The sequence below is a fragment of the Dyadobacter sp. HNCC25DJ186 genome, assembly GCF_056895235.1.
The window spans coordinates 173,015-281,540 of the sequence record NZ_JBXHAS010000008.1 but is presented as its reverse complement, the minus strand read 5'-3'; the positions used below and the strand labels follow the sequence as shown (position 1 = coordinate 281,540).

The following is a 108,526-nucleotide window of genomic DNA, read 5'->3' as shown; positions in this document are numbered from 1 at the left end:
GTCTTTTTTATATGTTAAAAGATTAAGCTTCTACAAGAAACTCATCGTGCTGACTGATATCCAATCCAGCTTTTTCATCTGTTTCAGATACACGAAGCGGCATGATAAGGTCTGTGATTTTCAACAGAAGGAAAGAACCTCCGAAAGCAAAAGCAGAAACACCTACCAAAGCGATAACGTGGTTGATGAAAAGAGTAGTTTCACCAAATGCAAGTCCCTGATCAGTAACCAATGGGTTCACTGCACTTGTTGCAAAAATACCGGTCATCAACATACCAACCATACCACCAACACCGTGGCAAGGGAATACGTCAAGTGTATCATCCAAAGTTGAACGTGTACGTAAGTGAGCAACGTAGTTACTGATACAAGCTGCAACAGCACCGATGAAGATCGACGACGGAACAGTTACAAAACCAGCAGCTGGCGTGATAGCAACAAGACCAACGACCGCACCGATACAGAAACCAAGTGCAGATACTTTTTTGCCTCTTGCAACATCAAACAATACCCAAGCCAAACCAGCAGCACCAGCAGCGGTGTTAGTAGCAGCGAAAGCAGAAACAGCCAAAGGAGAAGCAGTCAAAGCAGAACCTGCGTTGAAACCAAACCAACCGAACCAAAGTAATCCTGTACCCAAAAGAACGTAAGGAATGTTTGCAGGAGGCAATACGTGAGCATCCAGAACAGATTTGCGTCTTTTCAAATAAATTGCACCAGCTAGTGCCGCCCATCCGGCAGACATGTGAACAACAGTACCACCAGCAAAATCAAGCACACCCATTTTGAAAAGGATTCCTTCTGCATGCCATGTCATGTGACAAAGCGGAGCATAAACAAGCACACAAAACAAGATCATGAACAATACATAAGAACGGAAGTTCACGCGTTCAGCCATTGAACCTGTGATAAGTGCAGGCGTAATAACAGCGAACTTCATTTGGAACATCGCGAACAAAGCGAAAGGAATTGTTCCGAAAGCAGGACCATCCAAAACACCTTTGAACATAAAGTGAGTCATTGGATTTCCAATAAAACCACCGATGTCCTCACCAAATGCAAGACTGAAACCAATGACCACCCAAAGAACGCTGATCACCCCCATCGCAATAAAGCTCTGAAGCATTGTTGAAATAACGTTTTTGTTGTTCACCATTCCTCCGTAGAAATAAGCAAGACCCGGAGTCATCAGTAGTACCAGCGCGGATGATACTAACATCCAGGCAATATCACCTGAATTCAAGCCTTCCGTTACTATTTTGGTCGGCACGCTGGGAACAAAAGCTCCAAGAAGAGCAATCACCAGCAAAATAATTAGTGGTAGATAATTACGTTTTTCCATTGTTTTTTTGTAGAGATTGTTATTATTGATTTAAGAAGGTATTAGATAAATTAGAATTTATAGATGAAAGCCATCCCGAATGTTGTCTGGCTGTTTTTTGAATACACCCCTTTCGAGTCTTCAAATTGTTCCAGCTTTCCACTTGCAGCTTTTGGATAGGCATCCAAACGGAATTCAGGTTTCAATAAAATGTGGCCATCTGCCAATGTTATGTTACCTGTTAAAGTTACAGAATTTACGTTAGTTCCAGTTCCGGCTATCGGATTTACCTCCGTACCCTTTCCATCAGGAAATGCCAATAAACCTCTCACACCGTTGTCGTTATTGAAATATTCGTAACGAGCACCGATTGCAAAATTGTCAGAAACAGCTACGTTTGAATAAATGGCAGCTCCACCCCACGACTGAGTATCTAACGGTCCACCAGCTCCCTGATAATCACCTTTTTGAGATCCATAAGCAGCATTTAAACCAACGAGGAATTTTTCAGAAACCTGGTAACTGGTTGTGATGTCGAACATACGGTAATGAGCGCTTGGAGAATCCCCCTCCTCGTCTGGATTAGCTTCGTTACTATTAATAAAGTTCAAATACACGTTCCAGTTTGCAGCAGGGGAAACGAATAATTGAGAAATAATACCCTTTTTACGGTTGTTGTCGCCTAGCCCGTCTACGTTGTTAACAACGCCGACCATCAAAGAAACTTTATCAGTAAAAGCGTAAGTCGCTTTCAGACCTGTGTGATAAAATGGTCCGTTGTTAAATAAGTTTGAGAGTGAGTAGTTAAAGTTTGCAGGCGCATCAATTACTTCATAGCCGATATGTGTTCCGAACTGACCGGCAGTCATAGAAAACTTGTCAGTAAACTTGTAGGTAAAGTAAGCTTGTTTTATTGCCAGCGCTGTACTGAATGCTGAATTACCATAGTTACCAAGATTTGCATTCGGACCAAATGTCAAATCCACAACTGCCTCTGATTTTGAATTTGTGTATGCCACTTTCGCCTGAACCAATCCCAGCTGAAACTGTCCTGATTTCTGATCAAAAACACGGGCCGTACCAGCCTGACCTAAATTTGAACGAGACGCCGGCTTGTTAAAATTGGCCATGTAATAAGAGTCCAGGTATCCAGAAAATGCAAAAGATCCTTTTCCTTCTTCATCTTCCTTGACCTCTTCAATTTTACTAGTTTCTGTTGTTTTGGTTTTTTTCTCCTCATCCAACTCCGACTTACTAAAACCCAAAAAGGGGATCATTAAAGATAATACTGTACAATAGACCTTTTTCATAATTTTCTTCTGTTTACGTTATTGATACTTATCCGGACATTTAATGGATCAAATATTGTATTAAATTTATATTTATCAAATATAATAGTCACTTTTTATCATAAAAAACCTAAAAATCCTTTTTTTTTAATCTTTTCTATTAAGATATGAACATATTTAGTGTGATTTTGAATTTTTAATAAATTTTAATTTATTCTGTTTTTACTGATATATGCAAAATATTCTTAATATGTGTAGTGAATATCTTTGGAGATTATTTATTATTATTTTACCATTCAAAAAGTAAGGCACAAAAAAAGACCTGCCGATTGGCAGGTCTATCTTAAATTCAATGCGTTTGTATTAACTATTCACCATGCATCCATGCTTTCTTAGCCAATAAAGTGTCTTCTTCTTCTTCGTTGTCCGGATCGGGTACACAGCAATCTACCGGACAAACAGCAGCACATTGAGGTTCTTCATGGAAACCTACGCACTCTGTACATTTATCTGTCACTATATAATAGAATTCGTCAGAAACCGGTGACTGCTTCTCTTTACCGCTGATAACGGTGCCATCACCAAAATCTACTTCGTCCAAACTCGTTCCATCACCCCAAGTCCATTCTACACCTCCTTCATAAATAGCCGTGTTGGGACACTCTGGCTCGCACGCCCCACAATTTATGCATTCATCGGTTATCATTATAGCCATAGTCGCCGGATTGTTTATATTTGTTCCTATTTTTCTTCTTAATAGACTAACAAATATAACTATTTATAGTTTCCCGACAATCAGAAAAATAAAAACACGTTCTTAAATTTAATTATTTTGAGTTACCCTGGAATGATATCAAGAAATCAACGAATAAATGCCTTTATTAATCTGGGAAAATTTCTCATAGAGCCTCTCAACGCGGATTATCTGGAAGAATTGGCAACATTGGCCAACCGGAAAAATAATTGGTTTACACCCGAAAATACCATCGAATCCTTAAAAGCAATCGGTGAAAAATTCCTTGCAGAAGAGAATCTGATCAAATGGCTGAACCAATATCCGGAACCGAAATCAGCTCAGAAAATCGGGGTTATCATGGCTGGAAATATTCCTGCTGTTGGCTTTCACGATGTATTATGTGTTTTAATTACCGGACATACGTTATTGGCAAAGATAAGTTCCGATGATCCGGTGCTTATTCCTGCCTTATTAAAAAAACTGGTTGAAATAGAGCCCGCTTACACCGATTACATACATTTCGTTGACAGACTTAACGATTCTGATGCATACGTGGCTACAGGCAGTGATAACACAGCACGCTATTTTCATTACTATTTTTCTAAGAAACCGAACATCATTCGTAAGAACAGGACGTCATTGGCGGTCATCACAGGAAACGAATCTGAGGATGAATTGACTGCTTTAGGAAAGGATATGTTACAATATTACGGATTAGGATGCCGCAATGTTTCCAAGCTGTTTGTACCTGTGGGATATGACTTTACCAAGTTTTTCGAGGCAATACAATCGGCTGATCATCTGTATCTAAATCACCATAAATATTTTAACAATTATGAATACAACAAGTCAATTCTGTTAATAAATGGTGTTCCGCATTATGATAACGGTTTTTTGATGTTGATGGAAAGTCCAGCACCAGTTTCCCCTATCAGCGTCGTGCATTATGAGACGTACGAGGATATTGAGACCGTAAAACATTATTTAAACGAAAACGCGGAAAAAATCCAGTGTATCGTAAGCACCTCGGAAGCCATTCCGAACGCAGTACCTTTTGGAAAAACACAGCAGCCCGAAATTTCTGACTACGCAGATTCTGTGGATACAATGGCCTTCCTGACAAATTTATAGACTTCCAAAGAGTGAAAGATTTTAGAAGCTTTCACTCTTTTTTTTAGTTTTTCTTTCCAAAGGCCCATTTCAAAAATTCCGGCATAGCCAAGGCCCAGGTTTCCGGATTATGTTCTCCTCCGACCGTTTCGCAATAAACAATATCTGCTCCCCATTTATATCCTTTATATTCAAGTGCTGCGATGCATTCCAGGGTATCCTGAATAGAATCGATAATTCCATCGCCATCCCGATCATCCGTTTCATCATTAGTACCGGTCTGAAACCAAAATTTCAAATCTGGTTTGACAGGAAAATTTCGGATCTGCTCGTGCATAATCCGGTCAGCATCACGGTAACCTGCGTCAAGCGCTTTCTGTCTCCACCACAACGCCCCTGAAAAAACACCCGTTTTCGAAAAAACAGTGCCGTGATTCCAGGCCATATCCAGAGCCATAAGTCCGCCAAGCGAAAAACCGGCATATGAAATATCAGAAGGATTGAAAGCGTAATGCTGTTCCAGAAAAGGAAGTAATTCTTTGAGTACAAAATCTGTGGTATCACCCGCTTTACTTCCGCGAAGCGCATAGTCGGTCTTACAAGCCGTTCCATATTCATGCAAACGATCCGTGCCTGCATGAATCCCTACAACCAGGATCGGCTCAATTACCTCTTCCTTTTGCAAATCGGTTAGTATTGTATTCATATTCAGGCGTTCAAAATCCTGTCCGTCATTGATCAGCAATAATGGATAAACCTGGGAATCATTGTAATGAAACGGCAGCCGGACAGAAATTAAAACTTCCCGGTGCAGAAACAAAGAAGAAATACTTTGTTCGATGGACAAAAGTTGGGGATCTGATGAAAGCAAAACGACAATATCAAGATAAAAGCGCAAGATAATGTAAATGTGCTGCTTATAAAAGAAAACGCATTTTCGGCGCTTTAAATGGCCCCTGTTGGGATAGAAACTTTTTCGTAAGATTCAAATTATTTATTGATTTGCTTGTTATAATATGTTTCGTATATTTCAGAAACAACTTAAAACAGATCACCTTGGAGGAAAAGCATATTAAGTACTATTCGCACCACCTCGGTCGTGATATCGACATGTTGGTATTCGGAAACTGGGGCTACCCCATCTTACTGTTCCCTACTACGCTTGGTCGTTATTACCAGGCAAAGGACATGGGCTTGATCGAATCCGTTCGTGGCCTGGTTGAATCGGGCAAATATAAAATCTATTGCATCGACTCTGTGGACGCAGATTCCTGGTACGCCAAACATTTAAATCCCGAGGCACGGGTTTTGAATCATATACAATACGACAAATTCTTGGCCAATGAGCTTGTTCCTTATATAAAACACGAATGTAATGTGGACAGGATTGGCGTCGGTGGTTGCAGTTTTGGAGGATTTCATGCTGCAAATTTCGCATTTAGGCACCCATCTGCGGTAGCTTATCTTGTAAGTATGAGCGGCGCTTTTGACGTAAGAAGTTTTATGGACGGTTATTACGACGACAATGTATATTTCAGCAATCCGGTTGACTTTATGCCCAATGAACAAAGCTGGCGGTTTAACCATATGAAAATAATTCTTGGGACGTCGGAATGGGATATTTGCCTGAACAGTAATATTAAAATGTCAGATATCCTGAATTCAAAAGGGATCGATCACTGGCTTGACATAAGAGGTTGGGAAAAACATGACTGGCCGCTCTGGAATAATATGTTTCCCGAGTATCTGAGTAAAATGATGTAAGCAACAAAAAAGTATTAAATTCATTAACAATAACTAATCATGAAAAAAATAGGCATTCTTTTTGGAATGGAAAATACCTTTCCACAAGCATTTATAGATCGCGTAAATAGTAAAGGAGAAAAAGGAATTATCGCAGAAGCGGTTACCATAGAAAAAGTTGTTCAGGCAGATCCAACGGAATATGCGGTCATTATCGACCGGATTTCGCAAGATGTTCCATTTTATCGGGCATACCTTAAAAATGCAGCATTAAGCGGAACTGCTGTGATAAATAATCCATTCTGGTGGAGTGCTGATGAAAAATTCTTCAACAACGCCCTGGCAGAGAAAATTGGAGTACCTGTTCCAAAAACAGTTTTGATTCCGTCAAAAGAAAGGCCAACAGATACTTCCGAGACTTCGTTCAGAAACCTTGCTTTCCCGTTGGCATGGGAAGAAATGTTTAAATACATTGGATTTCCAGCTTATATGAAACCACATGATGGTGGCGGCTGGAAAAGTGTATATCAGGTAAACGATCCGCATGACATGTGGAGAAAACACGAAGAAACCGGCCAGCTGATCATGATGTTGCAAGAGGAGATACAGTTTACCGATTATTTCCGTTGTTATTGCATTGGCCAAAAGGATGTTTTGATCATGCCTTATGAACCAAGAAATCCGCATCATTTGCGCTACGCTTCCGAAATAAAAGCACAGGGAGAAGAAGCTGAAAAACTTCTGGCCACTGTGAAGGAATACACCTTAAAGTTAAACCTGGCCTTGGGATATGATTTCAATACCGTCGAATTTGCGGTTCGTGACGGAATTCCGATCGCTATTGATTTTTGCAATCCGGCTCCGGATGCAGACATCAACTCTGTGGGCGCCGACAATTTTGAATGGGTTGTTGAAGCTGCGGCTAACATGGCAATTGACCGTGCGAAGAAGCATAAAGATGGTCAGACAAACCTGACCTGGGGTACCTTCGTTAAAGATTCGATTTCTTCGGTATTAAGTCCACCAAAGCCTTCCACAGAAATTGAAGTTTCTGAACCTGTTGAACTTAAAAAAGTCGCCCCTAAAAAAACGACTTCAGCTAAGTCATCAGCACCTGCCACCCCGGTGGAGAAGACTTCAAAAAAAGAAGCTGCTTCGGCGCCGGTTCCATTCGAAGACATTCCTAAGAAAGAAAAAGTCGAAAATAAGGAAGAATCCGAGTCAATTTCGCCAGCACCTGTTAAATCCAAAGGAAAAACACCTGCCAGGAAACCCGCTGAGGCGAAGGCTATTGCACCGGCACCGGTTAAAAAAGTGGATAAAGCAAAAGCTCCTGCACCTGAGTCAGCAAAAAAGGCAGGAACAACGGCGACCAAGAAAAAATAAGGCTAACTATTTTAACCTAAGCTTCATCGTATGCGTACTTTCACACTGGGAATTGAAGAGGAATTTCAAACAATCGATCCCGATACAAGAAATCTGCGTTCCCACATGTCCAAACTGGTCGAGGATGGCAAAATAACGCTGAAAGAACGGGTAAAGGCAGAAATGCACCAGGCGGTCGTGGAAGTTGGTACAAACATTTGTCACAATATTCAGGAAGCCAGAGAGGAAGTAACCTATCTCAGAAAAATGATTCTGGATCTGGCTGCCAAGCAAAATCTGCACGTTGCCGCAGCAGGAACACATCCTTTTGCTGATTGGGTAGAGCAGCTGATTACTCCGGATCCTCGTTACGACGAGATTATCGATGAAATGCGTGATGTAGCCAGAGGTAACTTAATTTTTGGTCTGCATGTACATGTGGGTATCGAAAATCGCAACGAAGGAATCGAGATCATGAATGCGGTAAGATATTTTCTTCCGCATATTTATGCACTTTCTACCAACTCTCCTTTTTGGTGTGGCCGGAATACAGGTTTTAAATCCTATCGTTCAAAAGTTTTTGACAAATTTCCCCGGACTGGTATACCTGACTATTTTTCCAGTGCTGCTGAATACGACGAGTATGTAAATTTGCTTATCAAGACCAAGTGTATTGACAATGGCAAGAAGATATGGTGGGACATCAGGCTTCATCCTTTTTTCAACACCATCGAATTCAGAATGTGCGATGTTCCGATGCGAACGGATGAAACCATCTGCCTGGCTGCGATCATGCAGGCTTTGGTTGCAAAAATCCATAAACTTCACCGCATGAACCTGGGCTTCCGCCCCTATCACCGGATGCTGATTAATGAAAATAAATGGCGGGCGGCACGGTACGGGATTCAAGGAAAACTCATCGATTTCGGAAAACAGGAAGAAGTTGATTATAAACTGCTGGTCGTTGAGCTACTCGAATTTATTGACGATGTCGTGGATGAACTGGGAAGCCGGCACGAAATTGAATACATCCACCAGATCCTTGAAATGGGAAGCGGCGCTGACAGGCAACTGGCCGTTTTTGAAAAAACAAATGACCTGAAAGCGGTTGTGGATTATATCGTTTCCGAGACAAAAATCGGAATTGCTTAAAATATTATTTCCCGTTTTTTGATAACGAAGAAGAATTCTTTTCTGGCTTGCAAGAATAGAATTCTTCTTTTTATTGAATCAAATCCGGAAATTTGCGTTTTAAAATGTAACAACAAAAGTGAATATCAAGGTTAATACATTCAACCTTTTGGCCCGAGAGCAAGATGGACAACGATAAGAAACATTTCAGAATTGCAATTCTGGATATGTACAACGGTTTTGAAAATGAGGGGATGCGTTGTATAAAAAAAATTATCACTGAATTTGGTGAGAAGGAATCACTGAATATCAGCTACGAAATTTTTGACGTCCGGCAGAAACTGGCGATTCCTGCAATGGACTTTGATGCATACATTTCAACAGGCGGGCCGGGAAATCCTTCTCCCTCGGGTGAAGCATGGGAAAGGAAATTTTTCCGCTTTCTTGATAAATTGACAGAGTATAATGCAAACAGACATAATCGGACAAAGAAACATTTGTTTTTGATTTGCCATTCTTTTCAGATGGCCTGTATCCATTGGCAAATTGGAGCGGTTGGAAGAAGAAGAAAAACTTCGTTTGGAACATTTCCCGTTCACAAAACATCAGGAGGTAGAAAAGATCCGGTTTTAAATCTGTTGAACGATCCCTTTTGGATTGTTGATTCGAGAGATTTTCAGGTAATTCAGCCGGACCAGCATGTTATTGATAACATGGGAGCAAAAATTCTTTGCCTTGAAAAAATCCGTCCGCATGTAAATCTTGAAAGAGCCATTATGGCCATTCGTTTCTCGAAAGAAATCGTAGGAACACAGTTTCATCCGGAAGCAGACGCGGAAGGTATGCTTCGCTATTTTTTACGGGAAGATAAAAAGACTACCATTATTGCCAATCATGGTGAAGCAAAATACAATGATATGATTGAGCATCTGAACGATCCGGATAAGATCCAGATGACAGAGGCCACAATTATCCCGACATTCCTGAAAATTGCTTTGGACAAAATGCCGGTATCGCCGACTATTCCTGTTTAATATGTAGTTCATTGCTTCAACTTCACAACAACTAAATTCAGTAAAATGCATAAAGAAGCACGCCAGGCTTACAATCAGTCTTTTAGCGAAGAAAAATATAAAAATCTTTTAGCATCAATCGATTCGGATTTTCCTGGTGCGCTGGACTTTCGGGTAGCGGAAACTCCTGTTTTTGTTCCAAAAGCCTTGAAAGATAAATTGATTGAGGCTTGTGAAGAAATTATAGATACCATTGTATCCGATGATTTCAAGACAATAACGGACCGGGCTATTCCAGCAGACCAGCTTGTTCCGGGAGAGAATGATCATTCTTCATTTCTGGCTATTGATTTTGCGGTTTGCAAAGACGAAAATGGAGAATTAATTCCTCAATTGATTGAACTGCAAGGATTTGCCTCTATCTATGCTTATCAGGGATACTTATCAGAAAAATTCAAGGAGCACTTCCCGGTTCCTGACGATTTTCGGTACGTATTCGGAGCCAATGACCTGGATACTTATGTTGGAAAACTGAAAGAGTTAATTCTTGCCGACGAAGACGCGGAGCAGGTGATCCTGCTTGAAATATTTCCTGAAAAGCAGAAAACAAGAATTGATTTTGCCTTGACCGAAAAGCTATTGGGTGTGCAGGCTGTGTGTTATACCAAAATAATCAAAGAAGGCCGAAATTTATTCTACGAAAAAGCGGGTCGGAAAATCCAGATAAAGCGGATTTATAATCGGCTTATTTTTGACGATCTGCTAAATTATCCGGATCTCGAAACAGACTTTCACTTCACGGATGACGTGGACGTTACCTGGGTTGGCCATCCAAATTGGTTTTTCAGGATCAGTAAATTTACGTTGCCGTTACTCGAAAGCAAGTATATTCCTGAAACAAATTTTGTATCTGATTATCAGGGAAACTTTCCTGATAATCTGGAAAACTATGTATTAAAACCACTTTTTTCCTTCGCCGGAACAGGTGTGCAGCTGCACGTTACGCGCGAAATTCTTGATAGAATTCCTGATCCTGACAATTACATTTTACAAAAAAAGGTTGCTTACGAACCTGTTATTCAGGCACCGGACGGACAGGTAAAATGTGAGATCAGAATGATGTACAGCTGGCCTGACAATGCTCCCAGACCAGAATTAATCACCAGTTTAAGCAGGTTAAGTCGTGGAGAGATGATTGGCGTCCGGTTCAATAAAGACTTTACCTGGGTGGGCGGAACGGCCTGCTTTTTTGAAGATTAAGGCTTACTTTCTAAACATATTGAAAGTAATAAAATTATAGATATTATTAAAAGTATATTGTATAGTAAATGCATATTTCACACCGACAACATTTTTTTGATCATTTAGCACAAACATCAGATTATCCGCTTGCGCTGGAAATTGAGCGAGCAGAAGGGGTTTACATGTATGGTACGGACGGCAAACAATATCTGGATTTAATTTCTGGAATTGGTGTAAGCAATGTTGGACACCGGCATCCGCAAGTTTTGGCTGCACTTCACAAGCAGCTCGACAAGCATATGCACCTGCTGGTTTATGGAGAATTTGTTCAAAGCACTCAGGTTCAGCTGGCGAAAGCATTGGTGGACACGTTGGATATGCTATCCGGAACGCCATCTCCGTTTGGCCAAATCGACAATGTCTATTTTACAAATTCCGGCACCGAAGCTGTGGAAGGAGCTATGAAGCTTGCAAAACGATTTACGGGTCGCGCTGAATTTATTTCGTGTTTTAATGCTTACCATGGAGCAACACAAGGCGCATTAAGTCTTTCCGGCGCGGAACATTTTAAACGGAATTTCCGACCGCTTTTACCAGAAATTAAAAATATCAAACATGGAAACCCCGATGATTTAGAACACATTACTACAAAAACAGCAGCTGTTGTTATTGAAATCATTGGTGGTGAATCAGGCGTTAGGGTCCCGTCAATGGAATATGTAAGGGCATTAAGGGAAAGATGTACGCAGGTTGGAGCATTGTTAGTCATTGACGAAATTCAAACTGGTTTTGGCCGTACCGGATCTTTTTGGGCTTTTGAACAATACGATATTTATCCGGATATTCTTTTAAGTGCAAAAGGTATGGGAGGCGGTATGCCGATTGGCGCATTTATGGCTTCACAGCAAATCATGAGCGTTTTTAAAAACAATCCTATTCTTGGCCATATCACGACATTTGGAGGACATCCGGTAAGTTCTGCGGCATCGCTTGCTGCTTTGCAGGTAACCCTGAATGAGAACCTATCAAAAAATGCGATCGCCAAGGGAGCACTTTTCAAATCGCTTCTTGTACATCCAAAAATAAAAGAAGTGCGTGGAAGAGGGCTTATGCTTGCGGCCGAAATGGAATCTTTTGAAGCTCTGAAGCAGACCATTGACAGATGTATTGAAAAAGGTGTGATCACCGATTGGTTCCTGTTTTGTGATAATTCGATGCGTCTCGCTCCTCCATTAATAATTACGGACGAACAGATTCGAGAAGGCTGCGCTGTAATTCTAGAAGTATTGGGTTAAGTTTGCAGATATACCAACATTATGAAACGATAAAACTATGGCTACGATAGAAAACGATATACTAATAATAGGTGTCAATGAACTAGGCGCCGAGCTTTGTCAGATCCAGTCCAAATCTTCGGGTAAAGAATATATGTGGGATGCAAATCCGGATATTTGGGGGAGTTATGCGCCTGTACTTTTCCCGGTTATTGGTGCTGTCAAAAATGGTTTTGTTTTGATAAAAGGGAAAGAATATAAAGTACCAAGACATGGTTTTATTAGAAATAATCCGAACCTGAAACTGATTGAAGAGACTGCTAAAAGTTTGACCTACGGTTTGAAATTCAGCGAAAAAACGCTGCTGATCTACCCATACGAATTTGAATTTCTGATCACCTTTTCATTGGAACATAATAAGATTGTCGTTTCTCATGAAGTCATTAATCATGGGAACGAGACGATGTTTTTTTCGTTGGGCGGTCATCCTGCGTTTAAGTGTCCGGTAAATGATGGCGAGATTTATGAAGATTATTATCTGGAATTTGAGAAAACCGAAACTGCATCTACCTGGCTCCTGGCAGAAGGTGGTTTGGTTGGAAACAAAACGAAACCGATGATTGTAAACAGTAATATTCTTCCGCTGGATTCAGAAATGTTCGACAATGATGCCTTGATTTTCAAAAATTTAAATTCCAGTAGCGTAAGTTTAAAAAGCAATAAGTCGTCTCAGGTAGTGCATGTTGACTACACCGGATTTCCGTATTTAGGAATTTGGGCTAAACCTAACGCACACTTTGTCTGCATTGAACCCTGGCTGGGTATCGCGGATACTGCCGACAGCGATCAGAATTTTGAGACAAAAGAAGGAATTTTGAGTATTGAGGCAGGAAAAACCTTTGCGGCTTCTTATTCAATTGAAATTATAGAATAATTATGCGGTTATGCCTTTGGGTTGTATTAACCTGCCTCGTCAAAATTTCTGCTTTGGCCCAGTCGAAGCAGAACATAGATGACCTCCGGCATAAAATTTCCGCTGAACTTCAAAAACATACCGGGACGTATGCAGTTGCTTTCAAAGATCTCACGACCGGGGAATCGCTTTTGATCAACGAATCTGAATCCTTTCATGCGGCAAGTACGATGAAAACGCCAGTCATGGTTGAAGTTTTTAAACAGGCCGCCGAAGGGAAATTCGCTTTGACGGATTCAATCATCATAAAAAATGAGTTTAAAAGTATCGTCGACGGGAGTTTGTATAGCCTCGATTCCATTCAGGATAGTGATCATATTCTTTACCGCCAGATCGGGCAGAAACGGGCGATCAAAGATCTGGTCTATGAGATGATTATCGTGAGCAGCAATTTTGCGACAAACATCATCATCGATCTGGTTGGTGCTGAAAATGTCTCGAAAACGATGAAGGAGCTGGGAGCAAAAGACATTCAGATTCTGCGTGGTGTGGAAGATGCAAAAGCATATCAAAAGGGTTTAAACAATATGACCACAGCCGATGATCTAAAAATATTGTTTGAAAGAATTGCCGGCGGAAAAATTGTTGATCAGAAGTCCTGCGATGCGATGATCAAAATTTTACTGGATCAAAAATTCAATGATGTTATTCCCGGTAAGCTGCCCAAAGTGGTCAAAGTTGCACACAAAACCGGATCGATTTCCAAAGTTTATCATGATAGCGGTATTGTTTTCCTGCCTGACGGAAGAAAATATGTATTGGTTTTGTTATCAAAAGGCTGGGATGAGGAAAAATCAACTAAAAACATGCTGGCTGAAATTTCTGAGATGATTTATTTGAATTTGAAATAAGCTCTTCCCTGTTAGAAAATTACGGAATAGTAACGTTGTATAGATTTCCTCTTTTTTCCCTTAACCATAATTCATAATTTTTTTGAAGATTAATCCAGAACTGTGGAGTATTTCCAAATACCTCCGAAAGTTTGGCTGCCAGCTCAAAAGTTATTCCTTCGCGCTCCTCACAAACATCCGACAATTTCGTGATCGTTATTCCCAGCTTTTGGGCAAGCTCACCAATCGTCAGATTGCGTTCCTTCATGTAATCCTCTCTTAAAATTTCCCCGGGATGTACCGGAGGTAAATTGCGTTTCATCATATCCATATTTCAGTGATAATCAATGTAATCAATATCATAGACATTGCCGTTTTCGAATCTAAAGATGAGACGGTAATTTGGTGTCACAGTAAGAGACCAGAAATCAGCCACTCTACCTGATAATTTGTGAATTCCAGAGCCCATTTGCTGAATATCTTCGATCGAACTAACAGCGTCTAGTTGGTCAAATAAACGATTAATCTTTCTTAAATATTGAGACGGCAATTTTGATGCATTACCATCTTGGTAATATTGTTGCAATCCTTTGTGTAAAAAGTTTTTTATCAAGATCTGAGCGTGTGTTTACGTAATATTATAACTTACTGCTCAGATTTCATTAAAAAAAATTATTCAAATTACGCTTATATACTTCATAAAAAAGGCTCCTGATGGAGCCTTTTTTATATAAATTCTGAAACTGTTAAAATTAAACAGTCGCTGATATTTGAGCGTTCAATTTATCTTCCAAAGTAGTTTTTGGTACAACACCCACCACTTTATCTACCAATTGACCATTTTTGAAGATCATCAAAGTAGGGATACTGCGGATACCAAATTTAGCTGGGATTGCCGAATTCATATCTACGTCCATTTTACCAATAACAGCTTTTCCTTCATATTCACCAGCCAATTGCTCAACAACCGGCCCGATCATTTTACAAGGACCGCACCACTCTGCCCAGAAATCAACAAGTACAGGCTGATCGCCCTGAATAAGTTCTTCAAAAGTGCTATCGGTAATTTCAAGTGCTTTTCCCATGTCAATAAGTGTCTATTTTTTGATATTAATTAGTTGAGATAATAAGGAAATAAGCAATATAAAAGTTCCTAAATTCTTGAATTTCCGTTCTAATTAAGAGAAAAGTCTACCCCTGGAAATCCTTTCAAAGTTTTAAATAATTCGTTCGTTGGAGAAACACGGTAGTTCCGCAAAGCCATTTCAACCTCCAAATGAGTTTCCGGATCTTTAACCGTCATGTTTACAGGACATTGACCCGGATTACTACTAAATGTATTGCTTAACAATTCAATAAATTCGGCATCGATCTGATCCAGCGTAAGGTTGATTTTAATTTTTTTGCACATCTTATCCCGGATTTCAGTGAGTAATTGAATAGAAGAAATTTTAAATTCAAACTGGTCCTCCTGTTTCCAGCGATTTTGAATTTTTCCTTTAATATATAAAAACCGGCCAACTTCAAGGTAGTTTTTAAATTTCACGCAATCCTCTCCTCCCAAAAGCATTTCGATCGAACCCTTGTAATCTTCGATTTTAAAAATAATAAAAGGGTTACCATTTTTTGACATTCTTTCCATGACGCTGGTCACAATCCCGCCCACGCTGATATCCTTTCCGAAATATTTTGGAGCCCGCTCACCTTCAGGAATAATCATAAGCTCGTTCAGCGTACCGTTACAAAAATTATCCAGCTCAATTCTAAAAGTATCCAATGGATGACCGGAAATATAAAAACCTACAACTTCCTGCTCATATCGCAGCTTTGAAAGGTCATCCCATGGTTGAACATCAGCAGGTTTTGGTTTTACCATTAATGCTTCATTTCCACCAAACGCTCCGAAAAGCGAAGCTTGCGCTGATGCCTTTTCGGCATGATAATTATTGGCATAACGGATAAGTCGCTCGATGAACGTCCCGACATCACCACCTGGCTCCGATGTAAAATATTGCGCACGGTGATATTCTTCGAAGCAATCAAATCCTCCGGCGTATGCCAAACTTTCAAGTGTCTTTTTATTGACTGTTCTTAAATTAACGCGCGTTATAAAATCGAAAATATCTTTAAATGGACCATTAAGATCTCTTTCCTCAATAATAGATTCAACAGCGGCGTCGCCACTTCCTTTCACACCGGCAAGGCCAAACCTGATTTCCCCTTTACCCGTTGCATTAAACTGGCGATCTGATTCATTGATATCCGGACCTAAAACAGTAATCCCCTGACTCTTACATTCCTCCATGAAAAATGTAATTTTTTCAATATTTCCCAGTGAGCTCGTCAATACAGCCGACATATATTCAGCCGTATAATGTGCTTTCAGGTAAGCGGTCTGATAAGCAACAAATGCATAACAGGTTGAGTGAGATTTGTTAAAAGCATAAGACGCGAACGCTTCCCAGTCCGTCCAGATTTTTTCCAGTTTTTTAAGGTCAAGGCCTTTGTCGCCCCCACCTTTCATGAAATAACCCTTCATTTTGTTCAGGGTCTCGATCTGTTTCTTACCCATTGCCTTCCGCAATGTATCTGCCTGACCTTTTGTAAATCCACCCAGTTTTTGGGAAAGAAGCATTACCTGTTCCTGATATACGGTAATTCCATATGTATCGGCAAGATACTCTTCAAGCTCAGGTAAATCATAAGTAATTTCTTCATGTCCGTTTTTTCGACGGATAAAGTTAGGAATATATGCGATCGGCCCTGGACGGTACAATGCGTTCATCGCAATAAGGTGCTCAAAGCGGTCAGGAATAAGATCCCTCATGTGTTTTTTCATACCATCGGATTCAAACTGGAAAATCGCGTTGGTATCGCCCCTCTGGAAAAGTTCAAACACCTTCGGATCATCAAGCGGGATATCATCAATGATGATTTCAACCCCATGATTTCGTTTGATCAGTCGCAGCGCTTCCTTGATAATGGTAAGATTTCGCAGACCCAGAAAGTCCATCTTAATTACCCCGGCATCTTCAATTATTTTCCCCTGGTATTGAGTAATCAAAAAGTTCGAATCTTTTGAGGTACTTACCGGAATAATTTCCGTCAAATCACTAGGTGCGATAATGATCCCGGCAGCATGTATACCTGTATTTCTAACCGTACCTTCCAGACGTCGCGCCTCCTGTAACACACTCGCCTGCAAGTCATTACCTCCAATGATTGCACGAAGTTTTTTAACATTGTCCAATTCTTCGGGTGCTATGCCTTCCTTCTTAGTCAAACTTCCCTCTCCTTCCAGCGGCGCAGAGAAAATCCTGGCCAAAGTCATGTTATAGGACGGTTTATCAGGAACCAGTTTTACAAGCATGTTGGCGTCAGATAGATGTAGATCCATCACACGCGCAACATCCTTTATCGCTGACTTTGCGGCCATCGTACCATAGGTCACGATCTGCGCAACCTGATTATATCCATATTTTTTAACAACATAATCGATCACTTTTTGCCGGCCTTCATCATCGAAATCCGTATCAATATCAGGAAGGGATATACGGTCCGGATTCAGGAAACGCTCAAAAAGCAGATCATATTTAATCGGGTCAATATTGGTAATTCCGGTACAATAAGCAACCACAGAGCCCGCAGCAGAACCACGGCCGGGGCCGATAAAAACGCCCATTTTGCGGCCCGCATCGATAAAATCGGCCACAATCAGGAAGTAACCCGGGAAACCCATGTTACGGATAGTGTTCAGCTCGAAATTCAGACGATCCTCAATTTCGGGCGTAATCGTGCCATATTTGAATTTCGCACCTTCAAATGTCAGGTGACGAAGGTATTCCCACTGATTCAATACGTCAGCCGTCAACTCCTTATTCCCAACCATTTCAGACAACGTATGTGTCTTGAATTCTTCCGGTATCGGGAAGTTGGGCAACAAGATATCCTTGTTCAGGTTCAGCGTTTTAATCTTGTCAACGATCTCATTTGTATTGTCTATCGACTCTGGTAAGTCGTTAAACAATTTCATCATTTCACTGGTATTTTTGAAATAAAACTGATCATTGAAAAATGCAAATCGGGAGCCTTTTGGAATTCCCTTATCGTCATCAAAATCTTTTGCAGAAGGCGTGCTTTGTTTGTCTCCGGTATTAATACAAAGCAAAATATCATGTGCATTCCAGTCTTCCTGATCCACATAATGCGAGTCATTGGAAGCAATAATTTTAACGTTATATTTTCTGGCAAAACGTATCAGTACTTCATTGACAATATACTGATCACGGATTTCATGTCGTTGCAGTTCCACATAAAAATCTTCTCCGAAAAGATCCAGCCACCATTTAAATTCTTTCTCCGCTTCGGCTTCTCCTTTTCTTATAATCGTTTTGGGGATAATCGCACCGATACAACAAGTTGTAGCAATGAGCCCCTTATGATACTTGACAATCAGCTCCTTATCAATCCTTGGATACTTTCCATACATTCCCTCGATAAAACCGAGCGAACACATCTTGACCAGGTTTTTATACCCGATTTCGTCCTTCGCCAAAAGCAGCTGATGGTGACGAACATCCTTTTTCTCCTTCGTAAATTGTCGGATATGCCTGTCTTCGACCACATAAAATTCGCAGCCAACAATTGGTTTTATTCCTTGTTTGTTACCCTCCGCCACAAACTCAAATACCCCAAACATGTTTCCATGATCGGTAATGGCAACGGCTGGCATGTTATCTTCCTTTGCTTTTTTGAAAAGCTTTTTGATATCAGCAGCACCGTCCAGCAGTGAAAATTGGGTGTGGCAGTGTAAGTGGGAAAATTGCATATTTCTAATTTGGAGATTCGCTCATTCAATCATTCTTTCATTCTTCATTCAATCATTACAATTGAATATCTTCCGCTTCCGGATTGGCATCGTAAAGTATATAATTCATAAAATCGGTATAAGGTTTCAGCAATTTCATGCCTTTCAAGATTGATTCTGCGAAACCCTTCGAAGTCACATCTTTATCTGAAAAACGATGAATGAAGAAAAGCTGTTTTCTCCTCAGCAGCTCAATTTCGGGATGATCCTTTGGATAACCTTTTGGCGCTGTCTTCAAAGACTCACCTGATATTTCAGGGAAGTATTGACGAAATTCTTCATCATAGATTATCTTTTTTAATTCATCGGCATTATAGTCCACCTCCTGGCGGTACTTTGCCAATTGATCAGCCGTTGCATCCCACATCCCTCCTCCCAGAAATGATTCCCCATTGGGCTGAATGTGCAGATAATAATCAACTCTTCCTGAACTTCTCCCGCCCGGACCGATTCCGGCACTCAGATTACTTTTATAAGGCGCCTTATTTTTTGAAAAACGAACGTCGCGATTGATCCTGAAAATGCAATCTTTCACCTGCAAATTTCCCAAATCATGAAATTTACTGACTTCTGATATCAAAGTTGCGACCAATTTTTCAAGATCTGCTTTTGAATCATCATATCGTTTTCTGTTTTCAAGAAACCATTCTCTATTGTTATTTTGGACTAAATCAGTTAGAAATTTCAGTGTTGATGGTTGAAGCATAAAATATATTCTGGTATAAAAATCTGTTTTTCAAGTTTTGTAAACCGTAGACAATTTACAAATATCAAATTTACCACGTTTTTCTGATTCAATTTAACGAATTTTACAAATTGAAAGAACGAAGTTTCTATAAAACTCATAATCAAACGAAAGTTATGAACGTTCAATTTTTGTCAAATGAAAAGGGCGAGAAAACGGCTGCGGTGATACCAATAGAGTATTGGAACAAGATCAAACAGCAACTTGAAGTAGAATCACCTGATTTCTGGGGGGATTTACCCGAACATGTTAAGGATGGTATACATAAAGCTCAAAAGCAGTTTTTGGCCGGAGAAACTAAATCCAATGACGAAGTTATGGAAAATTACAAAAAGTATCTATGACTTTTTCTATCCGCTGGACCACAGAAGCACAAGAAAGCTTTGGTCAAATCACACACTACATAGAGGAACACAGATCGGAAAAACAAGCGCAAAAATTTGTAAGAACCGTCAATAAATAGATACTTGAAATTGCGAATTTTCCCTATATTTTTGAGGCATCTGCTTCAAATTCTTCTATTCGAAAAGGTTTTGTAAACAAACGTTGCACACTGTTTTATCAAATTGAAAATGATGTAGTTGTACTGCTTTATTTTTGGGATAATCGACGAAAACCACGTTTGTAAAAGATAATATCCACAACAAAATTTAATATAAGTAAATCTGTTAATTAATTAAATGGCCAGAATTCTTACCGGGATACAAAGTAGCGGACTTCCTCATTTGGGAAATCTTTTGGGGGCAATCCAGCCTGCTATCGAATTATCCAAAAATCCAGACAACGAATCATTTCTTTTCATCGCGGATCTTCATTCGCTTACTACACTCAAAAGCGCAACAGAACGGGAGTTGTACGTCCGCTCCATTGCGTCAACCTGGCTTGCCTTTGGTTTTGACACCGATAAAAATGTTTTTTGGAGACAATCCCGCGTTCAGGAACACGCAGAACTTTCTTGGTATTTAAGCTGCTTTACACCTTTTCCGATGCTTGCGAATGCAACTTCTTTCAAAGATAAATCGGAGAAACTTGCAGATGTAAATGCCGGATTATTTACTTATCCTGTACTTATGGCTGCTGACATATTGCTTTACAATGCCAACATCATTCCTGTTGGCAAAGATCAAAAGCAGCATCTGGAAATGGCAAAAGATATCGCATCACGTTTTAATCTACTTGCGGGAGAAGATATTCTGGTTTTACCTGAGCCACAGATCGATGAAAAAATGATGATCATTCCCGGCATTGACGGCCAGAAAATGAGTAAATCTTACAACAACTACATCAACATTTTTCTACCGGAAAATGAATTAAAAAAGGTAATCAAAAAGATCGTTTCAGATTCCACACCGCTCGAAGAACCGAAGGATCCGGAAACTGATATCACTTTCAAGCTATATTCTTTGCTTGCCTCTGAGTCTGAAATTGAAACAATGCGTCGGAACTACCTGAATGGCGGGTATGGATACGGACATGCAAAACAGGCACTTTTCGAGATCATCCTTGAAAAATATGCAGAACCGCGTCGACTGTATCATTACTACATGGAAAACAATGATGAGTTGGAATCAATTCTGGTAGCTGGTGAAGAAAAGGCACGCGTAATTGCCCGCCAGACCATTTCAAAAGTTCGCCGTGTACTCGGATTTGGCGCATGACTTCCGCAATAGACATCATTGTTCACGGAGACCAGGAATTGTTTCTTTGGCTTAATGGAAAAAATACGCCGCTGCTGGATTCGATCATGTATTGGATCACTTTTAAATATACCTGGATTCCTATGTACGCGATCCTGCTTTTTCTGACGGTTAAAGCAGAAAAAACGAGGTCAATTGCAATAATCGTTGCCGTTTTGGCAGCTGTGATACTTGCAGATAAATTAACATCGGGTGTGATGAAACCTTACTTTGCTCGTTTCAGGCCTTGTCATGAACCTGCTTTGAAAGATCTGGTTCATAATGTCGGAGGCTGCGGAGGACTTTATGGATTTGCTTCGGCACATGCTTCCACCAGTTTTTCGCTGGCGATAGTCTGGTTTCAACTGACTAAGGATAAGATAAATAATATGGGCTGGCTCTTCGTATGGGCCGCAATATATGCGTACAGCAGGATATATGTTGGCGTACATTATCCCACTGATATTTTCGTCGGCGCACTGGTTGGGCTGATTGTTGGATGGATATGTGTTCAACTTTATTTAATATTTTTGAAGAAATACTACCCTAATTGATTGATTTTTATTAATTTTGCGCAAATTTTAGTTTGGCCATGGGCTCTTTTAATACAGTAAAAATATTTTCGGGAAGTCAGTCAGAGTACCTGGCAAAAGACATTGCACGGTATTATGGCAAGGAGTTAGGAGGATATACACTTCGCAAATTCAGCGATGGTGAATTATCCCCAAGCTTTGAAGAGTCGGTACGTGGTTGTGACGTATTTTTGATTCAGTCAACTTTCCCACCGGCCGATAATCTGCTTGAACTACTATTAATGGTAGATGCAGCCCGCCGGGCTTCTGCACACTATGTTACCGTTGTTATACCTTATTTTGGATATGCACGTCAGGACAGAAAGGACAAACCCCGTGTTGCGATAGCAGCGAAAGTGGTTGCCAATTTGTTGACATCCGTGGGCGTTGACCGTCTAATGACTGTCGATTTGCATGCAGGCCAGATTCAGGGCTTTTTCGATTTGCCGGTTGATCACCTGGAAGGAACTTCGATTTTTGTTCCCTACATTAAATCACTCGGACTTAAAAATCTTCTGATCGCTTCACCGGATATGGGTGGTGCGGCAAGAGCCCGTAATTTCGCGAAGTTCCTGAATGTAGATATGATCCTTTGTGACAAACACAGGAAAAGAGCAAATGAAATTGCCAGTATGCAGGTGATTGGTGAGGTTGAGGGAATGGACGTGGTTTTGGTTGATGACCTTATTGATACAGGCGGAACCTTATGTAAGGCAGCTGAAATTATCATGGGTAAAGGTGCCAATTCAGTAAGAGCAATCAGTACGCATCCGATCATGTCGGGTAAGGCGCACGAAAACATTGCAAATTCTGTTCTGGAGGAATTAATTGTTACAGATACAATTCCTCTGAAGCAACAGAATGATAAAATACGCGTATTGTCAGTTGCGGAGTTATTTGCAAAAGCGATCGGGCGTATCAGAGATCATGAATCTATTAGTTCTTTGTTTATAAATTATCAGTAAATTTTTATTTTTTTTAACTTTAATTATTATTCTTATGAAAACGCATGAGATTGTAGGGTTTAGAAGAGCGAATCTCGGCAAGGTGGAAGCTCAGGAGTTACGTGCTCAGGGTTATGTTCCATCTGTGCTGTATGGTGGTACCGAACAAGTGCATTTTTACGCACCTGCTATGTTGTATCGCACATTGCTTTTCACTCCGGATGTTTTTAACGTTACCTTGAATATCGAGGGGACTATATATAATGCTATTTTACAGGAGAAACAATTCCACCCTGTAAATGATATGTTGTTGCACGCAGATTTCCTTCAGATCATTGATGGTAAGGAAATTAAAGTGGACGTACCAGTTAAATTGACTGGTGCATCTTCAGGTGTAATGAAAGGTGGTAAAATGAATCAAAAATTGCGTAAATTGCGTGTACAAGGTTTGGCAGAAAACATTCCTGATTATGTTGAAGTTGATGTAACTGAACTTGATCTTGGAAAATCTGTTAAGGTTGGTGCTATCAAGCCAGAAGGTTTTACAATTCTGAGCTCGATCAGCAATCCGATCGCATCAGTAGAAATCCCACGTGCACTTCGCGGTACTTTGGGTAAATAATAAGTATTTTATTTTTCATGGCTAATAGATGCAAACGTGCCGACCTTTGGTCGGCATATTTGTTATACGGGTAATTTGTTTTTATAACTTACAAAGAAATAACCTAAACTATTGTTCTCCCGATGGACAAGCTTTTCAGTGTAGACTGGCAATCGATGTTTATTCCCAGCCTGTCGCTGCTCGAAATATTTATAAGAGGAACGCTAACCTACTGGATCATTTATCTTTGTATGCGTCTGTTTCGCCGCGGGACAGGCCAACTAAGTATTGCCGACCTGCTGCTAATTACAATGATCTCTGATGCAGCTCAGAATGCAATGGCGGGAACATACAATTCTATCAGCGAAGGAGCCGTGCTAATTCTCACGCTCGTTTTCTGGGATTATGCGATTGACTGGATGGGATACAAAAAAGTGATCTTCGGGAAATTTGCTAAGCCAGAGCCCGTGCTGCTTGTGCGCAACGGCAGATTACTCCATAAGAATATGGAAAAAGAACTGATAGACGAGGATGAATTAATAGGACTGCTTCGGGAGAAAGATGTGGATGATTATACAAAAATTAAAACCTGCTACCTCGAGGCAACAGGCAATATCAGTGTCATCCTGAAAGAATAATTTACGCAATGGCCATCCAATCTTTGATCTGTCGAAGCAACACTTCGTTGATACGGACATAACTTTCATGTGTCCAGCCGCCGATATGGGGCGTTAAAACTACCCGATTGGAATTGGTAAGATAATCGAAAACCGCCTGTTGATCTTCGCTAAGTGTTTTTAATTTCTCATTTTCCAGCACGTCAAGGCATGCGCCGATTATTTTACCGGATTCCAATCCTTCCACTACCGCGGTGAGATCAGCAACTTTACCTCTTGACAAATTCATCAGATAAAAAGGTTTTGAAAAATCCTCAATAAACTTTTTATCGACGAGGTATTTTGTTTCTTCCGTCAACGGAACATGAAGACTTATGACATCAGCCTCCTGCATAAGTTTTTCAAGAGATGCTTCTTCGGCAAACTGATCGCCATAATTTTCCCGGTATTTGTCGTATGCCAAAACTTTACAGCCAAAACCACTCAGTCTTTTCGCCGTAGCGCCGCCATTATTTCCATATCCGATCAAACCGACCGTTTTTTTCATAAGCTCAACTCCCCTGTTCCCTTCGCGGTCCCAGATACCATTTCGTACTTCCTTGTCAGCTTTCACGATGTTGGCAAGCAATCCAAGTAACATACCAAGCATGTGTTCAGCTACTGCATCTCTATTGCCCTCTCCGGCATGAAAAACTTCAATACCCAGTTCTTTGGCAACATCCAGATCGATCAAATCAAGGCCAGCTCCTGCACGGGCAATGAAACGCAACTTTTTCGAATTTCCAATCACTTCCCGATCCACAAAAGTCTTGCTTCTGATAAATAGTCCTTCAAATTCCGGAAGTACGGTTATGATATCGTCCCGTTTGTATTCCGGGTGGTAGGCAAATTCCCAGCCTTCCGACTCTAACATGGTAAAAAGTGAAGGATGCATCGAGTCTGCGATCAGGATTTTCATAGGAGCAACGGAATTTTTGTAACTTGCCGATTGATTAGTTTAAACAAAAGTAATCAGAAATACAGACAAGGGGTGCTAAAAACCAATATTTGACCGCAATTTGATCGTTTAAGTTACGTCAAACCAAGACAAAATTATTAATATCAGTACCTTGCAAAGTAATTTTCAGAAAATGAGAAATAACATTCAATACAATTTCAATTAAATGAGTGAACTAGCAATAGATAAACCGCTAATAGGTATTTCTTTGGGAGATTACAATGGCATTGGCCCGGAAGTAATTTTAAAAGCGCTTGAAGGAAATCAGTTAGCAAAATTATGCACACCAATCGTATACGGTTCCCTTCGCGTTTTGAATCAGTACCGGAATCTCTTGGATATGAAAGACTGGACTTTGCACGGCATTCAACGCCCCGAACAGGCCAATCACAAACTGACCAATGTTATCACCTGCTGGCACGATCATCAGACCGAAATTCAGCCGGGGAAAATTACGCCGGAGGCCGGGCAAGCATCTTTATCGTCATTAAAAAGAGCGGTTGAGGATCTAAAAGCAGGAAAAATCCATGCACTGGTGACTGGCCCAATTAATAAAGACAATATTCAAAGCGAAGATTTCAAATTTCCCGGCCATACTGAATATCTGGCAGAAGCATTTGGTGCTCAGGAAGGTTTAATGTTCATGGTTTCAGAGGATCTGCGCGTTGGCGTCCTTTCCGGGCATATTCCTGTAAATCAAATTGCGGCACATGTAACGCCTGAAAAGCTGACAGCCAAAATTGAACAGATGCTTCAATCGCTGAAAGGCGATTTTGGTATAAAAAAACCGAGACTCGCGGTGTTAGGATTAAATCCTCATGCTGGGGAAAATGGTTTATTAGGAAGTGAAGAAATCGACGTGATCAATCCGGTTTTGAAGACTTTTAAAGAAAAAGGCAATCTCGTATTCGGACCATTTCCGGCGGACGGTTTTTTTGCGGCGGGAACATACAAGCAATATGACGCCGTGTTGGCCATGTACCATGATCAGGGGCTGATCCCCTTTAAAGCACTTGCCTTTAACGAAGGAGTGAATTTCACAGCAGGGTTATCTGCCGTAAGAACTTCTCCCGATCACGGTACCGCTTATAACATAGCGGGAAAAAATCAGGCTGAACCAGGCTCACTGCTGCAGGCCGTTTATCTAGCCTGTGACGTTTTTAAGTTTAGAACCGTCAACCAGGAAATAGATAAAAATGCTTTGATCGCAAAACCTCAGCAATCCGAAAGTCAGCACCCGGCCAAATCCGGAAAACCGAGGCACAATAATTGATTTCAAAATAATTAAGTAGAAGTAACGCCTGATGATACTTCTGAATTTATACTTTAATAAAGCCCTACATGCTTAGATCTATGACCGGCTACGGTGTAGCAAACATCGAATCCGAATCGATCAACGTCACTGTTGAGATAAAAACACTGAATTCCAAGTTTTTAGACATATACTGTCGTGTTCCGAGAAACTATTCAGAACGCGAAATTGAAATTCGTAACCTCGTAACACAATCCCTTGAACGTGGAAAGGTTGAAGTTTCCTTAACTGTGCAGCCTGTTGGAAAAGCAATTGCGACAACAGCCGTGAACCGTCCTTTGGTGAAAGCCTATTTTTCAGATTTGTCAGAAACGGCTAATGATCTGGGTTTTGCAGGTGACTCGACAGATTTGTTAAGAATGGCCCTTCAAATGCCAAATGCTTACAATACGGAATCTGTCAGTGAAACTAACCGCGACAACGATTGGGCGCAGATAAAAGAAGCAGTTTTTGAGGCTTTGAGGAAATGTAATATTTTCCGCGAGCAGGAAGGAAAAATGACCGCAGATAAGTTCGCTGACTACATCGGAACTATTTCATCCCTCCTAGAAGATGTAAAAGAACAGGATAAACTTAGAATACCGGCCGTTCGCGAGCGTCTGGAAAAACAGGTCCGTGATCTTTTGTCTGACGACAACTTTGATCCTAACCGTTTTGAGCAGGAATTGATCTATTATATAGAAAAATTTGATATTTCAGAGGAAAAAATTCGTCTTGAAAATCATTTGGTTTACTTTAAAGAAACATTGCAGTCGCCAGAAAGTAATGGTAAAAAGCTAAACTTCATTGCGCAGGAAATCGGGCGGGAAATCAACACGATCGGTTCAAAAGCGAACGATTCGGGTATACAGCGTTTTGTGGTTCAGATGAAAGATGAACTTGAAAAGATCAAGGAGCAAACGATGAATATTATTTAAATGTCAGAAGCGGAAAACAAACTTCCACTTTCCTTTTACGAAGCTTACGATACTTGCACGCTTGCTCAGAAATTGCTTGGTTGTGAGCTTGTTCACGATAGTCCCGATGGTCTGACCAGCGGGATTATTGTTGAAACGGAGGCTTATTTACAGGATGATCCAGCCTGCCATGCATACCGAAGAAGAACAGTGCGCACAGAACCGATGTATTCTGCGGCAGGAACAATTTACGTTTATCTGATCTATGGGATGTATCAATGTGTTAACGTCGTTACCAGAGAGGACGGCTGCGCAGAAGCAGTTTTAATCCGGGCTTTGCAACCTACGGACGGTATTGAATTAATGGAATTACGCCGTCAAAACAGTAGAAAAAATTTAGCAGGTATACCTCCAAAACCCGTTCCGCTTCGCGAATTATGTAAAGGACCTGCGAAACTCGTACAGGCCATGGGAATTGATAGGTCTGTCCACAATTCAGAATCTCTGGCGACGAGCAGTTTATATATTCGTCCTCAGATCGTTACCGATTTTGAAATAACCACTTCGACCCGGATCGGAATCACACAAGGTGCAGATTTACTTTATCGGTATTCTATTAAAAATAACAGATTTGTTAGCAAATAAATCAACAGGCCGAGTTTTGCCCAAAATTTATTCTACAAAAAGAGCAAAAGTTATAGCTACATTTTAACTTTTTGCGCTACGATTTTCTATCTTTGAGATCTAGTAAAAATACTCAGCGTTTTTTTTGATTCCAGCAATTTCACAATAATGGTTTCGCCTTGTGTCCTGCCATACATGCTGAATATTTCTATGGCTAAATTTTACAGGTTTCTGTTTCTTTTCATTTTCTATTTTTTCCTTACCGGGAGTCATTCAGGTTTCGCACAAACTGCTGTTGCGGAATCGAACAAAGTTGTTTCAAAGGACAACAAAATTTTCTCCTTCGATACCATTCTGGTTCATAAATATTATAAGCTGGCATGGTCAAATTTGTATTATGATTCAGAAAAATCGCTGATTTACGCTCAGCAAATTCTAAGGCTTTCTCAAAAACATCAATGGAGCAAAGGAACCATGATGGCCTACGATTTGATGAGCAGTTATTACCTCATCGATGGCAGCTACGATATATTAAGGGAAGTATCGAACGAAATACTGGCACTTTCGAAAAAAACGGACATGCCGCTTTACACAGCAAATGCGAAAAGATTTCTGGCCGAAGCGAGTGCTGAATATAAACAGTTTGATGCGGCCCAAGTCAATCTTCAAAGTGCTATTGAAATTTATACCACGTTGCGCCAGGATAGTTTAAGGGCAGTTTGTCTGGAAACTCTGGGCAATTTCCACCGTGAAAAATTTGAATATCCAAAAGCACTGCGATACTATGCACAGGCATTTGAGGCGTATAAAAAGATTGGGTCTCAATGGGGCATGGCAACTACCCTACAAAATAAGGGTTACATGTATGCGCTAAAAGACGAGCTGGACGATGCTGAAAAATATGTAAATGAGGCACTCGTTTTATTTAGAAAAATGAATAATCGTTTTGGCATTCTCAACGGCCTTAATGAGATAGGTAATATTTATTATCTAAAAAAAGATTACGAAAACGCCATAAACACAGAAAAAGAGGCTCTTGAACTTTCACATCTTTATAAATCCACCCGGCAGACCAATTGGGCGCTGATTTGCCTGTACCGATCTTTTAAAGCACAGAATGACATTGAAACTGCGCTGTACTATCTGGAAAAAGTTGACTACAACAGACGAAACCGACATATTGAAAGTATAGCCAGGGAATACAATATGTATAAGCTGATTTATGAAAATCAACAAATGGAATCTGAGATCCAGAAGAAAATTATTGGTGAACAAACCATAATACAAAGATTTCTGGTCGGCTTTTTATGCCTTATTGTCGCCTTTGCGGCCTTTCTCTGGCTCAATAACAAAAAACTCCGGCAAAAAAATGCAGCCATCAAAGAAGCATTGGTCCAGGGACAGACGATCGAGAGGAAACGTGTAGCAGCAGAATTACACGATCATCTTGGCGGTACCCTTGCCTCCTTGAACTGGTATCTTTACGGAATGGACAAAAATCTATTATCCGAAAAAGAGCAAAAAACATACAACAGCGTCCATCAAATGGTCGGTGCTGCCTATCGGGAAGTTCGAAGCCTGTCTCACAATCTGATGCCTCTGGAGCTCGAAGAAAATGGTCTTGTTACGGCTTTGCATCGCCTGGTGGGCAAATTAAACGAAAACAATGCTATCAAATTCACCTTTAACATCAGCGGTCTGGAAAACAGGTTAAGCAAAAAAGTTGAATTTGAATTATACAGTATCGTATTGGAACTGACAAATAACATTCTAAAACATTCCCAGGCGAATTCCGCGAGTATTAATCTTGCAGAAAACCTAAAAACGATCAACCTATCCATTATTGATAACGGCTCCGGAATGAAAAGCAAAGCGAATCATGGCGTTGGACTAGTGAATGTTAAAAGCCGGGTCCAGAGCCTGATGGGTAAAATTAAGATATGGACTGAGGAAAACCCAGGTACGAAAATTGAAATTGAAATCCCGAAATTTGAGGTACACTAATCGTTTTCATGCAGCATTTTTCAATTTTGAAACGTAATCTAAAACAATAAATCCCCAGTTGTAAACTGTATTCCCTTTCGAGGCGTTAACTTTGAAGGGTGAATTATAAACAGATCTAATGAATATTTCAGAAAAGGTGCAGGAATTTGTATCGATGCTTGCACAAACCATTTCCGATCAAACTTTCATCAGTATATCGCTTGGTAATTATAAAGGCTCGGAAGAAAATCTTAAAAATCTCTACGCCAAAAGAATATTGATTAAAAAAGAAGAAAAACTAAGCTTTACCTTCCGTTATAAAACCCGTGACATTGTAAAAAATTATTCAATCGAAGAAGGTATCCTTCTCGTGAAGAATTATTTAAATGAGGGGTTCAGAATTTCTACATTGCTTTCAACTGAATTTGATGTTTTGTTTGAAATTCAGAACAATAATAAGATCATTCTGAAAAAGAAAGATCCGACGACCAAAGAAACGCCTTCGCTCGATCATGACAAAAACAAAAAACGCCTGATTAGTGCCAATCATAAAAGTTATCTGACCGACTTGAAGATCACAGATTCAGAAGGCAATGTTTTTAAAAACGGGCAGGACAAATTCAGACAAATCAATCATTACGTAGAAATACTGAGTTCCCTGATCAAGGAAATTCCTGATACCGGTTCAATAAAAGTAGTTGATATGGGTTCCGGTAAGGGTTATCTGACTTTCGCGCTGTACGATTATCTTCAAAACGTTTTAAACCGGGAAGCAACAGTAACAGGTGTCGAATTCAGGGAAGATCTGGTAACGCTTTGCAATACCATCGCTAAAAAAGCATCTTTCCGTAATCTGAATTTTGTTGAAGGCACAATTAAATCTTACGACAGTGCCGGTACGGATATTCTGATTGCACTCCATGCCTGCGATACGGCCACAGACGACGCCATTTTCAAAGGGATCAAGGCGGAAGCTGAGCTAATCGTTGTTGCACCTTGTTGCCATAAGCAGATCCGCCGGGAAATCGAAAAACACAAAACACACAATGATGTCGATTTTCTTACTAAATACGGCATATTTTTGGAGCGTCAGGCAGAAATGGTAACCGATGGAATCCGGGCAATGATTCTGGAATATGCAGGATACAAAACCAAGGTTTTCGAATTTATTTCTGATGCACATACGCCTAAAAATGTGATGATCGTCGGGGTAAAAAATCATAGATCAGCACCTGATAAGGATCAGCTATTGAAAAAAATAAAAGATGCAAAGGCTTATTTCGGCATCGAATATCATCATCTGGAAAGAATGCTGGAAATTTGAGCTGGTGGCACGGGAATTTACATGAGTGATTGTCTCAAAGGGAGTTAGCATAATTTCCCTGTTGCAAGGCTTTTTTCAAAACAGCATAATTAACGATTACAAGGTCAAAACAGCCCATTTCCTAAACATGCTGCTTATATTTGCAGCTTTTTGCAGAAACCTACTGATTTAAATATGTGGAATAAATTAGCAACTTACATAATCCGCTTCCGGCTTTGGTGGGTTGCATTCGTATTAGTCTCTACGTTATTCATGGCCTATCAGGCAAGCAAGATTGAGCTTTCCTACCAGTTTGCCCGCATTCTTCCGTCCGATGACCCTGTCGAAAAAGAGTATCAGGATTTCCGTAAACTCTTTGGCGAGGACGGAAGCGTCATGGTAATTGGCTGGCAGGATCCAGGTCTTTTTCAGGTAGATAAGTTCCAGGACTGGTGCAAGCTGTCGCAGGAAATCAAAAATACGGAAGGTATCAAAAATGTACTGTCTCTTGCGAATCTTCAAAAAGTTGTCAGAAATGACAGTCTTCAACGTTTCGATTTCGCTCCGATCATTCGGGATATTCCAACGACACAGACAGAAGTTGACAGCTTAAAAAAGGAAATCTTGAACCTGCCATTTTACGAAGGGCTGGTACTGAATTCAAAAACGAATGCAACACTTATTGTCATTACTTTTAACGACAAATCACTAAATTCCAAACGCCGCCTCTCGATTGTAACAGATATAGAAGCTATGGCTGAAAAGTTTGCTATAAAATATAAAACAGATCTTCACTATTCCGGGATGCCGTATATCAGAACGGTAAACATGAAAAAGATCTCCGGTGAAATGGAGCTTTTTATGGGACTGGCGGTTTTGGTAACGTTGTTTATACTTTGGGCCTTTTTCAGATCTTTCCGGCTTACTTTACTTTCGATTGTAGTAGTTTTGATCGGTGTAATTTTCTCAGTAGGGTTATTGCAGTTGTTTGGATATAAAATCACCGCCCTGACAGGCCTTATCCCGCCGCTCCTCATCGTCATCGGCGTTCCGAACTGTGTATTTTTTATCAATAAATATCAGGGAGAATTAAAAGCAAACCGGGATAAAAACGACTCGATTTTGGAAATGGTGCGGCAGATCGGTTTATCCACCTTTCTTGCGAACATCACCACGGCCATTGGTTTTGGGGTATTTTATTTTACCAACAGCTCCCTTTTGGTTGAATTCGGAATCGTTGCAGCGATCAGCGTGATGATCACGTATGTGCTTTGTCTGCTTTTACTGCCGATTACCTTATATTACATGGACACGCCAAAACCGCGACATCTGAAACATCTGGATGGAAAATGGGCATTTGGATTCCTGTCAAAAATCAATTATCTGGTACATAACCGTCGCAGGGAAATTTACATTGCCATGGTCGTTATGATTATTGTTTCTGCATACGGCATGACGAAAATCAAGGCGATCGGCTACGTGGTAGATGATTTGCCAAAAAATGATCCGGTTTACACAGACCTTCGATTTTTAGAAAAAAACTTCCACGGTGTATTGCCTTTTGAGGTGATGATCAATACCAGGGAGAAAAATGGCGTTTTCGGAGATCAGGCGATTGCCTTGTATAAAATCAAAACGCTTCAAAACGAACTGGGGAAATTTAAGGAGTTTTCAAAACCGGTTTCGGTTGTTGAGGCTTCCAAGTTTTTATATCAGGCCTATCGTGGCGGCGACGCAAAATATTATGCTTTGCCAGGTGTGCTTGAATTATCAAAACTGACAAATTTCGTTCAGGGCCAGGAAACGGGTGCTTCCAAACAAATCAATTCTTTTCTGAACGAAGACAAGAGTGTCACGCGGGTTAGTTTCCAGATGGCCGATGTTGGGTCTGAACGTATCAAAGTTTTAATGAATCAGATTCGTCCAAAAGTGGATTCCATTTTTAGTCCTGAAAAGTACAAAGTGAGTTTGACAGGACACAGCCTTGTTTTCTTAAAAAGCAATGATTATCTGTTAGGTAATTTATACGAAAGTTTGTTGATCGCCATCGCGCTGATTGCCATCGTAGGGATGGTACTGTTCAGATCGATCCCGATTATTCTTTTATCCAAATTACCTTGTCTTATTCCGCTTGCTTTAACGGCAGGAATCATGGGATATTTCGGAATTTATTTCAAGCCAACAACGATTCTGATATTCAGTATCACGTTTGGTATCGCTTCGGACGGCACTGTTTATTTCCTGACAAGGTATCGTCAGGAGCTTTATGATAAGGGTCTGAATGCTTCTCAGGCGGTGACGAACTCTATTTTTGGTACAGGGCTTAGCATGATCTACACGGCCGTGATTCTTTTTTGTGGATTCTCGATTTTCTCTGCTTCCAGTTTTGGTGGTACGGCAGCCATGGGCGTAATGGTTTCGATTACTTTGCTGGTTGCAATGTGTACAAACTTAATTTTGTTGCCTGCTTTGCTTCTGACTATTTCAAAATGGCAGAAAAAAGGTGAGAAACCATCCTGATTTTTGATAGCTTTACCGTAAACAAAAACACTCCTGTAACTAAAAGATGAAAAAAACTTTATTTTCCTTTGCCTTGCTGGCGTTGGGTTCGACGGGTATGACCTATGCCCAGACGGATTACCAGGCCGATTCAGTTTTCATCCGCCAGATTTTTAATTCTGCTTTAAGCGACGGTCGTTCCTACGAGTGGCTTAGGGATCTTACTCAGAAAGTTGGGCCAAGATTAAGTGGTTCTGAGGGTGCTGCGAAAGCCGTGGAGTATACTAAGAATGCAATGGTAAACGCCAAGTTTGATAATGTATTTCTCCAAAATGTGATGGTCCCTCACTGGGTACGCGGAGCAAAAGAAAAGGCCTATATTCTTTCAGGAAAACAAAAGATCAACGTCCCGGTCGCAGCACTTGGAGGCTCGGTGGCAACGCCAAAAGGCGGAACAAAAGCGAAAGTGATCGAAGTAAAAAACTTCCAGGAGCTGCGCGCGCTGGGAACAGACAAAGTAAAGGGAAAGATTGTGTTTTTCAATCGTCCTATGGATCCGACTAAAATCAATACTTTCGAAGCATATAGTGGCGCCGTAGACCAGCGCGGTGCAGGTGCCAGCGAAGCCGCAAAACTGGGTGCAATTGGCGCGATCGTTCGCTCCATGACTACCCGACTTGATGATACGCCTCACACAGGCAGCATGCGGTATGCGAGTGGTGCTCCGATTATTCCGGCAGCTGCCATCAGCACCAACGGCGCTGAACTTTTAAGCAAGCTTGTTAAGGAAAACCCGGATACAGAAATATTTTTCGAACAATTCTCAGAAACACTTCCTGACGCACCTTCCCACAATGTGATCGGTGAACTGAAAGGATCTCAAAATCCCACGCAATACATTGTGGTGGGCGGGCATCTTGATTCCTGGGATTTTGCACAAGGCGCACATGACGATGGTTCTGGCTGCGTTCAATCGATGGAGGCCGTTCGTTTGCTGAAAGACCTGGGATATAAGCCTAAAAATACGTTGCGGGCTGTGATGTATATGAATGAAGAAAATGGTTTGAGAGGCGGCGTGGCATACGCTGATTCTGCAAAATCAAAAAAGGAAAAACATATTGCAGCAATTGAATCTGACCGTGGCGGATTTACTCCCCTTGGATTCGGTGTTGTTGGAACGCCTGCTCAAAAAGCCAAAATCGCGGCCTGGAGTAAATTGTTCGCGGCCTACGGAATTCATGAAATCGGGCCAGGCGGCGGTGGCGCGGATATCGGACCGCTTGCCCAGCAAGGTACAGTTTTACTTGGTCTGATCCCGGATTCACAGCGTTATTTCGACTATCATCATGCATCAAATGATACGTTCGACACGATCAGCAAACGCGAGCTCGAACTTGGCGGAGCAGCGATGGCGGCGATGATGTATCTGATAGATAAGTATGGTGTGGAATAGAAATAATTAACACCTGTAAACATCAAAGAGGCCGGAAAAATTTTTTCCGGCCTCTTTGATGTTATAAACTCAATTTTTTAAGACTATTTCTCCTTGATTTTATCAAACGAAACGTCCATCCAGTCTTCAGGGATTTCATCCAGGTCTTCTTTCAGCTTTTGCGCCCAGAGTTCCGAAACTTTTTCCATGTCTTTTTTCTCGTAACGATGTTCAACAATCGCAAAACTGTCCTTTTTGTAAAGCACAACATCGATCGGAAACTCAACGTCATTATTACTTACCCGGGTAGAATCAAAAGATAAAAATCCAGCCTTCAAAGCCTGTTTCATCGTCGAATCATCTTCCAGAACACGGTTTAAAATAGCCTTCCCCTGCCCCGAATTTCCGATGATCACATAAGGAGAACCCTCATCCAGTTCAACCCAGTTGCCTTCTGAGTATAGCAAAAACAATTTATGCTCGGCATCATCTTTCAATTGTCCGCCAACAATCGTATTCAGGTTAAATTTAAGTCCGGCTCTTTCCAGGGCCTCTTTATCTTCAACAGCAACCCGTTTTACCTGCTCTCCAAAGGCATTCACTGCCTTATAAAGCTTATTATAAACAACACCTTCGTCTATCAGTTCCTCAAAATAATGTACAGCCTTATCCCTTACAGAACGCAGCCCGCTTGTCATGATAAAAAGTGAATAATTATCTTTCTGAGCAATATACATTTTCTTTTTTGTGGTCGTATTGGTACCCGCCGTAATACGTGTGTCCGCGATGGCAACCAATCCTTCTTTTACTTTAATACCTAAGCAATAAGTCATAATACTGTGTCAACTTTAAGTAATGGAAGGATTTGTAATCAAATGAATCCCTCCCATTCCGCAATAAATCAATTCTCGACAAAAATAACAAATCCAAAAGTCTGCTTTCAGTTTTATCTTGTAATTTATATAATCGTCCAAATTTGGGTTTGCATCTGCGTTTTGTACATTTATGCAAGCATCGGCTGCAATCGGCATTTGGCTTACCAAAAACACGCGTTAAAAAACATCATCTCAAATGTCCAACAAAGAATTGATTACGCATTTTTACACCTGTTTTCAACAAAAAGACTACCAGGGTATGCAAGACTGTTATTCAGACCAGGCTGTCTTTAACGACGAGGCATTCAAAAATTTGGATAGTGAGGAGGTAAAAGCGATGTGGGAAATGCTTTGTAAGACGGGTAAAGAGTTAAAATTAACATTCGGTAATGTATCCGAAACAGCCCGTGGCGGAACCGCTGAATGGACAGCCTCCTACTTGTTCTCACGAACTGGAAATACTGTTGTCAATAATGTCCATGCCAGTTTTCTGATTGAAAATGGCAAAATTATCAAACACACAGATACTTTTGATTTTTATCTCTGGGCAAAACAAGCCTTCGGACTAACCGGGCTTTTGATTGGGTGGACACCTTTTTTCAAAAACAAAGTACAGACTACTGCCCGTGAAAGTCTGGCTAAATTTATGACCAAAGAATAATTTCAATTTTTAATAATAATATCTGAACTATTCCCAATCTATACGACAAGAAAAATGAAAAAAGCCATTTTACTATCTTCTCTGTTATTCATAGGAGCTATTTCTGCGCATGCACAAACTTTTAGAGGGCTAGATAAAAGCCCTGCCGACATTGCTTATTATCCAGATAATTTTGCTCACGATCGCAAGGGAGATGAAAAAGCATTGGTCAAAGTGACATACAGCCGCCCCGCCAAAAACAACCGTGAAGTGATCGGTAAGCTCGTGCCATTTGGGAAAGTCTGGCGTATGGGTGCCGACGAAGCTCCGGAGATCAAATTTTATCAGGACGCAACTTTTGGAGGAACAAAAGTGAAGGCGGGAGTTTACTCCCTGTTCGCTATTCCGGGAGAAACAGAATGGACGATCATTTTGAATAAGGACCTGGACTTTTGGGGTGCTTATAAATACAAAGAAGAAAATGACGTGCTGCGGGTAAAAGCGCCAGCAAAAAAATCAGATGTGACACTTGAAAACTTTTCGCTGCAATTTGCAAAAGAGGGAGCAGGTGCCCTGATGAATTTTGGATGGGAAAACACCGTTGTAAGTGTCCCCATCACTTTTTGATAAAAACAGAAATGGGTGAGTCGCAGTTGATCCGCTACTCACCCATTTTCAATAAAACTAAAATTTACTGCATCGAAGGTTTCATTTCCCACACATTCAAATCCTTGAACGTCGTGGCCACTTCTGTTGAAAATAATTCATAAGTTACTTTTTCAGAAACCGGGAAAACCAGATCCGTTAAAACCTGCCTGCCGCTGTTCGCGAAAACCTCAACACTGTTGTTATCAACCAGGATTCTGATGGCAATATCGCCGCCGTCATCTGGCAAAGGGACGGATTCGATACTTGGAAACTTCGCACTAAAACTTACATTTCCACTTTTTGTTCTGTCAATTTTCAGCGTATTATCGATTTTATTGTAATAGACCAGCGTCTCATAATCACCATGTTTCAGCAGTTTTATACCCGTCTGTTCTGCCGAGCTTCTTTTGATAATAAATTCAATATCGAGCGCATTTCCGGACACTGAGTTCAATAATTTACTGCCCGTTACTGCAACCGAACTTTGTTTCGCCAGGAGGTTGCCCCGATAATTGTTCACTTCTCTGATCGGGAATGATTTAATCCGGTACTCCCCTTTTTCGTTTTTATATAGTGTTAACTCGCGAGGAGCCGCCATCTGTCCGCGAAAACCTTTTGAAGGAGTTGTTGCCGCATACTCCCAGCTATTTTCCCAGCCAATCATAATTTTCCGCGTATCGTTTTCAGGAAGATTATTGAAAATGATCCCTGCATAAAAATCTTTCCCGTTGTCAAGATAAAGCGGATATGGCAAAGGATCCGCGGTGAAAGTTTTTCCATCAAAACTTCCGATAAAATATTGCATACCCAGATTCCCATTTTGCTGAGGATGGCCGCCTGATAACGTAATGACCCACTTGTTCACCCCGGCTTCATTTTCAACAGGAAGCTCAAAAATATCCGGGCACTCCCAAATTTTACTTTTATCGCCGAGCTTATCTCCAAATTCGCTCAACAAAGTCCATTTTTTCAGGTCAGGCGAACTGTAAAATTGCACACGAAAGTCCAGCGGCAAAGCCACAATCATGATCCATTGCTTAGACGCTTCACGCCAAAAAACCTTCGGATCGCGAAAATCCGTTGTGTTCAAATTGATCAGAGGATTATGGTCGTAACGGGTAAATTGCTTTCCATCAAGACTATACGCCATACTCTGGCTTTGGGAAATGCCTATGCCGGCACTATCAATATGCGCCGTGTATATGGCAACAAGAGGAATTTCGCCATCTGTTTTACCTAATCCGGATGTATTATTTTTGTCAACCACTGCTGTTCCGCTAAAAAACATAGTACTCGTCCCGTCGCCATTCTGATAATCCTGCAAAGCGATCGGTTCGTGCTCCCACTTCATCATATCCGTGCTTGTCGCGTGGCCCCATGACATATGACCCCAGGTATCTCCTTCGGGGTTGTATTGATAAAAAATATGGTACTTGTCGCCATAATATACCAGTCCGTTGGGATCATTCGTCCAGTTTTGCGGAGGCGTGAAATGATAAATCGGCGTGTAAGTCAGATCGCTTGTAGAATCGACAGCTTGTGCCTGCGTTTCGGTTAGGTTCACAAGTTGACAAAAAGCAGACGCCAGCGTGATCGTCAATATCGATTTTAATATGGTCATAATTACCGTTCTGTTAGCAGGGTTTTAATTTGTCTGTTAGTTAATCATTTTTCGATTAATTCTAAAAGTATTAAATAACAGTGCCCGGCAATTTATTTCATTGTCACTGGAAATTGTTGTTTCAGTATTAATTTGAAAATATTTATTCTGGGAAAAAACATTGGAAAATTATATCTGATCAATGTAATTATCGACTTCATAGCCAGATTATTGATTCAAAGTACGGCAATCTAAAAACGCGTTATCGATCTAAATAATGAAAATTCAGGTATATAGTTAAAAGAACCAGGTTGCGAATGCGACGATACGAAACATATAAATTATGAAACTTCATCTTGTTTTCCTCATTTTAATAAGCTCGTGTCTTGCGTGCCTGAAGGATGATGAAAAATCTATAAACACCAATCCGGAGACGAAAAACGGTCTAACTTATCTTGCCCTCGGCGACTCATACACGATCGGTCAAAGCGTAACCGAAGCGGAAAGATGGCCGGTACTTTTTGCCAAAAGTATGAGTGCTAATGGCTTAAAAGTTTCGGAACCTGATATTATCGCGAAAACAGGCTGGACTACTGCTAATCTTCTGAGTAATGTCAGTTCCTTAAATGCCGAAAAGCCGTATGACCTGGTATCATTGTTGATTGGCGTCAACAACCAGTATCAGGGCCTTGGCCTGGAGCAATATCGTTCCGAATTCGCAAAATTATTACAGAGAAGTATCAGCCTTGCCGGAGGAAGGTCCAATCGCGTTTTCGTGATGTCCGTCCCGGATTGGGGCAGCACGCCGGCAGGTTCAGGTGCCAGAGAAATAATTGCCAAAGAAATTGATCAGTATAACGAAGTGGCGAAAGAAGAATGTGCGAAAGAGAAAATTCTTTTTATCGATATTACCCCCAGCTCAAAAATAGCATTAACAGATCAATCACTCGTGGCGACCGATGGTCTTCACTATTCAGGAAAAATGCATCAGATCTGGGCGGACCAGGCAGTTCCGCAAGTCAAAATGTTGTTTTGATATGCTTTCAATAAGAATTTCCGGCACACCGGTATTTTGCTAAAATTACATTTTTGTAAAGTATTCAAAAAAATGGCGCGTAAATCCGGGAAGACTTTAACTTTGGGCTGTATAATAAATCCAGAGAAATAAAAAGATAATATGGAAGGTGCATTCTTATTGGAAGTAAGCCGGAGGATCAAGGAGAAAAGAATTGAAAAGAAACTCACATTGCAGGAACTGGCCGATAAATCCAGTGTCAGCAAGGGACTTATTTCGCAGATAGAAAATGGCAGAAGCATACCTTCGTTACCTGTAATGTTTAGCATTATCCAGTCTCTGGAAATGGATGTTGGTGATTTTTTTAAAGATCTGAACCTGATGGAACCAACAATTATCCTTCAAAAAAAGGAAAACTATGAAAGCTTTGAAAAAGAAAATACAAAAGGCTTCAACTATCAGCGGATATTTACCAAAAGTCTTCAGGCTACAACCATAGATTTCGTATTGTTAGAATTGCTGCCAAATTCTCACCGTGAAGAGGTTTGTACCGAAGCTTTTGAATTTAAATATATTCTAAGCGGCAAGGTGGACTATCTGATCAATGGGGATATTTACAGCCTCAGCGAAGGTGATTCTTTGTTCTTCGACGGGCGCCTTCCGCACGTCCCCAAAAATAGACATCAGGAAAGTTGCAACATGCTAATTGTCTACTTTTTTCTCCAAAAGTAAGTCCGTTTTAATCAATTCTCCCGCTCATCTGCGTTACGTAACGGTTCCGTCTGAATGCTGTTTCTTTATTCCGGAACCATAAATTGGAGTATACCAGGGAGAATTTCGACGGATACTTCTGTTGCTCTATCAATTTTAAATAACTCATCATCTGCATGAACATCCTTTCCTTCCCAGGATATCTCGATTTTCTTTGCTTTTATCTTTGAAAATGAGTAATTATCTTCCTTACCATTAATACGGTTTAGAAGGAATTTCTCAAACTTTCGCTGATCGTTTTCCGATATCAAAACTACTTCAAAGACTCCGTCGCCAGGATCTCCGGAACCGGACAGCCCCAGATTAGGTCCAATCGAAGTAGTGTTCATCACTTCAACAAGGATATACCTCCCTGAATAATCGACATCATCAGCAACTACTTTGCAATGCCGCGGCTCGTAAGCCAATACCACATCGTGTAATACCTCACGTGCCGTTTTAATTTTTTCATCCCTGTCGTCACTCAGCTCATCTTCCAGTTTCTTCATCACTTTCATCAATTTTGGGAAAATACCAAAACCAAAACCTTCCAGAAAAAACACTTCCTCTTTGAGCCCCCGAACTTTTCCAATATCAAATTTTTTCAACTTGAATTTATGCCAGGATCTGACAATATCAATCACTTCACCCGAAATATCTAAGGTAGTTGCAACATTATTTGCAGTTCCATGAGGCAGCAAAGCAATGGGAAATTGTTTGTCAATTACCCTCCTTTTCACCAACGCCTTAGCAGTACGACGCACCGTACCATCCCCGCCAGCAACAATTATAAAATCGATATCATCCCGAAAATCATCCCAGCCAGCCTTTTTAACAGAAGAATATTTGATCCCGATCCCTTCCGCCTCAATGATCTTTGTAAGCTCTTCTTTTGAGAAGTCTTTTTCTCCGGCACCTGGGTTATGTAACAACTGAGCACGTTTCATAGCGTAGTTTTTAGTTAAAACAATGATAATAAAAATATACCAGGCACCATTTTTTTAAGAATACTAAGAAAAAATCTTACGCTTATGAGAATTCTGGTAACAAATGACGACGGAATATATAGCCCGGGAATTGCAGCCCTGGCCAAAATTGCTTCACGGTTTGGTGAGGTCAGAGTTGTAGCCCCCGACATTGAACAATCCTCTATGGGTCATGCCATTACGGCATCTCGACCGCTTTCCTATAAAAAATCACCGATTGTTTTTGAAGGAATTGACGCCTATCGGGTAAATGGAACGCCAGCTGATTGTGTGGCATTGGGACAGCACCTTTGGGAAAAAACGGATGTTGTATTGTCCGGTATCAACATGGGGCCAAACCTGGGGAATGCGATGTGGCATTCAGGGACATTAGCGGCAGCAAAGCAGGCCGTTTTGTTTGGCATGAAAGGTATCGCGCTAAGTACTCCGGTTGGCGATACCGAACCAGACTTTGATCTGCTTGATCCGTTTGTGGAAAAGGCACTTGATATTTTGCTTAAGAATCCTGATCTGAACCTGATCAATGTGAACTTTCCTAAAAATCCGAAAGGTGTGCGCTGGACGAGACAGTCAGTGAGGCTTTATGATAATAAAATTGTCCCGGCGCTCGATCCCATGGGAAGAAAAAGTTATTGGTTTACTGTGGTTCCGCTTGAAGCGGCTGAAGAAGGTTCGGACCGATGGGCGATTGAAAATGATTTTGTTTCAATCACTCCTTTGAGACTCGATCTTACGAATGAAGCTGAATTGGTAAAAGCGCAATTAAAATATCCAATTTCATAGGATTGAAGTGATACCTGATCAGCTCAGCAACTCACGCGAAATACGACTTTTCTGAAAATGTTTGAAAAACGTGCCTTAGGGATTAATATCCCTGAGGCACGTTTTTCAGTTTTTTGGAAAAATAAATGTGGCTTATGAAAACGTTTGCAGAATTTATAAGGGGTAGAATTAAGAATTGACCGTCTTACTCTCAATGAAAGATATTATTCAAAACCCCTTAATTCCAGTAAATACAGCTATTTCGCGCCATGGACAACACTAAAACCGGTAACTACCGTTGGGTTATTTGCGCCCTGCTTTTCTTCGCAACCACCATTAATTATGTTGACCGTCAGATACTTGGTTATTTAAAACCCACACTGGAAGTAGAATTTAACTGGACGGAGTCTGACTATGCTAATATTGTTACGATTTTCGCTGCCTGTTATGCTTTTGGTTATATTATTTTCGGGAATTTTATCGATAAAATCGGTTCTAAACTTGGGTATTCTGTTTCCATTATTATTTGGAGTGTCGCCGCGATCGCACACGCTTTTGTAAAAAGCACTTTCGGATTTGGTGCTGCCCGAGCGGTTCTGGGACTTGGAGAAGCGGGAAACTTCCCTGCCGCGGTGAAGGCCGTTGCGGAATGGTTCCCTAAAAAAGAACGCGCACTGGCCACAGGAATCTTCAACTCCGGAACCAGTATCGGAGCCGTGGCTGCGCCTATTCTTGTACCCTGGCTTTTAGGTGCTTATGGATGGCAGGAAGCGTTCATCATTACAGGTGCACTAGGCTTTATATGGCTGATATTCTGGTGGTTCCTGTACGAAATACCTTCAAGGCAAAAAAGACTGTCAGCAGCTGAATTCGAATATATTCATAGTGACAACGAAGCTGATACCTCTGCAACGGACAAACCGATCAAGTGGGCATCTTTATTGAAACTTAAACAAACCTGGGTATTTATTATTGGAAAATTCCTCACCGATCCGATCTGGTGGTTTTTCCTTTTCTGGCTTCCATCATACTTCGCAACCACTTTCTCACTCGATCTAAAAAAACCAAGTATCCATTTGGTGGTGGTTTATACTGCAACAACCTTTGGCAGTATTGGTGGTGGATATTTATCATCCTATCTGATCAAAAAAGGATGGGCTCCTTTGCGTGCAAGAAAAATTGCGCTGTTGATCGTTGCTTTCGCAGTGTTACCAATTATGCTTGCTCAATTCGCTACAAATGTCTGGGTGGCCGTCGGAATTATCAGCGTTGCAGCTGCGGCGCATCAGGCGTGGAGCTCAAATATTTTCACAATCGTGTCCGATTTGTTTCCAAAACGCGCAGTAAGTTCGGTGGTGGGTATGGGAGGTTTCGTTGGTTCAATGGGTTCAACCTTGTTTCCACTGCTGGTGGGTGCTTTGCTGGATTATTACAAGACTGCCGGAAATATTGGCGCGGGTTACAATATCCTTTTTATCATTTGCGGATGTACCTATTTCGTTGCCTGGACCTGTATTCATTTCCTGACTAAGAATATGACACCAGTCGAAGAAGCTTTGAAAGAATTGTAGTTAAATTATTCCACAAATAATTTGTATTATTGTTCTCTGGCAAGTTTCGCAAAAATCTAAGAAGCACATTAACTGTATAACCTTAAAAATGAAAAAGTTACGTTACCCTTTTTTGTTGATTTCACTTGCAGGAACTTTACTCTACTGTAAGTCTAACAAGCAAAGTGGAACAACCCTATCGGCAGCTTCCGCGACGGAAGTTTCGGCCACGGAACCTGAGCAAACTGATTTCAGCAAATCTCCATTTTTGACAGCTGAACAATCCATGAAAAAAATCAGGATTGAAGAGGGATTTGAAGTCAAGCTGGTGGCGTCCGAGCCATTGATCAGTACGCCTGTTGCCTTCTCTTTTGATAACAAAGGCCGCATGTGGGTGATCGAAATGACTGGCTACATGCCGGATACGGTAGGCACAGGCGAGGACATTCCAAATGGAAAGATCGTTATTTTAGAAGACAAGAATAAGGACGGTGTCATGGACGACCGGAAAGTTTTTCTTGACTCACTGGTTTTGCCCAGAGCACTATGCCTGATAGAGAACGGTGTTTTAATCGGCGAACCAACCAACCTGTGGTTTTATGAAATAAAAAATGACAAACCGGTTAATAAGACTTTGGTTGACGATAAGTATACCGAAGGAGGCAATGTGGAGCATCAGCCTAACGGTTTGCTTCGGGCGATGGATAACTGGATTTACAATGCAAAATCAAGCAAACGTTACCGCCGGAAAGGTGATAAGTGGTTAATTGAACAAACTCATTTTCGCGGACAATGGGGAATTTCCCAGGATAATTATGGCCGGCTGTATTACAACAACAATTCTCAAAACCTGCTGAGTGATTTCTTCATGCCAGGCCTTGGTGCCAATAACAAAAATCAGCGTATGGTTGCAGGTTTTAATGAAAAGTCGGTTGCAAATAATAAGGTTTACCCAATTCGTCCGACGCCGGGTGTTAACAGAGCCTACATGAAAGGCGTGATCGATGATAGCCTTCGCCTTATAGATTTTACCGCTGCATGTAGTCCACTGGTTTATCGCGGAGATGTTTTTGGAAAAGCCTATGAATCAAACGTTTTTGTTGCTGAGCCTTCTGCCAATCTTATCAAGCGTAATATTCTGAATGATGAGGGCTATGTAGTCAAAGGAGCACAGGCATACAAAGGCAAAGAGTTTCTGGCAAGTACCGACGAGCGTTTTCGTCCGGTTAGCTTGTATAATGCGCCTGATGGAGCGATGTATATCGTTGATATGTACCGCGGAATCATCCAGCACAAGACTTATCTAACTCCTTATCTGAAAGGACAAATTGGAAAAAGAGATTTGACACAACCACTTTCGGCTGGCAGGATTTATAAGGTTGTCCCAAAAAATTCCAATCCGAAGTCTCCTGCCCTGGCAACGGATGCTGATGGTCTGGTAAAATTATTAAGCAGTAAAAATGGCTGGGTTCGTGATTATGCACAAAACGCGTTGATTGACGGAAGATTCAAGCAAGCAATACCAGCCCTGGAATCCGCAGCGAAACAAACAGAAAACGAATTGCTCGCCATTCATGCATTATGGACACTGGAAGGTTTGAATGCTTTAAAAACAGATGAAGTGCTGGCATTACTTAAACAAACTTCCTGGCCTTTACGGATGGAAGCACTTGCCGTTTTGCCCTCTGTCATTAATGAGCAAACCTCTAAGCAGTTTGCCTCAGCGTTGAACCAAATGATCGCTCAAAATGATACGTTGGCAGCGCCCTATGTGGCATTTTTAGCAAATTATATAAAACCTTTTGACAAATCTGCTGCGAATAATCTTTTGGTTACTGTTGCTAAAAAATATCCTGCTAACAAATATGTAACAGATGCGGTGATCAGTAATTTGCAGGATACAGAGGACATCTTTAAAAATGAATTGACAGCATCGTTGCCAGACTCCAATGTGTTCATTAAAAAACAATTGGAAAAGATTATTGCACAGGCTGCTAACGCAAGAGCCAACAGGGATCCAAAAGTTTTGTTGAAAGAATATCCAAAAGGAGCAGCATTGTTTAATACGGTATGTCAAACCTGTCATGGCGCGGATGGAAACGGCGTAAAGTCTCTTGGGCCTCCTTTGAACCAATCTGAGTGGGTTACGGGTGATAAGAATAAACTCATTTCAATTGTGTTATTCGGATTGACGGGTCCCGTAAAGGTCAATGGCCATATTTACAAAACACCGGAAGTTAGTGGTGATATGCCCGGGATTGGATATGACAAGGAAATGCCAAGTGAAGACGTTGCGCAGCTACTGAGTTTTATCCGCAAGTCATGGAGAAATAATGGCGATAAAATCAGTACGGAGGAAGTTGCCTCGGCAAGACAAAAATTAACGAATCGCCAGAAGGCATTTACCGTTGAAGAGTTGAACGGAATGTGATAGCAATAATTCCAGCAAAAAGCCAGATTCGGAATAAATTCCCAATCAGGCTTTTTGTTTTATAAGGCGTTATATTTTTACGGCAATCACGATTCCGGTCGCCCAAACCTGTTTTGTTAAGACCAGATCTTTCCGCGCTTCCAAATCTTTGATAAGATTTTTTGCTTTTTGGTCATGTCCTTCCGGCCAGTTTGGCTGCGGCATCATGTCATCTATGATATAAATTCCACCTTTGTTCAACATTTCCAAAACCTCGTCGAGAAGTAAATACTTTCCGTGCCAGGTATCGGCAAATATATAGTCAAATCTCATTTCCTGATTATTTTCTACCCATTCTTCCCCATCTGCAAGTACCAAAGCCAGGCGAGAATCTTGTGACAAATACCGATCGGCGATGTCTAAAAACTTCTCGTCATTATCGATTGACAATAACGTAGAATTTCTATCCATACCCGCAAGGATCCACGATGTCGACAATCCTGTACCTGTTCCGAGTTCGAGAAATCTACCAGATGGTTTTGAAGCGGCCAGTGTTTTCAGCAGTGAACAAGTCTGAATATCAGACGCCATGTTGAAGCCAGAGGCTTTGGTAGCCAGATCAATGGCCTCGTATGCACTTGGTAAAGGATTGTTAATTTCCTGTGTCATCAGAAGAATGTTTCGTTCAGATGGAAAAATAGATAAAATTTCATCGAAATCATACGCAACTTCTTCAAATTTTGAAATATTATTGACTTTCAGACGAGAGCCCGCCAATTTTCTATCCAAACATTTACCCTAAATGCATCGATACTCCGTCACGAACCGTTACCTTTGCGGCCTTACTTTTGCATTGATTAGAATTTTATGTCATTATATACCACCGAATCCTCGATTATCATTACCTGCAACAAGCGTCTTGCGCCATATCTGGAACAGGAAGTGAAGGATCTCGGATTTATAATCGAAGAAGCTTTTGTTACTGGTGTTCGCGTAAAAGGAACCATGAACGACTGCATTGTTCTTAACCTGAATTTGTACTGCGCCAGCCAGGTGTTATATAGTTTGGAAAAATTTCAGGCAAATAATCCGGATGAAGTTTATACCCATTTATTAAAAATGGAATGGGAAGACATTCTTCCTGATCCTGGCTATTTTTCAGTCACAAGTAATGTGCAACATCCGACAATAAACAACGGAATGTTTGCCAATTTACGTGTTAAAGATGCTGTTGTGGACCGGCTGAGAGAAAAGCGCGGAACACGCCCGTCAACAGGTTCTGAACTGACAGGTGCGGTTGTACACCTTTTCTGGAAACATGAGAATGCTGAAATCTTTATGGACACTTCCGGGGATTCGCTTGCGCGCCATGGCTATCGAAAAATACCTGGACGGGCGCCGATGTTGGAAGCATTGGCTTCTGCTACAATTCTTGCGAGCCAATGGGACAAAAAGTCTCCTTTTGTTAATCCGATGTGCGGATCGGGCACGCTGGCTATCGAAGCTGCTTTAATTGCGAGTAATACGAGACCGGGATTGTTCCGTGACAATTTCGCTTTTATGCATATTCAGGGTTACGATAAGGAAGTTTATTACAACGAAATGTACAAACTCGAAGATCAGATCGTGGAAGTTCCGGGACTACGGATTCTCGCGACAGATCTGAGTGAGCTTGCAGTCAACAATGCTAAGAAAAACGCGATTGCTGCCGGCGTAGCCGATATGATTGAATTCGGCGTTTGCGATTTTGCTGACACCGAAGTTCCTGAAGGCGCGAAAGGTGTCTTTTTTGTAAATCCGGAATATGGCGACAGACTTGGTGAAATTGATGAACTGGAAGAAACCTATGCGCGGATTGGTGATTTTATGAAGCAGAAATGCAAAGGTTATTTTGGGTACGTTTTCACAGGAAACCTCGATCTCGCCAAAAAAATTGGCCTGAAAGCAAAACGCAGAATTGAGTTTTACACCAGTACGATCGACTGCCGCTTATTGGAATATGAACTGTATGAAGGAACCCGTGCGGTAAAAAACGTGGTTCCGGACTCGATATGACGCAGACCATATCACCAATGGATTTGTATGACAAATTTGCTTTCCGCTGTTGGCAATTGTACAAAATATCATCAATCTGATATCCGATTGCTGAAATCCGATGCAGCGCAAAAGAAATCTTGAAAAGGTCTATACATAACACATTATTTTCCCCGGCACTTCGTTACTATGGAGTTTTCAAAAAAGCGGAAACTTCATACTTTTGTTTTGTGCGTTGTAAAATGGATCCAATGAAAATCAGTTTTGTAATTATCTTCACTTTATTTTGCTTGTCTTCCTGTCAATGGATTGGAAATACGCCAAGCTTTGGAGACGATTATATCACTTATAAAATCAGTAAAGGTAACCACGAAATTGACAATAATTCGAACGGGCTTTTTACAGGAAACGAACTGAAATTTCAGGCAATTTTTGACAGCACATGCATCTATCAGACGGCCAATCCTGGAAACCAGCATGATATTAATAAGCTGCTCGGATTTTCAGATTGCAACACGCAACACCATGAGAACAGTGCACGTTTTGGCTGGAATTGGCGTGAAAATGCCTTGCGGATTTACGCCTACGTATATCTTTCCGGCCAGCGGCAGGAAAAAGAACTTGGAACTGTCGAATTAGGGAAATCGTCGAGTTACAAACTAAGTACATCCAAAAATACTTATGTTTTTGTTTTGAATGGCAACACGACTATTATGCCCCGTCACTGCTCCGGCGGATTGGGAATATCCTACAAACTTCTCCCCTATTTTGGCGGTGATGAGGTCGCTCCTCAGGATATAAATATCAAAATCCGAAATATTGAGTAATTGGTAAAACGGATCATCATAAATATAGCGCCAATCGCTCCTTCTAACGATTAATTGCCCATTTGAAGTTATTTGTAAACAAAAAGAGCAGCCATCTTCATGACCGCTCTTTTCAATTGCTGGGTTACTCAGACTATTCGTCTGAGATACTGACACCTGTATTTATTCTGCTTGCCTTTCTAGCCCGCACAGTGAGCCTTGCTTTAAAATAAGGCTCCTCTTTATTTATTTTTTTTTCCCGACTGCCTGTTCCCGTATTTTCCATTTTTCTTTCCTGGGTATTTGGGTACATTGCTTTGGCAGTCTCATCTCGTTTCCCAGCTTTCATATCCTCAAAAGCACGGGTTGAAATTTTTCGCCTCGTTGTCATATCAAGGCCGCTAAGATGATTTTCTCTGGCCATAATTTTAATAAGTTAACATTTTATATAACTAAAACAATATTCTTGCTTTGTGCCTGTTCACTTACAAACTCCGTTCCACAAAGAAATAAAACTGGATCAGTTTTTTTCCGATTATAAAACTTTGTAACAGAGCTCGTTGCCAAGTCATGACAACGTTTTTATCCTAAATGAGAACGGGAATAAATTCCCCAGTTGTAACCTAAACTGTTAAAAATATGCCGCATCAAATCAAGTTGGACCTGCCATTGCTATCTAAAATACAGGATTTCCTTTTAAAAACTGAGGAAAATAATGAGGACACAGAATATTCCTCAGACCAGGAATATATAGTAAATGCCATCATAGAGCTTGTGAGAGTAAAAGGACGAATGACGATCATGGAAGAATTTGAGAAAAGCTACATTCATCCGCTGATCACAATCCAAAAATGGATTGATGAACTCAAACTCATTACAAATGAAGCGATAAACGATTTTACCTTCGGCAGCAAACATTCGCTTTTCAAGAAAAGGATCACGGAAATGAACGGTTATGATGTGATCCAGTTGATCAAATATCTAAAAGACGACGGATTGATAGCTTAGCAGTCTCAGCGAATTCATGGCTCGTCAAGTTGTTTCAGCGCATTTATTGGCCAGATTTTTCAATAAATCGAAGTTATTGGTATGATATTTACGTATACACCTTTACATTTGAATAATTTAGTTATGAAAAGAATTGATCTTATGAATAAGTTAGATAAAAGTATGGATCCATACTGCCTCTGGTCACTTGAAAAATTCGTCGTCTATCTATGATTCTTATTGTCGACGATAGATCAGAAAATATTCTCCCTTTAAAGAAAATCCTTGAACTGCATAATTTCGAAACTGACAGTGCGGAATCCGGGGAAGAGGCCTTAAAAAAAATCCTTAGCCACAGCTACTCGCTCATCATCCTGGATGTGCAAATGCCTGGTATGGATGGATTTGAGGTGGCAGAAGCCATTTCCGGTTTCAATAAGGCAAAGGATACGCCAATTCTTTTTCTCTCAGCGGTTAATAAGGAGAAGAAATTTATAACGAAAGGATATACATCCGGGGGTATCGACTATTTGACGAAGCCAGTTGATCCGGATATTCTGCTCCTGAAAGTCAAAACTTTCCATAAATTGTACGAACAGCAGCAGCAACTTAAAGCAATCCAGTTATCACTTCAGAGTGAGATTGAAAGCCGCAAGAGGGCACAGGAAGACCTTGCAGCACACATGCAGGAATTGCAGTTCGTACTGGAATCGCTTCCCCAGATCGCTTTTACGATGTCTACTGACGGAAAAATTGAATATGTCAATAAGCACTGGTTTCAATATTCGGAAGACATACAAAATTTATTACAGACACACCCGGAGGATCATCTTTGCGAGACATGGAAAGACTCTTTACGAAACGGTTCAGAGTTTTCGTGCGATCTCAGATTACGTCATATTTCAACCGGAGAATACCGCTATTTTCTTCTGAAAATCATTCCTGTTCTTCAGCAGGGGAATGTGATTCGATGGGTTGGAAGTTATACAGATATTCATCAGCAAAAAATGGCTAATGAGATGCTGGAACAGAAAGTTGAGCAACGAACCAAAGAGCTTGTTTTAAAAAATTCAGAGCTGGAAACGACCAATCATGAACTTCAGCAATTTGCCTGGGTCGTGTCGCACGATCTTAAAGAACCGTTGCGAAAAATTCAGACCTTCAATCACCTTATCAAAGACAAATTTCTGGTTGGTAACAGTGAAGCGGAATCCTATCTGGACAGGTCGATCAGTTCTTCGAAACGGATGTCCAGCCTGATCAGTGATCTTTTGGATTATTCGCGTTTATCCATTTCGGCGAATTTTATCCTGACAAATTTAAATGAACTGATTGACGAGATCCTGGAAGATTTTGAAGAAAATATCCAGGAAAAACGGGCCATAGTCAACGTTGGCCATTTGCCATTGCTGGAAACCATTCCAAGTCAGATCCGCCAGGTTTTCCAAAACCTGATCAGTAATGCGTTGAAATTTTCCAAACCTGATACTTCACCGATGATTTCTATCTCAGGGGAAATTATTGAATACAAAAGCGAAGATTCCCCGGTATCGCCAACCGGAGAGTTCTGCCGAATTACGATCAATGATAATGGAATAGGTTTTGACGAAAAGTTCCTGGACCGGATTTTCGTTATTTTTCAACGACTTAACAATCAAAGTAGTTACGAAGGGACCGGGATCGGTCTGGCCATTGCGAAAAAAATCATGGACAAACACAACGGCATCATTTCAGCAAAGAGCCGTGAACACGAAGGTGCCAGTTTTATATTAATTTTACCTTTAACCCAAAAGGAACAACCATCTAAGTCCTTAAACACGGACGAGCTTTACCAATAATAATATGCCAAACACCTCTTCTGCCAACTCCATCATTAAGCAGTTACAAATTGTCTTTTCGTTTTCAGTGTTGTTATTGGTTCTAAGTCTTAGCGCTTCATTTTACAGCACCCAAAAACTGATCCAAAACTCGAAGCTTGTCAATCATACCAACGAGGTGTTGATAGAAGCCGAGAATATTATGTCCAATATGAAAGATGCAGAAACCGGACAACGTGGCTTTCTTGTGACTTTGGACGAATCTTTTCTGGAACCTTATAATGGGGCCTATGAAAAAACCAACGCTAGTTATAAGGCGCTTGTTGAGCTAACGAGTGATAATCCTGCACAACAGAGAAATTTAGCTGAGGCTAAAAGACTTTATGAAGCGAAGTTTATTCAAATGCAAAAAACCATTGACAGGACAAAACAGAATGACGCATTTGCTTTCAATGTTTCGGAGCGACAGAAGGAAATGATCAAAGGGAAAAAGGTCATGGATCAGCTGCGTAGCGTTGTTCAGCATATCAACGTGGAGGAAAACAGGATTTTAAAAGAGCGCACCGAAGCACAGCAGGTCTACATTACCTACACTCCAATATTGGTTTTATTCGCAGCTTTGATTTCTATCCTGATCACAGGTTTTGCTTATCTCAGGATTAAAAAAGATCTTGACAATCGTATCAGAAAACAAAAAGAGGCGGAGGCGTTATATCAAGAAACCAATCAACGGATAACAGTAATTGAGGGAATTACAAAGATGGTTTCAGAGGGTGATTATACCGTAAGAAGCACAGATAATACCGACGATGAGTTAGGAAGGATTTCGACAGCATTGAATTTTATGACCAATTCCCTTGAACAGACGTTTAAGGATTTGTCCAATAAAAACTGGCTTCAGGCCGGCACCGTCAAACTGAGCGATGCAATTCGCGGCGAACGAATTCTACATAAGCTCGCTGAAAATCTTATTGAAATCATAACGGGTTATATAAACGCTCCGCTCGGAACAGTTTATATTCTGGATAGAGACTGGAATTATAAGTTGGCTGGTTGTTTTGCTGCAACCAATGCGCCGCAATCAATTAAAGGAGGTGAAGGACTTTCCGGACAGGTAATCAAAAGCAAAATGTCGGTTATTATCCGTAATCTGCCTGAAAACTATGTTCAGGTTAATTCGTCAATTGGCCAGACTCCTCCCGTTTGTCTTGTAATTTTGCCTTTAGTTTACGCAAATGAATGTATTGGCGTCATCGAGCTGGGATTGCTTCGCGAGCCAAACGATCTGGAAATGCAATTCCTGACCGGCAATCTTGAAATGCTTTCGATCGGCGTAAATGCTGCTCTGGATTATGTGAAACTTCAGGACTTCCTGGAAGAAACCCAGGCTCAGTCGGAAGAATTACAGACACAGCATAATGAACTTGAAAACCTGAACGCCGAGCTGGAAGCGCAGGCGCAAAAACTTCAGGCATCGGAAGAAGAACTGAGAGTCCAGCAAGAAGAATTACAGCAAACGAATGAAGAACTGGAAGAGCGCAGCGGATTGCTGGAAGAAAAAAATATCGAAATTCAGAAGAAAGCTGAGGAGTTGGAATTGACTACAAGGTACAAGTCCGAGTTCCTGGCCAATATGTCACATGAATTAAGAACACCTCTGAACTCGATCCTGCTTCTTAGCCGTTTACTTGCAGAGAATGACGAGAAAAATCTGAACAGCGATCAGGTGGAATATGCAACGGTCATCCAGTCGTCAGGAAACGGCCTTTTGGGATTGATTGATGAAATCCTGGATCTTTCTAAAATCGAGGCTGGCAAGATGGATCTTGACTATGCCAATGTTTCCATCAAGGATATCGCGGCAGAATTAAACGGACTTTTCAATCCGGTTGCCCGTCAAAAGAATATAGAATTCCGAATTATTATCGAGGATAATATTCCGGCGGTCATCGAGACTGATAAGATGCGTCTTGAACAAATTTTAAAAAACCTGATTTCCAACGCGCTCAAATTTACCTCCAAGGGGTCAGTGGAAATGACGGTAAGGCCGAATCCGGTAAATAAAAATTCGATTTGTTTCGCAATAAAAGATACTGGTATTGGTATTCCTCCCGAAAAGCAGCAATTAATTTTCGAAGCATTTCAACAGGCGGATGGCTCCACCAAAAGAAAGTACGGTGGAACTGGATTAGGACTTTCTATAAGTCGAGAACTTATTAAATTGTTGGGAGGAGAAATATCGCTGACAAGTGTGGTAGATGCCGGGAGTGAGTTTACGTTGTACATTCCGATTTCCCAGTCGGCAGTTTCATCTGAATCTAAAAAAATGAATTTTTTCCAGCCAGCTGAGGAAGAAATTGTCATTAAAAAAGTCGAAAAGCCGGATTACAGATACCTCAGCACCCTTATTCCGGAAGGTATTCCGGACGATCGCAACTCAATTACAGAGAAGGACAAATCCATTCTGATTATTGAAGATGACACAAACTTCGCTAAATCGCTCCTTGACTATACCCGGAAAAAGGGTTATAAAGGTATTGTTGCGGTAAGAGGTGACGAAGGCCTGGAACTTGCCGAGACTTTCAAACCTCTGGGAATTTTGCTTGACATTCAACTGCCGGTCATGAGCGGCTGGGAAGTGATGGACAGACTGAAATCGAATACAAAAACGAGACATATTCCGGTTCATATCATGTCCTCGCATAAACTGAAAAACGAAAGCCTGATAAAAGGCGCCGTCGACTTCATCGATAAACCGATGGCACTGGACAAAATGCAGGAAATATTTAAAAAGATTGAATATGTATTAAGCAGGAAATCGAAAAAAGTGCTTATCGTGGAAGACAACCCGCAACACGCCAAAGCACTCGCCTACTTTCTGGAGACTTTTAATATTAATTCCGAACTTAGGAGCGATGTCTCTGAAGGCATAAAAGCTCTAAAAACCGAGGAGGTCGATTGCGTAATCCTCGACATGGGTATTCCTGATAAGCGTGCCTATGAAATTTTGGAAGAGGCAAAAAAGAATCCAGGATTTGAAAATCTGCCGATCATTATTTTTACCGGAAAAAGTCTGTCGCTCTCCGAAGAACTCCGGATTAAGCAATATGCAGATTCCATTATTGTTAAAACAGCACATTCGTATCAGCGCATGCTGGATGAGGTTTCATTGTTCCTACATGTGGTTGAGGAAAATAAAAAACCTGCTGTTCGTGACGGAGATTTTAAAAAATTAGGAGCACTGGAACAAATTTTGAAAAATAAAACAGTCCTGATTGCAGACGATGATGTGAGAAATATATTTTCTCTCTCCAAGTCGCTGGAAAACTATAAAATGAACGTCATTACGGCACTGGATGGGAAGGAAGCACTACAAAAACTGCACGACAATCCTTCAATTGATGTCGTGTTACTGGATATGATGATGCCACAGATGGACGGTTATGAAACTGCCCGCAGGATACGTGAAAATTATCAATGGAAAAATCTGCCAGTGATCGCGGTGACTGCCAAGGCCATGACCGGAGACAGGGAAAAATGTATTAACGCTGGCGCCTCCGATTATATCACAAAACCGGTGGATATAGACCAGCTTATGTCACTGTTACGCGTTTGGCTCTATGCAAAATCGTAGAAAATACTTAATATGAAAATCTATAAATCCCACCATAATAAAGAAATATGCATAAGAAAAGGGTATTGATCGTTGATGATGATGCCAGAAACATTTTTGCACTTTCAGCTACACTGCGTGCGAAATCATTTGACTGCATTTCATGTTCCGGCGCCCTGGAAGCGTTGGAAATATTAAAAAAAGACGAAGTAATCGATGCCGTACTTATTGATATGATGATGCCGGATATGGATGGATACGAAGCCATACCACTGATCAAGAGTATTGATTCAAGAAGGCAGACGCCTGTAATTGCAGTTACAGCCCAGGCAATGGTTGGTGACCGGGAAAAATGTTTGCAGGCCGGTGCAGATGGTTATATTTCAAAACCAATTAATGTAGACAAGTTGTTGCAATTGCTAAGAGATGTTTGATATGACGATTGAGGATGAGGAAATAGACTTACTTCTAAATGACGTTTTCGAGATTTACGGATACGACTTCAACAGTTATTCCCGGGCTTCGCTAAAAAGGAGGATAATCAGACTATGCGCCTTAGACAAATTCCCAAGTTTTGCAGAATTGCGATACAGAATTCGCACCGAGGAAGATTATTTAAAACGGTTTGTTGAAGAAATTACAGTGAACGTAACAGAAATGTTCCGTGACCCTACGTTTTTTAGAGTTTTAAGAACCGACGTTTTGCCCATTCTTGGCACCAAACCATTCATAAGAATCTGGCATGCGGGTTGTTCCACAGGCGAGGAAGTTTTTTCAATGGCGATTATGTTAAAGGAAGCTGATCTGCTGAAAAAATCATTGCTGTATGCCACTGACCTGAATCCAAGCGTTTTGGAGAAAGTTAGGAAAGGAATTTTTCCAATGACACAAATGAAACAATATTCTGAAAATTATATTGCTTCGGGTGGTAAGAAAGACTTTTCAACTTATTATACTGCAAATTACGGCCAGGCAAAACTTAATCAGGAGTTGTCTGAAAAGATTATCATCTCGACACACAATCTGGTTTCTGACGGGTCTTTTAACGAGTTTGATTTGATTCTATGCCGAAACGTGCTCATCTATTTTGATAAAGATCTTCAGGAGCGCGCTCTCAAATTATTTGATGATAGCCTGGGAACACTGGGTTTTCTCGCATTAGGATCAAAAGAAACACTTAAATTTTCAACCATTCAATCAAGGTTCAGACAGCTGGATAAAGAAAAAATATGGAAGAAAATGATTTAAAAAAAACGTTTAAAGCGATCGTAATCGGCGGTTCAGCCGGAAGCCTTTCTGTGATATTCGAAATGCTTCCTGCCCTGCAGACCAACTTATCAGCAGCTATTATTTTTGTTTTGCATCGCAAAAATTCGGCAGATTCCTCTCTGTCTTCCCTGTTATCAACAAAGACGCAGATTCCAACAAAAGAAGTTGAAGATAAGGATCCATTGATACCAGGGACCATTTACCTTGCGCCTGCTGACTATCATTTATTAATTGAAAAAAACCTCTCTTTTTCCCTCGATTCCTCTGAAAAAATAAATTTCAGCCGACCCAGTATTGACGTAACTTTTGAATCCGCTGCGGATGTTTTTGGCCCGGATCTTATTGCGATCCTGCTCTCTGGTGCGAATGATGATGGGACAGCCGGGCTTTTGGCCGTAAAGAAATCCCATGGCCTGGCAATCGCCCAAAAACCTGAATCTGCTCAAATGCCTTTTATGCCTCAACACGCCATATCCAACATGGACATAGATCTGATTTTAGATGTCAAGGGGATTTCCAACTTCATCAACTCGCTGGCGAAATAGCCCCCAATAACATTCTCAATAAATACATAGAATTCATTGGAATAGTTAATATTTAAAAATAGTTTTGAGCAGGTTTTAATCAACATGGTAAAGAAGAACAGGCTCTTTGCAGAAAATTATATATTTTTTAATAATTGTCAAAAAGACATGTAATTTTACCGGTAATTAAAAGTAACAACCATTTAAAGTCAGACAATGGATTTCAAAACTATTTTAGAGAACCTCTTTGTGGAAGCGAAAGATGTTCCGGCAGAATTCTCCCTGCCCTCAGAAGTTCATCAGCGCGAGTACCTGAGCAACGGCGAGATGAAGCAGTGGAACGGACCTGTCCATGAAGTATTTTCACCGATCTGTATCAAAACTGAAAACGGATTAGAAAGAAAACTGATCGGGAGTTATCCGGTCTGTACCGAAGCAGAGGCGCAGGAATCTTTGAAGGCGGCAGTGGCGGCATACGATAACGGACGAGGCGACTGGCCTACGATGACAGTATCAGACCGTATCAAACATGTCGAGCAGTTTACCGGTAAAATGATCGAGCAAAAAGACATAATTGTCAAGCTCATCATGTGGGAAATTGGAAAATCATTCGCTGACTCTACAAAAGAATTCGATCGGACGGTTGAATATATTTATGCAACAATCGATTCGCTGAAACATCTGGACCGGGATTCTTCGGGTTTCGAAATTGTCGATGGAATAGCCGCACAAATCCGACGTTCTCCACTTGGAGTCGTTCTTTGTATGGGTCCATTTAATTATCCTTTAAATGAAACGTTCACGACCCTGATCCCCGCACTGATCATGGGTAATACGATATTATTTAAACCTCCGAAGTTTGGTACATTATTACATTATCCGTTACAGGAAGCGTTCAGAGATTGTTTTCCAAAAGGTGTTGTAAATGTAATCTATGGACGTGGAAATGCTATTATCCCGGGACTCATGCAGTCAGGAAAGATCAATGTTCTAACGCTGATCGGATCCAGTAAAGTTGCTAATGAGTTGAAAAAACAACATCCAAAAGTTAACCGTCTCCGGGCTGTTCTAGGGCTTGATGCTAAAAATGCAGCAATTATCACCAAACATGCGGACATAAGTCTAGCGGTGAAAGAAACGATCACGGGATCTTTGTCTTTTAACGGACAGCGTTGCACTGCATTGAAAATCGTTTGGGTTCACAGAAGTATTGCAGACGAATTTATTCGACAATTCAGTGCAGCAGTGGCACAATTAAAATACGGTATGCCATGGAAAAAAGGGGTTTCGCTGACTCCTCTTCCTGAGCCAAACAAAATCGAATACCTGAACGACTGTATTGCTGACGCAGAAGCAAATGGCGCGAAAATAATGAACGAAAACGGAGGAACTTCTGCGGCTTCTTTCTTTTACCCGGCTGTGGTTTACCCTGTAAATGATAAAATGAAACTGTATCGCGAAGAACAATTCGGACCCATCATCCCGATTGTCCCGTTTGACGATTTAGAAGAAACCATAGATTTTTTGATTGAATCTACACATGGACAGCAGGTTAGCATTTTCAGCGAAAATGCGGAAGAAGTTGCCTGGCTGATAGACCCGCTGGTCAATCTGGTAAGTAGGGTGAACATTAATACACAATCGCAGCGTGGACCTGATGCTTTTCCATTCACCGGCCGCAAGGACAGCGCAGAGGGAACGCTTTCTATTGCAGACGCAATCCGTTCATTTTCGATACGCTCACTCGTGGCATTTAAAATGAATGAAAGTAACACCAACCTGATCAATGATATCGTCAAAAATGACAGCTCGAACTTTTTGAGCACGAAGTTTATTTTCTAATAAAAAACTACGCATATACAAAACCCGCAGACACCGGATCTCAGCAATTGTCTGATAGCATCCGGTAGCTGCGGGATTTTTTTGATTTTAATCGTAATTTAGATTTAGTCAACACTAAATTATATTTTGTAACTATTTTAAAGAATTAAGCCCGTAAATTATTGGCATAAAATAACTTACGGAAATTGGCCCCGTCTGGCTCATGAAATATTTTTGAAATTTGCTGCCGAATAATAAAATTTATTTCTATTTTAACTTCAAATACGCTAATAAAAATCGCTCTTTGTGTTGTAGATATACGGGCGTTCCTATATTTGCAAATATTCATAAGATTGAAAGTCAGTTTTTTTGACAAAAATGGTTTGAATGCCATCAATACTTAAAAGTCTAATTCACCTAAATGCGTGATAAGATTACCCCGATAAAGAAATGTTAAACAAAGACGTTACTACCATGGACCAGGACACAAAATTGAGTGCAGATTATATTGATTCTCAGATTGGAAATATCATAGAATATTACGACCGCTGGGAATTTGGAGAAGAACCATTTTTTGGAAAAGCGCGCATCAAAGGCCTGGCAGATGACGAATTTGGAAAGTTGAGAATTATTTGTGAAGTGCTGGAGGGAAGTGATCTTGAATTGGCTTACGAAGAAGAAGATAATTTTGTTCATTCAGACAATCGTCCGATTTATGCCGGAGCTCCTCCTTTTGAAATCTATTCTGCAAACTGGGTTACCACAGACGGAAAGAAAAAGAAACAAACCTTCATTTCTTTACCCAACGAAAATGCCCGCGCTTATGCCGCACAGCTGACCAATAGCAAAGTAGTTGTAAAGCGTATTTACTAAAAAACAAAAAACCAGCTTCTTTCCAGGAAAGAAGCTGGTGAAATAAATTAAAGTCCCGTGATCAGGCTGGTATTAAAAAAAGGCTGTTAAATTCCCTCTCCACTTCAAGCAGATGCCTACGGCTGATTCCGCTATACGTTAATACCAATTCGAAACCCTGTTCTTTGGTTGATTTCTGTAATTTCCAATACTTGGGATGACTAACACCAATCGGAATTCGGAATGATTTTTCACCCGGTTCGCGGATCAAAATTTCATACTCAAATTTTAGTTTTTGGGAAATCGGATTTGGGATTGATTTGAAAATAACCTTTACTTCTCTCCGATTTTTTAACGTGAATACTTTCTCATGCACCATGGCTATCTTGTCTTAATTTTTGCTGATATAAAAATAACTTAAATTATAAAAATATCGGATAATTCGTTGGAAAATTATTAAAATACTTATTCAACGTTACACGATTGTTTCAATAAAGCAAATATTAGACGGCGTTATCTAAAATTAGTAACATTTAATACCGCTTAAATATTAAATCTATTTTTCCGATACTTTCGTAGATAAAACCACTCTTAATTATCAGTAAAACAAGCAATCGAATGAAAATACTTTTGACCGGTGCCACAGGATATATTGGAAAGAGATTACTGCCCGTGCTTGTGGAAAATGGCCACCAGGTAGTTTGTTGTGTCCGCGATAAAGGCAGATTTGCCATTCCGGAATTGCACCACGATCAGGTCAGCGTTATTGAAATCGATTTCCTGAATCCCGACAGTCTTGATGAAATCCCCGAGGATATAGACGGGGCCTATTATCTGATTCATTCGATGTCTTCTAACTCCCGAAATTTTGCGCAGTTGGAAGATCAGTCTGCCGAAAATTTCCGTAACCGGATGAACAAGACCTACGTAAAACACATCGTGTACCTGAGTGGGATAATCAACGACCAGAATTTATCTAAACATCTGGCTTCCAGAAAAAATGTTGAGGACATTTTAAAGAGCGGAACTTACAACTTTACAACGTTGCGCGCGGGCATCATCATCGGATCCGGCAGTGCTTCCTTTGAAATTATCCGTGACCTCACAGAAAAACTTCCTGTTATGATTACCCCAAGATGGCTTCAAACCAAATCCCAGCCGATTGGGATACGCGACGTAATCACCATGCTGGAGAAAGTGTTATATAATGAAAAAACATTTGCAGCAAGTTTTGATATCGGGGGCCCGGATGTGCTGACCTATAAACAAATGCTCCTGCAATATGCCGAGATCAGAAAACTGAAACGCTACATTATTACTTTGCCAGTGCTCACACCAAGACTTTCCTCTTACTGGCTTTATTTTGTGACGTCAACCACATTTTCACTCGCTACAAAACTTGTCGACAGTATGAAAGTGGAAGTGGTCTGCCACGACAACAGATTGGCCACGTTGCTGAATATGCGTCCTATGTCTTATCACGACGCCATTGCCGCTGCATTTACCAAAATAGAGCAAAATGCGATTATATCCAGTTGGAAGGATTCTCTGATCAGCGGACGAATTAATACCAAGCTCTCACAATATGTTCAGGTTCCGGTTGACGGATGTTTTAAAGACATTAAAACCTTTAGGTACAGAAACCGGGTGGATACACAGTCGCGGATCTGGGCGATTGGCGGCCATACGGGCTGGTACTACGCAACCTGGCTTTGGCAGCTTCGCGGATACTTTGATAAACTGGCCGGAGGCGTTGGCATGCGCAGGGGCAGAACATCCGGGATTGATATTAATGCGGGCGATACACTAGATTTTTGGCGGGTCTTACTCGCAGATAAAAAACAAGGACGCCTGTTATTATTTGCTGAAATGAAATTGCCGGGAGAAGCCTGGCTTGAGTTCAAAATAGAAGGAGAATGCCTGACGCAAACCGCAACTTTTAGGCCAAAAGGACTTTACGGAAGACTTTACTGGTACTTATCATTACCCTTTCATTTCTTTATTTTTAAAGGGATGATCACAGCCATCACAAAATAAAAGCTCTCGGGCTAACTTAAACCCGGAGCTTCTATTACCTAATACTACACCCTATATGGTTTCTATTTTTTCAAATCTTTGATTTCGTGCTGAACTTCCTGCAACATTTTTAATAATTGCTGCATATCCGTTTGCGGCTCCGGAAGCTGTTTACTGTGGAAACTATAATATTCCCAAAGCTCAATCACATCGGAAACGGGGACCGTATAAGCAAAGTATTGTTTGTTAAAAGATTGCAAAAGCATGGTGCCATCATCGTTGATCGTAACCTGCTTGAAAACGAAATCCTGATCCCCTTTTAAGATCACAATACAAGGCGTTTCCTTTTTTAGCAACCGCCAATCCTGTACATACCTTGTGATCACATCGCTTCCTTCAGGAACAGGCAACATCGAATCCCCAACCGTTGGAAACATACGGAAGGTCCCATTTTTTGGCAAATTCGGCAGGTTAAACTTTGGCAGGCCTGCAAGAAATTCCGGGTCGTTATACCCGGACCGATATCCGGCTTTCGCCTTTACCGGAACATATTCCACATTTTCTGCCTCGTCCTTATCTACTGTGATCGCCAGTACCCGGATTTTACTCCCTGACATGTAGGCTTCGCTCCCATCTTCCAGATCCTGCAACTTCTGCTCCGTGAGCGTGGTCAGATCAATTTTAAGAAGGCAATCGATACTCATTTTAAAAAATTCGGAAGTGTTTACCAGATCCTCCACAGTAGGATTCACCGTCCGGCCACTTTCATGAGCATTGAGCTTTACACGGGAAATCCCCAGTTTCTCGGCCAATGTCTCCTGACTCATTTTCTTACGAAGACGAAGATGCCTGATGTTTCCTGACCAAAATAATTGCTGAGCTGCCATAACGTATCGGATACTTTTGAAATCAATCAATAGATATTTTCAATATCAAATGTAATAACTTTTTATAAAAAACCTACTCCGCACCAAAAAAATATTTTCGAAACTGTTAATTCAGCAACCCAGCCAAAGAAACAATCCAAGCAAAAAAAATCTGTAATGCTCTTCAAAACACCCCAAAGCTTGCATTTTGAGAAAATAAAATTGATTTATACAATTCGTTTAACTATTTTTAAAAAACATTAAACAGAATTATGGCCCTGTATTCTATAAAAGATCTGGAACGGATCACCAACCAGAAGGCACATACCATCCGGATTTGGGAGCAGCGCTATGGCCTGTTAGAGCCTGAGAGAACGCAAAGCAATATTCGGTTTTACGATGATCAGCAGCTAAAGAAACTGCTTAACGTTTGTATGCTGATAACAAGAGGCAGGAAAATATCACATATTAGTAAACTGAATAATAAAGAGTTATCGGAAGAAATCGATAAGATTATTGCCGAATCATTTCAAAGTGAAAAACACGTTGAAGTGATCATCGATCAGGCGCTGATTGCGATAACAACGTATGACCAAATACTCTTTGACCAGCTATTTAACAATTCGGTAAAACGTTTTGGTATGGTCAAAACCTATACAAAAATCATATATCCCCTTCTTGTCCGCACGGGTCTGATGTGGATTAAGGACGATCTGCTTCCGTCGCAGGAACACTTTTTGACAAACCTGATAAAACAGAAACTTTTTTCAGCCATTGAAGGACTGCCGTTACCTGAGAAAACAGATCAGACCTGGGTATTGTTTTTGAACGAATCTGAAGATCATGAAATAGGGCTTCTTTTCGCATATTACCTTATCAGGCAGTATGGAAAAAAGGCTATTTATCTTGGCCAGCGCGTGCCATACGACGACTTGTCAAATGTTGTTCAACGATGCAATCCGACTCATATCTATTCATTTTTCATACGAAATCAGCCCGAAAATGAATTTGACAACTTATTGACTCATCTGGCGAAAGACTTTTCCGATTGCTCAATTCTAATATCCGGAGCGGATGAGGTACTGTCTAAAACCGCAGAGCGGGAAGGAATAAAAATGATTTATACCATTGAAAGTTTAATTCAAATTTTAAATTCACAAAATGAGTCAGGGAAATAGTAATTCCATGCATAAAAAAGAGTCGACAATTGCTGTGATTGGTTCCGGTTTTGCAGGAATGGCAGCCTCAGCAGTGCTGGCGCAAAACGGTATCGACGTTACTATTTTCGAAAAAAATGCGACGGTCGGGGGGCGTGCCCGTTCCTTTGATTGTAATGGTTTCGTATTTGATATGGGCCCAAGCTGGTACTGGATGCCGGACGTTTATGAAAGTTATTTTAATTTGTTCGGTAAAACGACGGCTGATTTTTATGATCTAAAACAGCTGGATCCAGGATTTGCAGTTGTTTTTGGTGCAAACGAGGTCTTTGATATTCCGGCTGATTTCGAGTCTGTCTGTGCGCTTTTTGAAGGTATCGAACCCGGAAGTGGTGCGAAACTTCGAAAGTTTATAAACGAAGGGGAATTTAAATACGTGGTTGGTATGGGTGATATGGTTTATAAGCCCAGCCACTCCATCACCGAATTTATCAGCTTAAAACTGTTTCGTGATGCACTGAAAATTCAGCTTTTTTCTTCCTTCAGCAAACACGTCAGACAGTATTTTAAGGACCCGCGGTTACTTGCGATCATTGAGTTTCCGGTTCTTTTCCTGGGTGCCATGCCAAAAGATACCCCCGCGTTATATAGTTTGATGAATTTCGCAGGTCTAAAACAAGGCACTTTTTATCCAATGGGTGGATTTGGTAAAGTGGTTGATGCTTTCAAAAAAATATCCGAAGATTGCGGTGTAAAATTTCAGACCTCGCATCCGGTTAATTCCCTGGAAATCAAATCAGGTTCGATAAGCCATATTCATACGAACGGAAAGTCAATCGCGACGGACGGTGTGATTGGCAGTGCTGATTATCAACATATCGAGAATAGTTTATTACCCGAATCTTTTCGATCTTACAAAGAAGATTATTGGGAGGACCGGACTTTTGCTCCATCCTGTCTGCTTTTTTATCTTGGCATTGACAAGAAAATTGACAAACTAAGGCATCATAATTTATTCTTTGATGAAGATTTCGAGCAGCATGCCTTTGAAATTTATAAAGAGAAAAAATGGCCTACCAAGCCGTTATTCTATGTTTGCTGTCCATCCAAAACGGATCCTTCTGTCGCGCCGGAAGGCTGCGAGAATATTTTTGTCTTGATGCCTATTGCCATTGGTTTAACGGAAACAGAAGAAATCAAGGAAGAATATTATAATACGCTGATGACACGCCTAGAAAAATTTGCAGGCGAGGATGTGCGCGCTCATGTTGTTTACAAGAGAAGTTATTCGGTGTCAAATTTTGTAAACGATTACAATGCGTATAAAGGGAATGCATATGGTTTGGCGAATACGCTTATGCAAACGGCGTTTTTTAAGCCAAAAATGAGGAGCAAAAAAGTTGATAATTTATACTATGCCGGCCAGCTGACTGTGCCGGGACCAGGCGTGCCTCCATCCATAATATCGGGCAGGATCGCTGCTCATGAACTTATTAAATTCCTAAAAAAATAACCATGAAAGTGATTTTTGATACGTTATCCGCTTCGTGCAGTAAAAAAACAACTCAATTATACAGCACGTCTTTTTCTCTGGGAATTAACTTTCTTGACAAGAAATTTCATGCTCCGATTTATGGTATTTATGGATTTGTACGCCTTGCCGATGAGATCGTGGACAGCTTTCACGACTACGACAAACATTTTTTGATGGACAAAATCAGGAAAGATACGGTTGAGGCCATTGAACAAAAAATCAGTATCAATCCAATATTGAACAGCTTTCAGGAAGTAGTGCACAAATATAATATCGAGTGGGAGCTGATCGATACTTTTTTGAAAAGTATGGAAATGGATTTGTATAAAACCACACATACCGTTGATTCCTACAACCAGTACATTATGGGCTCGGCGGAAGTCGTAGGGTTAATGTGCCTTCGGGTTTTTACGGAAGGGAATTATGTGACATACAATGATTTGCATCCCTATGCTATGAAACTTGGCTCCGCTTTTCAGAAAGTAAATTTTCTTCGTGACCTGATGGCTGACTATCAATTACTTGGACGAAATTATTTCCCGGATATTGATTTCCGCTATTTCACATTTGAGGATAAAACAAAGATTCAGGACGAAATCGAAGGAGAGTTCGATCAGGCACTGATCGGTATCAAACAGTTGCCGGCAGGGGCCAGACGTGGCGTTTATCTGGCTTATTTTTATTACAAAAAGCTGTTTCTCCGGATCAAGGAATGTCCGCCAGAAAAAGTAATGACAGCCCGAATCCGAATCCCTGACTATAACAAAATCGGATTAATGTTTCAATCATTATTTCGTCATCAATTTGATCTTTTATGACAATTTTTTGTTGTTATAATCAGAAATATAAAAGCAGGTTAAGCATGACAGGGCTTTTATAAAACCTAAATCCGGATCAAGATGAGTAATCAAGTTGTTTTAGTAAATGAAAATGATGACGAAATAGGTTTAATGCCGAAACTCGAAGCACATCAAAAAGGTGCTTTACATCGTGCGTTTTCAGTCTTTATTTTTAACACAAAAGGAGAAATTCTGCTTCAGCAGCGGGCATTTGGAAAATATCATTCAGAGGGTCTTTGGTCAAACACATGTTGCAGCCACCCCTATCCGAACGAAAGTACGCTGAATGGCGCCAAAAGACGGCTGTATGAGGAGATGGGAATACATTCTCCGTTGAACTTTTTATACTCCTTCCAATATCAGGCGGCGGTGGACAATGGCCTGATCGAACATGAACTGGATCATATTTTCTGGGCAATTTCAGACGAAACGCCTGAGATTAATGTGGAGGAGGTTCTGGATTACAAATATATCGGCTCGCAGGAGCTTAGCGAGGATATGATAAGAAACCCTGGTAATTACACCGAATGGTTCAAAATTTGTTTCGATGAAGTTTTGAGTAAAATTAAATTATAGACGTTTTTATGAGTCCTGTTTTTGTTAACATTTTGATTGTGATTGCCACTTTTGTTGGTATGGAATGCGTTGCCTGGCTTGCACACAAATATTTGATGCACGGCTTGTTCTGGTTTTTACACCATGACCATCATCAGAGAGACGATGGTGATTTTTTCGAGAAAAACGATTTTTTCTTCCTGATTTTCGCTACCCCTGGAATTCTTTGTTTGTTACTTGGCGCACAGAACGATTTCAATGCACTTTTCTGGATCGGTACTGGCATCACCCTTTATGGTATGGCCTACTTTCTGGTTCACGATATCTTCATTCACCAGCGCTTCAAAATTTTCAGAAATACAGAATCTTTCTATTTAAAAGCAATCAGAAGAGCCCATAAAGTACACCATAAACATCTGGGCAAACATGAGGGAGAATGTTTTGGTATGTTATGGGTATCGTTCAAATATTTCAGAGAAGCAAAAGCATCAATTGATAAGCAGAAGCAAGGTGCTAAATCACAGATGCGCGCTTAAAATTTTTCCCCATGCGTGAGGGAAACCAATCTGTTCATGATCAACGGAAATTTGCTCAGCGCGCGCAGGGCAATATCCGTTGTATTTTTTTTGCCCAACAGATTTTGAAGATAATATCCTGAGGTAATTCGCTTGTCAAAAGCATTTTTCCAGGCTTTCTGATAGTTCACAGCTGCCTGGCTTAAAGTAATTTTTTCTCCAAAATATGGGATCAACTGGTCTGCCAACAATTTGGATGCGCGCATTCCCATACTCATCCCATTTCCGCAAAGAGGTGTTATCGAACCCGCTGAATCTCCTAAAAAAAACAATCCATTTGCATGAGTTTGTTTCTTATGAAATTGAATATTACTAATAACCATGGCTTGGGTATAAATAAAGTCGGAGGCAGTAAAATAGTGCTTTAAGAATGGATTTTTAAATAGAACCTTCTCTTCCATTTTTTTGATATCATTCCCGTGCTCACGCAGATTTTTCGCCGTTGTAAGATAACATAAGCAGTACGCACCTGTATCCACTTTCGAAACGCCGCAATAACCGTCTTTGAAATTATGCAGCTCTATGCGATTTCTGTCCAGGTTAGTATTGATATAATATTTAACACCGATATAATTTTCATCATGTGAATGGTTCGATTTTCTAAAATCAGGATCACTACTGATAAATGTCGGCGTATATTTTCCATAACTTCCACAAATAATATTAGCTTCGAATGAGCCATGTGTCGTTGCTATCTGATGATCCCGAACACCTTTTCCGGATACATTGTATACCTTGCAATTTTGTATTATTTCCACCCCTTTGCCAGCTGCAATTTTTGCAAGCTGCGAATCAAGCGTGAAACGGCTTATACCAAAACCTCCTAAACCAAGGCGGTGATTGAGCATAAATCCTTTCTCAGAACTTATTCCCAGTTCGTTGATAATGGGCAGATCAAGCTCACTTAACGGCACACCCAGACGCATGAGAAAATCCCAGCTTTCCATCGAAATGTATTCACCGCAAACTTTATGAAAAGGATACTGATTCTTCTCAAATAAAACGACAGAAATACCTTGCTCTGCCAATTGAATGGAAAGACAAAGTCCGGCTAAACCGCCTCCGATAATCGCACAATCATAGGTTTTAGACATCGTTCCCATAGATTATTATTTCATGTCTGAACGCCCACTTGTTTTTAACGGTATACCGGACGGCACCGGAATTTTCCAGAATCGCAATCCACTCTTTTTTCTTAAAACCCCTGAGAACTGATAGCGGTGCATCATTTTTTACCAGGTAGGATTTTGAAAAAAGTTGTGTTAAAATTTTAATTGCATAATAAGCCAGCGGATTCCTTTCCAGGTCATTGATGAGCAAAATTGCTTTGTGGTTAATCGCAAACTTAATAAGGTCTGCCAGTTCTTCGGTTGTAAGGTGATGACAAAAAAGACAGGCATGAATGATGTCAATTTTCTCAATATGCTGATATATGTTTTTGTAATCATCGCAGATAAAATTAATCCCGGATGTTCCGGGGTTATTTTTTGCATACTGAATACAAACTGATTTTAAATCAACACCATACAGATCAAGGACATAGCCATGTTTCATTCGCCATTTTGAAATCCGCTTTAACGTATCTCCTCCCCCACACCCAATATCTACGATAGAATATTTTTTTTCTGGTTTAATTATTTTCTTTAAACCAGAAAAAGAAATGTCATATCCGCCCAGCCAATGATTTATAAAATCAAGTTCACGGAGGTTCTGAAATAAATCTTCTTTAGGAATTTCCTCCTGATCCAGTAGTTCTTTTTCCTTACTCCTAAACTCAAACATATTGAAGCTGCATCGTTTCAATGCTTAACCCGGGCCCGAAAGCTGCGGTGAAAATCTTTTCTCCAAGTTGAGCCTGATCCGCTTTTTCGAGTACCTGTTTCAATACAAACAAAACTGTTGGTGAGGACATATTTCCGTAGTTTTTAAGTACTTCATAAGTCTCGGAAAGCAACGATTTGTCCAGTCCAAGCGCTAACGCAAAGTCGTCAACAATCTTTTTTCCGCCTGGATGAATGGCCCAATGTGCTATGGATGAAGGCAAAAGCCTGATTTTATCTAACATTGGTAGAATATTTTCCTTTATTAACCCCGGAACATAAGAGGTCAGATTCATAATAAAACCCGTTTCAGATAATTGCCAGGCCATATCACGATATCCGTTATGCAGGATCATCGAATCAAATCTATTCACCTGAATTTTCCTTTCAAAGAATTTTTCATTGGGCTGTGAACTTATTATGATAGCGGCAGAACCGTCACCGAATATCAAATTAGAAAGCAGGTAATCATCGTTAAACCTTTTCTGAAAATGAATGGTGCAAAGCTCAGTACAAACGATCAGGACGTTTGCGTCCGGCAGGCTTCTGCAAATGGCGTCTGCACTTTTTAAGGCAATAATAGCGGCATTGCAGCCCATAAAATTGATGCTACTCCGTTGCGTCCCAGGGTTCAGGTCAAGCTCACGTATCATCTCAATATCAAGACCAGGCGCAAATAATCCTGTACAGGTTACGGTGATCAGGTGCGTAATGTCGCGCTTCCGCTGATCAAAATTTTCAATTTTACGAACCGCCTTCAACGAAAGCTCGGTGGCATATTTTTTATAAATCTGCATCCTTTCGGAAAGACCCGGCTCGCCGGTGAGCGATTGATCGAACAATTCGATTTCCTTTACGTCCTCTTCAAAATCTTTTACAACAGAATACCGACTCTCAATACCAGTCTTCGCCGCGACAATCTTAATCTTCCGTCGGGAAATCTCGTCGTTCGTTGAGTTCATGTAAAATGTACTCAATCTCTCTTGTGAAAAACAATTTTCGGGAACTGCGGTTTCAATAGCGGTGATATAACTCAAAGGAAATATTTGATAATGATGAGTACTAAAAAACAACTGTTCATACAAATTGCAGCGATCCAGTTCATGCGCATGGTATTTTTAAAATTCGCATTTGTAATGTTCTTGCTGACCAGATAGAACCAATAACAAAAATAAATTATGATCGGCAGGAAGAACATCTGAATAATAAAAAAAACCGTTCCAGAATCGTTCTGTTTAAAGTATAAGTAGTAAATTCCGTTACAAAAGGCGAACATGATGGCTGTAAAAACAAACGTCCCGCGGTACCCTAACTTATAACTAAGCGTGACAACACCGTCTTGCAAATCCTGCTTATGCTGATAAATCTGTGTCAAAGGATATGCTCCTGCAATTTGAAATGAGCAGCCTAATAAAACAAAGAGTGTTGGCAAGTCTAAAGGCAATCCTTTTCCCGTAATTCCCACAATCGACATGTAATACGTGAATGCGCCTTGAAAAATGGAAACGACCAGAAATCCGGGAACAGCATATTTTTTAAGCCGGATTTGTTTTGAACTATAAGCTCTGGAAGCGGCTATGTAGAGAGCGAGGCAAAAAGCAAACAAAAAACTGACGAAAAGTGACGCCAGGATAAGTGACAGACTATCAAGAAAAATGGTAACATAAAAAAGTTTCTCTGTCGGCATCGGAGGCTTTTCGATGCCGCCAATACTATCCTCGTCACGATCGATATAACTGTTATAACCATTGCTTGCAGGATAAATGAGCAAATGAATTATTAAAAAAGATATGATGGCTTTGGTTATGGATATTGTTTCTGCCTGACTAAGAGCAAATAAAAACAAGGGCATCAGGAAAAATGAGAACGGAATTCTCAGCAATTTTAAAGTATTTCTGTCGATTAACATACAATTTTAAATACCTGATAGAACTATTTCCCTAGTTTATAAAGTATTTACGAAGCGAACAAGGTGATTAGATTATTTTATGTTATTTAAATCTGTCGTCATACAACATACGTCTGCCACGTTACATTGGTTGCCTGGAAATACGAAATAAATGAAGAGATAAATGTTTCATCTCATAAGAGTAATTTTGAAATATTTCTCACTTTTCAAATAAGATAATGATTAACGCTACATAACTTAACCGCGCAATACCATGTCCAGATCGCCACTATCGCCAGAAGGTTTGCATGAAGAGCTCATCCGGAATAATAAGAATCAAAATGTGGGCGACACGTTACTTTTTGAAAATGAGAAAGTAAAAGTCTGGCACATCGGACTGCAACCGGGTGAAAGAATACATTATCACCGCCACAACTACGATTATTTCTGGGTTGTTTTACAGGATGGTAGAGGTATTTCTCATCAGGAAGATGGCAGTACAGTAAGTTTTACTTTTACTAAAAACCAGACTTCTTTTCAAAATATACTTGCAAATGGGAGCGCGATCCATGACCTTGAAAACACAGGAGACGGAATTCTGGAATTTATAACCACGGAGCTGAAATAAAGGTCAGCCCAAGCGCATCTGTTTCTGAAATAAAAACCTGAAACCAATTGCAGTGACCACACAAAATCCAACCAGAACCATCCAGAGCATGTTATAACCCCAATGCGCCGCAATATATCCTCCTCCTGCCGGGCCAATAATCTGAGCGACAGCCCATGACAAAGAGTAGGCCGCGGAATATTTCCCACGGTTCATCTCAGTGGCCCTGCTCATAATCATCGTGCTGATGTAGGGCAAAGTCAACATTTCGCCGGTTGTAAAAAACAAGACCGTGGCCGCAGCAATGATCAGTGGGCTAACACCGGGAAGCACCAGAAAAACATAGGCTATCGCCGTAAAAAAAACGCCCGCGACAATGTAAAAGCTCTCTGGTTTCCGACCTGCCAGATTTTGGATAAGCACCATCTCGAAGAGCGCGATGATCACTCCGTTCATACCTAAAAGAATTCCGATCGTTGACTCACCGATGTTCAGTTGTTCTTTCCAATAAACAGGAACCAGTCTGAACAGTAAAACAAAACTGATCATATAGACCGTCACCAAAAATATGAATCGGGTGAAAAACGGATCCTTCCAGGGCGATAAGGCCAGCATATCCGCATTGTCGTCCTCTGATTTCTCCGGTAATTTTCGTCCCTTAGGCAGGAGAAACAGGATTAGCAGACCGGCAAGTGAGTAAACTACCCCGTCAACCCAGAATAACAAATGATAATCAATGGCAGCCAGAATCCCGCCTACGGAAGTACCAAACCCGAAACCAACATTTTGCGCCAGCCGGTTCAAAGCATAAGAACGTGTCAGGTTTTCAGGAGCGGAATAGGAAGCGACAGCCGTATTATTAGCAGGTTTGAAACCTTCAACGAAAAAACTCAGCCCAACGGTCAGAACGCACAAGCCGTTAAAATCATCAATGTGACCAAACAAAACAAATAATAATCCGCTGGTCATCAAACTAACGACCTGAACCGTATGAAAACCAATTTTATCTGTCAGGTATCCACCGGCCATTGCACCTAACACCGACCCAACGCCAAATAGCGTGATCACCAGACCAGCATCCGATATGCTCCGGTGCATACTCTGGGTGATGTACATGCTCATGAACGGCACAGCCATATAACCACATCGGTTGATGAGAATTACCAAACTTAGTAACCATGTCTCTTTGCTGAGTCCGCTGAATGAAACTTTGTAGTTGTGTATAATTTTTTGAACCATAAACTTAATTCCGGAATATTAACCGGGTGCCCGGCGGATTTTCTAAGGAACAGTCTGGCACATAACCGGGTTCACTGAATCTGTGAAATTTTCTCATTTAGTCCAATGGAATCCTCTGAATGGGAGCAGCATCTGTATAAGACAGATCAAAATTTACCGTTGCTCATAATTTTATTTCGTATAAATAATTATCATGCAACCTTTGATTTGTTAATTACATCTGTTGTTCAGGAAAAGAAACACTCCAAAACATCAAATAGCCATGACAGGAAAACAATTATTCGATCAATACCAATTCGCTGCACAAGTGAACGGTTTTGGCTCCAATGAATTCCAATACGGGAATCTCTTGTATCAGGCCTTAAAAATTGAAGGCGAAGAAAAGATATTTCAACTTCTGGAAGAGGCTGAGAAATCCGGGAAGCGTATCTCGCTGGAATATCCGGAAGCACCCATGGAAAGCTTCCCTGAACCACACAAAGTGATCCTCCTTTAAATATGTTGTAACATTTTAATATATAATCTCATCCAAGGCTTTTTTCTTCGATAGTAGCGTATTAGTTTCGTAAACACTCCTATCGATCTAAAAGTATCAATGTTTTCTGAATATTTCGCCGATTACACCAGTACCACGTTATTTATACTCGCTGCCCTTGCCTTTATTGCCGGATTCATAGACGCGGTAGTTGGCGGCGGCGGTTTGATTCAAATTCCCGCTTTGCTGATCGCCTTTCCAAATGCTCCGGTCGCAACGATTTTTGGTACCAACAAAATCGCAGCGCTGGCTGGAACTTCGGTGGCAGCTTTCAACTACGCCAGAAAAATCGTCTTCGATTTCAGGCTGCTTATTGTCATTTCTTTGTGCTGTTTTATCTCCTCGTTTACAGGTGCCCGAATTGTCAGTTTGATTAATGTAAATGTGTTAAAACCGCTTATTCTCTTCGTATTGATAGTAATAGCGATTTACACTTTTTTCAAGAAAGATCTCGGCTCGGTCAAAACAAAAGAACTTTCTTCCCTCAAACAACTTATTTATGGCGGTCTGATCGGGCTGGCTATCGGTTTTTATGACGGTTTCTTCGGTCCCGGAACTGGTAGCTTTTTTGTGCTGGCTTTCGTTTTGGTACTTGGTTTTGAGTTTGTACAAGCCTCTGCTTATGCAAAAATAGTCAATTGTATCACCAACATTTCCGCTCTGATCGTTTTCATTCGCCAGGGAAATTATATGCTCGAACTCGCCCTGATCATGGCAGTTATGAATATCGCCGGAAATATAATCGGGAGCAAACTTGCCCTTCTAAAAGGGAATGATTTCGTCAGAATAATTTTCCTGGTCGTCGTCACCCTGATGATCTTTAAATATGGCTGGGAGGTATTTGCTCCTGGTGTTTAAGATAGATTTTTTGAAGAACTGGCGGAATAAGTGTTTCCAGATGATTTTTCCGTTTGATCGTTTTTGACAAAATTAATGATTCGATAAAAACCTGCTCGATCAAAAGCTGCACCATAATATCACCTTCAACATAAATCCTTTCTGCAAGCACGAAACATTTCCTAGCCGTGATGAAATGTTTTGATTCCAGATTCCTTCTTGTAAAATCAGACAGACAATAAATTGAAGCGTGGATAGATGAAAATGCCCTCGGAATTTCTGAAAAGTGATCCTTTCCATTCATCTTGGGTAGCTCTTATTTCAACAAACCGATAACCTGAAATTGTGTGATCATAATCAATAAAATTAAATCCTGACAATAACTGTATCATTCTTATTCCTTTCAAGCAACATAAATAATAACCATTTGATTTGTAAATACTTACAAACTAAACACTCACATCCCCTGAATTTTATCACTATCATAACGATAGGATTTATATCAAGTTGATAGTCCTTTGAAACCGAATTTTCACAATACTTTGATCGTCCGTCTTTTATAATCGAACTGTTAAACAGGTAGAACTGGCCTGGTTTTTTAAAGAAATTGTAGCATTACGAAACAAAATACAGAAATGGAAAATCAAAAAGAACGGGAGATAAAGGTGCTACGGGAAAAGATTATGGCCAAACGACAAGAGGTGGAGTTTGACAAAACAGACATTGATCTAAAAGCAGAATTTGCATCTGACAACCGTGAAAATCCTGACGTGAGTGAGGAATTCAAAAATTTCAATGACCCCGCCGGAAATGTTATCGACAAAGGTGAATTAAAGGAATTGACTGATGCAGAGCAAGATTTGATTCGTTTGATTGATTAATTGAATAAACTGACGCATGACGAAATTTAATAAAATGAATTAAAAAAAAATCCGCTATCAGGGATATACCTGACAGCGGATATGTCTTTTTTAGAAGAAATTATTCTATTCCAAAACCCTGACACCAACATACGAAGCGTTGGAGCCGGAAGTATAAATTCTATGTTTTGCCGACTGAAAATCTGCTTCAGTTGCCTTGTAAATATTCACAAATTTTTGCGGGTTGCGGTCAACCAATGGAAACCAGGAACTTTGAATCTGGATCATGATCTTGTGCCCCTTTTTAAAACGATGCGCAGCATCCTGCATGTCAAATTTTACATGCTCGACTTTATTGGGTACCATTGCCTCCGGTTTTGAAAAACTGTTTCGGAACTTGGCCCGCATTACTTCTCCACGGATCAAAAGCTGAAAACCACCCATTTTCATTGATGGATTAACCGGACTGTCGTTTGGCGCATCACCTGGGTAAACGTCAATCAATTTAACAACAAAGTCTGCATCTGTTCCGGTTGTGGATACGAAGAGGTCAGCAAAAACATTACCAGAGATCGTAACCTCTTCTTTCAAAATATCTGATTCATAAACCAAAACATCTGGTCTTGTAGCAGCAAAGCGCTGATCTTCATACATATAGTCGCTGCCACGAATGATCCTTATCTCAGATGTATAAGGAACCGGTTTGGCCGGATCGCTCGTATATTCATCGAATGCCGAAGCAGCATTTGCAACTGCTGGCTCGAAGGAGAGTTTGCCGTTTGGATGAAAATACAACTTTTTTTCAACCGTATTTTTCGGTGGCCATTGATCGTATTTTTTCCACTCATTGGAACCGGTTTCAAAGATATAAGCCTTTGGAAGATTGGGATCAGATTTGTCTTTTAGAAATTGATTAAAATAAGGAAGCTCGATTTCTGACTGATAAAAAGAACTCGTTTTGGATCCGAAACGAATATTCCCCAACGACTCGCCAGTTCCTCTCGCCCAGCCTCCATGAATCCAGGGACCCATAACCAACAAATTAGGAGACTTTGGTTTGTTGGTTTCTATGCCTTGATATGTTTTCAAAGGTCCATACAAATCCTCCTGATCAAACCATCCACCCACCACCATAACAGCAGGTTTTATGTTTTTCAAATGCGGAACAGGCGTACGCGACTGCCAAAATTCATCATAAACTTCGTGCTCCATCAACTGGTTCCATATCCGGTTTTCATTTTTGAAAATTTTCTCATTCACATTTTTCAGCGGACCCAGCTTTTTATAAAATTCATAGGAGTCTGGTGTGCCATAATTTGCAAAAGCCGGCGTTCCTTTCGGCGTTGGAACCGGCCTAGGTGCGCCGTAGGAGGAGATAAAAGAAAATGTGCCCATCAGGAAGAAAGCACCATTGTGATGACGGTCGTCGCCCAAAAACCAGTCCGTTACCGGAGCCTGTGGTGAAGCCACTTTCAACGCCGGATGCGCATCCACAGCCGTCATCGTCGCATAATATCCGGGTGCCGAAATTCCCCAGCTTCCAACTTTTCCGTTATTGTCCGGAATATTTTTTAAAAGCCAGTCAATTGTGTCGAAAGTATCCGAACTTTCATCAATATCAGTTTTACTTTTTTTGTTTGGAATAAAAGGACGATAGGCTTCAAAGTATCCTTCCGACATATATTTCCCCCTAACGTCCTGATAAGCAACAATATAACCGTCACGGGCGAAATGCATTGATGGCCCCAGTGAAGTTTTAAACAAACTTTCTCCATACGGAGCAGAACTGTAAGGTGTTCTGTTTAATAGAATCGGATACTTTTTTGAAGATGAGATATCCTTCGGGACATAAATTGCAGTGAACAGTTTTACACCGTCCCGCATAGGAATCATCCGTTCGATTTTGGTATAATGCTCCCGGATGTAGAGCGAATCTTCGTTCACTTTCCCTTTTTGCGCAAACAGATTTTGCGAAGTCGAAAGGACGATAATTAACAGAACAATAAGTACGTAGGAATTGTGTTTTTTGGCCATATTCAGGTTAGGCCAGTTGAGGGAAAAGGCGGTTGTTTTCACAATTAAATAGCTTAGTGAGTTTCAAAGCTAATTTAGTGAAAACCTGCCACGAATACACGAATTTGCACTAATCCGATTTAACAATTTAAAAAAAAGACAGGAGGATTGTTTTTCATGTATTCGCGGGAAGATCAGATACTTCCCTTAGTAATGGCAAGCCGCATCGATTTTAACTTTTCATTTGTTACTTTTTTAATCGCAGGACGAAGAATTCTTTGTATCGCAGCTGTTTCCAGCCCGACACCGATGAATACCAATTCTGAGACCGGATCTTCATCTTCCCACGTCCCGTAGTTTTCAAAAGTAAGTCGCTTTCCGGTCGATTGCACCAGCACCTTTTCATTACTTCCCTCGAACTTAACAAAGCCCTTGATCCTGTAAATCTGTTTGTAATGTAACATCAGTGAAACATTCAGCGTGTGCATCAGATAGTCCCGATAGAAAACATTTTCTGTCTTATACGTCACCGTTTTGATTTTATGAACGTTGGTATGCGTAAAATTTGTATTGATTTCTCCTATATTTTCCGTCCTTTCATGTCTCTTTCCTTCAAGCGCATCGAGCGAAACTTTACCATCTGATGATAAAATAATTTCTGCAAATGGATTTAAAGACGACATTAAACTTTCCAGTTTCGTAACATATTCTGGAGACACAAAATTTGTTTTATTAATGATAATCAAATCCGAAATTACGATCTGCCGAATAGTTTCTTCGGTTTCGTTGATATAATCTTCTACCGTTTCTGCATCTGTAACGCAGATCACTTTTCTCAGTTTGAAAACTTTTCCAACATCTTCTCTTTTAAAAATTTCCGCGACCGTTCCGGCATCTGCAACACCGGTCGTTTCTATAAAAAGATTGTCCGGACGTTGTTCATTGAAAGCCAGGACGTTCAAAACATCATATAATTCTTCATCCAGAGAGCAACAGATGCAGCCATTACTCAATTCGTAAAGCTGACTATATTGTTTTGTTATCAGGTTGCCATCAATAGACGCCTTACCAAACTCATTTTCAATAACCACATTTCTGGTGTTTTCCAGACTTTTCAAAATATGATTTAATAACGTTGTTTTTCCGGCACCAAGAAATCCGGTTATCAGATATACATTAATCGGCGATTTTGATTCCATATTTTAATCTTATTTGCATCGAGGTTGCAATATACAATTTTCATTGCAGTGATATGCCTGATAACATTTGCAAACAAGAAAAATTCAACAATTAGGTCAGCGATTAAAAAAAATTAACGATAAATATTTTTGAGATCCTTTTCAAATAATGTGTACGGATCGTTATAAAAATTCATAAAATCAGGAACACTTATCTGGCCGGGGAACGGCGCGTAATAATGTGTTGGACTTTTGGTATCATTCCTCCAAACGAGAACGTAAGAAAGATTTATTTTCTCAGCTTTCAAAGATTTTAAAAGTGACTCGGTCCACCAGTTTTTGTCAGGAATTGTCTCCAACCCTGTTTCTGTAAATGCAGCGAGTTTGTTCGCTTTTTTTGCATAATCCGATATAATCTTTAACTTCTGTATACCAGCTTTCAAATTGTACTTTCCATCTCTGCCGAAGTCAGCATAGTTGTCCATACCGACCATATCAACAAATTGATCACCGGGATATCTTTCTAAAAATTCCTCCTCAGAATTGAATTTGCAGTCCGGCGAGAATACGTAGATAAAATTATGAACGCCCAAAGTATCTCTCAAATAAGAAACTGTAAACTGCCATACAGAAATAAAATCTTCGCGGGAACAATGCCCTTTTCCCCACCAGAACCAGTCGCCGTCGAATTCGTGATATGGGCGAAATAACATCGGAACAGCCTCACCGTTTTTCCCTTTCGCCGATTTAGCAAAATCAGCAACGGTTTTCAAAATTTCTCTATACTTTTCGTGGTGAGATCCGCCGGGTTTTATAAGCGCTATTGCGCGAACGGAAATGGAGTCCTTCCAATAAAAACCTCCGCCTGATGCCGGATTTGAAAAGTGCCAGGCAACGGTTGTGATACCTCCCCTGTTATAGGTGTCGACGACATTCTTCCGGAGTGCCTCGCTGGTTTTTTGAATTTCTTGCACCGGCCGCCCAGATAATCCACTTAGGTCAATACCAATAACGGCCGGATGTGAGCCGGTGACAGACTTCACGTCAGAGCGATCTGCATCACCAAACCAACCATGTCCATACTCTGTTGCATGCTGATGCCCGAAGAGAATATTTGTTTTGGATAATTCTCCCAGATTTTGGTACAAGGCTCTCGTCTCTTTCGTCGCTTTCTCATCAATCTGCGCGATACCGAATTGGCTGACTCCGAGAGAAACTAACGTAAACAAAAATAATTTTCTCATTAATAGTAGGTTATAAAAACTGTAAATATTGCAGTCGAAAAAATTTGAGAATCTGAGAATCACTGTTGAAAAATACAAACGAAATCGACCCCGGTGTTTCACACAAAATTATGTACAATACTATACCCAATTGTAATACTATTTTAACAATGTCTAAATGAATAAGCACGAATGAACATGTCTATTCTAAGTTACAATTGAAGATAACAAGTAAATTATTGCAACTAGTAGCTTTTAATTTAGATAATCGAATAAATACTAGTCATATTTCAATTGTTAATTTATAATACTATTATTGATCATCAATCAGTATATTTGATTAAAATTCTATTTTCTGCCATCAATATGATCGAAGTTTACCGGGAAATTACGCCTTTGACACAATACGATTGCTTTACCGTATTTTCGAGAAAAAAGAAGACATTTGACTTTCCTCTTCATAATCACAATGAGTTTGAGCTCAATTTAATCATGGGAGGGAAAGGAGTAAAAAGGATTGTCGGGGATCATACTGAAGTGATTGAAGACGCTGAGCTTGTGCTGGTGGGAAATAATCTGCCGCATGGCTGGTTTACGCATCAGTATAAGTGGGAAGAAGGCATGCCGGAAATTGAAGAAATCACGTTACAATTTCACCGTGATTTGTTTGATGACAAACTGCTTCGTCGAAATCAATTGTTTTTTATTCGCTCGCTGATGGAGAAGGCAGTCAAAGGAATTTCTTTTTCAAAGGACACAATTGAGCGAATTATGCCCCGGTTGAAATCCTTGAATCAGAAAAGCGGGTTTGATTCTATATTAGAACTGATGTCAATTTTGCATGATCTATCGATCTCGAGGAACATGCGCATATTGTCAAACAGTACATTTACGGATGAAAATATCAACTTCAACAGCAGAAGGATTGAGAAAGTTTTTGCTTACATGCGTGACAATTACGACAAGGAAATTACGCTCGAAGGCGTCGCTAAGCTGGCAGGAATGACCGAAGTTTCGTTCAGCAGATTTATCAAAAAAAGAACCGGCAAAACTTTTATCGAAAGCTTGAACGAAATCAGACTTGGGCACACTTCAAGATCGTTGATTGATACTACCAACACGATTTCCGAGATTGCTTACAAATCCGGCTTTAATAATCTTTCGTATTTTAACAGGATTTTCAAAAACAAAAACGGTTGCACACCAAAAGAATTCCGGGAGAATTATGCAGGAACCAGGACATTCGTTTAATGCGAATGTCCCTTGGTCCAATACTTTAAATTTGCTTGACAAGCCATTTATCCAAAGTCGCCTGAAGCGTTTCTTTCAAAACCGGCTTTGTCAGATAATCATCCATCCCGGCTTCCACACAACGCTCACGCTCTCCTTTAAGCGTCCCGGCGGTCAGCGCAATGATCGGGGTTCGCTTTTCATTAGTTTCGTACTTCCTTATTTCTACCGACGCCTCATAACCATTCATCTCCGGCATTTGTACATCCATTAAAACAAGATCCGGCTGCTCCTTCATGAACATCGACACCGCTTCTTTTCCATTTAACGCCTCTATAACCCTGACTTCCGATATAATCTTTGTCAAAAATGTTTTAACCAGGATCATATTGATCTTGTTATCTTCCGCAACCAGAATCGTAATTTCTCCACGATCCAATTCCGGAATTTCAGTAATTTTTGCTTTTACTACCGGAAGCAACTCCGGCTTTTCACTATTATCCAATTTTTGAAGGGCGTTAAAAAGTTTCTGAATTTTAATTGGCTTTACGAGCTGGTATGTGATGTCAAGCTCCTTGCTTACAGCACTAATATGCTCATCGTCAGTCGACCCATACATTAAAATGATATGCTGACTTCGGATAGCCGGGTCATGGCTTGATCTTATCTGCCTGATAACTGCGATCCCGTCCATATCCGACAAATGGCAATCTATAAGCACGACATCAAATTTATGTCCTGAGTTCAGTTTGACAATCGCTTCTGCACCACTGCTGGCAATTTGTGATTCAATTTGGCGATTTGCCAGCATATCTCTAAGAATGACACCATTTGTCTTATTGTCGTCAACAATAAGAACGTTATTTACCGATTCAATATTTGACCAGTCGAGCAATGCGCTTTGATAAGATTTAAAAGTAACTTCAAAAAAGAATTTACTCCCCTCTCCCAGCTTACTCTCCAACTGCAACTGACTATCCATTAGTGCCAAAAGCTTGTTCGAGATGGGCAAACCGAGACCTGTACCGCCAAACCTTTTCGTTGTCGAAGCGTCTTCCTGTGCAAAAGCCTCAAATATTTTGAGCAGGTTTTTCTCATTAATTCCGATCCCGGTATCGCGCACGGAAAAACAAAAAGTTGTATTTCCATGTTCCTTCTCATCGACTACTTCAACTTTCAGCTCAATTTCTCCACCTTCTGTAAATTTGACAGCGTTGCCCAGCAGGTTAATCAAAATTTGCCGCAAACGCACAGGATCTACCCAGACAAAACGAGGAACGTCAGATGAAATATTTAGTAACACTTCCAGGTTTTTTTGATGTGCCTGATATGTTACCATGTCCGTTACCTGTCCACAAATTTCAAGCAAATCCGTCCTTTCAATGGATAATTCCAATTTCCCAGCTTCAATTTTTGAAAAATCCAGAATATCATTGATGATATCCAAAAGCGAATTCGCCGATTGAAAAACCATCGAAAGATATTGATGTTGAGTTTCATCAAGATCCGTTTTCATCAGAAGATCTGTAAAACCAATGACACCATTTAACGGCGTTCTGATTTCGTGACTCATATTGGTCAGGAATTCGGACTTGGATTTACTAGCTGTCTCTGCTTGTTGGCGAGCATTTAAAATCTCCTGCTCCGCTAGTTTGCGATCAGTAATATCCTGCAAATAACCGTGCCATAACAGGCTATCATCCAATTGTTCCGGTACAGCTTCCCCATTTAGCCAATGAACCTCACCGGCGTTGTCAATAACACGATAATCCAAGCTCCATTTTTCAAGCGTGTCACGTGAATGCGCGATAGAATTGCTAAATAATTCAACATCGTCCGGATGCACACCATGAAAAAGATCTGTTCTATCCTGCACAGTCAACCCATTTGCCAGATGGTATGAAGTTAAAGACTCTTTCGATACGTAAGGAAAGGTCATCAAACCATCCGGAAAAACCTGAAATTGAAATAACGTCCCCGGAATCTGCGCCGACAATTTGCGAAGCAATATGATATTTTTTTGACTTAATTTCTCTGCCTTTTTCAATTCATCAATGTGTTGGATAATACCCATCACACGACTTGTTCTACCGTTTTCAAAATCTGCTTTTGCAATGATCCGTATCCAGATCTCTTCCTGATTTGTTATGGTTATCGTTGCATCAATGTGGACCGGCGTTCCGTTTACGACACAGTCCTGAAACGCTGCAAGGACCTTGGTCCTTATCGATTCATCTTTATAAAAACTAAACCAGTTATCAATCGTCGGCACGAAATCCTGCCCAACCTGAAAAATCTCTTTAGTCAGCGCAGACCAGGTAACCAGATTTTTTTCCACTTCATATTCCCAGGCTCCTATTTTTGCGACCTTACTCGTTTGTTCCAATAACTCCTTCGTACGGCTTAATTCCTCGTGAGCCTCTTTGAAAACGGTAATATCGCTCATGACGGCAATAAAGTTTGTACACTTTCCGTGGTCATCAATGACAGGGTTCAGGTTTAAATCGATCCAGTACTTGATTCCTGATTTACTGTAGTTTAGTATCGACTCGTGCACCGGCAGTTTTTCTCGAATTGCTCTACTCATTCTTGCCCTTGTCTCTTTATCAGTTTCCGGCCCCTGAACCAGCTCCGAAGGTTTTTTCCCTACAACTTCTGCCAACTTGTATTCTGAACGGTTTTCAAATGCCTCATTGACCCAGGTAATAATCCCGTTGGCGTCTGAAATTATTATCATTTCAGTAGTTTTGGAAGCCACCAGGGCCAACTCCCTCAGCTTTTCTTCGTCAATTTTCCTTTGGGTAATATCATGGCTTGTTAAAACAATCTCACCATTCCTGGGATCAAGGTTAGCTCTGGTATTACTCCAAAACCAACTCCCGTCTTTATGTCGAATCCGATGCTCTACCTGCGGTACGGAATTCCCTTGTTCAACGGTAGCTCTCAAAGCAGCAAAGCAACGCTCAATATCATCCGAATGCACAAAGTCTGTAAAACTGCGACCGATCGTTTCACAAACTTCATGACCATATAATTTTGTCCAGCTCGGAGAGGCATAAGTGAATATTCCCTCAGGATTGATTATAAAGAGAACATCAGTCATATTGGAGACCAGGGCCGAGAAATCCCTTTCCATTTTGACTTTTCCTGTCACGTCAAAACCGACACTCAGTATCTCGCTGACATTTCCCTGTTCGTCAAGAATACCTGTAAACTCCCACTCGCTAGCCTGGATTTTACCATCTTTGGTATATTTGTGAAGTATAATCTTGTGCGGTTCGCCGGGATTTTCAAAGCACAATCGACCAACATCAAAACATTTTTGACGATCTTCTGCTACAATTGTCGCTACCGAACTGGTACCAAGTATTTCTTCTTGGGTCACTCCAAAGGCTTTGCAAAAGTATTCGTTTACATAGGTATAGTTTCCCTCCCAGTTTATCCGGGTGATATATATGGATTGATTATTCAGTACCAGTTGATGAAAACGCGTCTCCTCACGAATTTCAAGATCCTTGTCATAATCGTTGGTAACGACATTCACTGCACAGACAAAACGGATCGGCTCAGCCTGTTCATTACAAATGCAGATGAAATGACAACGCATCCAAACCGTAAACTGATTTTTGTGTACGAATCGGATGACTTTTTTAAATACTGCTCCCGGGGTATCGCAAAACAACAAAGCTATTTCTGTCAGATTCTCAATATCCGATTGATAAACAATGTTTTGTAAACTATTCTTGAAAAGTGGGAGATCTTGTGCTGTATAACCCAGGCTGCTCCATAGCTTCGGATTAGCCCATTGATTATCCGGATTTTCTAAATCCCAATACCAGAATCCATCCAGACCAAATTGCTGAATAAAATCAAAGATATCTTCGCGTCTGCTAATTAAACTGTAAAATTCCTTCTTTAAGTAGTCCATCGTTGAGCTTACCTTTCCTGATTAGATTCTGGCAATCCTTTATTTCCAAACATTACTATTTTCTCAAAACCGGCGCAACATTACTTTTGGGACATCTCAAAATTCGTCATAATATTTCGAAAATTGCACAATTATCAATATAGTTTCAAATAATATTCGACTGAAAAATCGAATTAGTTTGATAATTATACGAAAGGCAAAAGATGACGAAAATGCAAAAAGGTAATCCTGTATAGGGATTACCTTTCATTAACGATCAATTATTTTTGAGTTCAATACAAATAAACTGACGTGTAATTTATTTAACAAATTCCCGGCGCCCTATCTGCTGCTATTCTTTATCTCCCCATTGCGCGCAGCGCTTTTTCCACTCTTCCTTAAACTTTTCCCTTTCTTCGGCGCTTTTCTGCCACTTTTCCCGAAAGTTCATACCCGGACCGTCGTGACGCTTGGCAAAACCAAAACCACCAAAAAGAATTTTACAAAGCACTAATAATCCGGCAGCCTGCCAAAATGTGATGTAATTTACACCGAGCAATTCAGGCAGGATTGCGTTCCACAGGAGCATCACAATACCACTCACAAGACAAATGATAAGTGGAACAATCAGCAAAAATTTGGCCTTGTTTTTTCGGAAATCCTTGGGACCGTTGTACATTTTTCTATTTCTTTAATTAAAAAATTCATCATATAATCGTTTCATCCGCTTACGCAGATGCTTCACAGCATACCCTTTCCGCGATATAATCGTTTTCAAATTTTCATTTGTGCGGTTTGCTATATCCTGCAAAGTAAGGTCTTCCAGTTCATTCCACACAAATACCTGACGCTGATTTTCCGGCAATTCTTCCAAAGCCAGAAACAACTCCTTCCAAAAAGCCTCTCTTATAAATTCAGTTTCAGGCGTATAATTGTCTGCAAGAAGAATTTCACCCATATTAAAACCGTCATCGTCGTCTTCGTAGTTAAAGTCTTCGATTAGCTCGGGTGTCTTTTTTCGATATTTATCAATGATTTTATTTCTTGCAACCTGATGTAGCCAGCCACTCATCTGATCAATTTCATCAATGTTGATCACATTGCTTAGCTGAAACCATACATCCTGCAAAATATCCTCAGCATCTTCTTCCGAACGCACCTTATTGCGGATAAAACCAAAGAGACGTTTCCCGTATTCTTTGATCGTATCCCCAATTGTATTTCCGGTGTCTGTTGTCATTCCCTGGCTAAGCATTTCCCAATTTTTTCAGGAAGACGGATGATTTTCTAGATTACTTTAAAATTCTTTAAATATTTTGAGAAAAATATCCTTCGAAGGAAAAACGTGCAGCCAACACGGAAGCAGCTATACGAAAGACTGAATGAACCGAGATCACGCACTTTAATATAAGTCCAAAACTATCAAAAAGAAATAATAATTTTCGAGCCACCGTCGGACGGTTTTTTCACCGTCCGACGGGTAAAAAACCGGGTTACAAAAAACTATCGAAAAGTATCAAAACAGCAAAGTATCAACCCGGTGCGACTGAACAATATTATCACATGGCGACCAAGAAAAAATCGTAAAACGTCCATCTTGTGAAGCAACCAATGACAGACTATCTCTCTGATCATAAACAAATTGCGCAGCAGACAAATGCCGCGTTCCACCATTTTGAACCGGGTGAACGACAGACGCTACATTTCCGACAATAGGTTCTGTGACCATAATTTTATCAACCCGGGACGAAAACGCTGAGCGACCGATTTTCACACCAAAAGCAAGTAATTCGAAGCGGTCATTGATGATGGTAGCACCATCGACAGCAGTTAAACCGGCGATGTGATTTACTGCACTGGTAATTTTATTCAACCAAACCGGTTGTTCCGATTCCGTTTCATGTTTTTTATAAAGATCAGCAAGTTCCGTAAAAGTCGGCGTAACAGAATAAGATATCGGATGAATGATCGAGTCGCGCCAGGTTTCTTTCCCGGACGGAACAACGAGCAAAGTTCCGCCACGTTTATGGTCGCGCATCGAAACGGCCAGCTGCACCATTACATTCAGCGAATCATTCCAGAGCGACGATGAATTAAATCCGATCAGCGAAGTAACCAGATTCGGACAATCCGGAATCTTTCCGCTTATATCATCCACAATTTTTATCTGGTCGCCTTTAAGAACGGCCACATTCACAAACTTTCCAAAACCATCAATCCGGCGGTGTTTGATCACCAGCATGCCCGGCTCGATCACTTCCAGTACAAAACATAAATTGGGGATAATACGTGTAGTTCCCCAGATATAAAGCTCGCCATTTTCAATCCAGATACCTAAATGTATACCTGAACGCTCAACTGCTGGCGCAAGTTTGGTCAGGATAGCAGGCGAAAAATTAAGTCGTTGTTCAAAAATCAAAGGTTGCCCCGAACTTTCAGGAGGAAGAAAAGCCAGCGAAACAGAAGGAGAGTGCCCTTCTTCCCTGCGCAGACTTGCCCAGAAAGTGGTATCAATAATGGCCTCAATTACTTCTGCGCTTGGCCTGGGCGCAAAATCATCTATACTGTGTTGTTTTGCAGATTCATGATGGTAAAGAAAATGCTCCTCAACCGTCTTTGCCACCGACTGTGCAGCCTGATATGTGGTCGATGCAGAGACTTTTGTATTCATTTTTACTTCTTCATTGAAAATACCAGCCATGAGATTGATGGGCAACTTGTAATTAAAATCATTAGGAAACTACAATAGAAACGATGGTTACCCCAAGAAAATTCCAGAGTTCAAATAATTAAAAGATACAAAAGAAAGCGCCTATAATCGAACTTAATAAATATTTATCCAATATTTTTTGAATATAATTCTGAATTTTAATAGTTTTACAGAACAATGAACGGATCAGACATCATATTAGACAAAGTGGATTTAAGCATTCTTCGGCTGATGCAGGAAAATGCGCGCATCTCCAATGCCGATTTGGCACGTGAGCTGGAAATGGCTCCCTCGGCAGTTTTGGAGCGGGTGAAAAAATTGGAGCAAAAAAGTGTAATCCTGCAATACACAACCAGGCTGAATCCAGTCGCTTTGCAGCAAAAATTGCTGGCTTTTATTTCTATGAAAGCAGCAGATGGGCTTGGAAGCAATAATGCGGCGGTGGAATTAGCAAAAATTCCGGAAGTGCAGGAGGTTCACCATATCGCCGGAGAGGATTGTTATCTGATAAAAGTGCGGACGGCAGATTCTTCAACGCTGATGGATCTTATGCGAAATTCATTCAGTAAAATCCCTAATATCTTGTCTACCAGAACAACCATCGTGTTGGAGACTGTGAAAGAGCAACAACAATTGGTAATACCTGAAAAATAATAACCATGGAATCTAACCAAAACAAAAGTGCCTCGACCGCCATGGTGGTACTGGCTTTCGCAACGGTTTATATCGTTTGGGGATCCACTTATTTTTTTATTCAGAAAGCCCTTCACGGATTCCCTCCGTTTATAATTGGTGTTCTCAGATTTATTGCCGCAGGTTTGCTGATGATGGGCTGGTGCGTAATCAAAGGTGAAAAAATATTCGATTTCCCTAGTATCAAGACGGCGGCAGTCACTGGTTTGCTTTTGCTTTTCGTTGGAAATGGTGTCGTGTTCTGGGTTGAACAAACGCTTCCAAGCGCGATGGTCGCGATCATGATCTCCTCCTCTCCTATCTGGTTTATCTTGCTGGATAAACCAAAATGGAAGGAAAATCTGAAAAACAGATCGACGATCATAGGGCTATTGATTGGCTTTGCAGGAGTCATACTGTTGTTCAGTGAACATCTCATTGCCGCTTTCTCGTCTATTCAAAACGGTTCCGAGTTGATCGGATTATCCATGCTCGTCGTCGGAACAATTTCCTGGGCAGGCGGTTCGCTGTATTCGAAATACAATACAACTGGCGGTTCATCGATGGTGAATACCTCCTGGCAAATGCTGATTGCCGGTGTTGCGTTCATTCCTGGCAGCCTGATTCAGGGAGAGTTTGCGTTAATTGACTGGTATAATATACCTACCAGCGCCTGGTTTTCGATCGTTTACCTGATATTTTTTGGATCAATTGCGGCATACAGCGCATACGTGTGGTTGCTTAAAGTTCAGCCTTCCACAAAAGTGAGTACCTATGCTTATGTAAATCCCGTGATTGCGGTTTTACTTGGAATATTTTTTGCCAAGGAAACAATATCCTCCATCCAGGTCATCGGTCTCGTAGTAATTTTAGGGAGCGTCGTTTTGATAAATCTTGATAAATACAGAAAAGAATCGAAGGCTTTAAGAACTGCCGAAGCGTGACAAAATCTATCTAAAATTGCATAAATAAAACTGCTGGAAATCGAATAACTCAGGCCTGTGTAAAAACTTTAAGTTTTTCTACAAACTTTTCAAAGTAGGCTTTCAATGCGGGCCAATCTTTTTCCTGTATCATCTTCTTATCAAAAAGCTGGCTACCAATCCCCAGCCCGTCGGCTCCTGCTTTCAAAAACTGATCCATATTTTCAAGATTAATACCACCCGTCGGAAGCACTTTTAAGTGATTTAATGGTGCTTTCAGATCTTTGATATAGTCAGGACCGAGCGAAGTTGCCGGATATATCTTAACCATCGTGGCACCGTACGTCCAGGCACTATATAACTCCGTAGGTGTAAAACCACCCGGAAAAACGGGCACTCCTGCTTTCACGCAACGTTTGATTATCTTTTTACTGATCACCGGCGTTACAATAAACTGTGCGCCAGCATCAAGCGCATTGTTCAAATCTTCTTTCGTGCAAACTGTCCCTGCACCAATGTTCAGGCCCTCACTTTCATTTTCCAACGCATACCTGATCATCTCCTCCGCACCGGGCGTATTCATTGTTATTTCAATCGTAGTTAACCCAGCCTCGCGGTATATCGGCAATATCTGTTTTAAATCTTCCAGCGAAAGGTTTCTGATGATACCAACGATTGGTGCTTTTTTAAATAATTCCTGCGAAAATGAAATTTGACTCATATACTTCTTTTATAATTTAAACTAATAATGCCGACACCATGAGGCTATTCTGCCTTTACAACTTTCCGTCTTCAATTTGGATAAAAAACCATACAATCTGCTTATTTTTTCTTATTTTCAAAAAATTCATAATTAATCCGCCATCTGATCTCTTTCCCCGGTTCTACGTTTAACTTGATATAAGGCTCCGGGCAAGCGGTTGATGAACAAGCCCAATATACAAGTTTTTCAATCGGCTGATCACTTGTAATTCTGACGCCGGCTCCCGTTTTTATATTTTCGATTTTTATATCGTAATCTCTTGGTGACTGGGTTAGTCCCTGTATTCCTGCCGAAAAGACATTCTCTTTTTTTTCCAGGGGCCGGGTATAAAGCAACGATTTGTTATGAACATTCACAATGGTACCAAATCCTTTGCCCTCAGCAGCCGCGTCAAATGAGAATGTTGTTTTAATTCCGGGCCCGGTTGGTTCGTTATCGATCATGAAAAAATTATGGTTGTAAACACTGGTAGAAATCGCTTTTTTACCAACATTTTTAAGAATGTGCTCTAACACGAGTTCAGGTTTTCCCTTCGTCAGCCTGACCGTTTTAAGGTATATGTAAGCGTAACCTGCCTTATCTGCCAGTTCCTGCTTAAATTCGACCACATCATTTTTCCTTTTCACTGTCCATCTGCCGTTATCAACAATTTCATAATTCCGTGCAAATGAATAAGGTTCTTCGTCCGCCTTTTTCAAAATCCCGACACCTATTTTTACAAACTCTGATCCTGGTTGTGCTTCTTTATAGTCAAGCGGTGTAAATTCCTCTACCGGGCCACTGATCGCGTCGTGGAGTTTTGGATCATAGTTATCAAACCATTTTCCGAAATAAGTATGTCCTTTATATTCGAGGCTTGGAATCACGCCGCCCCAGTCAAATCGTGTTCCCTGATAATAGCCATTGGTTACGTCTGGCAAATATAATTTAGCCTTAATGATACCGTTGGTTATCTTGGCTTCCGGGAATTCAGCGACTTTGAAAACGGCACTGCATAAGCTGATCACCAAACCCAGGAATATAAATTTCTTTTTCATTATTTTGTATTTTCTTAGTTTACTGATAAAAGTAAACAAAATATTGTCACCCGGAAAAGGGTGTCGCATCACCAACCGAAGAACGCGTTCAACCATCTATTTTTAATTGTTTTTAGGATTACTTAAAATTCAGGAATGAAGTTTTTGATTGATTCGTTACTACTAGCAGTTAAAGTTTTAAATTTTGAAAAGACCCGTATACCTGGATAATAGCGCGACGACGCCTATGGATCCAAAAGTTCTGGAAGCTATGCTCCCCTACTTTCTGGAAAATTTCGGTAATGCGTCCAGCCGTTCGCATGTATACGGCTGGGCTGCGGAAGAGGCTGTTGACATCGCACGCGAACAGGTTGCAGATCTTATCGGGGCCCATCCAACCGAAATTGTTTTCACTTCCGGTGCTACTGAGGCTATAAATCTGGCAATCAAAGGGACTTTTGAAAGTCATGCCGGCAAAGGAAACCATATCATTACCTGCGTTACGGAACATCGCGCAGTCCTTGATTCCTGCGAATGGATTGGAAGAAATGGTGGCCAGGTCACGTATCTTCCCGTCGATGAAACCGGGTTGATCAATCTGCAAAACCTCGAAAATGCCATCACAGATAAAACAATTCTTATTTCGGTTTTATATGCTAATAATGAAACGGGCGTCGTTCAACCCATCGAGAAAATCAGCGCAATAGCCAAAAAACATGGTGTTCTTTTTTTTACCGATGCGACTCAGGCCGTAGGAAAAATACCGGTAAACGTTGAAAATGAAGGCGTTGACCTACTTTCTGTGACCGGCCATAAATTATACGGCCCCAAAGGTGTAGGTGCTCTATATGTGCGCAGGAAAAATCCGAAAGTCATCATTTTTCCACAGATTCATGGCGGTGGTCATGAGAAAAATATGCGGAGTGGAACACTGAATGTTCCTGGTATTGTGGGTTTCGGAAAGGCCTGCGCCTTATGCATGGCAAATCTTAATAAAGAAAATTTAACACAACTGCGGGATCAGTTGGAAGAAAAATTGTTGACAATAACGGGGAGCAGAATTAATGGGACCGCAGAAAATCGGTTGCCACATATCACCAATATCTCTTTTGAAGGTATAAACGGGGATAATTTGCTTTTGGAAATAGGTAAGGAAATTGCCTTATCCAGAGGTTCCGCTTGTTCATCTGTCACTTCAAAACCTAGTCATGTCTTAATGGCGATGAATGTTCCCGGCGAGCTTGCACTAAGTTCTTTCCGATTCAGTCTTGGAAGATTCACGACACTTTCGGAAATTGAATACAGTTGTAGGGTTTTTGCAGAAATTGTCGAAAAACACCGAAATAATTTTAAGCTTTCTGCTGTCAGTATATAAATGAAAGAAATTGCAGATATCATAAAGGCCTATCATCAGGCACTTGGAGAGGGAAAAAGAATGGCGCTGGCGACGGTTGTTCATGTGGAGGGTTCGTCGTATCGGAGGCCGGGAGCACGGATGCTGGTTACCGAAGACGGACAGCTGACCGGCGCAATCAGTGGTGGCTGTCTTGAAGGAGACGCCTTACGAAAAGCACTACTAGCCATTTCCCAGCAAAGTAATAAGCTCGTGACTTATGATACGATGGATGATGATGATGCAAAGTTTGGCGTTCAGTTAGGCTGTAATGGCATTGTTCATATTTTATTTGAACCTATTGATTCGGAAAAAGAAAATAACCCGATTGCGTTGTTGGTCAAAGCGACAAGAGAAAGAATTAACTCGGTTTTGGTTACATTATTTTCCATGACCGACCGGATAAATCAACCAGGAACAGGAATACTGTTGGTTGATGACCAATCTGCAATATTCTCAGCGGATGAATTTGCAAAGTATGTCGACACATTTCTTAACGATGCCGAAACCGTATTTGTAAACCAAGAATCCGTTTTTAACACTTATTCTTTCGATGAGCAAAAGCTTACCGCCTTTATTGAATTCCTGAAACCTCCCGTATCGCTGGTGATTGTCGGAGCTGGAAATGACGCAATTCCGTTAGCAGGTATGGCTTCGCTTTTAGGCTGGGCTATTACAGTGGCCGACGGTCGGGCAAATCAGGCGACGGCGGAACGTTTTCCTATGGCCGACAGAATTCTGGTTTCAAAATCTGCCGATTTAGTTTCCCAAATCGAGTGTGATTCGCAAACAGTTTTCGTTTTGATGACACATAATTACAACTACGATCTGGCTGTTTTGAGGGAATTTGTTTTAACGGAAGATCCTGTCTATATGGGTAGCCTCGGACCGAAAAAGAAATTGGAGAAAATGTTTCTGGAACTAGGTGAGGACGGCATTACGCTTACGGAAGAGCAAAAATCAAGGATTTATGGCCCGGTTGGTCTGGATATCGGGGCTGAGACTTCGGAAGAAATTGCATTATCAGTTCTTGCAGAAATTAAAGCAGTTTTGAATAAAAAAATGGGAACTTCACTTCGCAACAAGAAAGATGTAATTCATAGTCGGCCAGAAAAAGATACAATTCTTTCCATACGATCGACTGGCAACCGGAAAGTTGTGGCAGATGATGAAGGTACTAATGTTTGTGGAATCGGACCAATGTAAAATAAAAAGTACCCGACACCGAACAAATCGAAATGCGGGTACTTTTCAATAATGCCTTTTAAGGTAGTGAGAATAGGTAGAAAGCGAAATGGGCTTTGACCAGGGATCGTTAGCTAAGCCTTACACTATACAAAGGTTTAAGAATCCGGCGACGTTTTCCCGGTTTATTAGAAGTCGTTGCGTCTGCCATTTTCACTTGCGGCATAAATGGGTTCGTGCTATCCTGAAATTGTTCAAACCCGTCGTTTCCGTTAAAGTTATTTATCTGAATATGTTCTGCTGATGATTTCATGATTTTTAGTTTTTGATGATATGTTTCCGTAAATAATAAAACCGTGCCTAAATTGACCCCGGTTACAAATTCCAATTCAGCAATTATTTCATTGGTAATATCTCCCCAACTTTTATCCCAGATATCAAATGTCTATAGACTATTCCCAGTATACCCGGCTGATTCCGTCCGAGAAAACATTGGATATAATACTAAAGAATACGCATTTTAAGGATGACCTATTGGACGAAATGAAAAAGGTCACGGTTAAGATAGATTTTAATCACGAAGCACCAGTTATTTCATTTGCGTTTCAGGAACCGTTTTATGACTTTCAGGAAATTCTCCGAAAGGGCGATTATTCAGGAGATCGCGGAATGTGGCTAAAAAGCGACAATCTTGTTATTAAATTAATGTTGGCAGATTCTGTTTTTGGAGACAAAATTACATCAAGATCTTTTACTTTGAATGTTGGGGAAAGCGAAAAACTTAAATCAGTATTGCAGGAGTAATAATGATTGGTTTTAATTACATCAAGTCTTTTTGAGCCAGCAACTTTTTATAATCTTCGGCAGTATCCATATCAACTTTTCCCAAAGGAAAATTGACGGTCGCCAGGCGATCTGTACTTTTTTGAATGATTTTTCTTGCCCCAATATCTCCCTTCAGTTCCATCAACTCCGAAAAAATACTTCCGTCGAATAATACCGGAGTTCCTGCGATTTCTGAATAGGCGCTGGCAATAATACTCTTTCCAGACAAATCTTTCTCCTTTATCAAACTTTCGAGCAAATCACTGGTAACAAAAGGCTGATCGCATACCATAAAAATAGCAGATTCTAAATCAGGCAAATCGCTCTTTAAAACAGCCAGGCCGCACCGGATCGAAGAAGCCATACCCTCCTCCCATTCTTCATTAAATACTATTTTGGCACCACAACTTTTGATATCGGTTAGAATTCGCGTACTATCCGCACCGAGGATCACGTAAATTTTATCAGATACCTTATTTGCCGTTTGTATTATATGTAAAAGCAAACTTTTGCCTTTAAATGGCAATAATTGTTTTGGCTGGCCTAATCTCGAAGATCGCCCGGCAGCAAGAATAATAATGGCTGTTTCTGTGTGCATATACCGACAAGTTTAACGGGTTTGACGATCATTTGAGTTATGCATAATTGTATAAATATCAAGCCACAGCGCGTAACCGTAAGCTCCCGGCAGCCACCAAAAAACAAAAGGTTTCAGGTGATGAAAACTACACCGACCTGAAACCTGACTTTAAACGTTTTATGACTAAGAAATATTTTTGAACGCTTCTTCTTCGATAAACGGTTGATTACGTAATCTCTTCTTCGTTGCTTTGTAAAAGGCGTTTGCCGCGGCAGCACCGGCTGGTGGCAACGCTGGCTCACCCAGTCCTGTTGGCGAAATGCCATTGTCTACAAAATGTACATCAACTTCCGGAATTTCACTCATCCGGATCAACCGGAATCCGTTGAAATTACTCTGGTCTGGCGCACCGTCTTTAAATGTCATATTTCCATACATTGCGTGGCCAACACCATCCACAACGCCGCCCCGCACTTGCTGCAAAGAGCCGCTTTTATTGATGACGATACCACAATCAACGGCTGCAATCACATTTTTAAGAACCGGTTTTCCTTTTTCAACAACAACTTCTCCCACCTGGGCAACATAGGAACGATGAGAAAAATAAACACTAAAACCCTGATGGACACCTTTTTTCTTACCCCAGTTGCTTTTCTCAGCCGCCAGTTTTGTTACAGCGATCATCCGGTCAATATCATATTTCACTTCGCCAGCAGGAGATTTTTTCGCTTTTTCAAACAATTCCAAACGGAACTGAATCGGATCTTTCCCGGCGGCTTCTGCTACCTCATCAAGAAAGGATTGTTCAGCATACGCCAGGAAATTGGTAATAGGCGCACGCCATGGACCTGTGGTAATAGGGGATTTATGTTCTACCGAATCAATTAATAAATTATCAACAGCACCTGATGGAAAATTGTCTTCCCGTGTCGGATTCCCTGAATTCATTCCGACGCCACGAAGTTTATAACCGATCATCTGGCCGGATTTATCCAACGCAGCCTCAAACCGGTAACGCACTGCCGGACGATAGGTCCCGCCGGTCATATCATCCTCGCGTGTCCAGACAACTTTTACCGGTGCCTTCACCAGCTTGGAAACGTGCGTTGCTTCGATTGCATAATCAGCAGATAACCTGCGGCCAAACCCACCACCTTGCCTGGTAATCTCCACTGTAACTTTTTCTGGCGGAAACCCTGTTATTTTAGCAGCTTCATTGCGGGCACGATCCGGCGTTTGCGTTGGTCCGACGAGCTCAACGCCGTCTTCCCGAACATGCGCAAAAAAGTTCATAGGCTCCAAAGGGCTATGCGGCAGAAACGGGCACTGATATTCAGCTGTTATTATCTTCGCAGCATTTTTAAACGCTTCCTCAACATTCCCGTTTTTCCGTCGAACAGTTGCTTCACCATTTTCGAGCAGCTGTTTGAAAATTCGGTTATGGTCGGCTGAACTTTCCAGATCAAATTCTTTTTCGTAATCTATTTTCAAAACCTCACGGGCCTTTTTCACTTGCCAGGTAGATTTCCCAACAACGGCAACACTGTTTCCAAAAGTTACCACATCCACAATACCAGGCATTTTTTTTGCAGCTTCTGAATCAACGGATTTCAGTTTCAGGCCAAAAGCCTTCGGACGCTGGATTAACGCAAACAGCATGCCTTCCCGGTAAAAATCCAGACCAAAAAGTGGCTTTCCGGTAATGATATCGTTATTATCAACGTTACGGACACTTTGCCCGATCAGCGTAAAACTCTTCTCGTCTTTTAATTTTACTTCTTTCGGAATAGCAATTTTCGATGCCTCGTCTGCGAGCTCCCCGTAGGTTAAAGATTTACCGGAAGTTTTATGCAACACCTTCCCTTTTTCCGTAGTAATTTCAGACACCGGAACATTCCAGCGTTTTGATGCAGCTTCAACCAAAAGATACCTAGCAGTTGCTCCCGCCTTGCGCAAACGCTCCCAGGAATGGGGTACTGCTCCACTTCCGCCCGTTACCTGACGTTCGTATTTGCTGGTATCCAGATTTGCCTGAACCGTTTTAACAAGCGTCCAGTCGGCATCCAGCTCCTCAGCCACGATCATTGGAAAAGCAGTTTTTATGCCTTGCCCGATTTCAGGATTCGGTGAAAATATCGTTATTATATTGTCTGTACCAATGGTAAGAAAACTGTTAAAATTAACAGCTCCGGCAACTAGCGACTCCTGATTTACAATGCTTGGTAGTGCTGCTGCATTCGACCAGTTAAAACCTAAAAATAAACCTCCACCGGTTGCAGCAGCTATTTTCAGGAAGTTTCTCCTTGATGATTGTTCTACACTCTGCATGATTATTTAGTTTTGGACGCTGCCGATTTCACTGCTTCTTTTATACGGTGGTATGTTCCACAACGGCAAAGATTACCGCTCATCGTTTCGACAATCTGTACGTCGGTCGGTTTAGGATTCTTTTTCAAAAATGCCGCGGCAGTCATGATCTGACCGGCCTGGCAATATCCGCATTGCGCTACGTCCACTTCTTCCCAGGCTTTCTGTACCGGATGGTCACCTTTTTCAGATAGTCCCTCGATGGTCGTTACCTTTGATTTGCCTACTGCTGAAACCGGCAAGGCGCAAGAACGGACAGCCTCTCCGTCTACATGCACAGTGCACGCGCCACACTGAGCGATTCCACAACCATACTTGGTGCCTACAAGGCCAAGATGATCGCGCAATACCCACAAAAGCGGAGTATCTCCGTCGACATCTGCCTCATAGCTGCGGTTATTGATTTGTAATTTTAATAACGCCATGGTGAATTGTGTTTGTTATAATTATCAAAGCAGTTTTTAGCAAAAACTAATCAAAAATCAGAAGCTTTTTTGAAGACTCAATATAAATGAGGAGAACAAAAAATTTTAATCTAAGATACACAAAAAACAGACGTAACAGCGAGTGCAGTCAACTGAAAACCATATCGTTATTCAGTTATATCTGGTTTTTAATTTCAAAACTCCAGCAGCTTTTGTATATCCACCCTCAGCTCCGTCCACAAAATGAATATGCGCTCTATCGGCATCCGGAACGTAACACGACATGACAGATTCTTTGCTTACAAATAAACCATACTTAATTTCACCTGCATTTTCCAGTTCATTGAGCTCCTTTTCCAATTTGGTCCGTTGACCAGCGGTACCTGAAATAACCGTATTTATTCTTCCGTCAATCACCAGCGTATCAGAAAAATCTACGATGCTGTTTAAATAGCTTTTCCCCTCTTTGGTTCGGAAATAATACCAGCCAAACCAGGTCATGAAGGTATTATACAGACTGTAAATAAAGCGGTTATGACCAAATTTGACTTTGATTTCCAGATCCATCCGAGACATCGTTCCTTTCAGTTTCAGCCTTCCAATAGAGATCGGCTGGCGTTTTTGTGGAGTTCCGTAAATCTGGTCCAGGAGTTTTACAACTTTACTAAATGCAATTCCCTGTTCCTTTTCGTTCATCGCGACGACCAGTAAACTGATTACTTCGTCATAGTTTTCGGGCGGCGCAATTCTGTCCCACCGGCACTGCATTCCTTCCAGATCAAGGTTTTCGTCCTCTGATTTTATATTGGAAATGCGATGATCTTCACCTTTGATCAATTTTTCTGCAAACATCAACCCATTGCCCAAAACGATCGGAATAGTGAAAGTTGCCGCACTTTTGAATTTGCTTAATTTCAGTTCATAACCTTGCTTATAAACTTCATTGACAGGAACATACCCAACTCGGAGGTCAATTTCAAAGTTGCTGAAAGTATTTTCTTTGTGTATTAATAACGACTGAATAACCGCATTCAAAATGGACGAAGGAATAATGCAGGTCGCGCCGTCACCGCCGAAGAAAAAGGGTATGTTCAGGTGATTTTTATAGGCAATATTAAGGACAGCTACAATGCATCCCGTAGCAATCAGATTGACGGTCTGATGCAAACCATTCTGTACCGCAAGCGTAGAATTTTTTACATCTGTAACCACAATAAACCAATCTTCGGGTACGCGGCAGAACAAATGATCAGCCACTAATAAATCGCTCAGCGGTCTATCATTGATGGGCAAGCCAGCGTAAAATTGATCGTTTGTAGTGACTATTGACATGTGTCCTGTATCCTGATTATTGCACCAATTTACAAGGTTTAAGTGATGTGCTACCAATTTTAAGAAGTAAAGATCAATAAGTTATTTCTACATGGTTTTCCGGAATTAATGATTATTCCAGAACCAATTGATTTTTTCTAAACTCAGTAGGGCTCATTCCTCTATACTTTTTGAATAATTTATTCAAGTGACTTTCGTCAGTAAAACTCATTTCTGCTGCAATTTCGCCGATTCTCATTTCGCTGTGCAAAAGACGATTTTCGACCATTTTCAGTTTATAATTGATCACATACTGCTGCAACGTTTCTCCCGTTTGCTTTTTAAAATACTTGCCGAGATAGTGTTCAGAAACTCCAAAATGTTTGCTGATTAGTTCCGTCCTGATTTTTTCAGGTTCAAAGATATGCTGATGAATATAATGCAGGATATTAACTGCTCTTTCTTCTGTTCCCTCGTTAACCTGTTCCGGCAAAATTTTTGCAATGTTTCTGGCAACTACAATAATCACTGTGTTGACCAGCTGTTCGATCAGCTCCCGGTTGTACAAATCTCTGTTGACATATTCCCTGAGAATGCTTTCAACCATCGGTTTGACGAGAGCCTTGTCACCCGGCTGGCGGAGAATACAACCTGGCTGATGGTTGGCATTTTGAAGAATAAATTCAAGTTTTTGGACACGCGCGGTTCTTGACGCTCGGTCTGTACCGGCATAGCTGGATTTGATATAATCTTCATTAAACCGTATAAAACAAAACTTGGTTGTGGTGAGCACATGGAAAGAATGGCAATCTTCCGGTGTTATCAGAAACATGTGCCCGGCATGATAATTAAATGTACTTTTATTGATACACTGTTTTCCGGTACCGGAAATGATGTATACCAGTTCGAAAAAATTATGGCTGTGGCCATCGTTCGGACTTTGGTCAAGTTCTTGAAAAAGAATCTCAAACGGCTGATATATGTTTTCTTTCATAACATCTGCAATTTACTGAATAATGGCAAATTTATACCTTAATATACTCAATATTGCAGTATAATTTTGCATCAAGAATAATAATAAAATATCGAAATTCTTATGAAAGCATTGGTTTTAGAAACCCCGGGAAGCGTAGAAAATCTGGTTTTATCGAACATAGATATGCCAAAAATTAGCGAAAATGAAGTTCTGGTTCAGGTAAAGGCTATCAGTATCAATCCCGTCGACGTTAAAACACGCCAGGGAAAAGGAATGTATGGCCGTTTGAAAGAGATTAGTCCTCTGATCCTGGGCTGGGATATTTCTGGGGTCGTTGTTGAAACGGGTTCTGCGGTAACCGAATTTTTAGTTGGCGACGAAGTTTTTGGTATGGTCAATTTTCCGGGACATGGTCAGGCCTACGCGGAATATATTGCAGCACCAGCTTCACAACTGTCTGTCAAACCGGCAGATGTTTCACACGAGGAAGCTGCTGCAGCAACGCTGGCTGCGCTAACAGCATTTCAGGCGCTAACGACTCACGCAAATGTTAGGCCTGGGCAAAAAGTTTTAATTCATTCTGCTGCGGGCGGTGTTGGTCATTTTGCTGTCCAAATGGCTAAACATCTGGGCGCCTATGTCATCGGGACGTCTTCTGCGGCAAACAAAGATTTCGTTCTCTCACTTGGCGCCGATGAGCATATAGATTACCAAACTCAAAAGTTTGAAGATGTTGTAAAAGACGCTGATTTTGTGCTGGATACGATTGGTGGTGATAATATGGACCGGTCATTGGAAACGATCAAACCTGGTGGGATACTGATCACAATTCCTTCCGGTATGGCTGAGTCTATCTCTGAAAAAGCGCAGGCGAGGGGCATCAATGGCTTTTTCTTTCTGGTTAGCTCTAATGGAGATGATATGAAGTCGGTTGCAGACCTGCTGTCCAAAGGCATTGTCAAAGCGCATGTTTCTCAAACTTTTCCCTTTGAGGAAATGGGCCAGGCCCACTTGCAGGTTGAGTCAGGAAAAACTAAAGGCAAGGTGGTTGTTACCCTGTAAATGAACATTAATTCAGGATGTGTGGTAATATCACGTCCTGAATTTTTTAAAATTTACAACTTTTCTACGCGTTGCAAAAGATCAGCGTAAAGACAGCTCGCTGATCTTATCAAATTCTGTATGCGGTGCCATTGCTCTTACGATTCCCTTTTTGTCGACAAGCACAAAAAATGGGGTTTCGGTCACTTTATAGCGGTGGTTGAAACCGTACGAATTTGGAACAGGAATAAATCCGCAATTGCGTTTAGGAATAAATTTCCGGCATTCTTCATCCGTGTTTATCGTAGTTCCAAGAGACACGATTTCTATGCCTTTATCTTCATTCTCTTGTATGAAATTCGAGATAATCTTGGTGCTTTCCCAGGTATACATCGGTTTTTCATACTTCACCCAAAATCCCAAAAGAATATATTTGCCCCGAAGTTTTTCCGAGTCGTAAGTTTTTCCGTCTAGTCCGGTCATAACGAATGGCGGAAGCGGCTGGCCAATTTCAGGCATTCCATCTTCGTCAACCGTCAGCGTAATGCCCGTTTCAATTTCAGATTTTGTTTTAGGAATTAAGGCAAAAGAGGAAGCTTTTCCGTATTTATCAAAAACCGGCTGCGTCCGGTATCTGCCTGGATTTTTTTTTAGCAATTCATCGTAGGCATTGTAGCTGATACGTTTACCTGTCGCTTGATTAACAATCACAGTTTCATCATTCATGACAAACTGCTGGTTCATTTTTCCTTTACTCCGCAATACCTGAGCCAGCGAAATCTGCCAACCTCCACCAACTAAAATGAACAGAAGCAACCCGATAAATCTTAAATGCATAAACCATTATTTTTTGATATATAACTGAATTGTCTGCTTCAATATTTCACAAGGCATAAGTTTTTAGTTCCTTAGATCCGTAGTAGCTACAAACGAGAGGCTTGGTAAAAAAACAAGCCTCTCGTTTGTATTGAGTTATGATGAAAAACACCTATTAGATTTCAAACTGATAAATTAAATACCTTATTTCTACCAAGGAATAACATCATCCAAATAGAAAAAGCCGCCTGTTGGGCCATCAGAAGGAATGGTTGCCAAACGTACGCTGCTGTCTGCCCCATCTTCCACTGAAACCGGCGCAGAAGATCCTCCCAATGCTGTCTGCACCCAACCCGGATGAATAGAGTTGACTTTTATAGCAGTTTCTCTCAGCTCGTATGCAAGATGGACGGTGAAAGCGTTTAATGCAGTTTTTGAAGTATTATAGGCAAACATTTGAATTGCATAAATTTGCGAAGTCGGATCCGAGTGAAGGCTTAAAGAACCTAATGTACTGGAAACGTTGACGATACGACCCGCTTCCGATTTTCGGATCAGCGGCAAAAGTCGCTGCGTACTGAAAACCTGAGCGAAAAAGTTTGCTTCCATAGTGTTGCGAAGCGTCTCTTCTGAAACTTCCGTAGTGGGATTAACAGTCGACAAAGATGCGACGGGATCACCTTCCAAAGTCACTCCCGCGTTATTAACGAGTATATCCAGCTTTCCAAATTTAGCTTCGAAGTAGTGATATGCCTTGGTATGATCTGCCTTGTCTGTTACATCGAAAACAATTGAATCCGCTTCTATTCCTTCGGCTTTTAATTTCTCAACTGCTTCCTTTCCGGAAGCTTCGTTTCGTGAACCTATGACGGGAAAAATACCTAGTTTTCCCAATTTCTTTGCTGTTTCGAATCCAATTCCACGATTGGCTCCGGTGATGAATGCTACTTTTTGTGTTGACATGATTTTTATAGTTTATATTAAATTAAATAATTTACTTACTAATAAGTAAGTAATATGAGCAAATTTTTTTATGGCTTTAAATCTACCACTATTTGTTTCACTACTTCGTCATAATGCTCATTACCAATGAGGCGCGCGTGCTGCAAGCCGCCTGCCAATGCAGAAACGATTACCGCGGCTTTGTTAATTGCTTCACCTTTAAAATAAAAAACGCCCTCTTCCCTGCCCCTTTTAAGAAGTTCAACAAACCAGCCCTTAACCAGGACAAGATATTCAGTTGCGACGGCCTGCATAGATTCCGGCAATTCCCGATAGTCAGATGCGCTTGCTCCAATCAGGCAAATTTTGTTGTTGCTTTCTAAATGGGTCCTATAACTTTTTAAGAATGTGTCCAATTGTTCCCAGGGTCCAAGGCTCGAAATACTGGCGATGATCTTTTCAAAAGAGACAACCGCACTTTTCAGAACATCCAGTCCTAAACTTTCCTTACTTGGAAAATGATAATGCACCGCAGCATTCTTGATTCCCAGTTGGGAAGAAATCTGCTGATAACTTAAAGAGGGATACCCAATAGATTCGATCAGATCTGTTCCCAGTTCCACGATTTTCTCTTTGGTATCTGTTCTTGCTTTCATTTTGTGTTTCTCATTGACGAATCAAAATTACTTACTTATAAGTAAGTAAACAAACTTTTAAAAGAATATCTTTTGCAAAATTATTAACTTTGAAGAAAAAAAATATTATAAAACAGCCTTTCTTGCCACGTGCACACAAATTTTCACGAAAACTTATCAAAAAATATTAGTAAAAATTTGAGCATTCGTGGCAAAAAAATAGCTCAATAAAATTTCGGAATCGGATTTAGCGTTGTGTTGCCGCGTTGGTGCCAATAAGGATAAATTGGTGGTACTTCGCTCGCATCATCCAGTTTTTTGATCTGCTCGGGCGTCAGATTCCAGCCAACAGAACCTAGATTTTGCCGAAGTTGCTCTTCATTTCTGGCTCCGATGACGATATTGACAACCGTTGGGCGCTGTAACAGCCAGTTCAAAGAGACCTGCGCTACGGATTTGCCTGTTTCTTCGGCTACTTCTTCCAGCGCATCAACAATGTTATATAACAGTTCAAAATTCGTTTCCGGTCCGTGTGACCCACCCTGACTTAAACGGCTGCTTTCCGGCTTCGGCTGATGTCTTTTAAATTTCCCGCTTAACAAACCCGCGGAAAGCGGACTCCACACAATTGTTCCCACTTTTTGATCCAGTCCCAAAGGCATCAGCTCCCATTCAAATTCTCTGTTTAATAAGGAATAATAAGCCTGATGTCCAACATATTTCGCCCAGCCATATCGTTCAGAAACCGACAATGATTTCATTAAATGCCATCCCGAAAAATTGGAACAGGCGATATAACGAACTTTTCCACTGGTAACCAGATCATCCAGAGCCCGAAGTGTTTCTTCGACCGGAGTGTTCCCGTCGAAACCATGCATATGATAAATATCAATATGATCAGTATTCAAACGCCGCAGGCTTTCTTCGCAGGCATGGATCAAATGAAAACGTGACGAACCATAATCATTAGGTCCGTCGCCGGTAGGAAATGTCGCTTTGGTAGAAATTAAAACCTGATTACGTAATCCGCCTAACGCCTTGCCAAGGATCTCCTCAGCCAGACCTTTGGAATATCCGTCGGCCGTATCAAACAGATTTACCCCTTCTTCAAGACAAATATTAATAAGCCCTTTTGCCTCTTCCAACTGGGTTTCTCCCCATGCCTTGAAAAACTCGGTTCCACCACCAAAAGTGGCAGTACCAAAACTTAAAACTGGAACCTTTATGCCAGAGGCACCTAGTTGTCTGTATTCCATAAATATCTAAATTTTGTAATTGAAATTATAAATCTACCTGCTGGTATAATGAGGCAGAATCTTAAAGAATCTCTTTTTTCAACAGAAAATTGAAGAAGATAATTTCTGTTCATAACAAGATAAAAAATTTAATTCCTGTAAGGAACAAAGTAATCCTATTTGAGTTGCTACACCTTTTAATTATTCCCGGGCCTAGCTTCAATGTTAGAAAGGTTGACAGACTCACCAGGCGTGTTCGCGTCGCAGCAGGAATAAAGGATAACCAAAATCCAGTTGATTGTAAATCTCAAATCCTGCTTTCAGATACCATGCCAAATTCTTCTCTGTGGAGGTTTCCAGATAAATAGGTCGGTTCATTTGATTGGCATCCCCGATGATTTCTGTCAGAAGTTTCTGTCCAAAACCTTGATTCTGATTTTCAGGCGCAACGCCGATAAACCATAAATAATAAATCTCCGGCGCTGGATAATTTTGATATATTAACTTTTCCCTAGCGAGAATTTTTGAAATATTACTAATCCCGGCAGACTTCATGATCAGTTTTAAATCGAGGAAGACGGATTTAAAATTTGTTCTTTTACGATCAGGAAATGAGATCAACGCGCAAGCTTTTTTATCGTTGGACAGGTAAATCTTGCCAACAGATTGACAAAAATGGAAGGAATACTCCATCAACGCTTCTATTCTTTTTTGTTTAAAATCATCCTGTTTGATGATGTAGTTGACGCTCCTGTTTTCCAAAAAAGCACTAGTCAAAATCTTTACCACCAAATCCTTATCTGCTGCGGTTGCTTTGATCATCATCCTAAAAATCATTGACTGGAAATACTTCAAAAGGCAATTTTAAAATTACAGATATTGCAGACAAAAAAGCGTAATTGCAATAACAAACCGTATCAGGCATGTTATTTGCAGGTTTGCCGCATCTGTTAATTTTAAAATTGATATGAAGAAATTCATTATATCTAAATATTTCAAATCTAATCAGCACTTCCGTACTGCATTATTTTTCCTTCTAATTATTCCTTGTGAAATATTATGGGCGCAAAATAAACCAATAGCCATCGATTCCAGTGTGGTTATTCCCGATACCTTATTATTTCGTTTAGAAAAGTATCAGGCCGCAATAACCCAGATGAATGGTGCCAATAAAAAGGGCTACGATGGACCAAATATCAGACAGGATTTAAACCAAATTCAACGAAACGTCGCTCAGATTGATTCTGCGATGCAGTTAAATAAAACAATTCCTGACAACAAAACCCTTTTAAATTATCGTCTGATGCTCACCGATGCCGAGACAAAAACGGCCATGTGGCGAAAATCCCTTTCCAAATATAATGCTGAGTTGCAACGTATGTCGGAGGAGGTTATTCAGTTTGGGAGAGATTCGCTCCTGATGGTTGATGTTGGAGACACCACCCAGCGAAAATTATATAAATCACAAATAGACGAATTGAGAGTCCGGCTGCAAAACACAGGAAAGATCACTGTGGCAAATCTTGATACCGTCAGCCGATTGCTTGCAGATGCTTCCACAATTTATTTTCGCACTATTGACTTACAAACCGTAGTGGATGATTATGTGAGGGAATCTGGAAGGAACGTTTTGAGCAAGGAATATAATTATCTCTGGAATGCGCCGAAAACCAGCAATTCTGACAACATCGGGACATTAATCAAAACGTCCTACGTCGGGCAGGACAAAATATTACGCTACTTCTTTAACTCAACCTGGGATAACCGGATTTTTTTATTGATCCTGTGTGCCATATTTTTCTGGTGGGTCTATATCAATTTCCGCCTGGCTTCACAACCAAAACTTGCGGCCGATATCGGCGAATTACCGTTCAATTATATAGCCAGAATTCCGCTACTCTCGACACTTGTCGTATTTTTTAATCTTACACCGCTATTCGAACCTGACTCACCTTCCATCTATATCGAACTGAATCAGTTTCTGCTATTGATAACGCTGAGCATATTTTTATACAGACGCATACCCAAAAGCCAGCTACGTGTATGGTTCACAATTTTAGGCTTATACATTCTCGTTATTTTCACAAACGCATTCGTCAACGAGTCGCTTCTGCTGCGTTCTTTATTGATTCTGTTGAACGCCATATCTATTTATTTCGGTATCTGGCTTTATCGAAAAATGCAGGAAGCTAAGTTCCATAAAAAGTTTATCAAACCGGTAGTTGTCATTTTCGTTATACTTAACATTTTAGCCATTTTATTAAATGCCTTAGGAAGAATTAGTCTGGCAAAATCATTCCACTTAACAGCGATCAGCGGATTGGTTCAGATTTTAAGTCTGGCCGTTTTTGTACAGATTGTTGCAGAAGCTATGGAGTTACAGATCCGGGTAAGTTCCTGCTCAGGAGGCATTTTCTCTCGAATCAATGTGGCGAGCAGCCGTTCCAAGTTCCGAAAAATGCTCTCATTTATTTCAGTTTTATTATGGGTTCTGGTGTTCGCGATCAATTTGAATATTATCGATACCATCCAAAATCTGTTGCAGGAACTGCTTTTGAAGCCCCGTACTTTTGGAAATATTACATTCTCCTTAGGCAATATTCTTTTTTTCGCCGTTATCCTTTATCTCTCCAATATTCTCCAAAAAAATATCGGGATCCTGTTTGGAGAATCTGATAACAGTTTTGGGAATAATACGGTAGGAAAAAATTCAAAACTGGCGCTTATCCGTTTGGTCATCATCGTCATAGGATTTCTTTTCGCCATTACTGCTTCCGGCGTTCCACTCGATAAAATAACGGTTTTGATTGGAGCACTGGGAGTCGGGATTGGACTTGGCCTCCAAAATATTATCAACAATTTCGTTTCCGGAATTATCCTGATTTTTGAAAAACCTTTCAATATCGGAGATTATATTGAGTTGGCTGACAAGAAGGGAAAAGTGCTTGATATTGGTATCAGATCCAGCAAAATGCTGACTTCCCAGGGCTCGCGGGTGATCATCCCCAACGGGGATCTGCTGTCGGGGAGACTGACAAATTATACTCAGAAAAATTCGCAGCTTAAAAGCGAGATCGTTTTCAAGGTAAACGTCGAATCCGATCTTGATCTTGTAAAAAAGCTGATAACCGAAACTATCGGGAAGTCAGAAGACATTATAAAAAATGCACCAAGTCAGATTTTAGTCAACAGTATCGGAGCTGATCATGTGGAACTAAAAGTTCTGGTATGGGTAAAAAGCGTCTACATAGAACCTGTTTTTAAAAGTTATGTGCTGGAAACACTTTACCGGAGTTTTAAAGAAAACAATATCAAGGTGATGTAACAATCGCCTTGATCAATTTTCTGAACCCGCGATCATCATTTGTTTCAGCGAAGCCATTAAGCCGTAAACTGCATCATTGACGCTGTTATTATCAGATCTCATTTCATTAAGTTCATTCTCAGCCAGGGCTTTCTGTTTACGGTTGGATTCTGTTTTGACCAAAACCGACTTCTCCTGAATTTCGTCATTTTGTCTTTTCCCAAGGCGTTTGATCGTTTGGCTTTTGGCAATCCCTTCCAGATCTGTCATCAAAACAGAATACTTATTATCCTGACAATCAATGGAAATTGTTAAACGGAGATATTCATAGGCCGCACTGGATATCGGCGCATAAGTGTTAAGCACCAATTTTCCATTTGACCGGTCTTCTTTGACCACTGCGTTTTCATAGTTCCCGAATGTTTTAACAACCCACTTTTGCGCATTCGAAAAAAGTACATCTCTGGAATGCTG

The 108,526-nt window shown here is 40.7% G+C and carries 101 protein-coding genes (1 of these 101 only partly in view); 57 read left to right on the top strand and 44 right to left on the bottom strand.

Going from position 1 to position 108,526, the window contains the following annotated elements; all coding sequences use genetic code 11:
• Positions 1-22: 22 nt before the first annotated feature.
• The 3 genes from AC1XUO_RS22375 to AC1XUO_RS22365 form a co-directional block, all read right to left on the bottom strand.
• Positions 23-1,342 (bottom strand): ammonium transporter, encoded by a 1,320-nt coding sequence (locus AC1XUO_RS22375; protein WP_483332016.1) that lies wholly within the window; start codon positions 1,340-1,342, stop codon positions 23-25.
• Positions 1,343-1,392: 50 nt separating this feature from the next.
• Entirely contained in the window at positions 1,393-2,631 is a 1,239-nt protein-coding gene (locus tag AC1XUO_RS22370; RefSeq protein ID WP_483332015.1) for a porin, read from the bottom strand.
• Between the two features lie 346 nt (positions 2,632-2,977).
• Positions 2,978-3,325 (bottom strand): 4Fe-4S binding protein, encoded by a 348-nt coding sequence (locus AC1XUO_RS22365; RefSeq protein ID WP_235150010.1) that lies wholly within the window; start codon positions 3,323-3,325, stop codon positions 2,978-2,980.
• A gap of 132 nt (positions 3,326-3,457) precedes the next feature.
• Here AC1XUO_RS22365 and AC1XUO_RS22360 point away from each other — a divergent pair, with 132 nt between their 5' ends.
• Positions 3,458-4,477 (top strand): acyl-CoA reductase, encoded by a 1,020-nt coding sequence (locus tag AC1XUO_RS22360; protein WP_483332013.1) that lies wholly within the window; start codon positions 3,458-3,460, stop codon positions 4,475-4,477.
• Between the two features lie 43 nt (positions 4,478-4,520).
• On the opposite strand, the gene AC1XUO_RS22355 is transcribed toward AC1XUO_RS22360, so the two are convergent.
• Entirely contained in the window at positions 4,521-5,303 is a 783-nt protein-coding gene (locus tag AC1XUO_RS22355; protein ID WP_483332012.1) for an alpha/beta hydrolase, read from the bottom strand.
• A gap of 209 nt (positions 5,304-5,512) precedes the next feature.
• Here AC1XUO_RS22355 and AC1XUO_RS22350 point away from each other — a divergent pair, with 209 nt between their 5' ends.
• The 8 genes from AC1XUO_RS22350 (at position 5,513) to AC1XUO_RS22315 (ending at position 14,048) form a co-directional block, all read left to right on the top strand.
• On the top strand, positions 5,513-6,220 hold the full coding sequence (locus AC1XUO_RS22350; RefSeq protein WP_483332011.1) for an esterase family protein: 708 nt from the start codon (positions 5,513-5,515) through the stop codon (positions 6,218-6,220).
• Between the two features lie 39 nt (positions 6,221-6,259).
• Entirely contained in the window at positions 6,260-7,585 is a 1,326-nt protein-coding gene (locus tag AC1XUO_RS22345; protein WP_483332010.1) for an ATP-grasp domain-containing protein, read from the top strand.
• A gap of 30 nt (positions 7,586-7,615) precedes the next feature.
• Positions 7,616-8,716, top strand: a complete 1,101-nt coding sequence (locus AC1XUO_RS22340) for a carboxylate-amine ligase (protein ID WP_235150000.1) — start codon at positions 7,616-7,618, stop codon at positions 8,714-8,716.
• Positions 8,717-8,880: 164 nt separating this feature from the next.
• Positions 8,881-9,729 carry a type 1 glutamine amidotransferase gene (locus tag AC1XUO_RS22335; protein WP_483332009.1) on the top strand — a complete coding sequence of 283 codons (849 nt, stop codon included), beginning with the start codon at positions 8,881-8,883 and terminating at the stop codon, positions 9,727-9,729.
• Positions 9,730-9,774: 45 nt separating this feature from the next.
• Positions 9,775-10,968: a hypothetical protein gene (locus AC1XUO_RS22330; RefSeq protein WP_483332008.1), complete on the top strand. Its 1,194-nt coding sequence runs from the start codon at positions 9,775-9,777 to the stop codon at positions 10,966-10,968.
• Between the two features lie 68 nt (positions 10,969-11,036).
• The gene (locus AC1XUO_RS22325) at positions 11,037-12,245 is read left to right on the top strand and encodes an aspartate aminotransferase family protein (protein ID WP_483332006.1); all 1,209 of its coding nucleotides are present in this window, start codon (positions 11,037-11,039) and stop codon (positions 12,243-12,245) included.
• 37 nt (positions 12,246-12,282) lie between these two features.
• Positions 12,283-13,158 carry an aldose 1-epimerase family protein gene (locus tag AC1XUO_RS22320; protein WP_483332005.1) on the top strand — a complete coding sequence of 292 codons (876 nt, stop codon included), beginning with the start codon at positions 12,283-12,285 and terminating at the stop codon, positions 13,156-13,158.
• Positions 13,159-13,160: 2 nt separating this feature from the next.
• The gene (locus tag AC1XUO_RS22315; protein ID WP_483332004.1) at positions 13,161-14,048 is read left to right on the top strand and encodes a serine hydrolase; all 888 of its coding nucleotides are present in this window, start codon (positions 13,161-13,163) and stop codon (positions 14,046-14,048) included.
• Between the two features lie 19 nt (positions 14,049-14,067).
• Here AC1XUO_RS22315 and AC1XUO_RS22310 read toward each other — a convergent pair whose 3' ends face one another.
• The 5 genes from AC1XUO_RS22310 to AC1XUO_RS22290 form a co-directional block, all read right to left on the bottom strand.
• Positions 14,068-14,352 (bottom strand): HigA family addiction module antitoxin, encoded by a 285-nt coding sequence (locus AC1XUO_RS22310; RefSeq protein ID WP_483332003.1) that lies wholly within the window; start codon positions 14,350-14,352, stop codon positions 14,068-14,070.
• 9 nt (positions 14,353-14,361) lie between these two features.
• The gene (locus AC1XUO_RS22305; protein WP_483332002.1) at positions 14,362-14,640 is read right to left on the bottom strand and encodes a type II toxin-antitoxin system RelE/ParE family toxin; all 279 of its coding nucleotides are present in this window, start codon (positions 14,638-14,640) and stop codon (positions 14,362-14,364) included.
• A gap of 139 nt (positions 14,641-14,779) precedes the next feature.
• Entirely contained in the window at positions 14,780-15,112 is a 333-nt protein-coding gene (trxA, locus tag AC1XUO_RS22300; protein WP_235149984.1) for a thioredoxin, read from the bottom strand.
• An 89-nt stretch (positions 15,113-15,201) separates the two neighbouring features.
• Positions 15,202-18,855 (bottom strand): DNA polymerase III subunit alpha, encoded by a 3,654-nt coding sequence (gene dnaE, locus AC1XUO_RS22295; RefSeq protein ID WP_483332001.1) that lies wholly within the window; start codon positions 18,853-18,855, stop codon positions 15,202-15,204.
• Positions 18,856-18,910: 55 nt separating this feature from the next.
• Positions 18,911-19,600: a DUF2461 domain-containing protein gene (locus AC1XUO_RS22290; RefSeq protein WP_483332000.1), complete on the bottom strand. Its 690-nt coding sequence runs from the start codon at positions 19,598-19,600 to the stop codon at positions 18,911-18,913.
• 155 nt (positions 19,601-19,755) lie between these two features.
• On the opposite strand from AC1XUO_RS22290, the gene AC1XUO_RS22285 reads away from it, so the two are divergent.
• The 6 genes from AC1XUO_RS22285 to AC1XUO_RS22260 all read left to right on the top strand — a co-directional run bounded on the left by AC1XUO_RS22285 (position 19,756) and on the right by AC1XUO_RS22260 (position 24,070).
• A complete protein-coding gene (locus tag AC1XUO_RS22285) occupies positions 19,756-19,983 on the top strand; it encodes a hypothetical protein (RefSeq protein ID WP_235149976.1) in 228 nt (75 codons plus the stop codon).
• A gap of 336 nt (positions 19,984-20,319) precedes the next feature.
• On the top strand, positions 20,320-21,297 hold the full coding sequence (gene trpS / locus AC1XUO_RS22280) for a tryptophan--tRNA ligase (RefSeq protein ID WP_483331999.1): 978 nt from the start codon (positions 20,320-20,322) through the stop codon (positions 21,295-21,297).
• On the top strand, positions 21,294-21,869 hold the full coding sequence (locus AC1XUO_RS22275) for a phosphatase PAP2 family protein (RefSeq protein WP_483331998.1): 576 nt from the start codon (positions 21,294-21,296) through the stop codon (positions 21,867-21,869). The genes trpS and AC1XUO_RS22275 overlap by 4 nt, the downstream gene beginning before the upstream one ends.
• A gap of 38 nt (positions 21,870-21,907) precedes the next feature.
• A complete protein-coding gene (locus tag AC1XUO_RS22270) occupies positions 21,908-22,852 on the top strand; it encodes a ribose-phosphate pyrophosphokinase (RefSeq protein ID WP_090338211.1) in 945 nt (314 codons plus the stop codon).
• A gap of 34 nt (positions 22,853-22,886) precedes the next feature.
• Entirely contained in the window at positions 22,887-23,453 is a 567-nt protein-coding gene (locus AC1XUO_RS22265; RefSeq protein ID WP_483331997.1) for a 50S ribosomal protein L25/general stress protein Ctc, read from the top strand.
• Between the two features lie 122 nt (positions 23,454-23,575).
• Positions 23,576-24,070, top strand: a complete 495-nt coding sequence (locus tag AC1XUO_RS22260) for a DUF421 domain-containing protein (RefSeq protein WP_483331996.1) — start codon at positions 23,576-23,578, stop codon at positions 24,068-24,070.
• A gap of 1 nt (position 24,071) precedes the next feature.
• On the opposite strand, the gene AC1XUO_RS22255 is transcribed toward AC1XUO_RS22260, so the two are convergent.
• Entirely contained in the window at positions 24,072-25,007 is a 936-nt protein-coding gene (locus tag AC1XUO_RS22255; protein ID WP_483331995.1) for an NAD(P)-dependent oxidoreductase, read from the bottom strand.
• A gap of 205 nt (positions 25,008-25,212) precedes the next feature.
• Here AC1XUO_RS22255 and pdxA point away from each other — a divergent pair, with 205 nt between their 5' ends.
• The 7 genes from pdxA (at position 25,213) to AC1XUO_RS22220 (ending at position 35,116) form a co-directional block, all read left to right on the top strand.
• Entirely contained in the window at positions 25,213-26,319 is a 1,107-nt protein-coding gene (pdxA, locus tag AC1XUO_RS22250) for a 4-hydroxythreonine-4-phosphate dehydrogenase PdxA (RefSeq protein WP_483331994.1), read from the top strand.
• Positions 26,320-26,387: 68 nt separating this feature from the next.
• Positions 26,388-27,275 carry a YicC/YloC family endoribonuclease gene (locus tag AC1XUO_RS22245; protein WP_483331993.1) on the top strand — a complete coding sequence of 296 codons (888 nt, stop codon included), beginning with the start codon at positions 26,388-26,390 and terminating at the stop codon, positions 27,273-27,275.
• Positions 27,276-27,899 carry a DNA-3-methyladenine glycosylase gene (locus AC1XUO_RS22240; RefSeq protein ID WP_483331992.1) on the top strand — a complete coding sequence of 208 codons (624 nt, stop codon included), beginning with the start codon at positions 27,276-27,278 and terminating at the stop codon, positions 27,897-27,899.
• A 189-nt stretch (positions 27,900-28,088) separates the two neighbouring features.
• Positions 28,089-29,882 (top strand): tetratricopeptide repeat-containing sensor histidine kinase, encoded by a 1,794-nt coding sequence (locus AC1XUO_RS22235; RefSeq protein WP_483331991.1) that lies wholly within the window; start codon positions 28,089-28,091, stop codon positions 29,880-29,882.
• Between the two features lie 118 nt (positions 29,883-30,000).
• Entirely contained in the window at positions 30,001-31,185 is a 1,185-nt protein-coding gene (locus AC1XUO_RS22230) for a class I SAM-dependent methyltransferase (protein WP_483331990.1), read from the top strand.
• Positions 31,186-31,359: 174 nt separating this feature from the next.
• The gene (locus tag AC1XUO_RS22225; protein WP_483331989.1) at positions 31,360-33,684 is read left to right on the top strand and encodes an efflux RND transporter permease subunit; all 2,325 of its coding nucleotides are present in this window, start codon (positions 31,360-31,362) and stop codon (positions 33,682-33,684) included.
• 46 nt (positions 33,685-33,730) lie between these two features.
• Complete coding sequence (locus AC1XUO_RS22220) at positions 33,731-35,116, top strand: M28 family peptidase (protein WP_483331988.1); 1,386 nt, start codon at positions 33,731-33,733, stop codon at positions 35,114-35,116.
• An 83-nt stretch (positions 35,117-35,199) separates the two neighbouring features.
• Here the strand turns inward: AC1XUO_RS22220 and AC1XUO_RS22215 are convergent, their stop codons facing one another.
• Positions 35,200-35,928: a proteasome-type protease gene (locus AC1XUO_RS22215; protein ID WP_483331987.1), complete on the bottom strand. Its 729-nt coding sequence runs from the start codon at positions 35,926-35,928 to the stop codon at positions 35,200-35,202.
• Between the two features lie 238 nt (positions 35,929-36,166).
• Between AC1XUO_RS22215 and AC1XUO_RS22210 the strand changes: the two genes are divergently transcribed.
• Together AC1XUO_RS22210 and AC1XUO_RS22205 are read left to right on the top strand one after the other, a co-directional pair.
• Positions 36,167-36,631, top strand: a complete 465-nt coding sequence (locus AC1XUO_RS22210) for a nuclear transport factor 2 family protein (RefSeq protein WP_483331986.1) — start codon at positions 36,167-36,169, stop codon at positions 36,629-36,631.
• 54 nt (positions 36,632-36,685) lie between these two features.
• The gene (locus AC1XUO_RS22205; RefSeq protein ID WP_483331985.1) at positions 36,686-37,237 is read left to right on the top strand and encodes a DUF2911 domain-containing protein; all 552 of its coding nucleotides are present in this window, start codon (positions 36,686-36,688) and stop codon (positions 37,235-37,237) included.
• Between the two features lie 64 nt (positions 37,238-37,301).
• Here AC1XUO_RS22205 and AC1XUO_RS22200 read toward each other — a convergent pair whose 3' ends face one another.
• Positions 37,302-38,879, bottom strand: a complete 1,578-nt coding sequence (locus AC1XUO_RS22200) for a glycoside hydrolase family 32 protein (protein WP_483331984.1) — start codon at positions 38,877-38,879, stop codon at positions 37,302-37,304.
• Positions 38,880-39,201: 322 nt separating this feature from the next.
• Between AC1XUO_RS22200 and AC1XUO_RS22195 the strand changes: the two genes are divergently transcribed.
• Both AC1XUO_RS22195 and AC1XUO_RS22190 read left to right on the top strand, forming a co-directional pair.
• Positions 39,202-39,894 (top strand): SGNH/GDSL hydrolase family protein, encoded by a 693-nt coding sequence (locus AC1XUO_RS22195; RefSeq protein ID WP_483331983.1) that lies wholly within the window; start codon positions 39,202-39,204, stop codon positions 39,892-39,894.
• Positions 39,895-40,035: 141 nt separating this feature from the next.
• On the top strand, positions 40,036-40,605 hold the full coding sequence (locus AC1XUO_RS22190; RefSeq protein WP_483331982.1) for a helix-turn-helix domain-containing protein: 570 nt from the start codon (positions 40,036-40,038) through the stop codon (positions 40,603-40,605).
• Positions 40,606-40,670: 65 nt separating this feature from the next.
• Here AC1XUO_RS22190 and AC1XUO_RS22185 read toward each other — a convergent pair whose 3' ends face one another.
• Positions 40,671-41,570: a diacylglycerol/lipid kinase family protein gene (locus AC1XUO_RS22185; RefSeq protein WP_483331981.1), complete on the bottom strand. Its 900-nt coding sequence runs from the start codon at positions 41,568-41,570 to the stop codon at positions 40,671-40,673.
• A gap of 84 nt (positions 41,571-41,654) precedes the next feature.
• Between AC1XUO_RS22185 and surE the strand changes: the two genes are divergently transcribed.
• The 3 genes from surE (at position 41,655) to AC1XUO_RS22170 (ending at position 46,352) form a co-directional block, all read left to right on the top strand.
• The gene (gene surE / locus AC1XUO_RS22180; protein ID WP_483331979.1) at positions 41,655-42,392 is read left to right on the top strand and encodes a 5'/3'-nucleotidase SurE; all 738 of its coding nucleotides are present in this window, start codon (positions 41,655-41,657) and stop codon (positions 42,390-42,392) included.
• A 248-nt stretch (positions 42,393-42,640) separates the two neighbouring features.
• A complete protein-coding gene (locus AC1XUO_RS22175) occupies positions 42,641-43,942 on the top strand; it encodes an MFS transporter (RefSeq protein WP_483331978.1) in 1,302 nt (433 codons plus the stop codon).
• An 88-nt stretch (positions 43,943-44,030) separates the two neighbouring features.
• On the top strand, positions 44,031-46,352 hold the full coding sequence (locus AC1XUO_RS22170; RefSeq protein ID WP_483331977.1) for a DUF7133 domain-containing protein: 2,322 nt from the start codon (positions 44,031-44,033) through the stop codon (positions 46,350-46,352).
• A 69-nt stretch (positions 46,353-46,421) separates the two neighbouring features.
• Here AC1XUO_RS22170 and AC1XUO_RS22165 read toward each other — a convergent pair whose 3' ends face one another.
• A complete protein-coding gene (locus AC1XUO_RS22165; protein WP_483331976.1) occupies positions 46,422-47,120 on the bottom strand; it encodes an O-methyltransferase in 699 nt (232 codons plus the stop codon).
• A gap of 78 nt (positions 47,121-47,198) precedes the next feature.
• Between AC1XUO_RS22165 and AC1XUO_RS22160 the strand changes: the two genes are divergently transcribed.
• Both AC1XUO_RS22160 and AC1XUO_RS22155 read left to right on the top strand, forming a co-directional pair.
• On the top strand, positions 47,199-48,386 hold the full coding sequence (locus tag AC1XUO_RS22160) for a THUMP domain-containing class I SAM-dependent RNA methyltransferase (protein WP_483331975.1): 1,188 nt from the start codon (positions 47,199-47,201) through the stop codon (positions 48,384-48,386).
• 230 nt (positions 48,387-48,616) lie between these two features.
• Positions 48,617-49,192: a hypothetical protein gene (locus tag AC1XUO_RS22155; RefSeq protein ID WP_483331974.1), complete on the top strand. Its 576-nt coding sequence runs from the start codon at positions 48,617-48,619 to the stop codon at positions 49,190-49,192.
• 133 nt (positions 49,193-49,325) lie between these two features.
• Here the strand turns inward: AC1XUO_RS22155 and AC1XUO_RS22150 are convergent, their stop codons facing one another.
• Complete coding sequence (locus AC1XUO_RS22150) at positions 49,326-49,595, bottom strand: hypothetical protein (protein WP_483331973.1); 270 nt, start codon at positions 49,593-49,595, stop codon at positions 49,326-49,328.
• A gap of 215 nt (positions 49,596-49,810) precedes the next feature.
• Here AC1XUO_RS22150 and AC1XUO_RS22145 point away from each other — a divergent pair, with 215 nt between their 5' ends.
• The 8 genes from AC1XUO_RS22145 to AC1XUO_RS22110 all read left to right on the top strand — a co-directional run bounded on the left by AC1XUO_RS22145 (position 49,811) and on the right by AC1XUO_RS22110 (position 60,075).
• Positions 49,811-50,179 carry a hypothetical protein gene (locus tag AC1XUO_RS22145; protein ID WP_483331972.1) on the top strand — a complete coding sequence of 123 codons (369 nt, stop codon included), beginning with the start codon at positions 49,811-49,813 and terminating at the stop codon, positions 50,177-50,179.
• 209 nt (positions 50,180-50,388) lie between these two features.
• The gene (locus AC1XUO_RS22140) at positions 50,389-51,996 is read left to right on the top strand and encodes a hybrid sensor histidine kinase/response regulator (RefSeq protein WP_483331971.1); all 1,608 of its coding nucleotides are present in this window, start codon (positions 50,389-50,391) and stop codon (positions 51,994-51,996) included.
• A 4-nt stretch (positions 51,997-52,000) separates the two neighbouring features.
• Positions 52,001-55,609 (top strand): response regulator, encoded by a 3,609-nt coding sequence (locus tag AC1XUO_RS22135; protein ID WP_483331970.1) that lies wholly within the window; start codon positions 52,001-52,003, stop codon positions 55,607-55,609.
• Positions 55,610-55,656: 47 nt separating this feature from the next.
• Complete coding sequence (locus AC1XUO_RS22130) at positions 55,657-56,022, top strand: response regulator (RefSeq protein ID WP_483331968.1); 366 nt, start codon at positions 55,657-55,659, stop codon at positions 56,020-56,022.
• 1 nt (position 56,023) lies between these two features.
• A complete protein-coding gene (locus tag AC1XUO_RS22125; RefSeq protein ID WP_483331967.1) occupies positions 56,024-56,836 on the top strand; it encodes a CheR family methyltransferase in 813 nt (270 codons plus the stop codon).
• Positions 56,818-57,402, top strand: a complete 585-nt coding sequence (locus AC1XUO_RS22120; protein ID WP_483331966.1) for a chemotaxis protein CheB — start codon at positions 56,818-56,820, stop codon at positions 57,400-57,402. Before AC1XUO_RS22125 ends, AC1XUO_RS22120 begins: the two co-directional genes overlap by 19 nt.
• 195 nt (positions 57,403-57,597) lie before the next feature.
• Positions 57,598-59,223: an NADP-dependent glyceraldehyde-3-phosphate dehydrogenase gene (locus tag AC1XUO_RS22115; protein ID WP_483331965.1), complete on the top strand. Its 1,626-nt coding sequence runs from the start codon at positions 57,598-57,600 to the stop codon at positions 59,221-59,223.
• Between the two features lie 429 nt (positions 59,224-59,652).
• Positions 59,653-60,075, top strand: a complete 423-nt coding sequence (locus AC1XUO_RS22110) for a hypothetical protein (RefSeq protein WP_483331964.1) — start codon at positions 59,653-59,655, stop codon at positions 60,073-60,075.
• A gap of 61 nt (positions 60,076-60,136) precedes the next feature.
• Here AC1XUO_RS22110 and AC1XUO_RS22105 read toward each other — a convergent pair whose 3' ends face one another.
• Positions 60,137-60,433, bottom strand: coding sequence for a hypothetical protein (locus AC1XUO_RS22105; RefSeq protein ID WP_483331963.1), 297 nt, complete (start codon positions 60,431-60,433; stop codon positions 60,137-60,139).
• A 239-nt stretch (positions 60,434-60,672) separates the two neighbouring features.
• Between AC1XUO_RS22105 and AC1XUO_RS22100 the strand changes: the two genes are divergently transcribed.
• A complete protein-coding gene (locus AC1XUO_RS22100; protein ID WP_483331962.1) occupies positions 60,673-62,091 on the top strand; it encodes an SDR family oxidoreductase in 1,419 nt (472 codons plus the stop codon).
• A gap of 62 nt (positions 62,092-62,153) precedes the next feature.
• Here AC1XUO_RS22100 and AC1XUO_RS22095 read toward each other — a convergent pair whose 3' ends face one another.
• A complete protein-coding gene (locus tag AC1XUO_RS22095) occupies positions 62,154-62,957 on the bottom strand; it encodes an XRE family transcriptional regulator (RefSeq protein WP_483331961.1) in 804 nt (267 codons plus the stop codon).
• Positions 62,958-63,208: 251 nt separating this feature from the next.
• Here AC1XUO_RS22095 and AC1XUO_RS22090 point away from each other — a divergent pair, with 251 nt between their 5' ends.
• The 5 genes from AC1XUO_RS22090 to AC1XUO_RS22070 all read left to right on the top strand — a co-directional run bounded on the left by AC1XUO_RS22090 (position 63,209) and on the right by AC1XUO_RS22070 (position 67,557).
• A complete protein-coding gene (locus tag AC1XUO_RS22090) occupies positions 63,209-64,114 on the top strand; it encodes a MerR family transcriptional regulator (protein ID WP_483331960.1) in 906 nt (301 codons plus the stop codon).
• Positions 64,098-65,606 carry a phytoene desaturase family protein gene (locus AC1XUO_RS22085; protein WP_483331959.1) on the top strand — a complete coding sequence of 503 codons (1,509 nt, stop codon included), beginning with the start codon at positions 64,098-64,100 and terminating at the stop codon, positions 65,604-65,606. Before AC1XUO_RS22090 ends, AC1XUO_RS22085 begins: the two co-directional genes overlap by 17 nt.
• A gap of 2 nt (positions 65,607-65,608) precedes the next feature.
• A complete protein-coding gene (locus AC1XUO_RS22080; protein WP_483331958.1) occupies positions 65,609-66,445 on the top strand; it encodes a phytoene/squalene synthase family protein in 837 nt (278 codons plus the stop codon).
• Positions 66,446-66,526: 81 nt separating this feature from the next.
• Positions 66,527-67,042 carry an isopentenyl-diphosphate Delta-isomerase gene (idi, locus tag AC1XUO_RS22075; RefSeq protein ID WP_483331957.1) on the top strand — a complete coding sequence of 172 codons (516 nt, stop codon included), beginning with the start codon at positions 66,527-66,529 and terminating at the stop codon, positions 67,040-67,042.
• 8 nt (positions 67,043-67,050) lie between these two features.
• Entirely contained in the window at positions 67,051-67,557 is a 507-nt protein-coding gene (locus AC1XUO_RS22070; protein ID WP_483331956.1) for a sterol desaturase family protein, read from the top strand.
• On the opposite strand, the gene AC1XUO_RS22065 is transcribed toward AC1XUO_RS22070, so the two are convergent.
• Genes AC1XUO_RS22065 through AC1XUO_RS22050 form a run of 4 tightly spaced genes read right to left on the bottom strand, consistent with a single transcriptional unit; the run spans position 67,554 to position 71,325 of the window.
• Entirely contained in the window at positions 67,554-68,690 is a 1,137-nt protein-coding gene (locus AC1XUO_RS22065) for an NAD(P)/FAD-dependent oxidoreductase (protein ID WP_483331954.1), read from the bottom strand. The two genes, AC1XUO_RS22070 and AC1XUO_RS22065, sit on opposite strands and share 4 nt — an antisense overlap.
• On the bottom strand, positions 68,683-69,378 hold the full coding sequence (locus tag AC1XUO_RS22060) for a methyltransferase domain-containing protein (RefSeq protein WP_483331953.1): 696 nt from the start codon (positions 69,376-69,378) through the stop codon (positions 68,683-68,685). The genes AC1XUO_RS22065 and AC1XUO_RS22060 overlap by 8 nt, the downstream gene beginning before the upstream one ends.
• The gene (locus AC1XUO_RS22055; protein ID WP_483332018.1) at positions 69,371-70,393 is read right to left on the bottom strand and encodes a type III polyketide synthase; all 1,023 of its coding nucleotides are present in this window, start codon (positions 70,391-70,393) and stop codon (positions 69,371-69,373) included. Before AC1XUO_RS22055 ends, AC1XUO_RS22060 begins: the two co-directional genes overlap by 8 nt.
• A gap of 56 nt (positions 70,394-70,449) precedes the next feature.
• Complete coding sequence (locus tag AC1XUO_RS22050; RefSeq protein ID WP_483331951.1) at positions 70,450-71,325, bottom strand: UbiA family prenyltransferase; 876 nt, start codon at positions 71,323-71,325, stop codon at positions 70,450-70,452.
• A 253-nt stretch (positions 71,326-71,578) separates the two neighbouring features.
• On the opposite strand from AC1XUO_RS22050, the gene AC1XUO_RS22045 reads away from it, so the two are divergent.
• Positions 71,579-71,932, top strand: coding sequence for a cupin domain-containing protein (locus tag AC1XUO_RS22045; RefSeq protein ID WP_483331949.1), 354 nt, complete (start codon positions 71,579-71,581; stop codon positions 71,930-71,932).
• 3 nt (positions 71,933-71,935) lie between these two features.
• Here the strand turns inward: AC1XUO_RS22045 and AC1XUO_RS22040 are convergent, their stop codons facing one another.
• Positions 71,936-73,150: an MFS transporter gene (locus AC1XUO_RS22040; RefSeq protein WP_483331948.1), complete on the bottom strand. Its 1,215-nt coding sequence runs from the start codon at positions 73,148-73,150 to the stop codon at positions 71,936-71,938.
• Positions 73,151-73,412: 262 nt separating this feature from the next.
• Here AC1XUO_RS22040 and AC1XUO_RS22035 point away from each other — a divergent pair, with 262 nt between their 5' ends.
• Together AC1XUO_RS22035 and AC1XUO_RS22030 are read left to right on the top strand one after the other, a co-directional pair.
• Positions 73,413-73,646 carry a hypothetical protein gene (locus tag AC1XUO_RS22035; protein ID WP_483331947.1) on the top strand — a complete coding sequence of 78 codons (234 nt, stop codon included), beginning with the start codon at positions 73,413-73,415 and terminating at the stop codon, positions 73,644-73,646.
• Between the two features lie 99 nt (positions 73,647-73,745).
• Entirely contained in the window at positions 73,746-74,543 is a 798-nt protein-coding gene (locus AC1XUO_RS22030) for a sulfite exporter TauE/SafE family protein (RefSeq protein ID WP_483331946.1), read from the top strand.
• Here AC1XUO_RS22030 and AC1XUO_RS22025 read toward each other — a convergent pair.
• Positions 74,506-74,826: a DUF7674 family protein gene (locus AC1XUO_RS22025; protein ID WP_483331945.1), complete on the bottom strand. Its 321-nt coding sequence runs from the start codon at positions 74,824-74,826 to the stop codon at positions 74,506-74,508. The genes AC1XUO_RS22030 and AC1XUO_RS22025 overlap by 38 nt on opposite strands.
• 331 nt (positions 74,827-75,157) lie before the next feature.
• Here AC1XUO_RS22025 and AC1XUO_RS22020 point away from each other — a divergent pair, with 331 nt between their 5' ends.
• Positions 75,158-75,403: a hypothetical protein gene (locus tag AC1XUO_RS22020; protein ID WP_483331944.1), complete on the top strand. Its 246-nt coding sequence runs from the start codon at positions 75,158-75,160 to the stop codon at positions 75,401-75,403.
• Positions 75,404-75,508: 105 nt separating this feature from the next.
• Here AC1XUO_RS22020 and AC1XUO_RS22015 read toward each other — a convergent pair whose 3' ends face one another.
• The 3 genes from AC1XUO_RS22015 to AC1XUO_RS22005 all read right to left on the bottom strand — a co-directional run bounded on the left by AC1XUO_RS22015 (position 75,509) and on the right by AC1XUO_RS22005 (position 79,817).
• Positions 75,509-77,458 (bottom strand): CocE/NonD family hydrolase, encoded by a 1,950-nt coding sequence (locus AC1XUO_RS22015; RefSeq protein ID WP_483331943.1) that lies wholly within the window; start codon positions 77,456-77,458, stop codon positions 75,509-75,511.
• A 131-nt stretch (positions 77,459-77,589) separates the two neighbouring features.
• The gene (locus tag AC1XUO_RS22010; protein ID WP_483331942.1) at positions 77,590-78,594 is read right to left on the bottom strand and encodes a CobW family GTP-binding protein; all 1,005 of its coding nucleotides are present in this window, start codon (positions 78,592-78,594) and stop codon (positions 77,590-77,592) included.
• 113 nt (positions 78,595-78,707) lie between these two features.
• Positions 78,708-79,817, bottom strand: a complete 1,110-nt coding sequence (locus tag AC1XUO_RS22005) for a glycoside hydrolase family 26 protein (protein WP_483331941.1) — start codon at positions 79,815-79,817, stop codon at positions 78,708-78,710.
• A 345-nt stretch (positions 79,818-80,162) separates the two neighbouring features.
• On the opposite strand from AC1XUO_RS22005, the gene AC1XUO_RS22000 reads away from it, so the two are divergent.
• Entirely contained in the window at positions 80,163-81,047 is an 885-nt protein-coding gene (locus AC1XUO_RS22000; protein ID WP_483331940.1) for an AraC family transcriptional regulator, read from the top strand.
• A 25-nt stretch (positions 81,048-81,072) separates the two neighbouring features.
• Here AC1XUO_RS22000 and AC1XUO_RS21995 read toward each other — a convergent pair whose 3' ends face one another.
• From AC1XUO_RS21995 to AC1XUO_RS21980, 4 genes are all read right to left on the bottom strand, one after another.
• Positions 81,073-84,954 (bottom strand): PAS domain S-box protein, encoded by a 3,882-nt coding sequence (locus tag AC1XUO_RS21995; protein WP_483331939.1) that lies wholly within the window; start codon positions 84,952-84,954, stop codon positions 81,073-81,075.
• 331 nt (positions 84,955-85,285) lie between these two features.
• Entirely contained in the window at positions 85,286-85,612 is a 327-nt protein-coding gene (locus tag AC1XUO_RS21990) for a hypothetical protein (protein ID WP_483331937.1), read from the bottom strand.
• Positions 85,613-85,624: 12 nt separating this feature from the next.
• Positions 85,625-86,173, bottom strand: coding sequence for an RNA polymerase sigma factor (locus tag AC1XUO_RS21985; protein WP_483331936.1), 549 nt, complete (start codon positions 86,171-86,173; stop codon positions 85,625-85,627).
• A 276-nt stretch (positions 86,174-86,449) separates the two neighbouring features.
• Complete coding sequence (locus AC1XUO_RS21980; protein WP_483331935.1) at positions 86,450-87,634, bottom strand: putative sensor domain DACNV-containing protein; 1,185 nt, start codon at positions 87,632-87,634, stop codon at positions 86,450-86,452.
• Between the two features lie 186 nt (positions 87,635-87,820).
• Between AC1XUO_RS21980 and AC1XUO_RS21975 the strand changes: the two genes are divergently transcribed.
• Both AC1XUO_RS21975 and AC1XUO_RS21970 read left to right on the top strand, forming a co-directional pair.
• Entirely contained in the window at positions 87,821-88,297 is a 477-nt protein-coding gene (locus AC1XUO_RS21975) for an Lrp/AsnC family transcriptional regulator (protein ID WP_483331934.1), read from the top strand.
• Between the two features lie 5 nt (positions 88,298-88,302).
• A complete protein-coding gene (locus AC1XUO_RS21970) occupies positions 88,303-89,259 on the top strand; it encodes an EamA family transporter (protein ID WP_483331933.1) in 957 nt (318 codons plus the stop codon).
• Positions 89,260-89,308: 49 nt separating this feature from the next.
• On the opposite strand, the gene AC1XUO_RS21965 is transcribed toward AC1XUO_RS21970, so the two are convergent.
• Positions 89,309-89,959 carry a bifunctional 4-hydroxy-2-oxoglutarate aldolase/2-dehydro-3-deoxy-phosphogluconate aldolase gene (locus AC1XUO_RS21965; protein WP_483331931.1) on the bottom strand — a complete coding sequence of 217 codons (651 nt, stop codon included), beginning with the start codon at positions 89,957-89,959 and terminating at the stop codon, positions 89,309-89,311.
• A 101-nt stretch (positions 89,960-90,060) separates the two neighbouring features.
• Positions 90,061-91,038: a hypothetical protein gene (locus AC1XUO_RS21960; protein ID WP_483331930.1), complete on the bottom strand. Its 978-nt coding sequence runs from the start codon at positions 91,036-91,038 to the stop codon at positions 90,061-90,063.
• Between the two features lie 184 nt (positions 91,039-91,222).
• Here AC1XUO_RS21960 and AC1XUO_RS21955 point away from each other — a divergent pair, with 184 nt between their 5' ends.
• Together AC1XUO_RS21955 and AC1XUO_RS21950 are read left to right on the top strand one after the other, a co-directional pair.
• A complete protein-coding gene (locus AC1XUO_RS21955; RefSeq protein ID WP_483331929.1) occupies positions 91,223-92,392 on the top strand; it encodes a cysteine desulfurase family protein in 1,170 nt (389 codons plus the stop codon).
• On the top strand, positions 92,393-93,616 hold the full coding sequence (locus AC1XUO_RS21950; protein ID WP_483331928.1) for an XdhC family protein: 1,224 nt from the start codon (positions 92,393-92,395) through the stop codon (positions 93,614-93,616). It abuts the gene before it with no gap.
• A 109-nt stretch (positions 93,617-93,725) separates the two neighbouring features.
• Here the strand turns inward: AC1XUO_RS21950 and AC1XUO_RS21945 are convergent, their stop codons facing one another.
• The gene (locus AC1XUO_RS21945) at positions 93,726-93,908 is read right to left on the bottom strand and encodes a hypothetical protein (protein ID WP_483331927.1); all 183 of its coding nucleotides are present in this window, start codon (positions 93,906-93,908) and stop codon (positions 93,726-93,728) included.
• Positions 93,909-94,036: 128 nt separating this feature from the next.
• Here AC1XUO_RS21945 and AC1XUO_RS21940 point away from each other — a divergent pair, with 128 nt between their 5' ends.
• Positions 94,037-94,399 (top strand): hypothetical protein, encoded by a 363-nt coding sequence (locus AC1XUO_RS21940; RefSeq protein WP_483331926.1) that lies wholly within the window; start codon positions 94,037-94,039, stop codon positions 94,397-94,399.
• Positions 94,400-94,415: 16 nt separating this feature from the next.
• Here AC1XUO_RS21940 and AC1XUO_RS21935 read toward each other — a convergent pair whose 3' ends face one another.
• From AC1XUO_RS21935 to AC1XUO_RS21915, 5 genes are all read right to left on the bottom strand, one after another.
• The gene (locus AC1XUO_RS21935) at positions 94,416-95,018 is read right to left on the bottom strand and encodes a nucleotidyltransferase family protein (RefSeq protein WP_483331925.1); all 603 of its coding nucleotides are present in this window, start codon (positions 95,016-95,018) and stop codon (positions 94,416-94,418) included.
• A gap of 165 nt (positions 95,019-95,183) precedes the next feature.
• Positions 95,184-97,328, bottom strand: a complete 2,145-nt coding sequence (locus AC1XUO_RS21930) for a xanthine dehydrogenase family protein molybdopterin-binding subunit (protein WP_483331924.1) — start codon at positions 97,326-97,328, stop codon at positions 95,184-95,186.
• 2 nt (positions 97,329-97,330) lie between these two features.
• The gene (locus tag AC1XUO_RS21925; protein ID WP_483331923.1) at positions 97,331-97,792 is read right to left on the bottom strand and encodes a (2Fe-2S)-binding protein; all 462 of its coding nucleotides are present in this window, start codon (positions 97,790-97,792) and stop codon (positions 97,331-97,333) included.
• A 171-nt stretch (positions 97,793-97,963) separates the two neighbouring features.
• Positions 97,964-99,124, bottom strand: coding sequence for a DUF3095 domain-containing protein (locus tag AC1XUO_RS21920; RefSeq protein ID WP_483331922.1), 1,161 nt, complete (start codon positions 99,122-99,124; stop codon positions 97,964-97,966).
• Between the two features lie 112 nt (positions 99,125-99,236).
• The gene (locus AC1XUO_RS21915) at positions 99,237-100,097 is read right to left on the bottom strand and encodes an AraC family transcriptional regulator (RefSeq protein ID WP_483331921.1); all 861 of its coding nucleotides are present in this window, start codon (positions 100,095-100,097) and stop codon (positions 99,237-99,239) included.
• Between the two features lie 102 nt (positions 100,098-100,199).
• Here AC1XUO_RS21915 and AC1XUO_RS21910 point away from each other — a divergent pair, with 102 nt between their 5' ends.
• Positions 100,200-101,141, top strand: a complete 942-nt coding sequence (locus AC1XUO_RS21910) for an NADP-dependent oxidoreductase (protein ID WP_483331920.1) — start codon at positions 100,200-100,202, stop codon at positions 101,139-101,141.
• Between the two features lie 81 nt (positions 101,142-101,222).
• Here the strand turns inward: AC1XUO_RS21910 and AC1XUO_RS21905 are convergent, their stop codons facing one another.
• The 5 genes from AC1XUO_RS21905 to AC1XUO_RS21885 form a co-directional block, all read right to left on the bottom strand.
• Positions 101,223-101,957: a thioredoxin-like domain-containing protein gene (locus AC1XUO_RS21905; protein WP_483331919.1), complete on the bottom strand. Its 735-nt coding sequence runs from the start codon at positions 101,955-101,957 to the stop codon at positions 101,223-101,225.
• A 189-nt stretch (positions 101,958-102,146) separates the two neighbouring features.
• Positions 102,147-102,899 (bottom strand): SDR family oxidoreductase, encoded by a 753-nt coding sequence (locus tag AC1XUO_RS21900; protein WP_483331918.1) that lies wholly within the window; start codon positions 102,897-102,899, stop codon positions 102,147-102,149.
• A 68-nt stretch (positions 102,900-102,967) separates the two neighbouring features.
• Entirely contained in the window at positions 102,968-103,534 is a 567-nt protein-coding gene (locus AC1XUO_RS21895; protein ID WP_483331917.1) for a TetR/AcrR family transcriptional regulator, read from the bottom strand.
• A gap of 203 nt (positions 103,535-103,737) precedes the next feature.
• A complete protein-coding gene (locus tag AC1XUO_RS21890) occupies positions 103,738-104,769 on the bottom strand; it encodes an aldo/keto reductase (RefSeq protein WP_483331916.1) in 1,032 nt (343 codons plus the stop codon).
• Between the two features lie 222 nt (positions 104,770-104,991).
• On the bottom strand, positions 104,992-105,573 hold the full coding sequence (locus AC1XUO_RS21885; protein WP_483331915.1) for a GNAT family N-acetyltransferase: 582 nt from the start codon (positions 105,571-105,573) through the stop codon (positions 104,992-104,994).
• Between the two features lie 142 nt (positions 105,574-105,715).
• Between AC1XUO_RS21885 and AC1XUO_RS21880 the strand changes: the two genes are divergently transcribed.
• Complete coding sequence (locus tag AC1XUO_RS21880) at positions 105,716-108,073, top strand: mechanosensitive ion channel family protein (protein ID WP_483331914.1); 2,358 nt, start codon at positions 105,716-105,718, stop codon at positions 108,071-108,073.
• Between the two features lie 12 nt (positions 108,074-108,085).
• Here the strand turns inward: AC1XUO_RS21880 and AC1XUO_RS21875 are convergent, their stop codons facing one another.
• Positions 108,086-108,526, bottom strand: the 3' portion of a protein-coding gene (locus AC1XUO_RS21875) for a DUF4468 domain-containing protein (RefSeq protein WP_483331913.1). The gene runs 123 nt beyond the window's last position; the window shows 441 of its 564 coding nt (coding positions 124-564); its start codon lies beyond the right edge, outside the window — the gene reads right to left on this strand; it ends in the stop codon at positions 108,086-108,088.

Coding starts and splice junctions, on each gene's coding strand:
- AC1XUO_RS22375 (WP_483332016.1), bottom strand. CDS start 1,342: ATGGAAAAACGTAATTATCTACCACTAATTATTTTGCTGGTGATTGCT.
- AC1XUO_RS22370 (WP_483332015.1), bottom strand. CDS start 2,631: ATGAAAAAGGTCTATTGTACAGTATTATCTTTAATGATCCCCTTTTTG.
- AC1XUO_RS22365 (WP_235150010.1), bottom strand. CDS start 3,325: ATGGCTATAATGATAACCGATGAATGCATAAATTGTGGGGCGTGCGAG.
- AC1XUO_RS22360 (WP_483332013.1), top strand. CDS start 3,458: ATGATATCAAGAAATCAACGAATAAATGCCTTTATTAATCTGGGAAAA.
- AC1XUO_RS22345 (WP_483332010.1), top strand. CDS start 6,260: ATGAAAAAAATAGGCATTCTTTTTGGAATGGAAAATACCTTTCCACAA.
- AC1XUO_RS22340 (WP_235150000.1), top strand. CDS start 7,616: ATGCGTACTTTCACACTGGGAATTGAAGAGGAATTTCAAACAATCGAT.
- AC1XUO_RS22335 (WP_483332009.1), top strand. CDS start 8,881: ATGGACAACGATAAGAAACATTTCAGAATTGCAATTCTGGATATGTAC.
- AC1XUO_RS22330 (WP_483332008.1), top strand. CDS start 9,775: ATGCATAAAGAAGCACGCCAGGCTTACAATCAGTCTTTTAGCGAAGAA.
- AC1XUO_RS22325 (WP_483332006.1), top strand. CDS start 11,037: ATGCATATTTCACACCGACAACATTTTTTTGATCATTTAGCACAAACA.
- AC1XUO_RS22320 (WP_483332005.1), top strand. CDS start 12,283: ATGGCTACGATAGAAAACGATATACTAATAATAGGTGTCAATGAACTA.
- AC1XUO_RS22315 (WP_483332004.1), top strand. CDS start 13,161: ATGCGGTTATGCCTTTGGGTTGTATTAACCTGCCTCGTCAAAATTTCT.
- AC1XUO_RS22310 (WP_483332003.1), bottom strand. CDS start 14,352: ATGATGAAACGCAATTTACCTCCGGTACATCCCGGGGAAATTTTAAGA.
- trxA (WP_235149984.1), bottom strand. CDS start 15,112: ATGGGAAAAGCACTTGAAATTACCGATAGCACTTTTGAAGAACTTATT.
- dnaE (WP_483332001.1), bottom strand. CDS start 18,855: ATGCAATTTTCCCACTTACACTGCCACACCCAATTTTCACTGCTGGAC.
- AC1XUO_RS22290 (WP_483332000.1), bottom strand. CDS start 19,600: ATGCTTCAACCATCAACACTGAAATTTCTAACTGATTTAGTCCAAAAT.
- AC1XUO_RS22285 (WP_235149976.1), top strand. CDS start 19,756: ATGAACGTTCAATTTTTGTCAAATGAAAAGGGCGAGAAAACGGCTGCG.
- trpS (WP_483331999.1), top strand. CDS start 20,320: ATGGCCAGAATTCTTACCGGGATACAAAGTAGCGGACTTCCTCATTTG.
- AC1XUO_RS22275 (WP_483331998.1), top strand. CDS start 21,294: ATGACTTCCGCAATAGACATCATTGTTCACGGAGACCAGGAATTGTTT.
- AC1XUO_RS22270 (WP_090338211.1), top strand. CDS start 21,908: ATGGGCTCTTTTAATACAGTAAAAATATTTTCGGGAAGTCAGTCAGAG.
- AC1XUO_RS22265 (WP_483331997.1), top strand. CDS start 22,887: ATGAAAACGCATGAGATTGTAGGGTTTAGAAGAGCGAATCTCGGCAAG.
- AC1XUO_RS22260 (WP_483331996.1), top strand. CDS start 23,576: ATGGACAAGCTTTTCAGTGTAGACTGGCAATCGATGTTTATTCCCAGC.
- AC1XUO_RS22255 (WP_483331995.1), bottom strand. CDS start 25,007: ATGAAAATCCTGATCGCAGACTCGATGCATCCTTCACTTTTTACCATG.
- pdxA (WP_483331994.1), top strand. CDS start 25,213: ATGAGTGAACTAGCAATAGATAAACCGCTAATAGGTATTTCTTTGGGA.
- AC1XUO_RS22245 (WP_483331993.1), top strand. CDS start 26,388: ATGCTTAGATCTATGACCGGCTACGGTGTAGCAAACATCGAATCCGAA.
- AC1XUO_RS22240 (WP_483331992.1), top strand. CDS start 27,276: ATGTCAGAAGCGGAAAACAAACTTCCACTTTCCTTTTACGAAGCTTAC.
- AC1XUO_RS22235 (WP_483331991.1), top strand. CDS start 28,089: ATGGCTAAATTTTACAGGTTTCTGTTTCTTTTCATTTTCTATTTTTTC.
- AC1XUO_RS22230 (WP_483331990.1), top strand. CDS start 30,001: ATGAATATTTCAGAAAAGGTGCAGGAATTTGTATCGATGCTTGCACAA.
- AC1XUO_RS22225 (WP_483331989.1), top strand. CDS start 31,360: ATGTGGAATAAATTAGCAACTTACATAATCCGCTTCCGGCTTTGGTGG.
- AC1XUO_RS22220 (WP_483331988.1), top strand. CDS start 33,731: ATGAAAAAAACTTTATTTTCCTTTGCCTTGCTGGCGTTGGGTTCGACG.
- AC1XUO_RS22215 (WP_483331987.1), bottom strand. CDS start 35,928: ATGACTTATTGCTTAGGTATTAAAGTAAAAGAAGGATTGGTTGCCATC.
- AC1XUO_RS22210 (WP_483331986.1), top strand. CDS start 36,167: ATGTCCAACAAAGAATTGATTACGCATTTTTACACCTGTTTTCAACAA.
- AC1XUO_RS22205 (WP_483331985.1), top strand. CDS start 36,686: ATGAAAAAAGCCATTTTACTATCTTCTCTGTTATTCATAGGAGCTATT.
- AC1XUO_RS22200 (WP_483331984.1), bottom strand. CDS start 38,879: ATGACCATATTAAAATCGATATTGACGATCACGCTGGCGTCTGCTTTT.
- AC1XUO_RS22195 (WP_483331983.1), top strand. CDS start 39,202: ATGAAACTTCATCTTGTTTTCCTCATTTTAATAAGCTCGTGTCTTGCG.
- AC1XUO_RS22190 (WP_483331982.1), top strand. CDS start 40,036: ATGGAAGGTGCATTCTTATTGGAAGTAAGCCGGAGGATCAAGGAGAAA.
- AC1XUO_RS22185 (WP_483331981.1), bottom strand. CDS start 41,570: ATGAAACGTGCTCAGTTGTTACATAACCCAGGTGCCGGAGAAAAAGAC.
- surE (WP_483331979.1), top strand. CDS start 41,655: ATGAGAATTCTGGTAACAAATGACGACGGAATATATAGCCCGGGAATT.
- AC1XUO_RS22175 (WP_483331978.1), top strand. CDS start 42,641: ATGGACAACACTAAAACCGGTAACTACCGTTGGGTTATTTGCGCCCTG.
- AC1XUO_RS22170 (WP_483331977.1), top strand. CDS start 44,031: ATGAAAAAGTTACGTTACCCTTTTTTGTTGATTTCACTTGCAGGAACT.
- AC1XUO_RS22160 (WP_483331975.1), top strand. CDS start 47,199: ATGTCATTATATACCACCGAATCCTCGATTATCATTACCTGCAACAAG.
- AC1XUO_RS22155 (WP_483331974.1), top strand. CDS start 48,617: ATGAAAATCAGTTTTGTAATTATCTTCACTTTATTTTGCTTGTCTTCC.
- AC1XUO_RS22150 (WP_483331973.1), bottom strand. CDS start 49,595: ATGGCCAGAGAAAATCATCTTAGCGGCCTTGATATGACAACGAGGCGA.
- AC1XUO_RS22145 (WP_483331972.1), top strand. CDS start 49,811: ATGCCGCATCAAATCAAGTTGGACCTGCCATTGCTATCTAAAATACAG.
- AC1XUO_RS22140 (WP_483331971.1), top strand. CDS start 50,389: ATGATTCTTATTGTCGACGATAGATCAGAAAATATTCTCCCTTTAAAG.
- AC1XUO_RS22135 (WP_483331970.1), top strand. CDS start 52,001: ATGCCAAACACCTCTTCTGCCAACTCCATCATTAAGCAGTTACAAATT.
- AC1XUO_RS22130 (WP_483331968.1), top strand. CDS start 55,657: ATGCATAAGAAAAGGGTATTGATCGTTGATGATGATGCCAGAAACATT.
- AC1XUO_RS22125 (WP_483331967.1), top strand. CDS start 56,024: ATGACGATTGAGGATGAGGAAATAGACTTACTTCTAAATGACGTTTTC.
- AC1XUO_RS22120 (WP_483331966.1), top strand. CDS start 56,818: ATGGAAGAAAATGATTTAAAAAAAACGTTTAAAGCGATCGTAATCGGC.
- AC1XUO_RS22115 (WP_483331965.1), top strand. CDS start 57,598: ATGGATTTCAAAACTATTTTAGAGAACCTCTTTGTGGAAGCGAAAGAT.
- AC1XUO_RS22110 (WP_483331964.1), top strand. CDS start 59,653: ATGTTAAACAAAGACGTTACTACCATGGACCAGGACACAAAATTGAGT.
- AC1XUO_RS22105 (WP_483331963.1), bottom strand. CDS start 60,433: ATGGTGCATGAGAAAGTATTCACGTTAAAAAATCGGAGAGAAGTAAAG.
- AC1XUO_RS22100 (WP_483331962.1), top strand. CDS start 60,673: ATGAAAATACTTTTGACCGGTGCCACAGGATATATTGGAAAGAGATTA.
- AC1XUO_RS22095 (WP_483331961.1), bottom strand. CDS start 62,957: ATGGCAGCTCAGCAATTATTTTGGTCAGGAAACATCAGGCATCTTCGT.
- AC1XUO_RS22090 (WP_483331960.1), top strand. CDS start 63,209: ATGGCCCTGTATTCTATAAAAGATCTGGAACGGATCACCAACCAGAAG.
- AC1XUO_RS22085 (WP_483331959.1), top strand. CDS start 64,098: ATGAGTCAGGGAAATAGTAATTCCATGCATAAAAAAGAGTCGACAATT.
- AC1XUO_RS22080 (WP_483331958.1), top strand. CDS start 65,609: ATGAAAGTGATTTTTGATACGTTATCCGCTTCGTGCAGTAAAAAAACA.
- idi (WP_483331957.1), top strand. CDS start 66,527: ATGAGTAATCAAGTTGTTTTAGTAAATGAAAATGATGACGAAATAGGT.
- AC1XUO_RS22070 (WP_483331956.1), top strand. CDS start 67,051: ATGAGTCCTGTTTTTGTTAACATTTTGATTGTGATTGCCACTTTTGTT.
- AC1XUO_RS22065 (WP_483331954.1), bottom strand. CDS start 68,690: ATGTCTAAAACCTATGATTGTGCGATTATCGGAGGCGGTTTAGCCGGA.
- AC1XUO_RS22060 (WP_483331953.1), bottom strand. CDS start 69,378: ATGTTTGAGTTTAGGAGTAAGGAAAAAGAACTACTGGATCAGGAGGAA.
- AC1XUO_RS22050 (WP_483331951.1), bottom strand. CDS start 71,325: ATGTTAATCGACAGAAATACTTTAAAATTGCTGAGAATTCCGTTCTCA.
- AC1XUO_RS22045 (WP_483331949.1), top strand. CDS start 71,579: ATGTCCAGATCGCCACTATCGCCAGAAGGTTTGCATGAAGAGCTCATC.
- AC1XUO_RS22040 (WP_483331948.1), bottom strand. CDS start 73,150: ATGGTTCAAAAAATTATACACAACTACAAAGTTTCATTCAGCGGACTC.
- AC1XUO_RS22035 (WP_483331947.1), top strand. CDS start 73,413: ATGACAGGAAAACAATTATTCGATCAATACCAATTCGCTGCACAAGTG.
- AC1XUO_RS22030 (WP_483331946.1), top strand. CDS start 73,746: ATGTTTTCTGAATATTTCGCCGATTACACCAGTACCACGTTATTTATA.
- AC1XUO_RS22025 (WP_483331945.1), bottom strand. CDS start 74,826: ATGAATGGAAAGGATCACTTTTCAGAAATTCCGAGGGCATTTTCATCT.
- AC1XUO_RS22020 (WP_483331944.1), top strand. CDS start 75,158: ATGGAAAATCAAAAAGAACGGGAGATAAAGGTGCTACGGGAAAAGATT.
- AC1XUO_RS22010 (WP_483331942.1), bottom strand. CDS start 78,594: ATGGAATCAAAATCGCCGATTAATGTATATCTGATAACCGGATTTCTT.
- AC1XUO_RS22005 (WP_483331941.1), bottom strand. CDS start 79,817: ATGAGAAAATTATTTTTGTTTACGTTAGTTTCTCTCGGAGTCAGCCAA.
- AC1XUO_RS22000 (WP_483331940.1), top strand. CDS start 80,163: ATGATCGAAGTTTACCGGGAAATTACGCCTTTGACACAATACGATTGC.
- AC1XUO_RS21995 (WP_483331939.1), bottom strand. CDS start 84,954: ATGGACTACTTAAAGAAGGAATTTTACAGTTTAATTAGCAGACGCGAA.
- AC1XUO_RS21990 (WP_483331937.1), bottom strand. CDS start 85,612: ATGTACAACGGTCCCAAGGATTTCCGAAAAAACAAGGCCAAATTTTTG.
- AC1XUO_RS21985 (WP_483331936.1), bottom strand. CDS start 86,173: ATGACAACAGACACCGGAAATACAATTGGGGATACGATCAAAGAATAC.
- AC1XUO_RS21980 (WP_483331935.1), bottom strand. CDS start 87,634: ATGGCTGGTATTTTCAATGAAGAAGTAAAAATGAATACAAAAGTCTCT.
- AC1XUO_RS21975 (WP_483331934.1), top strand. CDS start 87,821: ATGAACGGATCAGACATCATATTAGACAAAGTGGATTTAAGCATTCTT.
- AC1XUO_RS21970 (WP_483331933.1), top strand. CDS start 88,303: ATGGAATCTAACCAAAACAAAAGTGCCTCGACCGCCATGGTGGTACTG.
- AC1XUO_RS21965 (WP_483331931.1), bottom strand. CDS start 89,959: ATGAGTCAAATTTCATTTTCGCAGGAATTATTTAAAAAAGCACCAATC.
- AC1XUO_RS21960 (WP_483331930.1), bottom strand. CDS start 91,038: ATGAAAAAGAAATTTATATTCCTGGGTTTGGTGATCAGCTTATGCAGT.
- AC1XUO_RS21950 (WP_483331928.1), top strand. CDS start 92,393: ATGAAAGAAATTGCAGATATCATAAAGGCCTATCATCAGGCACTTGGA.
- AC1XUO_RS21945 (WP_483331927.1), bottom strand. CDS start 93,908: ATGAAATCATCAGCAGAACATATTCAGATAAATAACTTTAACGGAAAC.
- AC1XUO_RS21940 (WP_483331926.1), top strand. CDS start 94,037: ATGTCTATAGACTATTCCCAGTATACCCGGCTGATTCCGTCCGAGAAA.
- AC1XUO_RS21935 (WP_483331925.1), bottom strand. CDS start 95,018: ATGCACACAGAAACAGCCATTATTATTCTTGCTGCCGGGCGATCTTCG.
- AC1XUO_RS21930 (WP_483331924.1), bottom strand. CDS start 97,328: ATGCAGAGTGTAGAACAATCATCAAGGAGAAACTTCCTGAAAATAGCT.
- AC1XUO_RS21925 (WP_483331923.1), bottom strand. CDS start 97,792: ATGGCGTTATTAAAATTACAAATCAATAACCGCAGCTATGAGGCAGAT.
- AC1XUO_RS21920 (WP_483331922.1), bottom strand. CDS start 99,124: ATGTCAATAGTCACTACAAACGATCAATTTTACGCTGGCTTGCCCATC.
- AC1XUO_RS21915 (WP_483331921.1), bottom strand. CDS start 100,097: ATGAAAGAAAACATATATCAGCCGTTTGAGATTCTTTTTCAAGAACTT.
- AC1XUO_RS21910 (WP_483331920.1), top strand. CDS start 100,200: ATGAAAGCATTGGTTTTAGAAACCCCGGGAAGCGTAGAAAATCTGGTT.
- AC1XUO_RS21905 (WP_483331919.1), bottom strand. CDS start 101,957: ATGCATTTAAGATTTATCGGGTTGCTTCTGTTCATTTTAGTTGGTGGA.
- AC1XUO_RS21900 (WP_483331918.1), bottom strand. CDS start 102,899: ATGTCAACACAAAAAGTAGCATTCATCACCGGAGCCAATCGTGGAATT.
- AC1XUO_RS21895 (WP_483331917.1), bottom strand. CDS start 103,534: ATGAAAGCAAGAACAGATACCAAAGAGAAAATCGTGGAACTGGGAACA.
- AC1XUO_RS21890 (WP_483331916.1), bottom strand. CDS start 104,769: ATGGAATACAGACAACTAGGTGCCTCTGGCATAAAGGTTCCAGTTTTA.
- AC1XUO_RS21885 (WP_483331915.1), bottom strand. CDS start 105,573: ATGATGATCAAAGCAACCGCAGCAGATAAGGATTTGGTGGTAAAGATT.
- AC1XUO_RS21880 (WP_483331914.1), top strand. CDS start 105,716: ATGAAGAAATTCATTATATCTAAATATTTCAAATCTAATCAGCACTTC.